Source organism: Kitasatospora sp. Root107, from assembly GCF_001424875.1.
Lineage (GTDB): Bacteria > Actinomycetota > Actinomycetes > Streptomycetales > Streptomycetaceae > Kitasatospora.
This window is the reverse complement of record NZ_LMCT01000034.1, coordinates 60,204-175,546: the sequence shown is the minus strand read 5'-3', so window position 1 is coordinate 175,546 and position 115,343 is coordinate 60,204. Positions and strand designations below refer to the sequence as shown.

Annotated in this window: 99 protein-coding genes, 1 tRNA gene and 5 pseudogenes (2 of these 105 cut by a window edge); 62 read left to right on the top strand and 43 right to left on the bottom strand. The window is 71.8% G+C overall.

What is annotated here, in order from left to right:
- The 10 genes and pseudogenes from hpnE to ASC99_RS41165 form a co-directional block, all read right to left on the bottom strand.
- Positions 1-573, bottom strand: partial view of a hydroxysqualene dehydroxylase HpnE gene (gene hpnE, locus ASC99_RS26255; RefSeq protein WP_057236507.1) — the beginning only. The gene continues 822 nt to the left of window position 1, outside the view; the window shows 573 of its 1,395 coding nt (coding positions 1-573); it begins with the start codon at positions 571-573; the stop codon falls past the left edge of the window.
- A 106-nt stretch (positions 574-679) separates the two neighbouring features.
- Positions 680-1,537, bottom strand: a complete 858-nt coding sequence (hpnD, locus tag ASC99_RS26250; RefSeq protein WP_057236676.1) for a presqualene diphosphate synthase HpnD — start codon at positions 1,535-1,537, stop codon at positions 680-682.
- A 41-nt stretch (positions 1,538-1,578) separates the two neighbouring features.
- Complete coding sequence (hpnC, locus tag ASC99_RS26245) at positions 1,579-2,505, bottom strand: squalene synthase HpnC (RefSeq protein ID WP_057236505.1); 927 nt, start codon at positions 2,503-2,505, stop codon at positions 1,579-1,581.
- 115 nt (positions 2,506-2,620) lie between these two features.
- Positions 2,621-3,394: an ABC transporter ATP-binding protein gene (locus ASC99_RS26240; protein WP_057236674.1), complete on the bottom strand. Its 774-nt coding sequence runs from the start codon at positions 3,392-3,394 to the stop codon at positions 2,621-2,623.
- A 31-nt stretch (positions 3,395-3,425) separates the two neighbouring features.
- Positions 3,426-4,346, bottom strand: coding sequence for an ABC transporter permease (locus ASC99_RS26235; RefSeq protein ID WP_057236503.1), 921 nt, complete (start codon positions 4,344-4,346; stop codon positions 3,426-3,428).
- 129 nt (positions 4,347-4,475) lie between these two features.
- A complete protein-coding gene (locus tag ASC99_RS26230) occupies positions 4,476-5,360 on the bottom strand; it encodes a glycosyltransferase family 2 protein (protein ID WP_057236501.1) in 885 nt (294 codons plus the stop codon).
- Positions 5,357-6,094, bottom strand: coding sequence for a CDP-alcohol phosphatidyltransferase family protein (locus ASC99_RS26225; protein WP_200948435.1), 738 nt, complete (start codon positions 6,092-6,094; stop codon positions 5,357-5,359). Before ASC99_RS26225 ends, ASC99_RS26230 begins: the two co-directional genes overlap by 4 nt.
- A gap of 70 nt (positions 6,095-6,164) precedes the next feature.
- Positions 6,165-7,226 carry an iron-containing alcohol dehydrogenase family protein gene (locus ASC99_RS26220; protein WP_057236499.1) on the bottom strand — a complete coding sequence of 354 codons (1,062 nt, stop codon included), beginning with the start codon at positions 7,224-7,226 and terminating at the stop codon, positions 6,165-6,167.
- Positions 7,214-7,969 (bottom strand): sugar phosphate nucleotidyltransferase, encoded by a 756-nt coding sequence (locus tag ASC99_RS26215; RefSeq protein ID WP_057236497.1) that lies wholly within the window; start codon positions 7,967-7,969, stop codon positions 7,214-7,216. Before ASC99_RS26215 ends, ASC99_RS26220 begins: the two co-directional genes overlap by 13 nt.
- Positions 7,966-8,310, bottom strand: a pseudogene (locus tag ASC99_RS41165) (DUF5941 domain-containing protein); the annotation flags it as partial. The pseudogene ASC99_RS41165 and the gene ASC99_RS26215, both read right to left, overlap by 4 nt.
- 346 nt (positions 8,311-8,656) lie before the next feature.
- On the opposite strand from ASC99_RS41165, the gene idi reads away from it, so the two are divergent.
- On the top strand, positions 8,657-9,259 hold the full coding sequence (gene idi, locus ASC99_RS26200) for an isopentenyl-diphosphate Delta-isomerase (RefSeq protein ID WP_057236491.1): 603 nt from the start codon (positions 8,657-8,659) through the stop codon (positions 9,257-9,259).
- 31 nt (positions 9,260-9,290) lie between these two features.
- Here the strand turns inward: idi and ASC99_RS26195 are convergent, their stop codons facing one another.
- Positions 9,291-9,821, bottom strand: coding sequence for an ATP-binding protein (locus tag ASC99_RS26195; RefSeq protein ID WP_082598635.1), 531 nt, complete (start codon positions 9,819-9,821; stop codon positions 9,291-9,293).
- A gap of 427 nt (positions 9,822-10,248) precedes the next feature.
- On the opposite strand from ASC99_RS26195, the gene ASC99_RS26190 reads away from it, so the two are divergent.
- Positions 10,249-10,336: transfer RNA gene (locus tag ASC99_RS26190), tRNA-Leu, on the top strand.
- 239 nt (positions 10,337-10,575) lie between these two features.
- Positions 10,576-11,250, top strand: a complete 675-nt coding sequence (locus ASC99_RS26185; protein WP_057236671.1) for an SMI1/KNR4 family protein — start codon at positions 10,576-10,578, stop codon at positions 11,248-11,250.
- 132 nt (positions 11,251-11,382) lie between these two features.
- Here ASC99_RS26185 and ASC99_RS26180 read toward each other — a convergent pair whose 3' ends face one another.
- A complete protein-coding gene (locus tag ASC99_RS26180) occupies positions 11,383-12,075 on the bottom strand; it encodes a hypothetical protein (protein WP_157531751.1) in 693 nt (230 codons plus the stop codon).
- 53 nt (positions 12,076-12,128) lie between these two features.
- On the opposite strand from ASC99_RS26180, the gene ASC99_RS38910 reads away from it, so the two are divergent.
- Together ASC99_RS38910 and ASC99_RS26175 are read left to right on the top strand one after the other, a co-directional pair.
- Positions 12,129-12,533, top strand: a complete 405-nt coding sequence (locus ASC99_RS38910; protein ID WP_157531750.1) for a hypothetical protein — start codon at positions 12,129-12,131, stop codon at positions 12,531-12,533.
- Between the two features lie 305 nt (positions 12,534-12,838).
- Positions 12,839-13,727: pseudogene (locus ASC99_RS26175) on the top strand (PP2C family protein-serine/threonine phosphatase).
- Between the two features lie 589 nt (positions 13,728-14,316).
- Here ASC99_RS26175 and ASC99_RS26170 read toward each other — a convergent pair.
- Positions 14,317-14,679 (bottom strand): hypothetical protein, encoded by a 363-nt coding sequence (locus tag ASC99_RS26170; protein ID WP_057236485.1) that lies wholly within the window; start codon positions 14,677-14,679, stop codon positions 14,317-14,319.
- Between the two features lie 389 nt (positions 14,680-15,068).
- On the opposite strand from ASC99_RS26170, the gene ASC99_RS26165 reads away from it, so the two are divergent.
- Entirely contained in the window at positions 15,069-15,560 is a 492-nt protein-coding gene (locus tag ASC99_RS26165) for a DUF5994 family protein (protein WP_057236483.1), read from the top strand.
- Between the two features lie 55 nt (positions 15,561-15,615).
- A complete protein-coding gene (locus tag ASC99_RS26160; RefSeq protein WP_057236481.1) occupies positions 15,616-15,861 on the top strand; it encodes a hypothetical protein in 246 nt (81 codons plus the stop codon).
- 1,168 nt (positions 15,862-17,029) lie between these two features.
- On the opposite strand, the gene ASC99_RS26155 is transcribed toward ASC99_RS26160, so the two are convergent.
- On the bottom strand, positions 17,030-18,055 hold the full coding sequence (locus tag ASC99_RS26155; RefSeq protein ID WP_057236479.1) for a polyprenyl synthetase family protein: 1,026 nt from the start codon (positions 18,053-18,055) through the stop codon (positions 17,030-17,032).
- Positions 18,056-18,381: 326 nt separating this feature from the next.
- Between ASC99_RS26155 and ASC99_RS26150 the strand changes: the two genes are divergently transcribed.
- Positions 18,382-18,657 carry a hypothetical protein gene (locus tag ASC99_RS26150; RefSeq protein WP_057236477.1) on the top strand — a complete coding sequence of 92 codons (276 nt, stop codon included), beginning with the start codon at positions 18,382-18,384 and terminating at the stop codon, positions 18,655-18,657.
- A gap of 344 nt (positions 18,658-19,001) precedes the next feature.
- On the opposite strand, the gene ASC99_RS26145 is transcribed toward ASC99_RS26150, so the two are convergent.
- Positions 19,002-20,066, bottom strand: a complete 1,065-nt coding sequence (locus ASC99_RS26145; RefSeq protein WP_082598634.1) for an acetylxylan esterase — start codon at positions 20,064-20,066, stop codon at positions 19,002-19,004.
- A gap of 219 nt (positions 20,067-20,285) precedes the next feature.
- Here ASC99_RS26145 and ASC99_RS26140 point away from each other — a divergent pair, with 219 nt between their 5' ends.
- The 6 genes from ASC99_RS26140 to ASC99_RS26115 all read left to right on the top strand — a co-directional run bounded on the left by ASC99_RS26140 (position 20,286) and on the right by ASC99_RS26115 (position 28,572).
- Positions 20,286-21,608 (top strand): ABC transporter substrate-binding protein, encoded by a 1,323-nt coding sequence (locus ASC99_RS26140; RefSeq protein ID WP_057236475.1) that lies wholly within the window; start codon positions 20,286-20,288, stop codon positions 21,606-21,608.
- Between the two features lie 6 nt (positions 21,609-21,614).
- Positions 21,615-22,505, top strand: a complete 891-nt coding sequence (locus tag ASC99_RS26135) for a carbohydrate ABC transporter permease (RefSeq protein ID WP_057236473.1) — start codon at positions 21,615-21,617, stop codon at positions 22,503-22,505.
- Positions 22,502-23,344, top strand: coding sequence for a carbohydrate ABC transporter permease (locus ASC99_RS26130; RefSeq protein WP_057236470.1), 843 nt, complete (start codon positions 22,502-22,504; stop codon positions 23,342-23,344). Before ASC99_RS26135 ends, ASC99_RS26130 begins: the two co-directional genes overlap by 4 nt.
- Entirely contained in the window at positions 23,341-25,833 is a 2,493-nt protein-coding gene (locus ASC99_RS26125; RefSeq protein WP_057236468.1) for a glycoside hydrolase family 2 TIM barrel-domain containing protein, read from the top strand. The genes ASC99_RS26130 and ASC99_RS26125 overlap by 4 nt, the downstream gene beginning before the upstream one ends.
- Positions 25,830-26,849: a LacI family DNA-binding transcriptional regulator gene (locus tag ASC99_RS26120; protein ID WP_057236466.1), complete on the top strand. Its 1,020-nt coding sequence runs from the start codon at positions 25,830-25,832 to the stop codon at positions 26,847-26,849. The genes ASC99_RS26125 and ASC99_RS26120 overlap by 4 nt, the downstream gene beginning before the upstream one ends.
- 181 nt (positions 26,850-27,030) lie before the next feature.
- The gene (locus ASC99_RS26115) at positions 27,031-28,572 is read left to right on the top strand and encodes a cellulase family glycosylhydrolase (protein WP_082598633.1); all 1,542 of its coding nucleotides are present in this window, start codon (positions 27,031-27,033) and stop codon (positions 28,570-28,572) included.
- A gap of 61 nt (positions 28,573-28,633) precedes the next feature.
- Here the strand turns inward: ASC99_RS26115 and ASC99_RS26110 are convergent, their stop codons facing one another.
- The 7 genes from ASC99_RS26110 to ASC99_RS26080 form a co-directional block, all read right to left on the bottom strand.
- Entirely contained in the window at positions 28,634-29,203 is a 570-nt protein-coding gene (locus tag ASC99_RS26110; protein ID WP_157531749.1) for a hypothetical protein, read from the bottom strand.
- A gap of 144 nt (positions 29,204-29,347) precedes the next feature.
- Complete coding sequence (locus ASC99_RS26105; protein WP_057236462.1) at positions 29,348-30,304, bottom strand: NAD-dependent epimerase/dehydratase family protein; 957 nt, start codon at positions 30,302-30,304, stop codon at positions 29,348-29,350.
- A 35-nt stretch (positions 30,305-30,339) separates the two neighbouring features.
- Positions 30,340-31,302, bottom strand: a complete 963-nt coding sequence (locus ASC99_RS26100; protein ID WP_057236461.1) for an ATP-binding cassette domain-containing protein — start codon at positions 31,300-31,302, stop codon at positions 30,340-30,342.
- Positions 31,303-31,334: 32 nt separating this feature from the next.
- Positions 31,335-32,099 (bottom strand): ABC transporter permease, encoded by a 765-nt coding sequence (locus ASC99_RS26095; protein WP_057236459.1) that lies wholly within the window; start codon positions 32,097-32,099, stop codon positions 31,335-31,337.
- Complete coding sequence (locus ASC99_RS26090) at positions 32,096-33,274, bottom strand: glycosyltransferase (protein ID WP_057236457.1); 1,179 nt, start codon at positions 33,272-33,274, stop codon at positions 32,096-32,098. The genes ASC99_RS26095 and ASC99_RS26090 overlap by 4 nt, the downstream gene beginning before the upstream one ends.
- The gene (locus tag ASC99_RS26085; protein WP_057236455.1) at positions 33,274-33,552 is read right to left on the bottom strand and encodes a hypothetical protein; all 279 of its coding nucleotides are present in this window, start codon (positions 33,550-33,552) and stop codon (positions 33,274-33,276) included. Before ASC99_RS26085 ends, ASC99_RS26090 begins: the two co-directional genes overlap by 1 nt.
- Positions 33,549-34,433, bottom strand: a complete 885-nt coding sequence (locus ASC99_RS26080) for a methyltransferase domain-containing protein (protein ID WP_057236453.1) — start codon at positions 34,431-34,433, stop codon at positions 33,549-33,551. The genes ASC99_RS26085 and ASC99_RS26080 overlap by 4 nt, the downstream gene beginning before the upstream one ends.
- A gap of 497 nt (positions 34,434-34,930) precedes the next feature.
- On the opposite strand from ASC99_RS26080, the gene ASC99_RS26075 reads away from it, so the two are divergent.
- The 27 genes from ASC99_RS26075 (at position 34,931) to ASC99_RS25950 (ending at position 61,279) form a co-directional block, all read left to right on the top strand.
- On the top strand, positions 34,931-36,331 hold the full coding sequence (locus tag ASC99_RS26075) for a class I adenylate-forming enzyme family protein (protein WP_235502431.1): 1,401 nt from the start codon (positions 34,931-34,933) through the stop codon (positions 36,329-36,331).
- 43 nt (positions 36,332-36,374) lie between these two features.
- On the top strand, positions 36,375-36,644 hold the full coding sequence (locus ASC99_RS26070; RefSeq protein WP_057236449.1) for a phosphopantetheine-binding protein: 270 nt from the start codon (positions 36,375-36,377) through the stop codon (positions 36,642-36,644).
- Between the two features lie 2 nt (positions 36,645-36,646).
- Positions 36,647-36,883 carry an acyl carrier protein gene (locus ASC99_RS26065; RefSeq protein WP_235583142.1) on the top strand — a complete coding sequence of 79 codons (237 nt, stop codon included), beginning with the start codon at positions 36,647-36,649 and terminating at the stop codon, positions 36,881-36,883.
- Between the two features lie 30 nt (positions 36,884-36,913).
- Positions 36,914-38,071, top strand: coding sequence for a beta-ketoacyl synthase N-terminal-like domain-containing protein (locus ASC99_RS26060; protein ID WP_057236664.1), 1,158 nt, complete (start codon positions 36,914-36,916; stop codon positions 38,069-38,071).
- Positions 38,072-38,073: 2 nt separating this feature from the next.
- A complete protein-coding gene (locus ASC99_RS26055; RefSeq protein ID WP_200948426.1) occupies positions 38,074-38,655 on the top strand; it encodes a hypothetical protein in 582 nt (193 codons plus the stop codon).
- On the top strand, positions 38,652-39,908 hold the full coding sequence (locus ASC99_RS26050) for a beta-ketoacyl synthase (RefSeq protein WP_057236447.1): 1,257 nt from the start codon (positions 38,652-38,654) through the stop codon (positions 39,906-39,908). The genes ASC99_RS26055 and ASC99_RS26050 overlap by 4 nt, the downstream gene beginning before the upstream one ends.
- 35 nt (positions 39,909-39,943) lie before the next feature.
- Positions 39,944-40,987, top strand: coding sequence for a 4-hydroxyphenylpyruvate dioxygenase (gene hppD, locus ASC99_RS26045; protein WP_057236445.1), 1,044 nt, complete (start codon positions 39,944-39,946; stop codon positions 40,985-40,987).
- Complete coding sequence (locus ASC99_RS26040) at positions 40,984-41,919, top strand: phytanoyl-CoA dioxygenase family protein (RefSeq protein ID WP_057236443.1); 936 nt, start codon at positions 40,984-40,986, stop codon at positions 41,917-41,919. The genes hppD and ASC99_RS26040 overlap by 4 nt, the downstream gene beginning before the upstream one ends.
- Entirely contained in the window at positions 41,903-42,877 is a 975-nt protein-coding gene (locus ASC99_RS26035) for a thiamine pyrophosphate-dependent dehydrogenase E1 component subunit alpha (RefSeq protein WP_057236441.1), read from the top strand. The genes ASC99_RS26040 and ASC99_RS26035 overlap by 17 nt, the downstream gene beginning before the upstream one ends.
- On the top strand, positions 42,877-43,866 hold the full coding sequence (locus ASC99_RS26030) for an alpha-ketoacid dehydrogenase subunit beta (RefSeq protein ID WP_057236439.1): 990 nt from the start codon (positions 42,877-42,879) through the stop codon (positions 43,864-43,866). The genes ASC99_RS26035 and ASC99_RS26030 overlap by 1 nt, the downstream gene beginning before the upstream one ends.
- The gene (locus tag ASC99_RS26025) at positions 43,863-45,491 is read left to right on the top strand and encodes a class I adenylate-forming enzyme family protein (RefSeq protein WP_057236436.1); all 1,629 of its coding nucleotides are present in this window, start codon (positions 43,863-43,865) and stop codon (positions 45,489-45,491) included. Before ASC99_RS26030 ends, ASC99_RS26025 begins: the two co-directional genes overlap by 4 nt.
- Positions 45,491-46,882, top strand: a complete 1,392-nt coding sequence (locus tag ASC99_RS26020) for a condensation domain-containing protein (protein ID WP_057236434.1) — start codon at positions 45,491-45,493, stop codon at positions 46,880-46,882. The genes ASC99_RS26025 and ASC99_RS26020 overlap by 1 nt, the downstream gene beginning before the upstream one ends.
- Positions 46,879-47,808 (top strand): 3-oxoacyl-[acyl-carrier-protein] synthase III C-terminal domain-containing protein, encoded by a 930-nt coding sequence (locus tag ASC99_RS26015; protein ID WP_057236432.1) that lies wholly within the window; start codon positions 46,879-46,881, stop codon positions 47,806-47,808. The genes ASC99_RS26020 and ASC99_RS26015 overlap by 4 nt, the downstream gene beginning before the upstream one ends.
- A 24-nt stretch (positions 47,809-47,832) precedes the next feature.
- A complete protein-coding gene (locus tag ASC99_RS26010) occupies positions 47,833-48,117 on the top strand; it encodes a phosphopantetheine-binding protein (RefSeq protein WP_063857192.1) in 285 nt (94 codons plus the stop codon).
- Positions 48,118-48,119: 2 nt separating this feature from the next.
- Complete coding sequence (locus ASC99_RS26005; RefSeq protein ID WP_057236431.1) at positions 48,120-48,887, top strand: hypothetical protein; 768 nt, start codon at positions 48,120-48,122, stop codon at positions 48,885-48,887.
- The gene (locus ASC99_RS26000; protein ID WP_057236428.1) at positions 48,884-49,978 is read left to right on the top strand and encodes an alpha-hydroxy acid oxidase; all 1,095 of its coding nucleotides are present in this window, start codon (positions 48,884-48,886) and stop codon (positions 49,976-49,978) included. The genes ASC99_RS26005 and ASC99_RS26000 overlap by 4 nt, the downstream gene beginning before the upstream one ends.
- Positions 49,975-51,267 carry a PLP-dependent aminotransferase family protein gene (locus ASC99_RS25995; RefSeq protein WP_057236426.1) on the top strand — a complete coding sequence of 431 codons (1,293 nt, stop codon included), beginning with the start codon at positions 49,975-49,977 and terminating at the stop codon, positions 51,265-51,267. Before ASC99_RS26000 ends, ASC99_RS25995 begins: the two co-directional genes overlap by 4 nt.
- A complete protein-coding gene (locus ASC99_RS25990; RefSeq protein ID WP_057236424.1) occupies positions 51,264-51,977 on the top strand; it encodes a 4'-phosphopantetheinyl transferase superfamily protein in 714 nt (237 codons plus the stop codon). Before ASC99_RS25995 ends, ASC99_RS25990 begins: the two co-directional genes overlap by 4 nt.
- 25 nt (positions 51,978-52,002) lie before the next feature.
- Positions 52,003-52,941 carry an alpha/beta hydrolase gene (locus ASC99_RS25985; protein ID WP_057236423.1) on the top strand — a complete coding sequence of 313 codons (939 nt, stop codon included), beginning with the start codon at positions 52,003-52,005 and terminating at the stop codon, positions 52,939-52,941.
- A 174-nt stretch (positions 52,942-53,115) separates the two neighbouring features.
- The gene (locus ASC99_RS25980; protein ID WP_235502432.1) at positions 53,116-54,135 is read left to right on the top strand and encodes a LacI family DNA-binding transcriptional regulator; all 1,020 of its coding nucleotides are present in this window, start codon (positions 53,116-53,118) and stop codon (positions 54,133-54,135) included.
- A 212-nt stretch (positions 54,136-54,347) separates the two neighbouring features.
- The gene (locus tag ASC99_RS25975; protein ID WP_082598631.1) at positions 54,348-55,520 is read left to right on the top strand and encodes an ABC transporter substrate-binding protein; all 1,173 of its coding nucleotides are present in this window, start codon (positions 54,348-54,350) and stop codon (positions 55,518-55,520) included.
- Positions 55,521-55,583: 63 nt separating this feature from the next.
- Positions 55,584-56,555 (top strand): carbohydrate ABC transporter permease, encoded by a 972-nt coding sequence (locus tag ASC99_RS25970; protein WP_082598630.1) that lies wholly within the window; start codon positions 55,584-55,586, stop codon positions 56,553-56,555.
- 21 nt (positions 56,556-56,576) lie between these two features.
- Positions 56,577-57,476: a carbohydrate ABC transporter permease gene (locus ASC99_RS25965; protein ID WP_235583141.1), complete on the top strand. Its 900-nt coding sequence runs from the start codon at positions 56,577-56,579 to the stop codon at positions 57,474-57,476.
- Between the two features lie 72 nt (positions 57,477-57,548).
- The gene (locus ASC99_RS25960) at positions 57,549-58,550 is read left to right on the top strand and encodes a glycosyl hydrolase family 32 (RefSeq protein WP_057236415.1); all 1,002 of its coding nucleotides are present in this window, start codon (positions 57,549-57,551) and stop codon (positions 58,548-58,550) included.
- Positions 58,551-58,595: 45 nt separating this feature from the next.
- Positions 58,596-60,554, top strand: coding sequence for a glycoside hydrolase family 32 protein (locus ASC99_RS25955; RefSeq protein WP_057236413.1), 1,959 nt, complete (start codon positions 58,596-58,598; stop codon positions 60,552-60,554).
- A 54-nt stretch (positions 60,555-60,608) separates the two neighbouring features.
- The gene (locus ASC99_RS42275; RefSeq protein ID WP_369824168.1) at positions 60,609-60,809 is read left to right on the top strand and encodes a hypothetical protein; all 201 of its coding nucleotides are present in this window, start codon (positions 60,609-60,611) and stop codon (positions 60,807-60,809) included.
- Positions 60,797-61,279: a hypothetical protein gene (locus ASC99_RS25950; protein ID WP_057236411.1), complete on the top strand. Its 483-nt coding sequence runs from the start codon at positions 60,797-60,799 to the stop codon at positions 61,277-61,279. The genes ASC99_RS42275 and ASC99_RS25950 overlap by 13 nt, the downstream gene beginning before the upstream one ends.
- Before the next feature lie 79 nt (positions 61,280-61,358).
- Here the strand turns inward: ASC99_RS25950 and ASC99_RS25945 are convergent, their stop codons facing one another.
- The 10 genes from ASC99_RS25945 to ASC99_RS25900 all read right to left on the bottom strand — a co-directional run bounded on the left by ASC99_RS25945 (position 61,359) and on the right by ASC99_RS25900 (position 75,873).
- Entirely contained in the window at positions 61,359-64,019 is a 2,661-nt protein-coding gene (locus ASC99_RS25945; RefSeq protein WP_057236409.1) for a TIM-barrel domain-containing protein, read from the bottom strand.
- A 159-nt stretch (positions 64,020-64,178) separates the two neighbouring features.
- Positions 64,179-64,937, bottom strand: a complete 759-nt coding sequence (locus ASC99_RS25940) for an ABC transporter permease (protein WP_082598629.1) — start codon at positions 64,935-64,937, stop codon at positions 64,179-64,181.
- A complete protein-coding gene (locus ASC99_RS25935; RefSeq protein WP_057236405.1) occupies positions 64,937-65,872 on the bottom strand; it encodes an ABC transporter ATP-binding protein in 936 nt (311 codons plus the stop codon). Before ASC99_RS25935 ends, ASC99_RS25940 begins: the two co-directional genes overlap by 1 nt.
- Positions 65,869-66,813: a thiopeptide-type bacteriocin biosynthesis protein gene (locus tag ASC99_RS25930; protein ID WP_057236403.1), complete on the bottom strand. Its 945-nt coding sequence runs from the start codon at positions 66,811-66,813 to the stop codon at positions 65,869-65,871. Before ASC99_RS25930 ends, ASC99_RS25935 begins: the two co-directional genes overlap by 4 nt.
- Positions 66,810-68,318, bottom strand: coding sequence for a hypothetical protein (locus tag ASC99_RS25925; RefSeq protein ID WP_057236401.1), 1,509 nt, complete (start codon positions 68,316-68,318; stop codon positions 66,810-66,812). The genes ASC99_RS25930 and ASC99_RS25925 overlap by 4 nt, the downstream gene beginning before the upstream one ends.
- Positions 68,315-69,637: a YcaO-like family protein gene (locus ASC99_RS25920; protein ID WP_157531748.1), complete on the bottom strand. Its 1,323-nt coding sequence runs from the start codon at positions 69,635-69,637 to the stop codon at positions 68,315-68,317. The genes ASC99_RS25925 and ASC99_RS25920 overlap by 4 nt, the downstream gene beginning before the upstream one ends.
- 588 nt (positions 69,638-70,225) lie before the next feature.
- Complete coding sequence (locus tag ASC99_RS25915; RefSeq protein ID WP_057236397.1) at positions 70,226-71,914, bottom strand: hypothetical protein; 1,689 nt, start codon at positions 71,912-71,914, stop codon at positions 70,226-70,228.
- A complete protein-coding gene (locus tag ASC99_RS25910) occupies positions 71,911-74,478 on the bottom strand; it encodes a hypothetical protein (RefSeq protein WP_057236395.1) in 2,568 nt (855 codons plus the stop codon). The genes ASC99_RS25915 and ASC99_RS25910 overlap by 4 nt, the downstream gene beginning before the upstream one ends.
- The gene (locus ASC99_RS25905; protein ID WP_057236393.1) at positions 74,475-75,407 is read right to left on the bottom strand and encodes a hypothetical protein; all 933 of its coding nucleotides are present in this window, start codon (positions 75,405-75,407) and stop codon (positions 74,475-74,477) included. Before ASC99_RS25905 ends, ASC99_RS25910 begins: the two co-directional genes overlap by 4 nt.
- A 256-nt stretch (positions 75,408-75,663) precedes the next feature.
- Positions 75,664-75,873, bottom strand: a complete 210-nt coding sequence (locus tag ASC99_RS25900) for a hypothetical protein (protein WP_057236391.1) — start codon at positions 75,871-75,873, stop codon at positions 75,664-75,666.
- A 384-nt stretch (positions 75,874-76,257) separates the two neighbouring features.
- On the opposite strand from ASC99_RS25900, the gene ASC99_RS25895 reads away from it, so the two are divergent.
- From ASC99_RS25895 to ASC99_RS25860, 8 genes are read left to right on the top strand one after another with little or no spacing between them, the layout of a single operon-like run.
- Positions 76,258-77,313, top strand: coding sequence for an ATP-binding cassette domain-containing protein (locus ASC99_RS25895; protein ID WP_063857191.1), 1,056 nt, complete (start codon positions 76,258-76,260; stop codon positions 77,311-77,313).
- Positions 77,310-78,068 carry an ABC transporter permease gene (locus tag ASC99_RS25890; protein WP_057236390.1) on the top strand — a complete coding sequence of 253 codons (759 nt, stop codon included), beginning with the start codon at positions 77,310-77,312 and terminating at the stop codon, positions 78,066-78,068. The genes ASC99_RS25895 and ASC99_RS25890 overlap by 4 nt, the downstream gene beginning before the upstream one ends.
- The gene (locus ASC99_RS25885; RefSeq protein ID WP_057236388.1) at positions 78,065-79,366 is read left to right on the top strand and encodes a pitrilysin family protein; all 1,302 of its coding nucleotides are present in this window, start codon (positions 78,065-78,067) and stop codon (positions 79,364-79,366) included. Before ASC99_RS25890 ends, ASC99_RS25885 begins: the two co-directional genes overlap by 4 nt.
- Positions 79,363-80,679 carry a pitrilysin family protein gene (locus tag ASC99_RS25880; RefSeq protein WP_057236386.1) on the top strand — a complete coding sequence of 439 codons (1,317 nt, stop codon included), beginning with the start codon at positions 79,363-79,365 and terminating at the stop codon, positions 80,677-80,679. Before ASC99_RS25885 ends, ASC99_RS25880 begins: the two co-directional genes overlap by 4 nt.
- Positions 80,680-80,700: 21 nt before the next feature.
- A complete protein-coding gene (locus tag ASC99_RS25875) occupies positions 80,701-81,783 on the top strand; it encodes an LLM class flavin-dependent oxidoreductase (protein WP_057236384.1) in 1,083 nt (360 codons plus the stop codon).
- On the top strand, positions 81,780-84,137 hold the full coding sequence (locus ASC99_RS25870) for a hypothetical protein (protein WP_057236383.1): 2,358 nt from the start codon (positions 81,780-81,782) through the stop codon (positions 84,135-84,137). The genes ASC99_RS25875 and ASC99_RS25870 overlap by 4 nt, the downstream gene beginning before the upstream one ends.
- Positions 84,134-85,822 carry a hypothetical protein gene (locus ASC99_RS25865; RefSeq protein WP_157531747.1) on the top strand — a complete coding sequence of 563 codons (1,689 nt, stop codon included), beginning with the start codon at positions 84,134-84,136 and terminating at the stop codon, positions 85,820-85,822. The genes ASC99_RS25870 and ASC99_RS25865 overlap by 4 nt, the downstream gene beginning before the upstream one ends.
- Complete coding sequence (locus ASC99_RS25860; RefSeq protein ID WP_057236379.1) at positions 85,819-87,333, top strand: hypothetical protein; 1,515 nt, start codon at positions 85,819-85,821, stop codon at positions 87,331-87,333. The genes ASC99_RS25865 and ASC99_RS25860 overlap by 4 nt, the downstream gene beginning before the upstream one ends.
- A 126-nt stretch (positions 87,334-87,459) precedes the next feature.
- Here ASC99_RS25860 and ASC99_RS42270 read toward each other — a convergent pair.
- A pseudogene (locus tag ASC99_RS42270) lies at positions 87,460-87,786 on the bottom strand (LuxR C-terminal-related transcriptional regulator); the annotation flags it as partial.
- Positions 87,787-89,768: 1,982 nt separating this feature from the next.
- Positions 89,769-90,467, bottom strand: a pseudogene (locus ASC99_RS42265) (AAA family ATPase); the annotation flags it as partial.
- Positions 90,468-90,735: 268 nt separating this feature from the next.
- Here ASC99_RS42265 and ASC99_RS25850 point away from each other — a divergent pair.
- Positions 90,736-91,638, top strand: a complete 903-nt coding sequence (locus ASC99_RS25850; protein WP_162257926.1) for a helix-turn-helix transcriptional regulator — start codon at positions 90,736-90,738, stop codon at positions 91,636-91,638.
- A 72-nt stretch (positions 91,639-91,710) separates the two neighbouring features.
- Here the strand turns inward: ASC99_RS25850 and ASC99_RS25845 are convergent, their stop codons facing one another.
- Positions 91,711-94,533 carry an AAA domain-containing protein gene (locus ASC99_RS25845; RefSeq protein WP_057236373.1) on the bottom strand — a complete coding sequence of 941 codons (2,823 nt, stop codon included), beginning with the start codon at positions 94,531-94,533 and terminating at the stop codon, positions 91,711-91,713.
- Between the two features lie 576 nt (positions 94,534-95,109).
- Here ASC99_RS25845 and ASC99_RS25840 point away from each other — a divergent pair.
- The 5 genes and pseudogenes from ASC99_RS25840 to ASC99_RS25815 all read left to right on the top strand — a co-directional run bounded on the left by ASC99_RS25840 (position 95,110) and on the right by ASC99_RS25815 (position 104,126).
- Positions 95,110-96,060 (top strand): AAA family ATPase, encoded by a 951-nt coding sequence (locus ASC99_RS25840; protein WP_057236371.1) that lies wholly within the window; start codon positions 95,110-95,112, stop codon positions 96,058-96,060.
- Positions 96,061-97,068: 1,008 nt separating this feature from the next.
- Positions 97,069-98,976: a DNA/RNA helicase domain-containing protein gene (locus ASC99_RS25835; RefSeq protein ID WP_057236370.1), complete on the top strand. Its 1,908-nt coding sequence runs from the start codon at positions 97,069-97,071 to the stop codon at positions 98,974-98,976.
- Positions 98,977-99,201: 225 nt separating this feature from the next.
- A complete protein-coding gene (locus ASC99_RS25825; RefSeq protein ID WP_057236366.1) occupies positions 99,202-99,831 on the top strand; it encodes a DUF2625 family protein in 630 nt (209 codons plus the stop codon).
- A 73-nt stretch (positions 99,832-99,904) separates the two neighbouring features.
- Positions 99,905-102,780: pseudogene (locus ASC99_RS25820) on the top strand (SNF2-related protein).
- On the top strand, positions 102,777-104,126 hold the full coding sequence (locus ASC99_RS25815) for an SWIM zinc finger family protein (RefSeq protein WP_082598626.1): 1,350 nt from the start codon (positions 102,777-102,779) through the stop codon (positions 104,124-104,126). The pseudogene ASC99_RS25820 and the gene ASC99_RS25815 overlap by 4 nt, the downstream one beginning before the upstream one ends.
- Here ASC99_RS25815 and ASC99_RS25810 read toward each other — a convergent pair.
- Positions 104,119-104,484, bottom strand: a complete 366-nt coding sequence (locus ASC99_RS25810) for an STAS domain-containing protein (RefSeq protein ID WP_162257925.1) — start codon at positions 104,482-104,484, stop codon at positions 104,119-104,121. The genes ASC99_RS25815 and ASC99_RS25810 overlap by 8 nt on opposite strands.
- 244 nt (positions 104,485-104,728) lie before the next feature.
- Positions 104,729-105,601 (bottom strand): SigB/SigF/SigG family RNA polymerase sigma factor, encoded by an 873-nt coding sequence (locus ASC99_RS25805; RefSeq protein ID WP_057236362.1) that lies wholly within the window; start codon positions 105,599-105,601, stop codon positions 104,729-104,731.
- Between the two features lie 309 nt (positions 105,602-105,910).
- On the opposite strand from ASC99_RS25805, the gene ASC99_RS25800 reads away from it, so the two are divergent.
- Together ASC99_RS25800 and ASC99_RS25795 are read left to right on the top strand one after the other, a co-directional pair.
- Complete coding sequence (locus ASC99_RS25800) at positions 105,911-106,399, top strand: DUF6328 family protein (protein WP_057236361.1); 489 nt, start codon at positions 105,911-105,913, stop codon at positions 106,397-106,399.
- A gap of 75 nt (positions 106,400-106,474) precedes the next feature.
- Positions 106,475-107,431: a TIGR03557 family F420-dependent LLM class oxidoreductase gene (locus ASC99_RS25795; RefSeq protein ID WP_057236358.1), complete on the top strand. Its 957-nt coding sequence runs from the start codon at positions 106,475-106,477 to the stop codon at positions 107,429-107,431.
- A gap of 157 nt (positions 107,432-107,588) precedes the next feature.
- Here ASC99_RS25795 and ASC99_RS25790 read toward each other — a convergent pair whose 3' ends face one another.
- Entirely contained in the window at positions 107,589-108,257 is a 669-nt protein-coding gene (locus tag ASC99_RS25790; protein ID WP_369824169.1) for a type 1 glutamine amidotransferase domain-containing protein, read from the bottom strand.
- A 158-nt stretch (positions 108,258-108,415) separates the two neighbouring features.
- On the opposite strand from ASC99_RS25790, the gene ASC99_RS25785 reads away from it, so the two are divergent.
- The 3 genes from ASC99_RS25785 (at position 108,416) to ASC99_RS25775 (ending at position 109,925) form a co-directional block, all read left to right on the top strand.
- On the top strand, positions 108,416-109,066 hold the full coding sequence (locus ASC99_RS25785; RefSeq protein ID WP_057236355.1) for a dienelactone hydrolase family protein: 651 nt from the start codon (positions 108,416-108,418) through the stop codon (positions 109,064-109,066).
- A 104-nt stretch (positions 109,067-109,170) separates the two neighbouring features.
- On the top strand, positions 109,171-109,524 hold the full coding sequence (locus ASC99_RS25780; RefSeq protein ID WP_057236352.1) for a helix-turn-helix domain-containing protein: 354 nt from the start codon (positions 109,171-109,173) through the stop codon (positions 109,522-109,524).
- Between the two features lie 77 nt (positions 109,525-109,601).
- Positions 109,602-109,925 carry a hypothetical protein gene (locus ASC99_RS25775; protein ID WP_057236350.1) on the top strand — a complete coding sequence of 108 codons (324 nt, stop codon included), beginning with the start codon at positions 109,602-109,604 and terminating at the stop codon, positions 109,923-109,925.
- A gap of 11 nt (positions 109,926-109,936) precedes the next feature.
- Here ASC99_RS25775 and ASC99_RS25770 read toward each other — a convergent pair whose 3' ends face one another.
- The 5 genes from ASC99_RS25770 to ASC99_RS25750 form a co-directional block, all read right to left on the bottom strand.
- Positions 109,937-110,608: a PP2C family protein-serine/threonine phosphatase gene (locus ASC99_RS25770; protein WP_057236347.1), complete on the bottom strand. Its 672-nt coding sequence runs from the start codon at positions 110,606-110,608 to the stop codon at positions 109,937-109,939.
- On the bottom strand, positions 110,608-112,320 hold the full coding sequence (locus tag ASC99_RS25765) for an ANTAR domain-containing protein (RefSeq protein ID WP_057236345.1): 1,713 nt from the start codon (positions 112,318-112,320) through the stop codon (positions 110,608-110,610). The genes ASC99_RS25770 and ASC99_RS25765 overlap by 1 nt, the downstream gene beginning before the upstream one ends.
- 105 nt (positions 112,321-112,425) lie before the next feature.
- Positions 112,426-112,824, bottom strand: coding sequence for an ATP-binding protein (locus ASC99_RS25760; RefSeq protein ID WP_057236342.1), 399 nt, complete (start codon positions 112,822-112,824; stop codon positions 112,426-112,428).
- A gap of 22 nt (positions 112,825-112,846) precedes the next feature.
- Positions 112,847-113,176, bottom strand: coding sequence for a DUF3040 domain-containing protein (locus tag ASC99_RS25755; RefSeq protein ID WP_057236339.1), 330 nt, complete (start codon positions 113,174-113,176; stop codon positions 112,847-112,849).
- A 50-nt stretch (positions 113,177-113,226) separates the two neighbouring features.
- Positions 113,227-113,400: a hypothetical protein gene (locus ASC99_RS25750; RefSeq protein WP_157531746.1), complete on the bottom strand. Its 174-nt coding sequence runs from the start codon at positions 113,398-113,400 to the stop codon at positions 113,227-113,229.
- A 209-nt stretch (positions 113,401-113,609) separates the two neighbouring features.
- On the opposite strand from ASC99_RS25750, the gene ASC99_RS25745 reads away from it, so the two are divergent.
- On the top strand, positions 113,610-114,653 hold the full coding sequence (locus ASC99_RS25745; protein WP_057236334.1) for an LLM class flavin-dependent oxidoreductase: 1,044 nt from the start codon (positions 113,610-113,612) through the stop codon (positions 114,651-114,653).
- Between the two features lie 34 nt (positions 114,654-114,687).
- Positions 114,688-115,343: the 5' portion of an acyltransferase gene (locus ASC99_RS25740; protein WP_057236331.1), read on the top strand. It continues 514 nt past the right edge of the window; only the first 656 of its 1,170 coding nucleotides appear in the window; its start codon is at positions 114,688-114,690; its stop codon lies off the right edge, out of view.

The window sequence follows — 115,343 nt, the reverse complement described above, 5'->3', positions numbered from 1 at the left end:
GTCGGCGGTGGCGTTCAGGGTGGCCACCCCGACCAGGTCCCACATCGCGGCCAGCGTGGCCGCGTTCTGGCCCTGGCGGCGCAGCCAGTCGCCGAACGAGATCTCGTCCAGCGCCGGGTCGTCCAGGTCGAGCAGCTTGAGCGCCAGCGCGGCCCGCACCACCCGCAGCCGGTCGGCGGCGGACAGGTGCGGGTAGGTGGCCAGGCTGCCGGCCAGGTGCAGCGGGACGGGCAGCCCGGCCCGGCGCAGCCGGCCCAGGGTGCGCCGGCCGTCGGCCGAGACGCCCAGCACCGGGACGTCGAGGCGGGGTTGAAGATCCACCAGACGGCCCGCACCCAGCCGGTCGATCAGACCCCGGTAGGCGGTGCAGCAGCGCAGGAAGACGTGCTGGCCGTTGTCGACCGTCAGCTCCCCGCGCCGGAACGAGAAGGCCAGACCGCCGAGCCGGGGCCTGGACTCCACCAGGGTGACCCGGTGGTCCGCCTCGGCCAGCCGCAGCGCGGCCGTGATCCCGGCCAGACCGCCGCCGACCACCACCGCGGTGGGGCGCTTGGAGTCGTGCCGTACCGTCATCTGCCCCTCCCCCTGATGTGATCGTCCCGACGGTCGTCGGCGGCCCGCGCCGAACCGGGTCCAGGTGATTCCGTGCTGACACAGCGTGACATAAACGCCGAGAGAATCAAGAACGCCCTCCGGCGAGCCCGGAGAGAGCCACGTACGCCTTCTCCCAGCCCGGCAGCGAGACCCGGCCCTGCAGCACCGACTCCGGGTCGGCCGCGATCCGGCCGAGCAGCCGGTGGTAGATCCCGGCCATCGCGGCCGTACAGGCCCGGCTGCGGCGGTCCAGCAGCGGCAGCAGCCGCAGGCCGTCCGCGAAGGCCTCCTGGGCCCGCTCGGCCTGGAAGGCGACCAGGCCGGTGAAGTCCGCGCCGACCGGTGGCCGGTCCAGGGCGAACCCTTGTTCGCAGCCGAATCGCACCAGGTCCTCGGTCGGGAGGTAGACCCGGCCGTTCAGCGCGTCCTCGCGCAGGTCACGCAGGATGTTGGTGAGCTGGAGGGCCAGGCCGAGGGTGTCCGCGTACTCGGCGCCGAGCTTCGGATCCTCGCAGCCGTACACCCCGAGCGAGAGCCGGCCGATCGATCCGGCCACGCAGCGGCAGTAGATCTTGAGGTCCTCGAAGGTCTTGTACTCGACGCCCTTGAGGTCCATCTCGACGCCGTCGATCAGCTCGTCGAAACCGCCCAGGTCGATCGGGAAACGCCGGGCGGTGTCGCCCAGTGCGACCTTGATCGGGTCGGTGTCCTCCTCACTGACCGTGCCGAGCCGGATCTCGTCCAGCAGCCCGCGGGTCTGCCCGAGCAGCTCGGCCTTCCGCTCGGCCGACAGCTCGCCGTCGCCGATGTCGTCCACCCGGCGGGCCAGGGCGTAGAGCGCGGACATGCCGAGCCGCTTGGGCTCGGGCAGCAGCCGGATGCCGTAGCTGAAGTTCCGGGCCTGCAGGGCGGTGACCGCCTCGCAGTACCGGTAGGCCGCCATGACCGGGGCCGAGGCCAGTGGTGATGCCGCCACGCGGGCGTTCACCTTCCCTTCGCGAAGATTGCCGCCGCCTTCACCGCGAGGCGGCGCTTGTCCGGCTTCGCCTGCACGGCGAGCACGTCGTACCCGGCGGCCTCGATGGCCGACAGGGCCGCGTACCCGCCCGCGGTGAATCCCGCGAGCAGCAGACGGAGCCTTCCCCGAACCGTACCCACCAACGGAGCGCCGTGGTCGAGCAGGGTGCGCGCCCGGTCCGCCTCGAAGGCGATCAGCTCCCGGACCCGGGCGTCGGCGCTGGGCGCGGCCAGGTCGGTCTCGGTCACGCCGAACCGGTCCAGGTCCTCGGTGGGGAGGTAGATCCGGCCCCTGGCCAGGTCCTCGGCCACGTCCTGGAGGTGCTCGGCGATCTGCAGGGCGGTGCAGATCGCGTCCGAGTAGGCGATCTGTTCGGGGGTGCCGTGACCGGCCACGGCCAGCACCAGCCGGCCGACCGGGTCGGCGGAGAGCGTGCAGTAGCCGACCAGGTCCTGGTAGGTCGGGTAGCGGACGGTGGTCTGGTCCACCCGGTTGGCCTCGATCAGACGGCGGAACGGCTCCGGGGTGACCGGGTGACGGTCGATCAGCGGGACCAGGGCTCGCATCAGCGGGTGCCGGGGGCTGGTCGCCTTCGGGTCCAGTGCGGCGCCGAAGGCCCGGTCCAGGTCAGCTTCGAGACCGTTCAGCAGGGCGAGCCGGAAGCCCTGGTCAGCCGGGGTCCCCGCGACGCCCAGCAGCTCCGCCACCCGCTCGGGCTCGGCCAAGTCGCCGTCCCCGGCGTCGTCCACCAGCCGGGCGAACCCGTAGATCGCCATCAGGTCGGCCCGCCAGGCCGCGGGCAGGAACCCGGGGGCGACCGGGAAGTTCTCCAGGTCCGCCTTGCCGAGCGTGCCACCGTCCGTCGGACTGTCAGATTGCCTTGAGGTCACCACTGCCGTCACTCCCCCGTTCTACACCGCTCCCGGGCAGCCAGCCCACCCGGACACGGCCAAGGGGCCGGTTCCGGGTTCACCCCGGGCACCGGCCCCCCGCCGTTCGGCCCACCACTCAGTGGTTGGCGTTCTCGTACTCCTTCATGACGTCCTCGGTCGAGCCGTCCATCACCAGCTCGCCCTTCTCGATCCAGATGGTCCGCTCGCAGGTGTCCCGGATCGAGTTGTTGTTGTGGCTGACCAGGAAGACCGTGCCGGCCTCCTTGCGCAGCTCACGGATCCGGTCCTCGGAGCGGCGCTGGAACTTCTGGTCGCCGGTGGCCAGCGCCTCGTCGATCAGCAGCACGTCGTGGGTCTTGGCCGCCGCGATCGAGAACCGCAGTCGGGCCGCCATGCCCGAGGAGTACGTACGCATCGGGAGCGAGATGAAGTCGCCCTTCTCGTTGATGCCCGAGAAGTCCACGATGTCCTGGTAGCGGGCCTTCACCTCGGCCGGGGACATGCCCATCGCCAGGCAGCCCAGGATGACGTTGCGGTCACCGGTCAGGTCGTTCATCAGCGCGGCGTTCACGCCCAGCAGCGAGGGCTGGCCGTTGGTGTAGATGGCACCACGCTCGGTCGGCAGCAGGCCGGCGATGGCCGCCAGCATGGTCGACTTGCCGGAGCCGTTCGAGCCGATCAGGCCGACCGCCTCGCCCCGGTACGAGGTGAAGCTGATCCCCCGGACGGCGTGCACCTCGCGGATCGCGGGCGAGCGCTTCTTGGAGATGATCCGGCTGAGCGCCGAGGTGGCGCTGCCCTTGCCCGAGCCGGCGCCGTGCACCTTGTAGACGATGTGCACGTCGTCCACCACCACGGTGGGGACGCGGGCGTCCTGGGTGTTCGTCATGCCGACCCCTCGGGTCTCGGTGGTAGCGGTGTCAGCCACGGCCGTACTCCTCCTCTGCCTTCCAGAAGAAGACGAAGCCGGCCACACCGGCGACGACCGCCCAGGCGAGCGCGATCAGCCAGACGTGCGGGGGCAGCGCGTCCTTGTTGTACGCGTTCGGCACGAAGCCGTAGCGGATCAGGTCCATGTACACCGAGGCCGGGTTCAGGCGGAACAGCACCCGGAAGAACGTGGGGAACTTGTCGACCGCACCCTGCACGCTGTACATCACGCCGGAGGTGTACATCCAGGTGCGCAGCAGGAACGGCATCAGCTGGGCCATGTCGCTGGTCTTGGCGCCGATCCGGGCCATCGCCAGCGCCAGGCCGGTGTTGAAGCCGCACTGCAGCAGCAGCGCCGGGATGACCAGCAGCCAGGTCATCGTAGGCAGTTGGAAGAACGCCACGATGACGACCAGCACGACCATCGAGATCAGCAGTTGCTGAAGCTGGATCACCGTGAAGGCGATCGGCAGCGCCGCCCGGGGGAAGTGCAGCGCCCGGATCAGCCCGAGGTTGTCGGAGATCGACCGGGTGCCGGAGAGCACCGCGCTCTGGCTGAACTGGAAGACGAAGACGCCGATGCAGAGCCAGGCGATGTAGTCGTCGCCGACCTCGTTCTTGCCGTTCATCATCACGCCGAAGACCAGGTAGAACACCGCACAGTTGAGCAGCGGTGTCAGCACCTGCCACACCTGGCCGAGTTTGGCCGTGGTGTACTGCGCGACCAGTCGCGCGGTGGCGAACGCGACGATGAAATGGCGCCGGGCCCAAAGCTCTCGCACGTACTGGGAGAAACCGGGCCGCTTGCCGCTCACCGACAGGCCGTACTTGGCCGCGAGCTGCTTCGGGGTCAGACCCGCGTCAACGCCGCCGGGTGCGGAGAAGTTGACGGAGTCACTCACTGTCGACACATTCGTCCTTCACGGGATCGGATAACCAGGCTTCCGCCGAGGGGGAGCGGCGGAGGTCCGGGCAGACCCACCGAAATCACGGGTGGATGTTCCGGTCCGGCGGCAGGGGGCCACCGGAAGATTCTGCGATCAGATGATTGGTGGTCGGCCCATCCTGGTCAACCGCCATACCGTATGCCATCGCATCGGCTTGCGCGGACCACACTGTTCGCGCCAGCCGGCCCGGAATCCGCCCAGCCAGGCCTTGAATGCCGCACCGGAAGGGCGGCGGACCAGGGTGAGCAGAATCCAGACTCCCAGGTAGAGAGGCACCAGAGGGGCCGGAAGGTTCCGTCGCGCCAGCCACACCCGGTTCCGGGCCACGTTGTGGAAGTACGTGGCGTGCCGGGCCGGGGAGGTGGTGGGGTGGAACAGCACCACGTCAGCGCGGTAGTCGATCAGCCAGCCGGCGTCCTGTGCGCGCCAGGCGAGGTCGGTCTCCTCGTGCGCGTAGAAGAACTCACCGGGCAGCTGTCCGGCCTGGGTGAAGACCTTGCTCCGGACGGCGCTGGCGCCGCCCAGGAAGGTGGTCACCCGGGACGAGCGCAGCGGGTCGCTGGCCCGCAGCCGGGGGACGTGCCGACGGGCCGTCGCCCCGGTCACCGGGTCGGCGATCCGGAACGAGACGATGCCCAGCTGCGGGTCGTCCTCGAACGCCCGGCGGAGCAGCTCGGCCGAGTCGGTGTTCGGCAGCAGGCCGTCGTCGTCCAGGAAGAGCACCGCGTCGACGTCGCAGCCGTCCTTGCCGAACAGCTCGATGCCGACGTTGCGCCCGCCGGGGATGCCGAGGTTCTCCGGCAGCTCGACGGAGCGGACGTCCGCCGGGAGCGCGGGCAGCGGCGCACCGTTGCCCACCACGGCCAGCTCGACGGCCGGGCCCTGCTGGTTGCGGACCGACTCGATCAGGGCGTTCAGCTCGTCCGGCCGGTTGCCCATCGTGATGATGACGGCGCCGAGCCGGAAGCCGTCGCTCATCGCAGCCTGCTGGAGAGCACGATGCTGAGCAGGTGCAGCACGGTCTGCAGCATCGCGATCGCGGCCAGCACGACCACCGCGAGCCGGGTGAAGAACAGGTCTCCGGCGACCGCGTCGGCGATCCCGGCGGCCAGGATCAGCAGCGAGGCCTCGACCGCACCGACCAGGCGGTGGAACTTCAGGAAGGCGGCGGCCTTGCGGGCCTTGGCCACCCCGGCGGAGCGCGGCACGGCGGCGGCGTCCTCCACCGCGGTCAGCCCGCTGCGGGCCCGGGCCACGTCCACCAGGTCGGTCTCCGACTTGATCAGGATGGCGCCGAGCGCGGCGAGCGTGCCGAGGAAGGCCCACTCCCAGTGCGAGGCACTGCCCTGACGGTGGAACAGGTCGGTGGCCCGCAGACCGAGGCCGGTGAGCAGCGCCGCCTCGGACATGTAGTGGCCGACCCGGTCCAGGTAGACCCCGGTCAGCGAGGTCTGCCGGCGCCAGCGGGCCACCTCGCCGTCGACACAGTCGAGCAGCAGGTACACCTGGATCAGCACGGCGCCGAGGACCGCACCGGCGAGGCCGGGGATCACCAGCGCGGCACCGGCCAGAATGCCGGTGAACATCATCAGGTAGGTCAGGCCGTTGGGCGTGATCGCCGTGACGGTGGAGAGCACCCGGGTGATCCGCAGCGAGATCCTGCGCATGTAGAGGCGCCCGGCCCAGTGCTCCGCGCTACGGCGCTGGAGCATGCCCTCGGGGTGGATGACGGCGCGCAGCTCCTCGATCGAGGGGCGGCGGGTCAGATCGACCTCGGGGCGGTCAGCTGTTGACGGCTTGGACATAGTCGGCGTACGAATCCCTGATGTCAGAGGGGCTGAGGTCCAGGTGTTCCAGGATGGTGAACCGTCCCGGACGGGTGTTCGGAGCGTAGTGCACCGCCTGGGTGAACTCCTCCTCGGTGAAGCCGATCTGACCCGCGGTCACCGGCAGCCCGTGGAACCGGAGTCGGTCCACGATCAGGCCGGTGAGCTCGCGCTCGCCCCGCAGGAAACTGGCGAAGGCCGCGCCGAGGCCGACCTGTTCGCCATGCTGGGCCGATCGCTTGGGGAAGAGCACGTCCAGGGCGTGCGAGATCTCGTGACAGGCACCCGAGGATGGCCGGGTGCTGCCCGCGATGTTCATCGCGATGCCGGACAGTACCAGGGCCTCCGCGAGCGTGGTGAGGAGGTCCCGGTCCTCCAGCGAACCGGGGTGCCGGAGCAGGTTCTCCCCCGCCGACCTGGCCATCGCCACGGCCAGCCCGTCCACCGGCTCGCCGGTGACGGAGTGCGAGAGCTCCCAGTCCGCGCAGGCCGAGAGATTGGAGACCACGTCGCCGATCCCGGCCGCCACGAAGCGCGGCGGCGCCTGCCTGATCACGTCCAGGTCCACCACGATCCCGATCGGGCTGGGCACCCCGTAGGAGCCCCGCCCGGCGTCGTTGTCGAGGGTGGAGACCGGCGAGCAGATGCCGTCGTGCGCCAGGTTGGTGGCCACCGCGACCAGCGGCAGCCCGACCCGCGCAGCGGCGTACTTGGCGGCGTCGATGATCTTGCCACCGCCGAGCCCGACCATGGCGTCGTAGTGCCCGGCCCGCATCTGCTCGGCCAGCCGCACCGCACTGTCCAGGGTGCCGTCGGCCACCTCGTACCAGTCGGCGCCCGGCAGCGCGGGCTCCAGCCGTTCCCGCAGCCGGGCACCGGAGCCGTTGCTGATCGCCACCGCGATCCGCCCGGAGGCGGACAGCCGCTGGTCCGCAAGGATGCCGCCGAGCGCGTCCAGCGCGCCCGCGCGGATCTCCACGAAGACCGGCGACGGCACCAGTCGGGTCAGTACTGGCACGCGATCTCCCGCGCCTTCGCCAGGTCGGCGTGGTTGTCGACCTCGACCCAGGAGACCTCGCCGATCGGCTGCACGTCGATCCGCAGCCCCCGGTTCACCATCTCCTGGTAGCCGTCCTCGTAGTACAGCTGCGGGTCGCGCTCGAAGGTGGCCTTCAGGGCGTCGCTCAGGTCGGCGGCGGCCGAGGGGTTGATGACGGTGACCCCGATGTACTCGCCGGTGGCCTCGGCCGGCTCCATCAGCTTGGTGATCCGGCGCATCCCGGTGACCGGGTCGACGATCACCTTCATCTCCTCGTCGGCGAGCTTCTTCACCGTGTCGAGGGCGAGCAGGATGCCGGGGGCGTGGCCCTCGGTCAGCAGCCGGTCGTTGCCGTCCAGCATGGTGCGCTGCACCGAGGCCGGGTGCACGGTGTCGCCGTTGACGAGCAGCAGGCCCTCGCCGAACAGGTCCCGGGCGCACCAGAGCGAGTAGGCGTTGTTCCACTCCTCGGCCTTGTCGTTCTCGACCAGGGTGAGCTTGACGCCGTACTTCTGCTCCAGGGCGTCCTTGCGGTCGTACACCGCGTCCTTGCGGTAACCCACCACGATGGCGGCCTCCCGCAGGCCGACCTCGGCGAAGTTGCCGAGGGTGAGGTCCAGGACGGTCCGCTCCCCGTCCACCGGCACCAGAGCCTTCGGCAGGGTGTCGGTGTACGGGCGCAGCCGGCGGCCGGCGCCGGCTGCCAGAACGAGGCCGATCATGCGGTGTCTCCTGAATCGTCGTGTTCTGCTGTGACATCGCCGAAGACCCGGAAGTGGACGCTCTCCGCGACCACCACCAGGGCGAGCACGACCGCCAGGGCCACCAGCACTCCCTGGACGGCAGCGGCCCCCGGCAACTGCTGACCGACGGGCCCGGTGGGGGTTCCGCCGTACGCGAGCACGGCCGCCGGGGTGACGAGCAGGACCCGGCTCTCCTACCCGCCGGTCGCCCGTACCAGCCAGCCGGCCGGTGCTCCGGTGCCGCCACGCAGGCGGGGCACCGTGTCGTAGTGATGGTAGGCGACTACGGCGACCAGCCCGAAAGCGGTGGGCGGCGCCCCGGTGTCCAGTCGGGGGCGGCGACCGCGGTGCACGGCGTGGACAGCGAAACTCACTCGCACCGATCGAGGCTACCGGACGAGGGTTCCCGGCCCGGCCGAACCGATCATCACTCCGGGCCCGTCGGCCCCGACCCGGCAATGCTCAGAAAACGGCGCGAGCGGACCGCAGTCGATCACGTATCGAACAGGCTGTCTGGTCATCCGGCCCTTCCAGGTCCTCGTGTGCGTCGCGCCCATTCGGGTAGCAAGCCATACGGCAGACTGGCTCCCGGGCGCCCGCGCGGCGTTCCGGTTGGGCCGGCCCAGCCCTCGCCTTCCCCTGGTCCCCGTTTCCGAAAGAGGCCCCATGCCCGAGACCCGACCGACCGGTCAGACCCTGCTCGCCGAAGACAGCGGCGTCGCCTCGACTCCTGCGGAGATCCTGCTGGAGCTCGTCGACGACGAGGGTGTGACCATCGGCACCGCCGAGAAACTCTCGGCCCATCAGCAGCCGGGCCGGCTGCACCGGGCGTTCTCGGTCTTCCTGTTCGACCGCCAGGGCCGGATGCTGCTCCAGCGCCGCGCCCTGACGAAGTACCACTCCCCCGGTGTCTGGTCGAACACCTGCTGCGGCCACCCGTACCCCGACGAGCAACCCTTCGTCGCCGCCGCCCGTCGCACCGCCGAAGAGCTGGGAGTCGCTCCCGCCCTGCTCTGCGAGGCCGGCACCGTCCGCTACGACCTGCCCGACGAGGCCAGCGGCCTGATCGAGCGGGAGTGGAACCACCTCTTCGTCGGCCTGGTCACCGCCGACCTGGCACCGGACCCGGACGAGGTCGACGACACCCTCTTCGTCACCGCGGAGGAGCTCAAGGCCCTGGAGGCGGAGAAGCCCACCTCGGTCTGGTTCCGGACGGTCTTCGAGGCCGCACTCCCCGGCATCCGCGAGATCGCCGGACGGGACTGGTAGGCGAGCTTTCGCCCTGGGGTCTTCCCGGGGTCTAACGCCGGGGGTGCCAGTCGCCCCCGGCGTTCCCGTCCCGGCGCTGCCGGGGCACGGGCAGCGGGAGCGAGGCCCAGATCACCTTGCCGCCCTCGCCGGTCCGCTCCACGTCGCACACTCCGCCGGCCTGCAGCGTCACGCTCTTCACCAGCAGCAGCCCCCGGCCGCCGAGCTGCCCGAGGTCGCTCTCCAGCGCCTTCGGCCGGTACGGGTGACCGTCCTCCACCGAGACCCTGACCCAGCCGTCGTCGATCACCAGCTCCGTGGTCAGCTGCGGGGACAGCACCGCGGCGTGCGTGACCGCGTTGCTGACCAGCTCGGAGACGATCAGCAACAGGTCGTCGATCAGCTCCTGGTAGTCCTGCCCCGCCATCCCCTGCGCCAGCAGCCGGTCCCGCACCGCATGCCGGGTCTGCGGGACGGAGGCCTCGTGCGCCACCGCCGAGAACCGCCAGATCCCCTGCACCGGACCTGCACTCGGCCCGCCACTCGGCCCCCTGGTCGGCACCGCCGTCAGCCGTCTCGTCACTGGCTCGGCCGGTCCTCTGGTCTGCTCCACGTCAAGCCGCCCTTCGCACTGGACCACCGAGGCTAGGAGAACGAAAGTCAACAGCGGCTCAGCGACTGCAACTTGACGCGGCGTGGCGTGTCCCGACCGTTCCACGACCGATCCTGACCGATCCCATGCACCTTCAGGTCGACCGCCGACGGAACATTCACGACCCCGACTGCTCCTCCACACCTGCCGGAGGCACCGCCTCCACCTCCCCCTGCCTCCGCTGCCCCTCCTCCGCCACTCCGTCCGTTCTGTACCGATCCGTCCCCCTCTCCCGATCGACACCCCCACAGGCACCCCGGACCCGGAAGAAACGCAGGTGAGAAGCACTCCCACAGCCTGGTAGTGTTCTCTCTGTCGCCAAGGGGAACAGCACGAATCACCCCAAGGCACACACCCTGTCCGGGTGGCGGAATGGCAGACGCGCTAGCTTGAGGTGCTAGTGCCCTTTATCGGGCGTGGGGGTTCAAGTCCCCCCTCGGACACCAGCTAAGACCCCACTTCACGTGGGGTTTTTTGCTTTCCCGGCTCCGCGCGGCGGCCGCGTGACCAACCATGTGACCCACGGGAATGATCTTGCCCTAGATCGGCGCGGCGAGACCCACCCGGCTGGACGTGGTGGCCGCCGCCTTCTTGGCCGCGCGACAGCCCTCGGATGCGACTGACGTGCCACCTCACCCTGAGGCCATCGTCCGAACTGTCAGGCATGCCTCGTACGCTCCCCCGCATGAATGATCAAGCTTGGGCTGGTGTGAGGGAACGTGTGCACTCGCTAGGGGTCCGCCCGGCGAGTTCGGGTGTGTTCGGTTCCTGGGGGCATCGGTTTGCCTTGGACGAGCCGTTGACGCCGGCCGACGTGGCTGACCTCGAAGGCCAGATAGGTGCTGTTCTGCCTGAGGAGTACCAAGCGTTTCTCCTCCAGGTCGGAGCCGGCGGAGCCGGCCCGGCGTACGGCGTCTTCCCGGTACGTCGTATCCAGGGCCGCTGGCGCTGGGAGGGAGACGGCGCGGAGCTTGCCGACCTGTCCAGGCTGGCTGAGCCGTTTCCCCGGCTGGGTCCTGACCCGGACCTGGTCAGGACCCTGTGGGAACAGCGCCCGGAGGAGGAGGACTTCGATGAGATCGAGGACTTCGACGACGCCATCGAGGCATGGGACGAACGATGGGAGCCGGTGATGTTCTCCCCGGACCGCACGGTCGGCGCCATCGTGATCTCGCATCTCGGCTGTGCCGCCCGCCAGTGGCTGATCGTCAGCGGCTCTGAGGCAGGCCGGATCTGGTCCGACAACCGGGCGGACGACGAGGACCTCACCCCGCTGCTTGACGAGCACGGCGCAGCGAAGACTTTCGGACGCTGGTACCTGGACTGGCTCAATGAGAGCGAGCAGCGAGGCCGTTCGTAGTTCTCGCTCGCCCGACAGGTACGGCGTCGTCGGCCGTCGGCGTTTGGCTTTCGCCCCGGGGCTGCCAGTGGCGGCGAGGTCGCCAACGGCCCTCCCGAGCTCCGGCAGGTCGACGGCCGATCGGGGGCAATCCTATTCCGACGGAACTCCACCAGGAATCACTTCCTGGCTTCCATCGGGCAGCCAGACGACCAAGGCGCCGTCGTCCCAGTCGTACTCGGCCTCGTTGGCTTCGAAGAGCTCCTCCAGGTACCCCCACGGATCGCCGCCCGAGCCTTTGATCCGCTTCTCGTCCCCTTCGTTCAGAAATCGGGAGTTCGGCGCTCCGAAAACTCTGGGGCTACCGAGCGGGCGCTCTCCGGAGGGGCCGAGCATCCTCACGACGAACTCGGCCATGCCGAAGTCGAAGCGTGCGAAGTCCCCTTCACGATTGCGAACCACCACAGGCCACTGGTCGGGATCGGCGGCGGCGGTGTCCCAGTAGAGGACAGCGGCGTCGACCGTCATCCCCCAGCAGATCAATCCTCCCTCGTCCGGCCATACCAGGTAAGGCCATTCACCGTCCTCCTGTTGCAACGACCTCGCGACAGAGGTGAGTTCACTGACCGCGCACTCCTTGAGATCCGAAGTAGGATCGAGAACTGTCGCGACTACCAGGTAGTCATCGATCGTCCCGGCACCGTAGACGGCCAGGAAGTCACGATAGTCACCGGGGAAGGCCACACCCCATCGTGTGACCACCTGACCCCAGTCCGTCGGACTTCCGGCCGGCTCGGACGGCGGCTGCAGAAGGGTGGTCAGCAGTTCTACCGACGGATGCAGCATGGATTGCTTCCACTCCGATTACTTGACGCCCGGCGTAGGCAACGCACTACCTCATGCCGGAACAGGGCAAGTTCGTCGAGGGCGACCGCATCGATGCGCCCGTGAAACCGGCTACTGATGGTCGACCTGGGCTGGGATGGATCGCCCGGCGAGTCGACCGCGCCGGGTGCCAGGAACGGTTCGTCACCCAGCGCTGCCACGGTGTCGGGCTGCACACCGCAGGCGAGCGGCTGGACCTGCTGATCGGTGCGGTCACCGAGACCGGATTCGACATCGCCTCGGTGGAACGGGAATTCGTCGTGCATGGACAGCAACCTCGCGGTCGACGACGGCTGGTTGGAACTCGTAGGGGAGCAGGCGCGATGAGTCAGGACTGGGAAACGTTCGGCTGCCGGAGCAGAAGGTGCCGCAGACTCCGCTCGACGACAGCCGACGTGAGCCGTACGGCGTACCGCTGACGCTCCGTCCGGTGCAGCACCCGTAGGCCGTCCAGCAACTGATCTTCGACCCGGCGCTCAAGCAGCACTCGAACGCCTCCCGGGCCGCCGCCCCCCGGTTCGCCGACCCCTCCGTGGACGCCGCCTGGCTGACGGCTCGCCGCCACGCCGTCCCGCACGACCCCGCAGCATGACGCCTGGACCGGCCGAACACCCCGCGCCGCGAGCACATCACTTTGACGGTCAATCCGCTTTTGCACTGACCCACAAACAGAGAATCGCCCCGACCCACAAGGTCCGGGGCATCTTCGTCAGGTCCAGCCCGATTGACTGTCCGTCAGGGGTGGTTGAGCGAGCGTCTGCTGGGGTCGCTGTTGGACCAGGCCCATGAGCTGCCGGTCGGGCTGATCGCTGCGTAGCTCGCCGACGCGCTGCATAGGTTCGGCGGCCGTGACCCGGCGCTCCTGCTGCAGGACTACGGCCAGCTGGTTCTGGCGTCGTTGCCTGGCCGGGGGTTGGCCGCCGTGGAGCCGGTGCCGATCGACGGATCCCCCGCTGGTGCGGCCTTTCTGAGCGGTGCTCCCGTTGAGGTGCCGCAGAGAGACGGGGTGCGGTTGTACCTGCCGCTGCTGGGCGGAGGTGACGAGATGGAGGTGCTGGCCCTGACGCTGGACGCCGTCAGTAGCGGTGACCGTCGGCTTCCGCGCCGGTTTGCCGGTCTCGTCGCGGATCTGCTGGCCACCAAGAGCCCCTACACCGACCGGATCTTCCAGCTCCGGCGCCTGGAGCCGATGAGTGTCGCCGCAGAGATCCAGTGGTCGCTACTTGATCCGCCTGGACACCGGAACCGGTCACCTGCAGTGGGTCAAAGCCGGCCATCCCGCGCCGCCGCTGATCCGCGACCATGTTGTCGTCGAGCGGTTGGAGACCGAGACCACGCTGCCGGTGGGATTCGGCGGAGAGGAGCCGGTAATCAGCGAGCGGTTGCTGCGGCACGGCGACCGGGTCCTGTGCTTCACGGACGGCCTGGTCGAGGAGCGCGAGGCGGGAGGGGAGCAGTTCGGGGAGGAACAACTCATCGACTGGATCAACCTCGTCGAGCGTTCGCAGGCCGGGGTGCGGGCCGTGGTGCGCGCGCTCTCCCACGTCCTGAAGGAGAAGCGGGGCGGGCACACAAGTGACGACGCCACCCTGTTCCTGATCGAGTGGCGCTGAGACACCGGCACCTCGCGGCGGCTCTCGCGATACCGGCCGGACAGGCCCTGTGTGGGCGCAATGACGTGGGGATATCGGGGGCGGACCGAGCCCCCCGTTCCCAGGGATCGGCCCTCGGCGGGCCTGTGCCCGTCGAGGCCTGGGCGTCGGCGGAGCCGTCGAGGGACCGGCATCAGGTGGACGGCGTCACCTTCGAGTACGACTCGCGGATCCCCCCGGTCGCCGTTGGCCCGTCCGCCTCATACGGTCGTGTTCGGGGGCGGGATCGTTGTCACAGGAGGCCACGATGGGGCATTACCGGTGGGTTCTGGAGACCCAGGACGACGATGGCCACTGGTCCCGGCGGGACGGTGCTCCCATGCAGAATCCGCGGCCAACCACCTGCGGGACGTGTTCGTGCGCAAGCTCTCCCTGCCCGCTCCCGGCCCCCGGGCGGTCAGGATCCGCCTCTGGGAAGGAGCCGATACCGTCGGCGAACCCCAGGCCGAGACCGAGTGGTCACGCGAGTGACACACGGCAACCAGGTGCCGCAGCTGGCACGGCAGGTCATGCCACCACCACGCGAATGAGTGAACCGTTCGAGTGGCGGTCAGATGCCGGCGGCGGTGCGGATGGCCCGGACGGTGCCGTCGGGGTCCGGGTCGGTGACGGCCAAGCGGGTGTACGGCGAGGAGCGCCACAGGTCGACGCATACGACGGGCCGGTGGGCTCGGACTCGGACAGCCGAGAAGTCCTTCCCCTCGGGATGGGGACGGATGCCGTAGGACAGGACTCCGGGAATCCAGGTACCTCGTCCGCGCACGCCGCGCAGAGCACGCCACCAGTCGGGCTCGACGCTCACCTGATGGATCGCGGACACGGGTGCGCGGACGTCACGGCGACGCGCCGCGGCCTTCTCCCACCACGACAGGTCAACGATGAGGTCATCGCCCTTCACCACGAGCCGCGCCATCGCTCCTCCGTACCGCCTTCCGGCGTTACGCCGGTTATTGCCGTTGGGTCGTCACTCGGCTGGGGATGGCGCCGACGCCATCCCCACCGTCGCGATCCAGGACGGTCCTCGCCCGCACCAACCATCTCCTTCCCGACCTGGACGCCACCATGCGCGCCAGCTGCGCGTCGACCTGGTGGGCCGATAGGACTGGCCGGCCGGTGCGAACCTGTGCGGATCGCGGCTGGAGGCAGGCCGGCCGACCCCTGCACTGTTGGACCGGAGACCACGACGACCGGTCGGAGTACGGTGGGGACACCGGGGGCGGTTCGGATCGGATGCCGGCTGTCCGTGGCATCGTCCTCGGTGGTGAGCGGGCTCTTCCAGGGCCTGCGGATGGGTGGCGGGCCATGGCGGATGACTCCGACACGCCGTTCTCGGCGCTCCTGCCGGACCGGTTCCGCGAGGCGGCGAAACCGGGTTCGGTTCTGCTGAGGCTGGAGACGACGCGGTCGCGCGAGGGGACGCTCGATGGTGCGTGGTGGCCTCGTTCCCGTGACGTCGGTGCCGAGCTGCCCGGCCTGGTCACTGCGCTGACCGAGCACCTGGGCCCTGTCACGAGCATCGGCCTGGATGCGGACGCGTGGGACGACGTCCCGGCCCGTCTGGTCGTCGACGGCCGGTCCGTGCACATCAACTGGTACCCGGTCGGTGATGACACGGTGATCATCACGCGGGGTGACCGCGATCATTTCGCGCTGCTCGTCGTCCCTCCGCAAGCAAGCCTCGACGCGGCCCATGCCGCGATGGCGCGGGCGGTCGAGGCCGGCGGCACCGACTCGGCGCGGCGGATCCTCATCGCCACCGGCATCAGCTCCGAGCCTTCCGGCGAATCGTTCTGACCGATGCGCCACCCGGATGAGCTCTTCGGGTGGCCAGGAAAGACGTGGTGGAGACATGTCCGTCTACGTGAAACTCTCGGTCGAGGCCCGGACCCCGTCCGAGCCGTCCAAGGGGCCGTTGGACATGCAGTACCAGGACGTCCCCGGCGGCCTCACGTACGAGTACGACCTGCACCCCAGCGGAGCGCTGCGGATCCTGCGCGTCTTCGAGGACACTCCGCACGCGGTCGAGGCTTGCTTCAGCCCCGGGGCATGGCTCGAGGTTGCGGGCACCTATCTGCGAAGCGGTTCCGCGTACTGATCCGCAGGTCCTGCCGGCGCACCCCCTCCGGTTGTAAGCATCGACTGCGGCCCCCGGGAGGCTGCCGGCCGCACGGCCAACGCCTGTCCCGGGTGACCCAATCGGACCGGCAGCTGCAGTAATGAACTGACGCGACGGAATTCGCGCACCTGACTTGCCCGAATTCGCGCTTTACCGGAGTACCTTGGAGAGTGCCGGAGAACCTACCGGCAGGACGATCACGAGGAGGTAAATATGCAGATCAGAGAAGCAGGAGCCCTGATTCTGCGGCTCGTGATCGCGAAATCCCAACCAGGCCTTTCGGTCGGGAGATAACGGGACCACTTCGGCGCCCGGGGGGCAGATACAAATCCTGTTGTTCAGATCAGCGTTTATGCAGGGCGTGGGCCGTTTCCGCAGGAATGCGGGGGCGGCCTTTTTGTTGGTTCCGTCAAGTGACAGTCGCAGTGCGATCCCGTCACGCTGCCATAAGCGCTCGGGCCGCTTTCAGCCCCCGCATTCTGACAGGTGACCGGGCGACTCGGGGAATACCGCTCCCTGCCACCGGAGGAGACGTGACGTGATGAGTCCCGACGGACAGCGTTCCGTCGTGGTCGGCGTCGATCCCGAACGCCCCAGCCGCATGGTGCTCGCCTGGGCCGCCGATGAGGCGAATCGGCGCCACGTGCCGGTGTGTGTCGTGCAGGCGTGGAAACCCGTGACCCGCGAGGGCAGGAACTGCGACGCCTGCAGGAGACCTGCTGCGCAGCGACACCACCGCCCACCGGGTCACCCCGCTGCAGCGGCCCGGACTACGGCGCGTGGCCTTCAACCTCGCCTACACCACACCCGTCCGCCCGCCGGGCAACGGCAACGCCTTCGGCAGCCCTGCTGTACCAGTGAGCAGGCCCGACGGGCCGGGCGTGACGAGATCCCGCTGCGCCTCGGTGAACCCGCCTTCTGGCAGGACAAGCCGAACCCCACCCATCGGGTGTCTTCTCTCAGCGCCGCCCGGAATACCGGACACTGGCCTCGACCTCGCGCTCACCGTCCATCAAGTCGGCGACGTCCCTCACGTCGACGCAGGATCCCTCGACGGCGTTCGAGGCCGCGATGGCACTGGCCCTGCGGGCCTTGCGCAGGACACAGGCCGGCGCCAGTCGGCAGGGGACCTGCCGGGGCGGGAAAGTCAGGGAAGCTCGTCGGCGATCGCGTCCACGAAAGCGGTGAGTTCGGCCCGAGCGACCGGATCGGCCACCGCCTCCGGCAGCGCGCGCCGGGCCAGCTCGATGTGCTCCTCGATCCGCTCCTCGAGCCACCTTCGACCACCGCACTCCTCGATCAGGGCAGCGACGCGCCCGAGCCGTTCGGGGTTGGGTTCGTCGGTGCCGTCGTAAAAGGCAGCCAGCTCGTCCCGGGCCGGGCCGTGGGCTTGCAGGGCGACGGCCACGAAGCACCTAGCCTTACGCCGCCGCAGATCTGCCAGCGAATCCTCCAGTGACTCCCGGGAGGTGCCCCAGACTCCCTCCCAGTCGTCGAAGAAGGCCATCGCCATACCGGCGTGATAGCCGAACCGCTCCGCTGACTCCACCTCACTCTCCGTCGCCCCACGCACCAGCGCGCCGACCATGGCGACACCGGCGGTGGGGAACGCGATGGTGTTCTCCAGCAGGTCGAGCGACTCCCGCAGACCGGCTCGCGAACTGCCTTCTGACTGCAGGTCACGAATCTGACCGGAGCAGCACTCCCGGATGGCGAAGGCGGCACGCCGGCTCAGCTCGACCGCGGCCCGGGGCGTCTCCTCCCTGGCCAGCAGTTCGAAGGCCAGGCAGTACAGCGCGACTCCGACCTGGATGGCGGCTGCCACGCCAAAAGCGTTCCACAGCGTCGGTCGCCCCTTGCGGAGCATCTCCCGGTCCTGGATGTCGTCGTGCACGGTACCGGCGGCGGACATCAGCGTGGCCGCGACGGCGGCATTGCGGACGCCGTCCCAGGCCTCCCTGGTGTTGCCCGCGCACAGCAGCGCAATCAGCGCAGGCCGCCGCCGGAGGCCCAGTGGGGTGGACGGGCTGCCGCCGGCGTCGGTCCAGCCGAAGTGGTACTCCGCCATCCGCCTGACGGGCTGGCTGAGCATGGCCGTCGCCCCACGCAACGCGGGCTCCATGTAGGCGATCACCTCCTCGGTGATCTGGTGTGACGTACGTTCAGTCTCCATGACGGCCTCCCTCTGCACTCCGGTCCTGTGGTCGCTGAGCAGCAGCTGACTCCCGGGTTCTCCTCAGCCTGATCACACTCCGTCCCCGCGAGAGGCACCTTCCACTCCCCCATTCACCCGTAGGAGCGGTGCTGTCCTCGGTAGGTGCAGGCCGGTCTTCAATCCTCCAGCCTTCATCCTGATCGGCTGTCAGCCGCCGGGGACCAGCCGGAATATCGACATCCCCGCGTCGGCGAGCCGACGTCCTGGATAGCCTGGGCTGCCATGGGTGTGATGAACAGGGCCCAGCTCGAGGCGATGGCCGAGGAGGCCACGGTCGACAGATCGTGGCCGTCGACCGCCAGTTGGGCGCAGGCCGGCTCGCCGAGGTCCGTGCGCTGTCCACCAGGGTCCGGGTGACCTCGACCAGGTTCACCAACAGGTACCAGTGGGGCGACTTCCGCGGGAGCCCGGGGAGGATGATGGAGCGGTACGACGCCCATCTCCACCTCGCCGACTGGGGCACCCGTCGGGTGATGCTCCGGCTGCCGAAACGTCTGCTGGACCTGCGCAGCGAGGACGAGGGCGGCGACTGGGACTCGGCTGCTGAGCCCGGAGTGTGATGCCCGGTCACGGAACGGTGCACAGCGCCAGACACTCGAGGCCAGGCCCATCGGAGCCGGCCTACCCAGCATCAGCCGCTGACTCTTCACCAGGAGGAGCGGCCAGACCGAGGCGCAGATCGCTGATCAGCGAGATACATGTGGGGAAAGGGTTTTTCCGACACATTGTCTGTACATGCTTCCGGTTCGCCGGGCAGTACAGATCGGCGCCCGTATCACGCCTTCGGCCAGGTGCGGGCGTTCGGCGTTTCTCGATCATTGGCAGCTGTCTCGCCGAGGTGCGTCAGCCGATCAGGATCCTCTCTGCTCGTTCCGTGCCGACGGTGACAGTCCCGCCTGCGGGGTCATGCGCTCGCCTGCCCGACGTCCCACCGCAAACCGTCGAGGGCGGTGGGGCTGCCCGGGCCGCCGTTCAGTGCCGATGGACCGTCGCCTGCGTCTGCTCTCAGCACGGACGCCGCGAAGGCGAGCGTGGCAGGGACGTGATGCCCGCCGCCGCCCTCGTGCCCGTTGTAGGTGTAGACGCTGATCTCCTTCGGGCCGAGGTAGTGGTGGTAGGAGGCGAAGACGGTCTCCGGCGGACACACCTCGTCCATCAGCGCGACCGAGTACAGCGCCGGGGCCGTGGCGCGGGCGGCGAAGTTGAGGCCATCGACGTACGACAGGGTGTCGAAGACGGTTTCCACCTTGTCGCGGTGCACCTTGCAGAAGTCGGCGATCTCCTTGTAGGGGAAGGCGTCGGTGATCTCGGTGGCGCGGCGGATGTGCTGCAGGAACGGCACGTCTGCGATGACGCCGGCCAGGTCCGGTACCAGGCCCGCGACGGCCAGGGCCAGGCCGCCGCCCTGGCTGCCACCGGCCACCACGATGCGGGCCGGGTCGATGCCGGGGTGCGTGCGCACGGCGTCGACCGCGCGTACCGCGTCGGTGTAGAGCCTTCGGTAGTAGTACGAGGCCGGGTCGAGGACGCCGCGGGTCATCGACCCGGGGTGGGCCGGACCCGCGCTGGGCGCCTCGTCGGAGGTGTCACCGACGGACCATCCGCCGCCCTGCCCGCGGGTGTCCATGACCAGCTGCGCGTAACCGGCGCTGGCCCACAGGAGGTGGTCGTGTGGCAGCCCCCGGCCGCCGCCGTACCCGACGTAGGTGACGATCGCCGGCAGTGGGCCCTCGACACCGCGTGGGCGCACCAGCCAGCCTCTGATCGCCTGCCCTGCGAAGCCCGGGAAGGTGACGTCCTCCACCGTCACGGTCGCGAGACCGGTATCCACCGAGACCGCGTCGAGGGCCGCCGGCACGGTTCTGGCGGCGGCCAGCGTGTCCGCCCAGAAGGCGGCGAAGTCGTCGGGTTCGGTCCGCTCAGGTCGGTACTTCTGCAGGTCCGACAGGTCCATGGAGAGGAAGGCCATAGCGGAACCGTAGGGCACGGCAGAAGCTTAAGCGCTTGAGTTGTACATAACGAAACGGCCTCGATGCTCGCATGCCTGGTTGACCGTGTCACAGCCTGGGGCCTACGTTCCCGGGAAACCAGGCCAGGCGGCTCCTTTTGCGTCGAGAACTTAAGCGCATAAGGCCGAGCGATTGCTGGTGCATGTTCCGTCGGACCTCCACCACCCGGGAGTTGGCACATGAAGAAGCGATCGACGGCCTTGGCGGCCGCAGTAGTCATGTCGATGGCGGCAGTCTCGGCCTGCTCCGGCGGAGGCGGAGCAGGCGGCACCGGCGGCGCGGCTGTGGCCCCGGCGGACCCGACCAAGGTGAGCGGGGACATCACCGTGCTCACCCACAAGACCGACCTCGCCGCCGACGGCACCCTGGCCGGATACGCGGCCGAGTTCAACAAGATCTACCCGAACGTGCACGTCAAGTTCGAACCGATCGTCAACTACGAAGGCGACGTCAAGATCCGGCTGAACAGCAGCAACTACGGCGACGTCCTGATGATCCCGGCCGCCGTCCCGGTCCCCGACTACCCGAAGTTCTTCGCCCCGCTCGGTACCCCGGCCGACCTCGACCAGAAGTACCGCTTCATCGACGGGGGCACCTACAGCGGGCAGGTCTACGGCATCGCCATCAACGGCAACGCGACCGGCATGGTCTACAACAAGGCCGTCTGGCAGCAGGCCGGGATCAGCAACTGGCCCACCACGCCGGACGAGTTCCGGGCCGACCTGCAGGCGATCAAGGCGAAGACGCAGGCCACGCCGCTCTACACGATCTACCACGAGGGCTGGCCGATAACGGCCTGGCAGAGCTACCTGGGCGAGGCCGGCTGCGACCCGGCCGCCAACGACAAGCTGGCCGCCGACACCGCGCCTTGGGCCGCCGGCAAGGAGCTCAACGGCATCGACACCCTGCTGTACAACGTGGTGCACGACCAGCTGACGGAGAAGGACCCGACCACGACGACCTGGGACGCGGCCAAGAGCCAGCTCGGCACCGGGAAGATCGGGACGCTGCCGCTGGCCTCCTGGGCGATCTCGCAGATGAAGGCGGCCGCCAAGACGGGGGGCGCGGACCCGGCGGACATCGGCTTCATGCCGTTCCCGGCGCAGGCGAACGGGCACTTCTGCTCGGTGATCTCCCCGGATTACCGGCAGGCCGTCAGCACCCACTCCCGGCACAAGGAGGCGGCGCGTGCCTGGGTCGACTGGTTCGTCGACAAGAGCACCTACGCCCAGGAGCAGGCCCTGCTTCCGACGCTGAAGGCCGGGGCGCTGCCGGACGAGCTCAAGGCGTACCAGGACGCAGGCGTCCAGTTCATCCAGCTCAGCCAGACGAAGAACGCTGACGTCTCGAAGATCGACAACCAGTCAGAGATCGGGCTGAACAAGCCGGACTACCGCCAGCACATCGTCGACCTGGCGCGGGGCGCCGGTAGCGGCAGCCTGGACGGCTACTTCGCCGAGCTGAACAAGAAGTGGGCCACCGCGATCAAGACGGTCGGCTGAGGCGACATGTCCAGCCGACAACGCAGCGGACGCAGCCTGCTCGCGCGGTCGACGCCGTGGCTGTTCCTCGCCGTGCCGCTGGCCTTCCTGGTGACCTTCACCTACACGCCCGTGTTCAACATGCTGTTCTACAGCCTGACCAGCTGGGACGGGTTCAGCCCGGACATGGAGTTCGTCGGCCGGGCCAACTACACCGAGCTGGTCACTCGGCCGGATCTGTTCCAGGTCTTCTACGTGAGCCTGTTCTACCTGGCGTCCGGCGTCGTGCAGATGGTGCTGGCCCTGTACTTCGCGACGGTGCTGAGCTTCAACGTCCGGTTCCGGAACTTCTTCAAGGGCGTCCTGTTCTTCCCGTACCTCATCAACGGCGTCGCCATCGGCTTCGTCTTCCTCTACTTCTTCCAGCCCGGCGGCACCCTCGATTCGGTCCTCGGCCTGTTCGGCGCGCGGGACGAGCACCTGTGGCTCGGCGATCCCGACCTCGTCAACTGGTCGCTCGCCTCGGTGTCCCTCTGGCGCTACCTGGGCCTGAACTTCGTGCTGTTCCTCGGCGCGATCCAGTCGATCCCGGGGGAGATCTACGAAGCGGCGGAACTCGACGGCGCCAACCGCTGGCACCAGGTCAGGCACCTCATCCTGCCCGGCATCCGACCAGTCGTCAGCCTGAGCGCGATCCTCGTGGTGTCCGGTTCGCTGTCCGCGTTCGAGATCCCGTACATCATGACCGGCGGTGCCAACGGCAGCACCACATTCGTCATCCAGACCGTCAAGCTGGCCTTCCAGTTCAACAAGGTCGGCCTGGCCTCGGCCGCCGCCGTGGTGCTGCTCGTCATCGTCCTGCTGGTGACCTGGATCCAGCGGCACCTGGTGCCCGACGAAGGAGTTGACCTGGTGTGACGACTGCACAAGGAGTCGGCGCCCGCTCGGCGGTGGCCGGCAAGTACCTCTCGCTCGTGGTCGCGTCGGTGGCGACGCTGCTTCCCCTGGCGGTCGTCTTCATGGCGGCGCTGAAGACCGAGCCGGAGTCCGCGAACAACGGCCCGCTGAGCGTGCCGCACAACTGGTTCAACCTGGAGAACTTCCAGATCGCCTTCACCCAGGGGCACATGCTCCGCGCGTTCGGCAACACCGCCTTCATCCTGGTCTTCTCGGTCACCGGCACGGTCCTCATCGGCTCGATGACCGCGTACGCGATCGACCGGTTCAGGTTCCCCTTCCGCCGCCTGACGATCTCGCTGTTCCTGCTCGCCTCGCTGGTCCCCGGCGTCACCACCCAGGTGGCGACCTTTCAGATCATCAACTCCTTCGGCCTGTTCAACAACCGCTGGTCCGCGATCGCGCTGTACGCGGGTACCGACATCGTGTCGATCATCATCTTCCTGCAGTTCATGCGGGCCATCCCGATCTCGCTCGACGAGGCGGCCCGAATCGACGGAGCCTCGCCGCTGCGCATCTACCGCACGGTGATCCTCCCGCTGCTGCGGCCGGCGATCGCGACCGTCGTCATTGTGAAGGGGGTGGTCATCTACAACGACTTCTACATCCCGTTCCTGTACATGCCCTCGCCCGATCTCGGCGTCGTCTCCACGTCGCTGTTCTATTTCAAAGGCCCGTACGGCGCGCACTGGGAGATCATCTGCGCCGGGGCGGTCCTCGTCATCATTCCGACCCTGGTGGTGTTCTTGTTCCTGCAGCGCTTCATCTACAACGGCTTCACCCGAGGGGCGACGAAATGACGGCGACCAGCGTTCACGAGGGCTGGACCGTCCGCGCCGTGGGCGGCGAGGTGCCGGCCCACCTGGCCGGGGTCCGGGTGCCGGCGACCGTTCCGGGGTGTGTGCACCTCGATCTACTCGCTGCCGGGCTGATCCCCGATCCCCATCTCGACCAGAACGAGCGGGAGTTGGCCTGGATCGGCCGGGTCGACTGGCGCTACGAGACCACGATCGACTGGGACGGTCCGGGCGCGGACAGCGCCGAGGTGGACCTCGTCGCGCTCGGTCTGGACACGGTCGCCACGGTCGAGTTGAACGGGACCGTCCTCGGCCGCACCCGCAACATGCACCGCAGCTACCGGTTTCCCGCCGCGCACCTGCTGCGTTCCGGGAGCAACGTGCTCGCCGTGACGTTCACCGGCGCGCTCACCGCGGCCGAGCAGGCCGACGGCGACCTCGGGGCGCGGCCGCACGTGAACCGGCATCCGTACAACACCGTGCGCAAGATGGCCTGCGACTACGGCTGGGACTGGGGTCCCGAGACGGCCACGGTCGGCATCTGGCGGCCGATCCGCCTGGAGACCTGGCGCGGGGCGGGCATCGAGAGCGTCCGGCCGCTGGTGGAGATGGACGGCGACACCGGGGTGGTGCGCGTGCACGTGGAGCTCCGACAGGCGCGGCGGCCGGCGGGGCCGCTGCGGCTGGACGTGTCGATCGGCGGCCTCCGGACCCGGGCCGAGGTGCCCGCCGGCCAGAGCTCGACCGTGGTGGAGGTGCGCGTACCGCACGCCCGGCTGTGGTGGCCACACGGGTACGGCGGGCAGCCCCGGTACGACGTCGGTGTTCAACTGCACTGCGGTGACGAGATGTTGGACGACTGGCACGGTCGGATCGGCTTCCGCACCGTCGCGTTGGACACCGCGCCGGACCAGGACGGCACACCGTTCACGCTCCTCGTCAACGGAGAGCGGGTGTTCGCCCGCGGGGTCAACTGGGTCCCCGGCGACTGCTTCCCCTCCCGGGTCGGCCGCGAACTGTACGCCGAGCGGCTGAACCAGGCCCGTGACGCCAACGTGAACCTGGTGCGGGTCTGGGGCGGCGGCATCTACGAGAGCGAGGACTTCTACGAACTCTGCGACGAGCTCGGCCTGTTGGTGTGGCAGGACTTCCTCTTCGCCTGCGCCTCCTACAGCGAGGAGGAACCGTTGCGCGGCGAGGTCGCCGCGGAAGCCCAGGAGGCGGTGACGCGGCTCAGCCCTCACCCCAGCCTGGTGCTGTGGAACGGCGGCAACGAGAACATCTGGGGCTACCACGACTGGGACTGGCAGGGCGAGTTGGCCGGCCGCAGCTGGGGCTGGCGGTACTACACCGAGGACCTCCCGGCGATCGTGGCGGAACTGGATCCGACCCGGCCCTACACCCCCGGCTCCCCGTACTCCCTCGACCCGGCGCTCCACCCCAACCTGCCGGACCACGGCACGATGCACATCTGGGACGTGTGGAACCAGCTGGACTACACGGCGTACCGTGGCCACCGGCCGCGCTTCGTGGCCGAGTTCGGATTCCAGGGCCCGCCGACGTGGGCCACGCTGACCCGCGCGGTCCACGACGAACCGATGCGGCCCGACTCGCCCGGCCTCCTGGTGCACCAGAAGGCCGAGGACGGCAACGGCAAACTGGCCCGCGGCCTGGCCGGTCACCTGCCGCCGCCCGAGACCTTCACCGACTGGCACTGGGCGACCTCGCTCAACCAGGCCCGCGCGGTGGCGCTCGGCATCGAACACCTCCGCTCGCTCATGCCGCTGTGCATGGGTGCCGTGGTGTGGCAGCTCAACGACGTGTGGCCGGTCATCTCGTGGTCCGCGGTGGACGGCGACGGACGGTGCAAGCCGCTGTGGTACGCGCTGCGCCGGAGCTTCCGGGACCGGCTGCTGACGATCCAACCGCGCGAGGACGGGTTGTCCGTGGTCGCCGTCAACGACAGCGGCCTGCCCTGGCACGAGGAGATCCCCGTGAGCCGGGTCGACTTCGACGGCACCGTGCTGGCGACCACGACGATGCGGGCGGACGTGGCCGCCCGAGGTGTGGCGACCTGGACGCTGCCGAAGTCGCTCGCGGTGGCGGACGATCCGGCGCGCGAGATCGTCGTGGCCGGGACCGGTGCCGACCGGGCGCTGTGGCAGTTCCGGGAGGACGTCGACGCCAAGCTGCCCGAGCCGCGGATGTCCTCCCGGATCGAGGCGATCACGACCGGGTACCGTGTGACGGTGACTGCTCACGCGTACGTCCGCGACCTGACGCTGCTCGCCGACCGGGTGACCGGCGACGCGCACGTCGACACGGCGCTCGTGACGCTCCTGCCGGGCGAGAGTGCGACGTTCGACATCCGCACCGGGGCGACGGTCGACCCGGGGGCGTTCCTCGACCCGCTGGTGCTGCGCAGCGCGAACCAGTTGGTCACCGGTCCGGGGCGGGCCGGAGTCCTGGACGCCGGAGGGTCGAATTGGTGAAGCGGGTGACGATCGCGGAGATCGCGGAGCGGGCCGGCGTCTCGATCGGCGCCGTGTCGTACGCGCTCAACGGGCGGCCTGGGGTGTCCGAGGAGACCCGCAAGCGCATCGTGGACATCGCCGACGAGATCGGCTGGCGGCCGAGCGTGGCGGCCAAGTCGCTGTCCGGGTCGCGGGCGCACAGCGTCGGCCTGATCATCGCCCGCCCGGCGGACACGCTCGGCGTCGAGCCGTTCTTCATGCGGTTCATCGCCGGGCTGGAACGCGAGCTGTCAGGACAGCGGATCGCGCTCCTGCTCCAGGTCGTCGAGGACCACCGCGCCGCCATCGAGGCCATGCGGCTGTGCTGGGCCGAGCGGCGCATCGACGGCATCGTGCTCACCGACCTGTACGCGGAGGACACCCGGATCCCGGTGATCGAGGAGCTGCGGATCCCGGCCGTGCTGGCCGGCCGGCCCCGAACGGACGCCCGGCTGGGCGCCGTCTGGACCGATGACAAGGCGGCGGTGGACGCGTCGGTCGACTACCTGGTGGCGCTCGGCCACCGCCGCATCGCCCGCGTCGCCGGCCTGCCCGCCCTCGACCACACCCAGGTGCGCATCGCGGCGTTCCGCGAAGCCGTGCTCCGACACGGCCTCAGCGAACCGCAGGTCGTCGAGACCGACTACACCGCGGAGGAAGGCGCGCAGGCGACCCGGGCGCTGCTGTCCCGGCGCGACCGGCCGACGGCCATCCTGTTCGACAACGACGTGATGGCCCTCGCCGCGATCAACGTCGCCCAGGAGATGGGCATCGCGGTCCCCGGCGAACTCTCCATCGTGGCCGGCGACGACTCGCAGCTGTGCGTCCTGGTGCGGCCTGCCCTGACGGCACTGTCCTGGGACATACAGGCGTACGGCCTCCACACCGCGCAGGTACTGCTGGACATGATCGACGGTCGGCCCCCGCGGTCGCACCAGGAGAACACCGCCCGCCTGGTCGTCCGGGGAAGCACCGCGGCAGCGCCGCCCGCCTGACTGTCCGCCTGACTGCCCGTCAGCGCTGCGCGCACTTAAATGATTAAGTCCCGTTGATGGGGTTGCAGACATGGGCCTGCGGTCCCCAGAATCGGCTACGGCCGCCATTTTGCGCCGCGGACTTAAGCGTATAAGGCGAAGGTCGGCGGCTCATCCCCGTTTCGTCGGAAAGGAGTTACTCATGCGTCTCGTGTTCCCCGACTTCCGGTCACGACGCGCCCGCGCTGCATCCAGCGCGGGCGCCGCAGCGGTGATAGCAGTGGCGGCGGCGTCCTTGGCGTTCGTGCCCGTGGCCGCACAGGCAGCCGAGACCCGGTGTCAGGCGACGTATGCGGTGCAGAACGACTGGGGCAGCGGACTCCAGACGAGCGTCACGATCACCAACCTCGGCGCGGCGTGGACCAGTTGGACGCTCGGCTACTCCTACGCCGGCAACCAGACCCTCTCCTCCGGCTGGAACGGCGCCTGGACCCAGTCCGGCAAGAACGTGACCGTCACCAGCCTGTCCTGGAACGCGGACGTCCCGTCCGGCGGCACCGTCGCACCCGCCGCCACCTTCACCTACAGCGGTGCCAACACCGCTCCGACGGTCTTCACGGTCAACGGCGTCGTATGCGGCGGATCCAGCCCGACAACCCCGCCGCCCACGACGCCGCCCACCACCCCGCCCCCGACCACCCCACCGCCCACCCAGGTGGCACCGGCCCTCCATGTCTCCGGCAACCGCCTGGTCACCTCCACCGGTGCCACGTACCGCCTGCTGGGCGTCAACCGGGCCGCCGGTGAGTTCGCGTGCGTCCAGGGCAAGGGGATGTGGGACGGACCCGCAGACCAGGCCACGATCGACGGGATGAAGACCTGGAACATCCACGCCGTGCGCATCCCGCTGAACGAGCAGTGCTGGCTGGGCACGAGTGACGTCCCTGCGGGTGGGGTCACCGGTACCGCGTACCAACAGGCGGTCAAGGACTACGCGAACCTGCTGGTGGCGAACGGCATCAACGTGATCCTGGACCTGCACTGGTCCTACGGCCAGTACACCGGGGGCGGCGCCGGCTGCTCGGACACCGCGGCGACCTGCCAGAAGCCCATGCCCGATCTGCAGTACGCCCCGACGTTCTGGACCCAGGTGGCCAACGCGTTCAAGGGCAACGACGCGGTCCTGTTCGACCTGTTCAACGAGCCCTATCCGGACGCCGCCAACGGCTGGACGAACGCCACCGCGGCGTGGACCTGCCTGCGCGACGGCGGCACCTGCACCGGTATCGGCTACCCGGTCGCGGGCATGCAGACGCTGGTCGACGCGGTGCGTGCCACCGGTGCCACCAATGTGATCATGACCGGTGGCCTGACCTGGACCAACGACCTGAGCCAGTGGTCGGCGTACAAGCCGAGCGACTCCACCGGCAATCTGATGGCCTCCTGGCACTCGTACAACTTCAACGGCTGTGTGACCACTGCTTGTTGGGACTCCACGATCGGATCGGTCGCGGCGCAGGTCCCGGTCCAGGCCGGCGAGATCGGCCAGAACTCGTGTGCTCACGACTACATCGACCAGGTGATGGCCTGGGCCGACGCGAACGGTGTCGGGTACACGGCCTGGACCTGGAATCCGTGGGGGTGCAGCAGCAACGGCAACGTCCTGATCGCCGACTGGAACGGCACGCCGACGGCCACCTACGGTCAGGGGTACCAAGCGCACCTGCTGAGCCAGCACCCGTAGTCACGGCGTACCGACGTGCCCCGGAGGGCACGTCGGTACATCGGCACAGGGCCTCGGGCGATTACGGCGTCGTCGGGTTTCCGTCGTGGTGTTCGAGCAGGACGCGACGGATGCCGGCCAGGGTGTCCAGGTGTTCCGCCATCGTGTGCAAGGCCGCCCTGACGAGGTGGGAGTTGCCGGGGTTGAGCCGGAGATCGATCAGATCGGTGGCGAGGTCGAGGGCTGCCTCGGCGCCGGCCGCGTGAGCCTCCATCACCACGTGGCCCTCGCGCTCGTCGGTCCACGGCAGGGAGCCATCGGGGGCGTCCGGGGCCGGCCCGGTGTCGATGAGGCGGGTGAACCGGCTCTTGGTGAAGGTGAGTTCGATCCGGGCGGCCTGCCACTGGTCCTCCTCGACCGGCCATCCCAGCGGCATCACGGCACTTGCGCGGCGGGCGGCCGCGGCAGCGTCCGGCCCGTAGCAGTCGACCAGGTTGTAGGTGGCCCGGGTCATGGCGCGCTGGAGGTGTGCGGAGAGGGCGGCCAGCCGCCTGCCCTGGTCCTGATGCTCGATCTCCACCGGAACCTCCAGCTCAAGAGCAGCATGCGCTGCCCTCAGCCCGGCCTCGTCCGGCACAAAGTTGTCGTACACCCTCGGCATCTTGCCGCAGGCGGGGAAGGAATCCGGAGCACCTGGCCGAGGAGGCGGGCACCTTCGTGTCCGGCGCCCGGGTTCTGCGCGCACGGCATCGACGGCCGCCGGCTGATCAGGGCCCGTCGCTGGAGGCCAGGGCGGTCAGCGACCGGTGGGGGCGAGGCGGGAGAACCAGTCGATCGTCATCGCCAGGCCCTTGTCGGAGTCGACGACCGGCTGCCAGCCGAGTGCCGAACGGGCCAGTGCGATGTCCGGTCGGCGCAGGGTGGGGTCGTCGCCGGGCCGCTCGACGAACTCGACCGGCGAGGAGGAGCGGCACAACTCCCGGATGTGGTGCGCCAGTTCCAGGACGCTGAGCTCGACCGGGTTGCCGATGTTGATCGGCCCGTGGTGCCCGCCGGCGGCCGCGGCGAGGATGCCGCTCACGGTGTCGTCGACGTAGCAGATCGACCTGGTCTGCGTACCGTCGCCGGCCACCGTGAGCGGCAGTCCGGCCAGTGCCTGGGTGATGAAGGTCGGCACCGCCCGCCCGTCGGTGGGCCGCATCCGCGGACCGTAGGTGTTGAAGAGCCGGACGATCACCGTGTCCACGCCGTGGGTGGTGCGGTAGGCCGTGGTCAGCGCCTCCGCGTAGCGCTTGGCCTCGTCGTACTGGCTGCGCGGACCGACCGGGTTGACGTTGCCCCAGTAGGACTCGCTCTGGGGGTGGACCAGCGGGTCGCCGTAGACCTCCGAGGTGGAGGCCAGCAGGAAGCGGGCGCCTTTCCTGCGCGCCAGTTCCAGGGCGTTCAGGGTGCCGTGGGCACCTGCCCTGAGCGTCTCGATCGGGTGCCTGGCGTAGTCGTGCGGCGAGGCCGGTGAGGCGAGGTGGAGTACCAGGTCGACCGGCCCCTCGACGTCGAACTCCTCGGAGACGTCGCTGCGGTCCAGGGCGAACCCCGGGTCGTCGGCACGGGCGGCCAGGTTGTCGACCGAGCCGGTCAGCAGGTTGTCGACGCAGACCACCGAGGTGCCCTCGTCCCGCAGCCGGTCGCACAGGTGCGAGCCGACGAAGCCCGCGCCCCCGGTGACCACCGCTCGGCGTACTGTCCGGTCCATCGGGTTCTCCTCATCCGTCGTACCGCGCGTCATGGTCAGGACTCCCGCAGCGAGCGGCCGGTCTTGGCGAGGAACACGTCGTCCAGGGTCGGACGGTGCAGCTCGATGGTGGCCAACTCGATCCCGGCGTCGGCCAGGGCCCGCATGATCTGCGGCATCGCCGTCTCGCCGACGTCCACCGACAGGCGCAGTCCGCCGTCCTCGCGCAACTCGGCCGAGCGCACGCACTCCTGCCCGGCCAGGACCTCGGACGCCTTCGCCGCGACCTCGGCGTCGGTCACGCCGACGGTGACCACCTCGCCCGCGATCGAGCGCTTGAGCGCAGCCGGCGTTCCCTCGGCGACGGTGCCGCCGCCGTCGATGATGGCGATCCGGTCGCAGAGCGCATCCGCCTCGTCCAGGTAGTGCGTGGTCAGGAAGACGGTCATGCCCTCGCTGCGCAGCCTGCGGATCTCGTCCCACAGGTGCGAACGGCTCTGCGGGTCGAGGCCCGAGGTGGGCTCGTCGAGGAAGAGCACCTTGGGCCGGTGGATCACCCCGAGGGCGATGTCCACCCGGCGGCGCTGGCCGCCGGAGTAGGTGCGGCAGTTACGGTCGGCGTACTCGGTGAGGTCGAAGGCGTCGAGGGCGGCGACCGCCCGGCTCTGCGCCTCGGCCTTGCCGATACCGTGCATCCGGGCCTGCATCACCAGTTCCTCACGGGCCGTCACATCGTCGGCGGTACCGCCGTCCTGGGCGATGTAGCCGATGTTCCGGCGGACCTCGGCCTGCTGGGTGCGCAGGTCGGCGCCGGCGATGACGGCCTCGCCGCCGTCCGGCCTGACCAGGGTGGCGAGCATCCGCAGCGTGGTCGTCTTGCCCGCGCCGTTGGGGCCGAGGAACCCGAAGATCTCACCCTTGGCCACGGTGAGGTCCAGGCCCGCCACCGCGTCCACGGTGGCGGTCTTCCGGCGGCGCCCGGTCTGGAAGGACTTCCGCAGTCCCCTGGTCTCGATCATCGGGGTCCTTGTCATAGGGAGGGTTACGGGCGTCAACGGACGGAGCGGGCGAACAGCCGGGCCGACCAGGTCAGCGCCAGCAGCGCCACGGCGGCCATCAGCGTGATGCTCTGCCAGACCGCCGGATCGCCCGTATGGCCGGCGAACAGCTCGCGCATGCCGACGACGGCCCAGCTGAACGGGTTCCAGTCGGCGGCCCGTTGCAGCCAGAGCGGAGCCAGCGCGAGCGGCAGCAGCGTGCCCGACAGCAGCATCAGCGGCTGCGCCAGGTTGTTGACCAGCTGGCCGAGCACGGTGGGGTCGCTCACCTTGAGGGCGATGCCGTACGAGATCGAGGCACTGCCCAGGGTGATCAGCGCCAGCAGCACGTAGGCGAGCAGCAGGTCCGGGATCCGGACGAAGAGTCCGAGCGGCATCGACAGCACGATGATGATGCCCGCCTGGATCACCAGCGTGACCACGTCCCGCAGGGCCCGGCCCAGCAGCAGCGCCACGCGGCTGACGGGGGTGACCCTGGCCCGCTCGATGACGCCCGAACTCAGCTCGGCGAGCAGGCCGAAGCCGACGTAGAGGCCCCCGCCGAGCGCCAGCGCGACCAGCATGCCGGGCACGTAGATCCGGTAGGCGTCGGTCATCGAGCCCGCGCCCATCGACGCCAGTGCGGGTTTCAGCAGCGGCGCGAACAGGGCCAGGTAGACGACCGGTTGGGCCACGCCCAGGACGATCGAGAGCGGAGACCTCGCCATCAGCAGCAGGTGCCGCTGGAACACCAGCCAGGTGTCGCGGAGCGTCTTCAAGTCTGTGCACCTCCCATTCGTTCGGTGAGCCCCGTGAGCAGGGTCTCCAGGTGGTCGGCCGCAGCCGGTGCGCCCCCGGCGGCGGCGAAGGACTCCCCCACCCGCCGCGCCGCCGCGCGGTATGACGGGTCGTCGAGCACGGCCAGCAGGTCCGCGCGCAGCGGTTCAGGACGCACACTCGCGAACCGGACCCGGCGGCCGGCGCCGACCGCCACCACCTGGGCGGCGTTGATGGGCTGGTCCCCCTTGATCGGGGCGACCACCAGCGGCACTCCGTGGGCCAGCGCCTCGCAGACGGTGTTCAACCCGCCGTGGCTGACCACCGCGTCCAGCCGGGGCATCAGTTCCAACACCGGGACCCGGGGGCGGACCAGGATGTGCGTCGGCGGATCGGGGACGGTGCCGTCCGGCGCCACCACGATCGCCTGGACGCTGTCACCGAGCGGGCGCAGCGCCTCGACGACCCGGGCGTGGAACTCCCGGGCGAGGTCCAGCGACAGGGTGCCCACGGTGACCAGGACGTGGCGCCGGGCGGGGTCGAGCCAGTGCCAGGGGAAGTCGGTGTCCGGCGCCCTCGGGGCCAGTGCGGGGCCGACCAGGACGGCGTTCTCGGGCCACTCCAGCGGGCCGGTCAGGGCCTCGCCGGTGAAGCCGACCAGCAGGTGCGGTGAGAAGCGCAGGTCGTGCGGCGGCTCGCCGGCCAGTCCCCCGGCGGTCCACATCGCCGCCATCCGCTGCTGGATCCACGCCTCGACCCTGGGCAACGCCCGGTAGGGGCGGGTGAGTTCCATGGTGGTCGTCGCCATCGAGGCCCACGGCAGCCCGGCCCGGTGAGCGGCCAGCGCACCGGCGACCGCGTGCTGGTCCACCAGCAGGACGTCGGGACGGAAGGCGGCCACCGCGCGTTCGATGCCGGGCAGGGTGCTCTTCGCGTGCGGGACGATGTAGCCGTCCCAGCGCGACTTGGCGGCGGCCATGCCCCGGTCGGCCTGGCCACGGTGAGCACGCAACGGAATCGGGGCGATCGCGGTCTCGGGGCCGAGCAGCGGTCGCAGGTAGGACTCGGAGCCGGCCCACAGCACGTCGTGGCCGCGCGCGACGAGCTCCCGGGAGACGGCGGCGAGCGGGTTCACATGGCCGGTCAGCGGCAGCGAGACGAAGAGGTAACGCCCCATCAGGTACCGGCCCCGGCGGCCACGTGGGTGGCCACCTCGCCGACGGTCAGGGCGATGATCCGGTCGATGTCGAGCCCGGCCACGTACTCGACCAGGTCCACCCGCTCCCCGTAGTGGCGACGCAGTGCCAGACTCCAGGCCGCCAACTCATGGCTCTCCAGCAGCAGTTCGCCGTCCACCAGGGTGTCTGGCCGGACCGCGTCCAGCCAGGCCCGGTCCTCGCCGACGACCTCCCGCAGGAGTTCGGCGACCCGCCGGACCAGTCCCTCCGTGCTCATCGCCCGTGCCGGGGCTTCGTCGCCCGCAGCGCGCCGTAGGTGATGACGCCGGTGTCGAAGCCCTTCTTCATCAGCGGCCCCGCGTGGAAGAAGCCGAGGACGTCCACGCCGCGCTCGCGAGCCAGGTCGCGCATCACCGACCGGCCGCGCTCGAACTGCTGGATCTGTGCGAAGCCCGGGTCCCAGGAGTTGGCGACCGCATCGCTCCAGTCCACCGTGGCGACCTCGGCGAAGCCGGCCGCGCGGGCCAGCCGTTCGTGCTCCTCCAGGGAGGAGAAGTCGGGCATCACCTGGTGCACCAGGATCTGCCGGACGAGTTCGCGTTCGTCCTCGTCCAGCTCGCCGTCGCGGACCGCCCAGGTGGCGACGGCGAGCGTGCCGCCCGGAGCGAGCAGCCGGATCGCCTCGGCGAAGAAGGCCACCCGGTCCGCGATGTGCATCAGGCTCTCCAACGCCCAGACCACGCCGAAGGACTCGTCCGGGTATCCGGTGCCGAGCGCGTCCAACTGGTGGAAACGGGCCCGCTCACCGACGCCCGCGGCCTGCGCCTTCTCGTTGGCACGGGCGGCCTGCCGGGCGCTCAGGGTGACCCCTTCGACGGTGCAGCCCAGCGCCCCGGCGAGGTGCAGCGCAGGACCGCCGATGCCGCAGCCGACATCGAGCACCCGCGACCCGGGGGGCACGGCGGCGTAGGAGACCAGTTCGCGGACCAGCCGATCGGTGGCCGCGTGCCGGTCCGCGCCGTTGAGGCCGGGGACTTCGCCCGGATCCCAGAAGCCGTGGTGGACGTGCTCTCCCCACAGGTCCTCGTACAGGTCGAGGGTGATGTCGTAGTAGCGCTCCACGGCCGTGTTCAGGCCGGAGCCGATTGCTGGTTCCACTTGGCCGATCCTCGAAAAGTTGGCATGAATGCGTTCAACAAGGCAGCCGGAAAAGGGGTCGGAAATGAGACCCACAAAGCCGGATTGGTCTGATCCACTGCGGGCCGCGCCCGCCGGACCCCCGGTCCGTGGGCATGCGAAAGGAAGACTGCCTTCACGGCGGCGTCGAAAAGTGTGAACCGCCGGGCCAGGGCGGAGCGAGTGCGACTGACGATCAGTCAGAGGCTGACAACAACCTGTCAAACCACGGAAGTTGACCAACCGGCGGTCACACTAGCCGGGCTGCGTACGCCCGTCAACGCACCAAACAAATCGCTCTGTCCGGACGGATGTCACCCCCGACAAGGCGCGAAAATGCCATCCGAAGCCACAGGGCTTGACACCGGGCAATTCACGGTTGAAAGTTCGGCGTGGGAATTTCGTCAGCTTCTCTGACATGACCCGGGAAGAGGTTCTGGTCCTCCATGAAAGTTGCTGCCGCAACTCCACCGAGCAACGTGGGAGCGCTCCCACTCGACCCCTCCTGGGTCGACGAGGTCCTCCTGCGCGGCACCGGCGCCGAGCCCTGCCTCTTCCTCGACGAACCGGTCAGCAGGGACGGACTCCGCCGGCTCGTGCGGACCCGCCAGACCGCGCTGTCCTCGGCAGGCCTGGTCCGGGGCGGCTCGGTCGCCCTGTGCCTGGCCCCGTCGCTCGCGCTGGTCGCCAACCTGCTGGCGGCCTGGCGGATCGGGGCCCAGGCCGCACTGCTCGACCACCGGCTCACCCCCTTCGAGACCGACCGGGCCCTCGCCCGGCTGGAACCCCAGGTGGTGGTGGCCGCCGCACAGCCGGTCGGCACCGGCCCGGCCCACGGCTTCTACGAGCAGCGGGAGATCGTCACCACCCGCCCGGGCCGTCCGGCCCGGACCTCGCACGCGGTCGTGCAGCTCAGCTCCGGTTCGACCGGCCCGTCGAAGATCATCGGCCGTACCGCAGCCGACCTGGTCGCCGAACTCGACCGGTACGCCCGGATCGGCGGAGTGCCGAGGGCCGGCCAGCGGATCGTCTCACTCGCCTCGATGGTGCACGTGCTGGGACTCGTCGGCGGGCTGCTGCACTGCCTGCACGCCGGGGTACGGCTCGCGATCCCGCGCCGGCTGACCGCCGACGGCATCCTCGCCACCGTCGCGGCCGGTCCCGAACCGACCACGTTGCTCGGCGTGCCGTTCCACCTCGAACTGCTCAGCTGGGTGGCCGAACCACCCCGGCTGCCCCAGCTCACCGGCATGACCACGGGCGGGGAGCTGGTCCGGGCCCAGGTGCACGACGCCTTCGTGGACCGCTACGGCATCCGCCTCGGCAGCATGTACGGGATGACCGAGGTCGGCGTCATCGCCACCGACCTGTTCGGCACGCACCGGCCCGAACTGACCCCGGCGCCCGGCCTCACCCTGCGCGCGGTCGACGGTGAACTGCTGATCGCCACCGGGCAGTCGCCCTACCTCGACCACGGCCCGACCGGCGCCACCGGCCCGGCCCGCTGGGACGACGGCTGGCTGCACACCAGGGACGGCGGCGAGGTCGACCCCGGCAGCGGGCGGGTCCGGGTGCTGGGCCGGCTGGACTCGCAGGTGTCGATCGGCGGTCTCAAGGTCGACCTCACCGAGGTCGAGCACACCCTGGCCGCGCTGCCGGAGGTCGACGCCGCAGTCGTCGTCTTCGGGACCTCGATCGAGGCGTACGTCGTACTGCGCGAGGCCGGCGGCACCACGGCACGGATCGAGGCGCAGCTCACCGAACGGCTGGCGGCCTACAAACGGCCCCGCCTGATCCACCTCGTCGACCGACTACCGCGCACCGCCACCGAGAAGTTGGTCCGCGACCGGACCGCCCTGCGCGATGCCGGTCAGTTGTAACCCACCATCCAGGAACAGACCAACCGGAATGGAAGTACCAGCGATGTCCACTGAGGAGATCCGCGCATTCGTGCTCGCCTCGCTGAGCGCGATGAACTACGACACCACCGACGTCGACGACGACACGCTGCTCGGTCCGGCCGGCGCCGACCTGGAGTCGCTCTCCCTCGCCGAGCTGGGCGTCCGGGTCGAGGAGGAGTTCGGCGTCAGGTTCGACGACGACGAGGCCGAACTGCTCGGCACCATGACGGTCGGTGAGTTCGGTGCGGCCGTGGCCGCCCGGATCCAGGCCGCGCCGACCGCGGGCCACTGAGCGTGCCGGCCGCACCCGGGCGGGACGAGGTGGTCGCGATGCTGGCCGGCTTCGGCGACCGCACACCGGAGGAGGTGCCCGAGGGCATCGACTCGATGGAACTGGCCTGGCTGGTCCACCAGATCGAACAGCGCTACGACCGGCACCTGGACGACGCCACCCTGGCCCGGATGACCACGGTGTCCGGCGCGGTCGACGTGCTCGCCGCCTTAGGCCCGCTTACCGGGCCGGGGCAGTGACCCTACTACGAACGGATCGAGGTGACCGAGGTGACTGACACCCCGTCAACGGCTCGCCGTGGCCCCCGCTCCGTGGTCGTCACCGGGGCCGCCGTGCTCAGCGCGCTGGGCCGGGGCGTCCAGCCGCTGCTTTCCGCCGCCCTCGACGGCGTACCGGCGTTCGCGCCCGTGCAGCGTTTCGACGTGTCGGGCCGACGGGTCGATCGGGCCGCGACGCACCCCGGTTCCCCGGTGCTGGCCGAGGAGTTGGAGCGGGCCGTCGGCGAGGCCTGCGACGAAGCCGGTCTGTCCACGGCTCAGCGCACCGACTGCCCGCTGTACCTCGCCGTCCACGGCGATCCGGCGCTCGCCCGGGCCTCCGTGCCGGACCGCCCGGCCCACGGCGCGGACGCGTTCGCGGACGCCGTGGCCCGGCGGGCGGGGTTGTCCGGTACGTCCCGCGCCTACACCTCCGCCTGCGTGGCGTCGAGCACCGCCGTCGCCGACGCCGCCGCAGCGATCGCCCACGGGCACGCCGACCGGATCGTGGTGGCGGCCGGCTACCTGGTCGAGGCCGACCAGTTCGCCGTCTTCGACGCGGGCCGGGCCCTGGCCCGCGACGGGCAGGTGCGCCCGTTCAGCTCGGGCCGCACCGGGCTGCTGCTCGGCGACGGCGTGGCCGCCGTGGTGGTCGAGGCCGCCCCGGCGGCCCGCGCCCGGCGGGCCCGCCCGCTCGCTCTGTTGGCGGGCTGGGGCCGTACGGGCGACGCGTACCACGTCTGCCGACCCCGGCCGGACGGTGCCGGGCTGGCCCGGGCGATCACCGACGCCCTGCACCGGGGCGGGGTCGGCCCGGACCGGATCGGATACGTGAACGCCCACGGCACGGGCACGCCGGTCAGCGACACCGCCGAGGCCGCCGCCCTGCACCGGGCGCTCGGCGACCATGCCGCCACCGTGCCGGTCAGCTCCACCAAGTCAGTGCACGGCCAGGCCCTGGAGGCCGGTGCGCTGCTCGAACTCGTCGTCACCATCGCGGCGTTGCGGGCCGGGAGGCTCCCGGTGAACGCGGGGTACCTGGGCCCGGACGAGAGCTGCGCGCTGAACCTGGTCCTCGACCGGACCGCAAGGACCGCCTCCGACCATGCGCTGAGCCTCAGTACGGCCTTCGGCGGCGCGAACACCGCACTCCTGGTCGGCACGCCGTGATCATGACCGCCACCGTGCCCACGAGAGCATCCGGCCTCACCCGGGCCGCCTCGGCGGCGGGTCTGCGGGTGCTGGCCTCGGCCGGGTGGCCGGAGGCCGCCGAGGACCAAGTCGCCCCGCCGATCGCCGGGTTCGTGGTCTCCGCGTTCGTCTCCGCGTTCAGCCCGCTCGCCGCCGAGACGGCCCGACGCTGCCTGCTGCGGCGGCCTTCGCCCCAACCGCCGGTCACCGCCGTCGTGCTGGTCAGCCCGCTCGGCGACCTCGCCGGTGCGGTGCACGTCGCCGAGACCGTCGACGGCGGAGGCCGGGTCGGGCCGCTGCTGTTCTTCCAGGCCGTCCCCAACGCCGTGGCCGGGCACCTGGCCGCGCGGTGGCAGCTCACCGGGCCGGTGGTCTGTGTCGGCGACACCGCCGCCGGACTGGCCGTCACAGCTCTGCTGCTCGCCGACCGGGACGCCGACGAGGCCCTGCTGATCCGCGTCGACCAGGCGCACACCCCGGGCCGCCACGACCGCGCCGCCGCCGTGCTGCTCGGCCCCGGGCCACCACAGAGTCGGCAGCACTACAAGGGAGAACAGCCATGAGCCACGTCGTCGTCAGCGGGATGGGCCTGGTGACCCCGGTGGGCACCAGCGCCGAGGAGGTCATGGCGGCCATGTGCGAGGGCCGGTCCGGACTGGCCAGGCCGGATGCCGACGGGCCGCTGGCCGGATCGCTGGAGGTGGCCGGCTTCGCCCCGCCGGTCGACCCCGCCTCCGTACTGCCCGCTCCCGACACCCGGCTGGTGGACCGCTGCATCGTGATGGCGATGCGCGCCGCGGCGGACGCCCTGGCCGACGCCGGCATCGAGGTGGGCCGCGACGTCGACCCCTACCGGATCGGGGTGATCCTGTCCGGGAACGGCGGTCTGGCCACCCTGGAGGCCCAGGTGGTCGTACGGACGCAGCGCGGCCGACTGGGCGTCAGCCCGTACCTGCTGCCCGCGATGCTGCCCAACATGAGCGCCGCACGGATCGCGATCCGGCACGGCATCCGTGGCTACAGCTCCTCCGTCAGCACGGCCTGCGCGGCCGGGGCCCAGTCCGTCGGGGAGGGGCTGCGGCTGCTGCGCGCGGACGAGGCCGACGTGGTGGTGGTCGGCTGCAGCGAGGCGCCGCTGTTCCCGACCCTTGCCGACACCTTCGGCAACGCCCGTGCGCTGGCCCGTGGTTGGGCGGATGACCCGACCGGTGCGAGCCGGCCCTTCGACCGCCGCAGGAACGGCCTGGTGCTGGGCGAGGGAGCCGGTGTGCTGGTGCTGGAGCGCGCCGAGCACGCGGACGCGCGCGGCGCGGCCGGGTACGCCGACGTGCTCGGCTGGGGCGCGACCAACGACGCCCACCACCCGACCACCCCGCACCCCGACGGCGAGGGTGCCGCCGCCTGCATGCGGCAGGCCCTGCGCAGCGCAGGCATCGGGCCGCAGGACATCGGCTACGTCAACGCCCACGGGACCAGCACCAGGCTGGGCGACCTGGCCGAGGTGGTGGCGATCCGCAAGGTCTTCGGCGGGCACGCCCCGCCGGTCAGCGCGACCAAGGCGGTCACCGGCCACCTGCTCGGCGCCTCCGGGGTGGTCGAGTCGGCGGTCTCCGTGCTGGCGCTGGGGCGCGGACTGCTGCCGCCCACCCACAACCTGGACGACCCCGACCCGGCCTGCGAGCTGGACCACGTCCGCAAGGGCCCGCGCCCGGCACCGGGGATCACCCACGTCATGTCGAACTCGTTCGGGTTCGGCGGCCACAACATCAGCCTGGTCTACGGCCTGCCGAGCACTCGGCTGGCCAGAAGCGTCTGACGGTACGTCAGAACAGAGAAGGAACGGCTACCGCAATGGACTTCCTCGGCGTCGATCATGTCGAGTTCTACGTGGGTGACGCGCGCCAGGCGGCGTTCGTCCTCTGTTCCGGGTTCGGCTTCCGCCTCTACGGCCAGGGCGGCCCCGAGACCGGCCTGCCCGGGCAGCGCAGTCTGCTGCTGGGCCAGGGCGACTGCCGGGTACTGCTGACCTCGGGCCTGACGCCGGATCACCCGGCGGTGGAGTACGTGGCCCGGCACGGCGACGGCGTGGCCGTGATCGCCTTCGGCACCCGGGACGCCGCCGCCGCGTACGCCGGGACGGTGGCCAGTGGCGCGACCGCGGTCGAGGCGCCCAGGACGTACGCCTGTGAGGGCAGCACCGTCGTCACCGCCACCGTCTCCGGCTTCGGCGACGTGGTGCACCGGCTGGTCGAACGACGGGGCGCAGCAAGGGAGTTCCTGCCCGGCGTGATCGAGATGCTGGACCTGCCGCCGCTCGCGTCGCCGGAGCTGCTGCAGAGTATCGACCACGCCGCGGTGTGTGTGCCGGACGGGCAGCTCGACAGCACCACGCAGTACTACCGCAAGGCCTTCGGCTTCGAGGTGATCTTCGAGGAGTACATCGAGGTCGGCACCCAGGGCATGTTCTCCCAGGTGGTGCAGAGCCCCGGCGGCGGCATCACGCTCACGCTGATCCAGCCGGACCTGAGCCGCTCCCCCGGGCAGATCGACAACTTCCTGGCCTGGCACGACGGCCCCGGCGTGCAGCACCTGGCCCTGGGCAGCCGCGACATCGTCGCCGCCGTCGACGCGATGGCGGAGCGCGGCGTCGGCTTCGCGGTCACTCCGGACTCCTACTACAGCGCGCTGGACGGCCTTCCGCTGGAGCGGCTGCGGCGACGCGGAGTCCTGCTGGACCGCGACCACTGGGGCGAGCTGTACCAGATCTTCGCCACCTCGATGCACGTGCGGCGGACCTTCTTCTGGGAGCTGATCGAGCGTCACGGTGCCCGCACCTTCGGCACCAGCAACATCCCCGCGCTCTACGAGGCCAAGGAAAGGGAGCTCGCTCGATGACCACCACCCCCACCCTGCGGTTCGAACTCACCGACGAGGAACTGGCGTTGCTGCCGGACGCCGAGGAGATCGCCTTCTACGCCGAGCACGGCTGGTACCTGACGAAGAAGCTGTTCACCGACGAGGAGGTGGACCGCCTGGCCGCCGCGAGCGAGGGCTACTACGCCGGCGGGCGGAGCCGAACCCTGCCGGTCCGCCCTCCCCGACTGGCGGCCTGGCAGCCCTCGGACGGGCCGGTCCAGCGCCACAACGACTACGTCCACTACGAGAGCGACCCGATCGCCCGGGTGCTGTGCAAGCCGCTGGTCGGGGCGGTGGCCGCGCTGTTGGCCGGGGCGGACGAGATCCGGGTGTTCCAGTCGACGCTGATCCTCAAGCCGGCGGTGGTCGGCGAACCCAGCAACATCGTGCCCTGGCACTTCGACAAGCACTACTGGTCCACCTCGACGTCCGAGCGGATGCTGACGGCGTTCGTCCCGTTCCACGACTGCGACGAGGAGATGGGCACGCTCACCGTGGTGGACGGCAGCCACCTCTGGCAGGAGACGGGCCGTCAGGATTCGATGACCAGGCACTTCGCCGACCGCGACCGGGCCGACCTGGAGCGGGTGCTCGCCGAGAACGCCGCCTACAACGGCACCACCATCCGCAAGGTGCCACTGGTCATCCCCAAGGGCCACATGAGTTTCCACCACTGCCGGACCTACCACGGCAGCGGCCCCAACCGCAGTGACCGGCCGCGCCGCGCGGTCTCGTTCCACCTCCAGGACGGCGCGAACGAGTACCGCGACTTCGCGCTCAGCGACGGCAGTACCGCCGCGTACAACCACGACGTGCTGGTCCGGCGGCTGCCGGACAGCCGACCCGACTACGCGGACCCGGCGTTCTGCCCGGTGCTCTGGCGGACGGAGCGAGATGCCGACCATGGCTGACGCCGCCGCCCTGTACCGGACGGTCGCGCTGATCCGGGGCTTCGAGCAGCGGGCGATCGAGCTGGTCAGGTCCGGTGTGGTGCTCGGCGGCATCCACCCGTACACCGGCCAGGAGGCGATCGCCGCCGGCACCTGCGCGGCGCTGCGCCCCGAGGACGTGATCACCAGTACTCACCGGGGCCACGGCCATGTTTTGGCCAAGGGCGCCGACCCGGCCCGGATGATGGCCGAACTGGCGGGCCGGACCACCGGGTTGAACGGGGGTCGCGGCGGCTCGATGCACGCGGCCGACTTCGGCGTGGGCGTGCTCGGGGCGAACGCCATCGTCGGCGCGGCCGTGCCGATCGCGGCGGGCGCCGCCTGGGCGTTCCGGCGGGCGGGGTCGGACCGGGTCGCGGTCAGCTACTTCGGCGACGGCGCGGTCAGCCAGGGCGTGGTGCTGGAGACCTTCAACCTGGCCGCGCTCTGGCGGGTGCCGGTCGTGCTGGTCTGCGAGAACAACGGCTTCGCCACCTCGATGCGGACGGAGGAGACGGTGGCGGGCAGCATCCTCGGCCGGGCCGCCGCCTTCGGCATCCCGGCCCGCACCGTGGACGGGATGGACCCGGAGGCTGTTCTCGACGCCACCGACGAGGCGGTCGCCCGGGCCAGAGCAGGCGGGGGCCCGACGCTGCTGGAGTGCACCACCTACCGCTTCGACGCCCACCACACCTGGGAGCACACCGCCCGCCCCCGCTACCGCACCGAGGCGGAGGTCGCCGTCGGCCGGGCCCGGGACCCGCTGGAGATCCAGGGAGCGCGCATCCCCGCCGCCACCCGCGCCACGATCGACGCGGAACTCGGGGAACTGCTCGACCAGGCCGTGGAGTTCGCCTGCGCGGGCCCGCACCCCGACCCGGCCACCGCGCTGGACCACCTCTACGCCACCGGACTGCGCGGCCGGGCGGGGGCGCTCTGATGCCGAACCTCTCCTATCTCAAGGCGCTGAACCGCGCGATCGGCGACGAGATGGACCGCGACGCAGCTGTCTGCGTGTTCGGCGAGGACGTCGGCGTGGCCGTCACCCACGCCACCGCCGGCCTGCTGAAGCGCTTCGGTCCCGACCGGGTGCTGGACACGCCCATCTCCGAGCAGGCGTTCACCGGCTTCGCCACCGGCGCCGCGCTGGCCGGGCTGCGGCCGCTGATCGAGTTCCAGATCCCGGCGCTGCTGTTCCTGGCCTTCGAGCAGATCGCCAACCAGGCACACAAGTTCTCGCTGATGACGGGGGGTCAGACCCGGGTGCCGGTGACCTATCTGCTGCCGGGCTCCGGATCGAGGGAGAGCTGGGCCGGCCAGCACTCCGACCACCCGTACAGCCTGTTCGCCCACGTCGGCGTGAAGACGGTGGTGCCGGCCACCCCGTCCGACGCGTACGGGCTGCTGGCGACGGCGATCAGGGACGACGACCCGGTGGTGGTCTTCGCCCCCTCGGGCGCGCTCGCGGTCCGCGAGGACCTGGACTTCACCCGGCTCGCGCCCGTGCCGCTCGGCGTGGGCCGGATCCACCGCAGCGGCACCGACGTCACCGTGGTGGCGGTGGGCCACCTGGTCCACGACGCCCTGGCGGTGGCCGAGGAGTTGGCCGGCTCGGTCTCGGTCGAGGTCTTCGACCCTCGCTCGCTGTACCCCTTCGACTGGTCCGGGCTGGCCGCGTCGCTGGAGCGGACCGGGCGGCTGGTCGTCGTCGACGACTCGAACCGGACCTGCGGCATCGGTGCGGAGATCGTCGCCACCGCCGCCGAGGAGATGCGGCTGACCGCCCCGCCCCGCCGGGTCACCCGGCCGGACGGCGCCGTGCTGCCCTTTGCCCGGGCACTCGACCTCGCCTGCCAGCCCACCCGGGCGCAGCTCAGGACGGCGATCGAGAAGGCAGTCAACGGACAACTCTCAAGGAGCGCAGAGTGACGGGCACCAACATCAGAGCGCGGCTGGCCGCCGACCCCGGCCTCGGCGCGGGCAACGTGCTGCCCAAGCTGTTCGAACACGGCGCCGACCCGGACGGTCCTGGCGCTGCTTTCGACGTCCCGGTCGACGGGTACCCGGCCGGGCAGGGCCTGACGCTGGGTCAGCTCCGCGAACTGGTGGCGGCCAGGGCGGCCTGGTGGCACGGGCAGGGCATCGGCCCGCGCGACCCGGTCGCGGTCTACGTGTCGGGCTCGGCGGACTGCCTGCTGAACTTCCTGGCGCTGACCTGGCTGGGCGCGATCCCCGCGCTGCTGAACCAGTACGTCCCCGGCGACATCGCCGCCGAGTACATCCGGCGGCTGCGCGCCGTCGCGCTGCTCACCGACCCGGAGCACCGGGTCCGGCTGGACGGCGCGGAGCTCGGGGTGCGCCTCCACGGCGACACCGCCGAGCCCGGCACCGGCGATCCCGCGTCGGCTCCCGCGCCGTACCGGCACCACGCCGACGACCCGATCGCCATCACCCACTCCTCCGGCACCACCCGGATGCCCACGGCGGTGGTGCACTCCCATGCCAGCCTGTTCGCCGCCACCCGGCTGTTCCGGCTGGCCGCACCGCGCGCCAGGGGCGCGGCCCGGATCCTCAGCGCGCTGCCCGCCGCCCACGCGGCCGGCATCTCGGCGCTCAACCTGGCCCTGTGCAACCGCAGCGAGCTGCTCTTCCTGTCCACCCAGAACGACGGCGCGGCGGTACTGGACGCCATCGAGGACTGGCGGCCCACCGGGGTCTTCGGCTTCGCCGCCACCTGGGCCCAATTGGCCCGGCACGACCTGAGCAGCCGTCAACTCGAGTCGGTGGCCCTGTGGTTCAACACCGGCGACTGCGCGCACGAGCCGCACATCCGCCGCCTGGTCGCGGTCGGCTCCCGGGAGACGGTCACCCGCGAGGGGATGCAGCGCATCCCCGGGTCCAGCTTCGTCGACGGCCTGGGCTCCACCGAGATGGGCCACTCCGCGTTCCACCTCACCCACAGCACCGGCACCGAGCGGTACGGGCGCTGCGTCGGGGTGCCGCACGGCTTCGCCGAAGTGGCGCTGCTGGACGTGGCCACCGGCCGCGAGGTTCCGGTCGGCGAGGTCGGCCACTTCGGCCTGAAGGCGCCGACGCTGGCCCCCGGGTACTGGAACGACTCGGGCGCCACCTACCGCAACCGCCTGAACGGCTACTACCTGACCGGCGACCTGATGTACCGGGACGAGGAGGGCTACTACTTCCACGTCGACCGGGCGGTCGACGCCGTCGACCTGGGCGGCGGCGACTGGCTCTACACGGCGATGAGCGAGGAGCGCATCCTCGCCAACTGCCCCGACGTGCACGACTGCACGGTGGTGTCGCTGGAGGTCGACGGCCGGGTGGTCACCGACGTCCTGCTCGCCCTGCACGCCACCGCCGACCCGGACGCCGACCGCACCCCGGCGGTGCGTGCCGCGCTGACCGACGCTGCGGCGGCGACCCTGCGCCGGGTGGTGGCCGTCTCCGAGGAGCAGCTGATCCTCGGCCCGACCGGCAAGGTACGCAAGTTCCTGATGCGGCAGCGGCACCTGGCCGGGACGGCGGCGGTCTGATGAGTGATCAGGTCCACGAGCCCGCCGAGCGGGTGACCGTGCACTTCGCCGGAGACGGCGCGGGCACCGACGAGCTGTCCTGGGGGATGTGGGAGATCTGGCACGCGATGGTGGGCCAGCACAGCTCCCTGCCGATCGGCGGACGGGCCGCGCTGCCCGCCGGCACCACGGTCGCCGACGTGGCGGAGGAACTGCGGTACCTGATGGGCCGGTTCCCCTCGATGCGGACGCGGCTCAGGTTCGACGCGACAGGCCGGCCCACCCAGGAGCTCTTCGCCTCCGGCAGCACGGCGCTCGAGGTCTACGAGGCCGGGGACGCCGATCCCGAGGAGGTCGCGAGCCTGGTCGAGCAGCGCTACCGGTCCACCCGCTTCGACTACACGGAGGAATGGCCGGTGCGGATGGCCGTGGTGCGGCGGGACGGCCTGCCCACCCATCTGGTCAGCATCACGCACCACCTGGTGACCGATGCCGCCGGCGGGGTGATCATGCTCCGCGAGTTGCAGCAGCGGTCGACCGCACCGGTCACCGGCCTGCAGCAGCTGGAGCAGGCCGCCTGGCAGCGCTCCCCGGCCGGGCAGCGGCAGAACGCCCAGGCCCTGCGCCACTGGGAGCGGGTCCTCCGGGCGATCCCGGCCCGCCGCTTCCCGGTGCCGACGGATCCGTCCACCCCCCGGCACTGGACCGCCGAGTTCGTCTCCCCCGCCCTGCGGCTGGCGCTGCCGGTGATCGCCGAGCGGACCGGTACCGACATCCGGACCGTCCTGCTGGCGGTGTACGCGGTCGCGCTGCGCCGGATCACCGGCGTCGGCCCGGTGGTGGTCCGACCCGTCGTCAACAACCGCTTCCGGTCCGGTCTGAGCGACGTGGTGTGCATGGTCGCCCAGGCCGGCATCTCGGTCCTGGACATCGCGGACGGCACCTTCGACGAGGCCGTCGAGCTGACCCGGCGCAGCGCCATGACCACGTACAAGCACGCCTACTTCCACCCGGAGCACTTGAAGGAGCTGGTCGGCCGGATCTCTGCGGAGCGGGGCGAGGCCGTCGACGTGGAGTGCTTCTTCAACGACCGCAGCCTGCACCCGGCGCCCGAGGAGGACGGCCCGCCGAGCGGCGAGCCGCTGGCCCAGCGGCTGCGGAAGGCGCGGGCCGACAGTGTGTTCCAGTGGGTCCGCCGCAGGGACAACGCCCTGGACGCACTCCTCCTCAACTTCGGCGACGCCCCCGGCGGGCTGGTGACGGAGATCCAGACGGACACCCGGTACTTCTCCCCCGGCGACGCCGAGGCGCTGGCCCACGGCATGGAGGCGGTCGCGGTCGAGGCTGCCCTCGATCCGGCCACGTCCGTCCTGCTGCCGCCCGGCGCCCGGGCCTCGGGGCGGCTGCGGTGACCGCACTGCTGGCGGTGGCCGACTACCTGCCCCCCGGCCGGGTGCCGATCGAGGAGCTCGCGGGGGACTTCGGGCTGACCCCGATGCAGGTCAAGGTCTTCCGCCGCTACCACCGGCTCGGCTCGGTCCGCCGCGACCCGCACGGCAGCCTGCTCGACCTGCTGCGCGGCGCGGTGGCCGGCCTCGATGCCCTGCCCGGCCGGGAGCACCGGGTCCGCTACGTGCTGCACGCCCGCACCTTCCCGACCGTGGTGCCCTACCCCCACAACCCGGTCCGGGAGCTGTGCCGGGAGCTGGGCCTCGACCGGGCGACGGTGTTCGCGGTCGGCCATCACGCCTGCGCCTCGGGCCTGCTCGCCATCGACGTGGCGGGCCGGCTGCTCGCCGCCGACGCCGACCCCGGCGGCCTCGCCCTCGTACTGGCCGGGGAGAAGGCGTTCACCCCCGAGGCCGGGATGGTCCCCGGCACCTCGTTCTTCGGCGAGGGCGCCTCCGCCTGCCTGGTCGCCCCCGCCGGGGACCGCGACCGGGTGCTGTCCTACGCCGCCGACCTCAGGGGCGAGTTCGACACCGACGCGCCCGAGCAGGCCCTGGAGTTCCAGCGGATCTACGCCGACGCGCTGGCGGCGGCGGTCCTCGCCGCCGTCGAGCGGGCCGGACTGACCGTGGACGCGATCGGGGTGATCCTGCCGCACAACGTCAACAGCGTGGCCTGGCACCAGGTCTGCCGCACCCTCGGCTACCCGCGCGAACGGGTCGTGCTCGACAACGTGGCGACGGCGGGCCACGTCTTCTGCGCGGACAACCTCGTCAACTACCGCACGGCGCGCCAGCGGGGGCTGCTGCGGCCGGGCGAGCCCTACGTGATGGCCGCCGCGGGCGCCGGACGCGGCGCCACCTTCTCGGCCATGGTCCTCCAGCACTGACCACCCACCCACGAAGGATCCACCATGCCTGAGCACGACACCGCCGACCCTGCTCTGCGCGAGCAACTGGTCGACACCATCTGTGACCTGCTCCCCCTCGTGCTCAAGCGCGAGGTCACCGGTGCCACGGCCGACACCACGCTGATGGAGGCCCTCGGGATGAGCTCGACCACCGGCCTCGAACTCGTCCTGGAGCTGGAGGAACGCCTGGCGGTGGAGATCAGCGTCGAGGACCTCGGCCGGGACGACTTCGGCACGGTCGGCTCACTGGCCGACTACGTCGCCGGGAACCTGCTCCCGGAGGCGTGAGGATGCGCACCTTCGGGCCGGCGAGCGAAGTCGCCTCACCGCCTGCTGCCTGGGGCATCCGTCGCGCCGTACGGATGGCCTTCCCGGAACCGGCGGCACTGGCCGGCGACCCGGTCCACGCCGAGCGGCTGGCTCGCTACCTGGCCGACCTGCTGCACCCGTACGGGCTCTCACCCGACCCCTCGGAACATGTCGGCCAGTCCTACGGGGAGATGGGCGAGGCGCTGATCCACGCGGCCGTGCCCGCAGGCGAGTCGGTCGACCTGTTGGTGCTCGCGTACTCGATCCCCGACCTCACTCCGGGCCGCGCCACGGCCACCTACCTGAGCCACGTCTGCCCCGGCACACCGATGGCCTTCGCGGTCAGCGACCAGGGCACCGCGAGCGCGTTCACCGCGCTGCGGCTGGTCGACGCGTACGCGCGCTCGGGCGGGCTCCGGCGGGCGCTGCTGCTGGTGGTCGAGCAGAACTCGCTGCCCTACGACCCCGGCATCCCGGTCACCGTCCCGGCCGAAAGCCGGGGCGTGGCACTGCTGTTCGGCGAACCGCTGCCGGGCGAACGGCCGGCCAGGGTCTCGGCTCCGGCCGCCGAACCCGCCGGGGCCGAGCTCCTGAGGAACTCCGACCCGAGCCAGCCCGGCACCGGCGTGTGGTGGGAGCTGGCCGGCGAACTGGCCCGGCCGGCCGCCGGACCGCGCAGGCTGCTGCTGGCCGACCACGACAGCGGACGGCTGGTCACCGTCGACCTGGACGGCGAGGTGCCCAGGTGACACCGCTCCGCATCGAGGACTACCGTGACCTGGCGCAGCGTCAACTCGACGACCGCACCTGGGACTTCGTCGAGGGAGGCGCCGAAGACGAACGCACCGTCGACGCCAACCGGCGCGCCTTCGCCCGGGTGACGCTGCGCCCGAGGGTGCTGGTCGACGTCTCCGCCTGCGACACCGGGACGGAACTCCTCGGCGCCCGCCTGGCCACCCCGGTTGGCGTCGCGCCCACCGCCTACCACCGGCTGGTGCACCCCGACGGCGAGGTCGCCACCGCCCGTGGCGCCGGGTCGGCCGGAGCGCTCTACATGGTCAGCGTCTTCGCCAGCCGCACGCTGGAGGACATCGCCGCCGAGGCCACCGGGCCACTCTGGCTCCAGCTCTACTGGCTGCGCCGCCGCGAGGTGCTGGCCGGTCTGGTCGACCGGGCCGCCGAGGCCGGCTACCGCGCGGTCGTCCTGACCGTGGACGCACCGCAACTGGGACGGCGCCACCGGGACGCCCGCAACGGCTTCGCGATCCCGGCCGGCATCTCCGCCGTCAACCTCGACCCGGCGCTGATGGCCTCCGCCCACCGCTCCGACGCCGGCCGCTCCGCGCTGGCGGTGCACACCGCAGAGGCCGTCGACCCCTCGGTGACCTGGGCCGACCTGGCCTGGCTGCGCGGGCGCAGCGAGCTGCCCCTGGTCCTGAAGGGCATCCTCACCGCCGAGGACGCCGTACTCGCCGTGGAGCACGGGGCCGACGCGATCGTGGTCTCCAACCACGGCGGCCGGCAGCTGGACGGCGCTCCGGCGAGCCTGGACGCCCTGGCCGAGGTGGTGGACGCGGTCGGGGCCGCCGCCTGCCCGGTGCTGTTCGACGGCGGGGTCCGCAGTGGCGCCGACGCCTTCGCGGCGCTCGCACTGGGGGCGCGGGCGGTACTGCTCGGCCGCCCGGTGCTCTGGGGCCTGGCGGCGGACGGCGCCGCCGGGGTGGCCGGGGTGCTCGGCCTGGCGACCGAGGAGCTCGCTCACATCATGGCCCTCACCGGACGACCGGCCCTGTCGGCCGTCGACCAGTCCGCCATCGCGCTCGCCCGGGAGGGACGATGACGACAGAGCTGGTGCGCGAGGAGCTGCACGCGTCGGTGTCCGACCCGGCGTCGGCGTCGATGAACTTCCTGAACGAGGTCTCGTCCCGCTTCCCCGACGCCATCTCGCTGGCGGCCGGACGCCCGTACGAGGGCTTCCACAGCACCGACGACCTGCACCGCTACCTCCGGACCTACCTCGACCACCTGGAGCGGCTCGGCCTCGACGCGGACCAGCGGCAGCGCCAACTGCTGCAGTACGGCCGGACCAACGGCTACCTCGGCCCGCTGATCGCCCGGATGCTCGCCCAGGACGAGGGGATCGAGGTGCCGGAGCAGGCCGTGATGGTCACCACCGGCGCCCAGGAGGCGATGGTCGTCGCGCTGCGCGGGCTGTGCGCGGGGCCGGGCGACGTGGTGCTCGCCGTCGAGCCCTGCTACGTCGGGTTCACCGGGGCGGCCAGGCTGCTCGGCATCGAGGTGGTGCCGGTGCCCGAGACGGCGGACGGCCTCGACCCGGAGACCGTACTCGCCGTCGCCCGCGCCGTCCGGGCCGACGGCCGACGTCCGCGCGCCCTCTACCTGGTGCCGAGCTTCGCCAACCCGTCCGGGGCCTCGATGCCGGTTCCGGCCCGGCGACGGCTGCTCGAAGTGGCAGCGGAGGCCGACCTGTTGCTGCTGGAGGACGATCCCTACGGGCTGTTCGGGCTCGACGAGGCACCCCGGCCCGCGCTCAAGGCCCTGGACACCGGGCAGCGGGTGATCTACCTCGGCTCCTTCGCCAAGTCCTGCTTCCCCGGTGCCCGGATCGGCTTCCTGGTCGCCGACCAGGCCGTGATCGACCGTCAGGGCCGCCGCACGCTGCTCGCGGAGGAGCTGTCCACGGTGAAGAGCCTGCTCACGGTGAACACCTCACCGGTCGCGCAGGCCCTGGTCGGCGGCTTCCTGGTCGAGTCCGGGTGCAGCCTCAGGACCGCCGCCAAGGAGAAGATCCAGTTCTACCGCGAAAACCTGCGCACCCTGCTGGCGACCCTGGAGCGCTCCTTCGCCGATCAGCCCAGGGTCCGCTGGAACGCGCCGGACGGCGGCTTCTTCGCGGTGGTCGACGTGCCGTTGACCGCCGACGAGAGCCTGCTGGAGATTTCCGGCCGGGACTACGGGGTGCTGTGGACCCCGATGAGCTTCTTCCACGGCGGCGACGGCGGGCGGCGGGCCCTCCGGCTGTCCTGCAGTGCGCTGGAACCGGCGCAGATCGAGGAGGGCGTGCGCCGGCTCGCCCGGCTGGTCAGGGACCGGGCGGAGCCCCGGTGACCGGCACCCCGGACACGGTCCGGCTCTGGCTGGTGCCCGACCAGCAGTCCGGGCCTGCCCTGGCGAGCCTGTTCGCCGTGCTGGACCCGGGCGAACGGCTCCGTGCCGAGGCCTACCGTTCGGCCGACGACCGCCGTCGGTTCGTCGTCGCCCACGGCGCGCTCCGCTGCATCGTCGCCCGGCGGCTCGGGGCCACGCCCGAGGAGATCCGCTGGCGGCACGGTCCGCACGGCAAGCCCGAACTGACCGGCCGTCACACCGGAGCGGAGGTCAACCTCTCCCACTCGGACACCGTCGCCATGGTCGCGGTCTCGGCGTCGCGCCGGGTCGGCGTGGACGTCCAACGGGTGCTGACGCGGCTGGACGCCATCGCCATGGCGGAGCGCTACTTCCCGCCCGAGGAGGCCGGTTTCGTCCGGGCGGCGGCGGACCCCGACAGCCGGGCCGACCGCTTCGCCCGGCTCTGGGCCCGCAAGGAGGCCCTGGTCAAGGCGTACGGCGGCCGGCTGACCCAGGGGCTGCGGATCCCGCTGCTCGACGGCAGCACCGGGACCGGCGAGCACCCCGACGACGCCTGGTCGCGCGACTACCGCGTCACCGACGTCCCCGCGCCCCCCGGCTACCGGGCGGCCGTCGCCCTGTCCGGCACCGAGGCCTTCCGGGTGACCCTGCGCCGCTGGACCTGGCCCGACCCCAGCACCCCCCGCTGACGACCCGTCGAACGGAGCACCCCCGATGCCTCTGGACCCACAGCTCCGGACCCTGCGCGAGCAGCGCGCCCGCAGCGGCGCAGCCCCCCTGTACACCCTGTCGGTGGAGCAGGCCAGGTCAGCCGACCTGGCCTCGATCCGGGCCGCCGGCGGCAGACCCCGCGCCCTGTACGAGGTGATTGACCGTCATTTGCCGGGCACTGGTGGCGAGTTGCCGGTCCGGATCTACCGGCCGAGCGCCGAACGGCCTCTGCCCGCACTGCTCTACTACTTCGGCGGCGGCTGGACCCTCGGCAGCATCGACACCGCCGACGTGCTCTGCCGCGACCTGGCCGCGGAGGCCGGCTGCCTGGTCGTCACCGTCGGCTACCGACTCGCCCCCGAGCACCCGTTCCCGGCAGCGGTGCACGACTGCCACGCGGCGCTCCGCTGGGTCGCCGACCACGCCGAGGAGCTGGGCGCCGACCCGGCCGCTCTCGCGGTCGGCGGCGACAGCGCCGGCGGCAACCTCGCGGCCGCGGTGACCCTGCTCGCCCGCGCCGACGGCGACCTCGCACTGGCCGGACAGCTGCTGGTCTATCCCAACACCGACCAGCTGGCCGACGACGCGTCGATGCGCGACAACGCCGACCCGTGGCTGTTCAACCATCACTCGGTGGCCTGGTACGGCCGGCACTACCTGACCGCCCCTCAGGACGCCGAGCACCCGCTGGCCTCCCCACTCCGGGCGGCCGACCTGAGCGGCCTGCCCCCGGCCCTGGTCATCACCGCCGAGTACGACCCGCTGCGCGACCAGGGCGAGGCGTACGCGGCCCGGCTCGCCACCGCCGGAGTCCCGGTGGAACTCACCCGCTACCCCGGCATGGCGCACGGCTTCTTCGCCATGACCGGCACCGTCGACGCCGCCCGCACCGCCAACCTCCAGGCGGCCAGGTTCCTACGTGACTGCTTCGGGTCACGCTGACGGCTCGCTCTCGGCGTCCTGCCCCTTCACGCTCCGGTCACACTCGGGTTGCATCGGGGTTACGGCACAGCCGTTGTCTTGACGGTGTAACGGGGCAACTGCATACTCACGTCCCGAAGGTTAAACGATTAAACGCAGATGAAACGAGGTCGGATCGCCATGGCCCGGGTGCGTATGTCCGATGTTGCGGCCGCCGCCGGCGTCTCGACCGCCACCGTCTCGATGGTGCTGAGCGGTGCGGGCAACGACCGCATCTCGCCGCAGACGCAGGCCCGGGTCCGCGAGGCGGCCGAGGCGGCCGGGTACGCGCCGAACTCGGTGGCGCGCAGCCTGCGGACCCAGCGGAGCCGGACGATCGGGCTGATCTCCGACACGATCGCCACCACCCCCTTCGCCGGCCGGATGCTGGCGGGCGCCAACGATGTCGCCCGAGATCACGGCCACCTGGTCATCCTGGTGAACACCGACGACGACGCGGAGCAGGAGCGGAAGGCGATCCTCGCCCTGGCCGGCCAGCAGGTCGACGCGATGCTCTATGCCCGGATGTGGCACCGCGCGGTGGACGCGCCGGCCGGCCTTCCGGCGGACGCCGTCTTCCTGGACTGCCGTCCGACGGAAGGCGGTTGGCCGGCGGTGGTGCCGGACGACCGGCAGGGCGGGGCGTCGGCGACGCGTGAGCTGGTGGCGGCGGGTCACCGTCGGATCGCCTATGTCGATGCGCCCAACCCCGAAGACGTCGTCGCCTCGGAGCTTCGCCACCAGGGCTATCTGCAGGTGCTCGCCGAGTCGGGAATCACCCCCGATCCGGCCCTGCACGTGCGCGCGACAACCGATGCCGCCGGCGGGCGGGCGGCCGTCGAGGGACTGCTGGACCTGCCGGCCGAGCGCCGTCCGACCGCGATCTTCTGCTTCAACGACCGTATGGCGATGGGCGCTTACACCGCCGCCCACCGTCGCGGCCTGGTGATCCCTGACGACCTGTCGATCGTCGGCTACGACGACCAGCAGCTGATCGCCTCGGAGCTGGATCCGCCGCTCACCACGGTCGCACTACCCCACTACGAGATGGGCCGCTGGGCGATGGAGGTCGCCCTGGGGCTGCGGGAGTCCGATCGGAACGACCCGCTTCTCATGAACTGCCCGATCATCCGTCGGGACTCCGTGGGGCCGCCGCCGATCCCGGCCGGAAACTGAGAACGGCGGCGGACTCACCGAAATCACATGGCAGTTGACGCTGCCATCACACCGGGGCCGACCTGCAAGTCGGCCCCTTGAAGGGATCACCTGTGCGCAAACCCCTCGCAATCGTAGCAGCGGCGGGCCTCCTGGGAACGGTCGCGCTGAGCGGCTGCGCCAAGGCGAACCACGACGGCACGCCGTCCGGAAACGGTCCGACGCAGATCAGCATGTGGACGCACTCCGCGGGAAACCCCGGAGAGCTGGCTGTCTACAAGAAGATCATCGACGAGTTCAACGCCTCGCAGACGAAGTACCGGGTCGTCCAGCAGAACTTCCCGCAGGGCTCGTACAACGACGCCATCACCGCGGCGGCCGCCGCCCGCAACCTGCCGTGCCTGCTGGACATGGACGGCCCGATCATGCCCAACTGGGCCTGGGCCGGCTACCTGCAGCCGCTGGAGCTCCCGGCCGCGCTGACCGATTCGCTGCTGCCCACCGCGGTCGGCCGCTACCAGGGCAAGGTCTACTCGGCGGGTTACTGGGACGCGGCATTGTCGATCTTCGCCCGCAAGTCGGTGCTGGAGAAGAACGGCATCCGCATCCCGACCGTGGACAAGCCCTGGACGCTGGAGGAGTTCGACGCCGCCGCCGCCAGGCTCAAGAGCTCCGGTTACGCGACCCCGCTCGACCTCGGCGCGGCCGACAAGGGCGAGTGGTGGCCGTACGCGTACTCGCCGATGCTGCAGAGCTCCGGCGGCGACCTGGTCGACCGCACCGCCATGAAGTCCGCCGACGGTGTGCTCAACGGCCCCGACTCCGTCAGGTTCTTCACCTGGTTCCAGAAGGTGTTCAAGAACGGCTGGGCGAACAGCAACGGCCCGGTGGGGAACCAGAAGTTCATCGACGACAAGGTGGCGCTGAGCTACACCGGCGTGTGGAATGCCCAGGACGCGCTGCAGAAGGTCGGCTCCGACCTGCTGATCCTGCCGCCCGTCGACTTCGGCAAGGGTCCCAGGATCGGCGGCGGCTCCTGGCAGTGGGGCATCTCCGCCGGCTGCGGCAGCGCGCCGAGCGAGGGCGCCCGCGAGTACCTGAAGTTCAGCTTCCAGGACAAGTACCTCACCGACTTCGCCGACAGCCAGGTCGTCATTCCGGCCACCGCGGGCGCCGCCGCCGCCTCGAAGTACTTCGGCCCGGACGGCTCGCTGCACCAGTTCGCCGTCCTGTCACAGAAGTTCGCCCTGGTCCGCCCCGCCACGCCCGGCTACCCGGTGATCTCCACCACCTTCGAGAAGGCCGCCAAGGACGTCATGAACGGCGCCGACGTCAAGTCCACTCTCGACCGTGCCGTGCAGTCGATCGACAGCGACCTCAAGTCGAACAACAGCTACGGAAACTGACGAGGCGTCAAGCGGTCGCGGGGCGGCTGCCGTGCCGCCCCGCCTGTGGAAAGGCGTGACCCCATGACGGCGACCTTCCGTCTTGAATCCCCGGCCGACGCGGCCACCCCCGACGCCACCCGAGCACCGATCAGGCCCCGGCGGCGCGGACAGCGCGCCGCCCGCCGAGGCGAAGCCCGCGCGGGCCTGGCCATGGCCTCACCCGCGATCGTCCTGCTGCTGACGTTCCTGATCGTGCCGGTGCTGCTCGGCTTCGCCCTGTCCTTCACCAACGCCCGGCTCATCTCCCCCGAGCCGTTGCGCTTCGTCGGCCTCGACAACTTCGTCCGGGCCTTCACCGTCGACCCGACGTTCTTCCGCTCGGCCCTGAACACCTTCGCCTTCGCGGCCGTGGTCGTCCCCGTCCAGGCCGGCTTCGGGCTGTTCCTCGCCCTGATGGTCAATCAGAAGATCCGCGGCGTGACCGCGTTCCGGGTCATCTTCTTCATCCCGGTAGTGACCTCGATCGTCGTGGTCTCGATCCTGTGGAAGTTCATGTACCAGCCGGACGGGCTGGTCAACTCCTTCATCGACTCGGTCACCTTCGGCGCCTGGCAGGGCACCGCCTGGCTCAACAACCCCAGCACCGCCCTGTTCGCGATCATCGTGCTGTCCGTCTGGCAGGCCGTCGGATTCCACATGCTGATCTGGCTGTCGGGGCTGCAGACCATTCCCGAGGAGCTCTACGAGGCGGCCCGGATCGACGGCGCCGGGACCTGGCGCCAGTTCAGGGACGTCACCTGGCCGTGCCTGCGCCCGACCAGGATCTTCGTCCTGATCACCATCACCATCGCCGCGCTCGGCCTGTTCGTGCAGATCGACGTGATGACCCAGGGCGGCCCGATCGACTCGACCTCGACCCTGGTCTACCACGCGGTGCTCACCGGCTACCGCCAGCAGCAGATCGGCTACGGCTCGGCGCTGTCCCTGGTCTTCTTCGTGATCGTGCTCGTCATCGCGCTGATCCAGCGCCACCTCACCCGTGACAAGGACTGACCCATGGCCGCAACTCCGCGCGTGCGAGGCACGCGTTCCGAGGCGAGCGAACAGCGTCGGCGCCGCCGCGTCTGGTCCTACCTGGTCCTGGTCGGCCTCGCCGTGTTCTTCCTCTTCCCGCTGGTCTTCATGTTCGTCTCCAGCCTGAAGCCGGACGGCCAGATCCTCTCCGACATCAGCGGCTGGCGCGCGTTCCTGCCGGTCGGCGACGTCGGCCTGGACAACTACGGCGCGGTCTTCGACCGGGTGCCGGTCGGACGCTTCCTGCTCAACTCGCTGCTGGTCACCGTCGCGATCGTCGGCCTCGGACTGGTCGTCAACTCCATGGCGGGCTTCGCCCTCTCCCGCCTGCGCTGGCGCGGCCGGGGCCTGGTCCTCGGCGTCGTCATCGCCACCCTGATCGTCCCCTTCGAGACGATCGCCGTGCCACTGGTCTACTGGGTCGCCCACCTGCCGACCCTGCTCTTCCAGGACGGCGCGCTGGTCTACGACATCGGCTGGCTCAACAGCTACAAGGTGCAGATCATCCCGTTCGTCGCGAACGCCTTTTCCATCTTCCTGTTCAGCCAGTACTTCTCCACCATCCCCACCTCGCTCGACGAGGCCGCCCGTATCGACGGCGCCGGCTGGTTCACCATCTACCGCCGCATCGTGGTCCCGCTGTCAGGACCGGCCTTCGCGACCGTGGCGATCCTCACCTTCCTGCCCGCCTGGAACCAGTACCTCTGGCCGACGATGGTCGTGCAGGACGAGAAGCTGCGCCCCGTCATGGTCGGCATGCAGTACTTCTTCCAGGACAACCCGGCCTGGGGCGAGATCATGGCCTACACCTCCATGATCACGCTGCCCGTACTGGTGGTCTTCCTCGCCTTCCAGCGCGCCTTCGTCAGCAGCGTCGCAGCCAGCGGCGTCAAGGGCTGACCACCACCGCCACCGCGCGCCCCCGTACACCACGCCCTGCCGGGCTCCTCACGCCTGCCCTGAAAGGCCCTCATGTTCACGCTGCCCGACTCCTGGGTCTGGGACTTCTGGTTCGCCGACGACGGCGAACAGCACCACCTGTTCTTCCTGTACGCGTCCCGAGCCCTGCACGACCCCGAGGCCCGCCACTACCGCGCCGCCATCGGCCACGCCGTCTCCACCGACCTGCGCACCTGGACCCGCGTCCCCGACGCCCTGGTCCGCGCGGACGCCCCCGCCTTCGACGACCTCGCCACCTGGACCGGCTCGGTCGCCCGCCACCCCGACGGCACCTGGTTCCTCTTCTACACCGGCGCCACCCGGGCCCCCGACGGCAAGAACATCCAGCGCATCGGCTACGCCACCTCCACCGACCTGACCACCTGGCACAAGGCGGGCGCCAACCCCGTACTCGGCGCGGACCCCGCCTGGTACGAGACGCTCGATTCCGGCCGGTGGCACGACGAGGCGTTCCGCGATCCCTGGGTCTTCCCCGACCCCGGCGGCGACGGCTGGCACATGCTGATCACCGCCCGGGCCACCGAAGGAGCGGCCTTCGAACGCGGAGTCGTCGGCCACGCCGTCTCCCCCGACCTGCGCGAGTGGCACCTGCAGCCGCCGCTGACCGCGCCCGCCGTACGCGGCTTCGGGCAGCTCGAGGTCGTCCAGACCGAGATCGTCGACGGCCGGCCGGTACTGCTCTTCTCCTGCCTCGCCGAGCACGCCTCCGACCTGCGCCGGGCGGGCGGCACCCGGGGCGGCATCTGGGCCGCCCCCGCCGAGAGCCTGCTCGGACCGTTCGACATCGGCGCGGCCGAGCAGGTGACCGACGACCGTTACTACAGCGGCAAGCTCGTCCGCCGCCGGGACGGCCGCTGGGTGCTCATGGGCTTCCACCACACCGGCCCGGACGGCACCTTCACCGGAGGTGTCAGCGACCCCATGCCCATCCGCTGGGACGGTCACCGGATGACGTTCGAGGCCGAACCGGCCGGTACCGGTGCCCTGTCCGCGCAGGTCCCCCTGCCTCGCTGACGGTACGACAGCTCCTCCCCACCCACAGAAGTCCAGGAGCCGACCATGACCTCCCGACTGCGGTTCTCCCTCACCGCCCTGCTCGCTCTCGCCCTGACCGCGCTCGGCGTCGCCGCCCCCGGCCCGGCCGCCCCGCAGGCCGCCCGGGCGGCGGACAGCTACCGCGACGTGTACCACTTCACCGTGCCCGACCACTGGAAGAACGACCCGCAGCGGCCGGTCTACGTCGACGGCGCCTTCCACTACTACTACCTCTACAACGCCGACTACGACCAGGCCGTCGGAACCGCCTGGCGCCTCGCCACCACCACCGACAACGTCGCCTTCCATGACCAGGGCGTCGCCGCCCCGAAGAAGACCAACGCCAACTACGACCTGTGGTCCGGCTCCGCGGTCGTCGACACGGACAACACCGCCGGGTTCGGCGCCGGCGCGATCGTCATCCTGACCACCCAGATGGACCACCCCACGCCCACCCAGATCGTCGACGCGTCCGGCCCGCAGGCCCAGTTCCTCTGGTACTCCACCGACGGCGGCCGAAACTTCCGCCCCTACGGCGACACCCCGGTGATGGCCAACGGCGGCCGCAAGGACTTCCGCGACCCCAAGGTGCTCTGGGACGCCCCCCGCAACCGCTGGGTCGCGCTCCTCGCCGAGGGTGACCGGATCGGCTTCTACACCTCCCCCGACCTCAAGAGCTGGAGCTGGACCTCCAGTTACGTCGACAACACCCTGGGCACCCTCGAATGCCCCGACCTGTTCCAGCTCACGGCCGACGACGGAACCACCCACTGGGTCATGGGCGCCAGTGCAAACGGCTACCTCACCGGCGCCCCCAACACCTACGCCTACTGGACCGGCACCTTCGACGGCACCGCCTTCACCCCCGACACCGCCACCCCGCAGTGGCTCGACCGCGGTCTCGACTGGTACGGCGGCGTCACCTGGGAGGACCCCACCGCTCCGCTCGACCGCCGCTACGCGATCGGCTGGATGAACAACTGGTCCTACCCGTTCACCACCCCCACCTGGGCCTCCGACGGCTTCAACGGCACCGACTCCATCACCCGTCAGATCACCCTCAAGCACTACGGCGACGGGTACGCCCTGGCCTCCCGGCCCGTACCCGCGCTCGACAACCACGCCACCAGCGTCACCTCGCTCGGCACGATCCAGGTCAACGGCCAAGTCCCGCTCGACTACCACGGCACCGCCTACCAGCTGGAGGCCGACGTCAGCCGCGTCTCCGCCGACGGCACCCGCCACGTCGACGCCGGGATCAACCACGACTACAGCTACCTGAACCGGCGTCAGACCGGCAACCCCGACCCGTCCGGCCGGCGCGAGGAGACCCACGCACCGTACGACCCGGCGAAGACCCAGGCGCACCTGCGGATCCTCGTCGACCGCACCACCGTCGAGTACTTCCTCGACGACGGCCGCTACGTCCACTCCAGCCTGGCGTTCCCCGACCCGAACGACAGCGGCGTCAACCTGTTCACCAGCGGCGGCAGCGCCACCTTCGCCAACGTCACCGTCACCGAGTTCGCCAACCTCGCCCAGCGCCCGGCCAGGACCCTCGCCGACTTCGAAGGCAGCACGTACGGAACCGGCTGGACCGCCACCGGCAGCCTCAACGACACCGGACCGACCCCTGCGAGCCTCCCGGGCCAGGTCGGCGCCGCCGTCCTCGACACCTACGCCGGCACCGACTCCGCCACCGGCGCCATCACCTCGCCCGCCTTCACCGTCGACCGCAACACCCTGCACCTCCTGGTCGCCGGCGGCCACCATCCGCTCGGGCAGCCCGGCGCCACCGCCGTCAGCCTCCTCGTCGACGGGGTGCCCGTACGCACCGCCACCGGCGACGACACCGGCACCCTGAAGCCCGTCACCTGGGACCTCGGCCAGTGGCAGGGCCGCAGCGCGCAGCTGCAGATCCTCGACGACGCGACCGGCAGCTGGGGCCACCTGATGCTCGATCAGGTAACCCTGAGCGACTGACACTCGGCATGTCTGATGAACACAAGTTCACGATGCAAGGAGCAGCCCCGCACCATGGCAGAGCCCGACAGCAGAGGCGTCGAATTCCTCGTCATCGGCGAGTGCGTCGCCGACGTGGTCCGCGCCCCTGGCCGACCCGACCGCGCCCACCCGGGCGGCCGCCCCGCCAACGTCGCCTACGGCCTGGCCAGGCCAGGCTGGGGCACCGGACCACGCTCCTCACCCAGCTCGGGCAGGATCCGATGGGCGACCTGATCCGGGCGCACCTCCGTTCGGCAGGGGTGTCGGTCCTGACGGACGACCAGGCACCACCCACTCCGACCGCGATCGTCACCCTCGACGAACGGGGCAGCGCCGCCTACGAGTTCGCCATCGAGTGGAGCCTGCGACAGGCTGCCGTTCCGCCGGCGCGCTACGTCCATCTGGGCTCACTCGCCTCGGTACTGGAGCCGGGCGCCGACACTGCCCGCCGGCTGCTGCGCGAACTGCGCCGCTCGGGGGCGACGGTCTCCTACAACCCCAACATCCGTCCGGCGCTGTTCGGCGAACGGGAAGACGGCATCGCCGCGGTGGAGGAGTGCGTGGCGCTCAGCCACGTCGTCAAAGCCAGCGACTCGGTGCCCGCCGCCCTACGGGCCGCGGCAGCCGCAGCCGCCATCACCGTCTCCCGCGCCGGCGCCAACCCGCCGACAGCCGCCGAACTGACCGCCGCCCTCCGCTCCTGAGGCCCTCACGGTTACGGGCCTGCCTGACGATGCGACACAGGGCCCGGTCCACCGGTCGGGTGGGCCGGGCCCTGCTGTTTCAGCGGCCGCCGTGGATCAGCTCGACCGAGAAGCCGTGGTCGGTGGCGACGGACGGCGTTCTGACGTTGGTCACTCCGGTCGCGGCGTCGAAGTACCAGCCGGACGCGGCCGAGTCGAGCGCGGCGGCCGAGCCCAGCTGCGGCAGCGGACCGCCCTCGGTGACCACCTGGCGCGGGGCCCGCTCGCCGTGCACGGTGAACCGGTACGCCCGACTGCTCGGCTTGTCGGCGTAACTCCCCACGCTGGCACCGACCTTGACGACGGTCACGGCACCGTTCGCGTGCACGTCCACGCGCTGGGTGGCCGAGGCGCCCTGGTTGAACTGCCGGGTGACGCCGTCGTCCTCGTACAGGGTGTAGGTGGAGTCCCCCTGCGGGTAGAGGTCGTAGTCGAGTTCGGTCCGGTCCCGGTTCTCCCAGGAGAGCGTGCCCTTGGGCCACATCGGGACGATCGAGCCGCCCTTGACGAACAGCGGCAGGGTGTCGAGCGGGGCTGAGTAGCCGTTGACCGTGGTCGGGCCCTGGTAGGTGCGCCCGGTCCAGTAGTCGGTCCAGGTGCCCTTGGGCAGGTAGATGCCGTCGCGCACCGCGGTGTCCGAGTAGACCGGCGCGACCAGGAAGTCCGGGCCGGCCAGGAACTCGTACTTGGCGTTCGGCCCGAGGGCCGCCGGGTCGTCCGGGTACTCCAGCGCGAGCGGCCGCACGGCACCGACGCCGGTCCTGGTGGCCTCGGCCGACAGGGTGTACATGTACGGCAGCAGCCGCTCCTTCAGCTGCAGGTACTTGCGGTTGATCGAGGTGTACGGCTCGCCGTCCAGCCAGGGCTGCTGGTCGTGCGGCTGCTTGGTGGCGATGTCCTTCGCCCAGCCGTCCATCGTCATGACGGCCGGCAGGAAGGCCTTCCACTGCAGGTCGCGCGCGTACATCTTCGGGTCGTGCCGGTAGATACTGCCGACGTCACCGGTGTTGTACGCGATGCCGGACATGGTCGCGCCGGCGTAGGTGGGGATCTGCCAGCGGATGTAGTCCCAGGACAGGCTCTGGTCACCGCTCCAGAGCACGCCGCAGCGCTGCGCGCCGGCCCAGGAGACCGGCAGCCAGACGAAGCCGCGGGCGTCGCTGTTGTCCTCGATGCCCGCCTTGGCCTGGTCACAGGCGTTCAGCGCGAAGTCGTAGCCGTTGCCGACCCAGGCCACGTCGAGCTTGCGCACCCGGACCCCGGCCTTGACCTCCTCGGCCTGGTTGGGCAGGCCGTTCTGCGTCCACAGCCCGAGCTGGGCGTGGTCCTTCCGCAGGCCCTCGCCGGTCTTCGCGAGGTCCTCGTAGCCGCAGCCGTAGCCGTCGTTGACCAGCATCCAGCCGAGCGGCATCTGGTTCTGGACATAGCCGTCGGCGATCTTCAGTGCGTCCTGGGTGTGCCGCTCGCCGCGGTTGGCGTTGTGCAGGTAGCAGTCGGAGTCGCCCGGTTCCAGGCCGTAGACGGGCGGCATGAACGGCTTGCCGACCAGCGCGGTGTACTTGCCGATCACCGACTTCACGTCACCGGTGAAGTAGTAGGCGTCGAGCCGCCGTTCCTGCTGCCCGGTGCGCACCGGCGAACCGAAGTCGTAGATGCCCGGCGCGAAGGTGTTGCGGAAGACTCCGTAGCCGGCGCTGGAGACGTAGAACGGCTGGGAGTTGTTGTAACCGCCCTCGTTCCAGTTGAAGTTGTTGGCGACGTGGATGGTCCGGTCGCGGTGCGAGAAGCTCCCGTTCTGCTCGCCGCCGCCGAAGAACTGCTCGTCGGCGCCGCGCAGCAGGCTCTGCCGCAGCCCGCTGGTGCTCCAGCGCAGCGGGGCCTCCTCCTGCCAGACGGCCGTGCGGTCGTCCGCCCSGTACAGGCCGAMGCGCAGCGGGTGCTTGTAGACCCGCAGCACCAGGTTCTTGGAGCGGATGCCGTAGTACTCCCCGGCGTCGAAGGAGCTGGTGTCGCCCTGGAGTTCGGGTTGCTTGCGGATGATGGTGCTGCCGGCCGGGTCGGTGAGGACGCCGTCCGGGGCGGCCCGCAGGCGCAGCTGGTCGTCGGCGAGGAAGTCGACCTTGGCCCTCAGGGTGCCCGCTGTGATGTCGTAGCTGCCCTGGGAGCCGCCGAAGGTGGTCAGGTCGCCCGCGTCGGCCGTCTGCGGCAGATAGGCCCGGCCCGTATAGGAGTTGTCGTGCACGTCGTAGGGGACGACAACGACGTGGTAGGTGCCCGAGGCCTTGGGGATCACGGTCGACTCGGGGTCGGCGGTGCCCGCGCTCTGGGCGACCTCCTTGCCGTTCGCGTCGTAGACGTAGAGGTCGAAGTCGTCGGTGGGGGTCTGCCACTGGATGGAGAGCGGGACGCCGCCCTCCGGGTTGTCGTCCCAGTACCCGGTCGGCACGTCGACGGTCAGGTCGAAGCGGTCGCAGACCGCGTTTCCCGGGTCCTGTGCGGCCGGTGGGCAGTCGGTGGCGCCGCCGAAGGTGCCCTTGGCGTAGCGGGGGCTCTGCCAGGTCGTGCTCTGGTGGCCCTGGTCGAGGACGGCGGAGCCGGGGGTCGCCGCCCGTGCCGGAACGGTCGGCCCGGCCAGGGTGGCGAGGAAGGTCGCGGCCGCGGCGAGGGCGGTCCAGCGGAGGTGGTGTCGAAGTAAGCGCACGGCGCGTTTCTCCCGTCGACTGAGCAACAGTTGTCTGCTGCTGCGCAAAACTGCTCGAAACGGCGGAGTTGCGAAGCAAGATTCACAGCGACGGGGGTACATGTCAATGGCAGTCACGCTACTGACGGAAAGTCAGAAAGGAGCGGATCGAGGCACCGACTACCGGGCCGGGTCGCGGCGGTACAGCCAGGCGGCTCCCGTGAGGAAGAGCGTCGCCCAGACCGCGAGGTTGGCGAGTGCCCCGGCGACCGGCCCGCCGGTGAGGGGGAGGCGGGCGAGCTGGCCGACGCCGTAGCCGGGGGTGAACTCGGCGAAGGAGCGGATCGACTCGGGCAGGAAGGGCAGCGGTACGAACAGGCCGCCGCACAGGGCCAGCAGGGCAAGCGCGGGGCCGACGAACTGCATCACGTTCTCCGAGGGCAGCACGAATCCCGCGAAGAGACCGAGGGCGGCGAAGACCGAGGAGCCGAGCCAGGCGATCAGGCCGGAGAGCAGCCAGACCCGCAGCGGAGCCCGCACTCCGGAGGCCGCGCCGAGGGTGAACTCCACGGCCACCGAGAGGAGTCCGAGCAGCATCGCGGTCAGCACCTTGATCGCGAGGTGGGCCAGCGGGAGCAGCGGGGTGATCCGCAACTGCCTGGTCCAGCCGACGCTTCGCTCGACCGCGACGGCGGCGCCGCAGGAGGTGGCGGCGAGCATCGAGCCGTAGACCGCCATGTTGACCATGGTGAGTTGGCGCACCTCCGTCCCGGCGGCGGCCTGGCCGGCCTGCGGCAGGCCGAAGGAGAGGAAGAACAGCGCGGGCATGCCCAGGGCGAAGACCAGGGTGCGCCGGTTGCGCAGCACCCGCCGCACCTCCAGCCGCAGGGCCACGGTGTTGAATCCGCCGTACGGCGGACGGGCGGGGGCCATGGTCATCAGCGCTCCTCGGGGTCAGGCTCGGGCGGCCGGGAGGAGTCGCGGCCGGTCAGTGCCACGAAGGCCGACTCCAGGGTGGCGGTGATCTCCAGGTCGCGGGCAGCGGTGTGGTTGAGCAGGTGGCGGGCGACCTGATCGGAGTCGCGGGTGTGCAGCACCACTGAATCGCCGTACGCCTCCGCCGAGTCGACGCCGGGCAGGGCGCGGACGGCCGCCAACTCGGCTCCGGGCCAGAGCACTCGGATCCGGCGGCCGGTCGCCAGGTTCTTGATCCTCGCCGCCGGGCCGTCGGCCACCACGACACCTTCGCGGACGACCACGATCCGGTCGGCGTGCGCATCGGCCTCGTCGAGGTAGTGGGTGGCGAACAGCACGGCCCGGCCGCGCTCCGCATCGCGGCGGACCGCCTTCCAGAAGTCCTGCCGCGCCTCGACGTCCATGCCGGTGGTCGGCTCGTCGAGGACCAGCACCTGCGGTTCCGGCAGCAGGGCCAGTGCGAAGCGGAGCCGCTGCTGCTCGCCGCCCGAGCACTTGCCGACCCGTCGTCCGGCGATCGGCGTCAGCCCGGCCACCTCCATCACCTGGTCGACCGGTCTGGCCGTCGGGTACACCGAGGCGACGTACCGGACGGTCTCGGCGACCGTGAAGTCACGCAGCAGACCACCGCTCTGCAGCACGGCGGCCACCAGGCCGTGCCGGACCGCGTCCACGGGTGGGCGACCACAGACCCGGACGGTGCCCGAGTCGGGTCTGGCCAGGCCCAGCAGCAGGTCGATGGTGGTGGACTTGCCCGCACCGTTCGGTCCCAGGAAGGCGACCACCTCACCGGCTTCGACCCGCAGGTTCAGGCCGTTGACCGCCGTGACCTCGCCGAACTGCTTGCGTACGTCGACGAGTTCGATCACCGTGTGCCCGGTCGGCTGACGGTGCGTCAAGACGCACCACTGTGCTGCCGGAAGAGGTCCAGCAGGATCGCGGCCATCATGCCCTCGCGGCCCGCGCCGACGCCCAGCCGGTTCTGGGTCATGTGGAGCTGGGAGCCGAGGATCCGGCCGGCACCGGGGATGCCGTGGGATTCGGTCCACAGTTCGGCGGCCGGCCGGAGCCTGGTCGTCCAGGCACTCCACCGGGACGGGGCGCCGTCGGCCAGGGCAACCAAGGCCCCCGCGCTCGCTCGCAGCCGGTCGGCCTGGTCGGCGGCCGTACGGGCGAGGCCTTCGGCGGACCCGCCGGTCCCGCCGGACCACTCGGCCCAGCCGTCCCGCACCGCGCGCAGCAGCACCAGCCGGTCGCCGGGCCAGGCCGACAGGGTCGCGGCCATCGCCTCCAATCCGTCCGCGATGTTGCGGCCGTGCCCCGGACGGGCCCGGCAGGCGCGCAGTACCACCACGCTGGAGGCGTGGAACAACTCCTCGTTGAGCGCCATCTGTTCGGGCCCGCCGTAGCGCCGGAGCTCCGGCTCGTACACTGCCGGGTGGACGCCCGGCGGCAGCAGCTCGCCGAGGTCGAGTGCCTGGCCGCCCTCGCCGAGCTCGGCGAGCGGCCGGGCGGCCTGCCGGTACGAGGCGGGGGTGAGCCGGTCCTCGGGCGGGAGCTCCGCGTTGACGGCGTCCGTCCGGGCGGTCAGCTCTGCGGTGATCCGGGCGGCCGCCGGATCGTCAAGGTCGGCGATCCGCAGTCGCAGATGCGGACCGCCCTGCCAGTAGCGGATGAAGAACCAGGGCCGGGGCGGGGCGCCCTGGTCCTGACCGGCCGTGTGCTGCTCGACCACCGGAACCACGGCTCGGAGCAGCAGGCTCTCCAGTGCGGCGGACCGCAGCGAGTCCGCGTGCAGGTGCCAACTGCGCCAGCGGCCATGGGCGTTGGGTGTGCTCATGTGCGCAGGTCCAGCATCGGTTCGGTGAAGCGGGATGTCCCGCAGACGGTCATGAACACCGGGGTCTCCTCGCGGCGTAGGCCGAGCAGGGGCTGCACGTGGTACTCGACGAAGGAGCGCGCCGGGCGGGCGACCAGTCCGTGCGCGGCCGCCGCCAGGCAGAGGCCGTGCACGCTCCAGCCCAGGCAGAGCTGGAGCAGGCCGAGGGCGGACGGGCCGAAGTCGTCGAGCAGCGCGTCGACGTCGACGGAGTGGACCCAGACCATCGCCGCGTGCCGCATCCCGGAGTCGGTGTTCGGCGAGGGTTGCTGGGCGAATCCGGGCTGGAGCGCGGCCATGATCCTGGGCCGGACCAGACCGGGCGTCAGTTCCCTGCCCTCGACCCGGTGGACGCCGGTCGGCAGACCGCCGACCCGTTGCAGGGCCACGGTCAGCCGGACCCGGCCGGCGACCTCGGCCAGCAGGCGGTCCGGCGGGGGCCGGTCGGCCCAGGCCAGCAGATCGGCCAGACAGTCGGCGGAGACCTCGGCGGGCCGCAGGGCGAAGCCGTACAGCTGGTCGGGCATCCGGCCTGCGGTGCGGTTCCAGAGCACCTGCGCCCAGTCGGTGCCACCGGCCGGGCCGCCCTCGGGCAGTCCACGGGCCGGCGGCTGCGGGCCGGTTGACAGGCCGTGGCGCCGGGCACTGACGGCGGCCATGTCCCGGACTGACGGATCGTCACTCTCCAGCAAGGAGTCGCGGCTGTCCGGCCCGTTCCCGGCCGGGCCGGGGAGTGCCGTGCTCGGGCCGACCGGGCCGAGGCCGCCGAGCCGGACGGCCAGCGGGGCGGACCAGGTGCCGGGACCGGCCGACCGGACCACGGTCTCGGCCTCGGCGGTGCTCCCGCCGTCCAGCGCGAGCCGGGCCTCCACTCCGAACAGATCCGCCGCCACGCACAACGACCTTAGGTTGACCCCGAGTTCGACCTCCGTGACGGCGTACCGCATCCGGCCGTAGGCGGCGGGCAGGTCGCTGTAGCGGGCAGCCAGCAGCACCGAGGTCCCGTCCCCCGTCACCGCGGGCACTCCCCCGGGCGGCGTCACGTCCACCAGCGCGTGCCGGTACACGTCGAGATAGCGGACCGCCGGCCCCTGGGCGAGGAAGGCGTGCACCGGGAACTTCGCCCGCCCGGAGGCGACCGAACGGTGGTCGGCGTAGCGGTGCGAGGGCTCGCGGCGTTGCAGGCCGAAGGCGGTGGTGAGCAGGTGCCCGAGCCGGTCACGCGGAGCCGGCCCGACCGGCTCGAGGTACGGGGTGCCGGACAGCAGCTCGTGGGTACCGAGCGGCAGCGGTACGCCGGTGGCTGAGCGGGCCCAACCGGGCGGCAGGGCACTGGTGGTAGCGGCCCGGTCGTCCACCAGGTGCTGCTCGCCGAGGTGGCCCTTGCCGGGGCCCTGCCGGAAGGCGAAGCGGCGGATGTCGGCCAGGGTCGGCGCACCAGGCTGGGTGGTTGCGGATGCGGTCATGGGAAGGGGTGCGGGTCGAGGGGCAGGTCGGCCGGATCCGCGTCGAGCCGCGAGAGCAACCGGTCGAGACCGGACAGGCGTTGGTGCGCCTGGCCGAAGCACATCGGCAGGATGCCGGGCACCACGCACTTGACCACCGACATGCCGAGCGCGGAGTGGTCGGGGGTGGACTGCTCGACGGCCAGCACGGTGCCGAGCCCCGCCTGCCGGTAGAGCTCGAGCACGTACTCCAGCGCGCCAGTCACGTCACCGCCCGCCGCGCGGATCAGCGGCTGCGGCCAGTCGCCGAAGGCGTCCGCCAGCGGGAGCACCGGGCCACCGAGCACCCGTTCGACCCGGGGCAGCAGTTCGGGGAACGCGTAGCGGCGCCAGTGCTGCGCCAACTCCTCGACCAGCCAGGGGTCTTCGATCAGCGGCTCCAGCGGCTTCGGATCCCAGTTGAGTCCGCCGGTCACCAGCTGGGTCAGCTCCCACAGCGCCGAGCGCACCGCCTGCTCGGGGTCGGGGTGGCAGCCGGCCGTACTGAAGGTGGCCGGCAGACCGCCGTCGCGCCGGACCGCGAGCGCCCAGACCGCGGGCACCGGGATGTCGGCGGTGGCGACCAGCAGGTGGACGTCGTAGCCGTGGCTCTCGACCAGCCTGAGCAGCAGCCGCGACTGGCGGTCGCGGACGGTGGCCGGATCGACGGCCGGCAGCGGGCGGGCGAGGTGCCAGGCCTGCAGGAAGGCGTCCCGCTCGGCGAGTTCGAGCAGCGAGTGCAGCGCCGCCTCCTCGAAACCGCCGCCGAGGGCGCAGCCGCTGGAGGACTCCAGGAAGGCGCCGCGCCGGGTCTCCCCCTCCGCCGCCCTGATCCGGTAGCCGTAACGGTAGAAGCCGATCTCGGCCGGGACCAGCCGGGGTTCGCCGCCGGTGAGCGGACGGGCCCACACCCAGTCCAGCGCGGTGTCCTCGGTGTACCGCTGCACCTTGCTCAGCGGGGAGGCGAGTTGGCGGTCGGTGTAGCCGCCGAGGGTCGCCGGGTCGAGCGCGAGGGCGCCGAGCTCCCGGTGGGTCATCTCGGGGACGATGGTCGCCGCGTGCGGGTAGCCGGCCTGGCGCTCCATCGCCTCGTACATGCCGACCGCCTCGGCCTCGCGGAACCGCATCCCCCGGCCGAGGCCGGACGGCGTCCCGGCCAGGACGTCGACCTCGCTGATCGGGAAGCTGCCCGACGAGTAGCGGGTGATCCGCGTCACCGGGCCGAAGCGGGGATCCGCGAACGCGGCCCGCATCCGGTCCGGGTCCATCCCGAAGGGCGCCGAACTCTCCCGAGTCGGCACCTCGGCCGTGGTCGGACGCGGCTCCGGCCGGGGCAGGGCCGGCGGCCCGTCGGCGCATCACCCGGTGCCGGGCGACCACGCCGGTCCGCGAGACGACCACCATCTCACCCGGCCCGGGCGCGGCCTCGGCCGTCAGCACCGCACCGACCACCGCCTCCAGCCACGGCGACACGGGGACCACCCGGCCGGGGGCAGGGGTGCTCGCCTCGGGTTCGCTCCGGTGGGCGGCCGTCTGCTCGCGTTCGCGCCGGTCGCTCTCGGGGCGCTTCTCGGAGTCCCAGCGGCGGTAGGCGTCGGCGGCGGCGGCACAGCACGGGCAGGCCAGGTCGCCGTCCGGGGTCCAGCGTGGTCCGATCTGGATCTCGGTCGCGCCGATCCGAATGGAGAGCAGATCTTTGCCGGTCGCCCGGGCGGCGGCCATCGCCCGGCGTTCCCAGTCCAGATCGAGCTCGCCGTGGGCGGTCAGCACGCAGCCGTCCAGTTGGTCGGCCCAGGTCCGCCAGTCCCAGGAGACCGGCGCACCGGGGCCGATCCGGGGCCCGGTCGCCGACGGCTGTCCCGGGATTTCTGTCACCGTGGTGTCCTCGGTCATGAGAGCCGCACCGGCCCGCAGTGGAGTGGGAGTTGTCCGGTGACCGGGTCGTTGGTCAGCCGCCGGGCGCGGACGGTCCGGCCCCGGACGGCCGGTTCGGTGCCGAGTCGGCTCAGGGCCAGCCGTACCGCGGTCACCGAGCAGGTCTCCAACACGCTGGTGCCGACCGGGTGTTCGGCGAGCAGCCGGCGCACCTCGGGGTCGGCCTGGGCCCGGGCGACGGCGGCGGCGAGGGCCGCCTTGGCCGCGGCGGCCGGGGTCTCGCCCCATTCGGTCGCGGCCACCGTCCCGTCCTGCTCGGTGACCGTCACCAACGACCAGTCGAGCACCGGACACTGACGACGCGTCAGTTCCACCGTGCAGTCGAACCAGGACTCCAGGAGGCCGAACAGTGTCCGGCCTTCGGTGCTGCCGAGTCCGTCCCAGCCGAGCGGGTCTCCCGGGCGGCCGAGCAGCAGTTCGGCGCCGAGCTGCCGCAGCACGCCGTCGAGCAGCCAGCGGCCCTCGGTCGCCCCGGCGGCGCCATCGGCCCCGGCCAGCCGGCGCGCCGCGGCCAGCAGTGCACCCACACCGGCTGCCGTCCGGTCCGGCCCCCAGCCGACAGCCCGGGTGGGGGCCGGACCGGTGAGCAGCTCCACGGTCTCCAGGGCGAACGGCAGTTGGTCCAGGTCCAGGTCACGCCCGCGCCTCACCAGCCCGACCCAACGGGTCGTCAGCGGATCCCAGGCGGTCAGCAACTCGTGGGGCGCCGGCGGATCGACGTCCTCCGTCGGCGGCGTCCAGGCGGCCAGTGACCCGGCCGGCCCGTCCTGCCCAACAGGTCCGTCCTGAAGGGGAATGCGGGAGGTCCGGAGCTGCCGGCCGTGGATCACCGTGGCCGTCCCGGGGGACCGGTCGAGACCGGTGAGGCCGGCCAGGACGGCGCGGGCCGCCAGCGCTCCGGCGAGGACCGCGCTGAGCGGGCGCGGCGCGCCGGCCTCGGGGTCCCCGGCCACCCAGGCCGCCGCGCGGTGGGCGGCGGCCTCGAAGGCGGCCGTCCCGGTGGCGTCGTCCAGTTCGGCCACCAGGGCCACCTGCTCCCCGGCGTGCACGGCGACCACCCGGGTGCCGGGCGGCAGTGCCGCGGGTGGGCCGGACGGGTGTTCGTGATCCGCGATCAGCACCGCCCAGCCCGGATCCACCGGTTCGGAGCCGTCAGCGTCATCGGAGCTCTCGAAGCCGTCGGAGCGCACGACCGCGTCCGCCACCCCGTGGCGCCGTAGCGACCGCACTGCCGGCTCGGCGGCGGGTCCGCTCCCCAGCACGCGCACCCGCGCGCCCCGAAGCCGCGCGAAGTCCCCGTAGGGGTCCGGGCTGTGGGCTTCCAGGTAGGCGAGCGTCTCGGCGTAGCGGGCCGCGGTGGCCCCGTCGGGCGCCGGGGTGGTCAGCGCGTCCAGGTCGAGCAGGACGTCCCGGTCCACCAGGGTGCGCAGGATCCGGTCGAGGACCGGGCGGGCGGACTCGCTCCCGAAGGCCACCACCAGGGCGTCGACGTCCGTGCCGTCGCTGAGCTCCGCCAGCCGGCTGTCAAGGACGGTGTACAGCGTCGGCGGCCCCGCCAGGACGAAGGACTCGCCGCCCCGGGCGACGTGCACGCCCTGCCGGACGGGTGCGAAATGCGTACCGGGGCGCAGTTTGACCCTCACTCGCCCTCCCCTGCGGACTCGACCGGCTCCTGGTCGTGCACCAGGTCGTACTCCAGCAGCCACTCGCCGGCCGTGACCCCGCCGCGCACGCCGGGCAGGGCCTCCTCGAAGAACCCGGCGCTCCGGCGCTCCAGGAACTTCGGCAGCACCCGCACCATCAGCGCGCTGCCCAGGTCCAGGTACTGGGGCTTCTCCCGGCTGCGGGTCTTGAGGTAGCGGGTGAGCGCCGCGGCGGCGGCGTCGCCGGACAGCGTCTGGCCGGCCGGCATGCCGAGCGGGGTCTTCATGACGATTTCCTCGGGTATGTCGTGGGTGGCCCGCCAGCGCGTCATCGCGATCAGGTGCGCGGCCTCGTCCTCCGGCTCGCCGGCCGGCACGGACGGCAGGTCGTCCCCCGGGTACCAGCGGCGGCGCTGCAGCACCACGTCCCCGGCGACCAGCCGGGGGTAGCGGGCGGTTCCGCCGTCGAGGTCGCGCCGCTGGGTGTGCAGCTGCCCGATCGGGTCGAAGGCGACCCGGCCGGTGTCGTACAGCCAGACGGCCAGGGTGAGCGCCGTGGGCTGGAGTTCGACCCACTTCATGCCCAGCGACATCACCCGGATCGGCTGCCCGTCCCGGTCGAGCAGCTCGAGCCGGTCGGCGACCGGGTCGTGGGCCAGCGTGACACCGAGCCACTCCCCCGGGGTGATGGTCTCGTCCAGCAGCCGCATCCGGTGGTTGATGTTGGCCCGGTGCAGTCCGCGGTCCTCGACCAGCCGGACGCCGTCGGAGCCGAACCGGTGCTGGATCCGGCGGGCGGTCCGGGCCGCGACGTCACTGCCGAGCTCGGCCTGGGCGCCGAGGAAGCGGGTGGCCAGCTGGCCGTGCCCGGTGTAGCAGGCGTTCAGCACCAGTCGGCCGTCGGCGGGCTGGACCAGCAGGCCGTACGAGGCGGCGGGGAGCCGGAAGCGGTCGGGCAGGCCGTCCGCGAGCGAGGCGAGCAGGCCGGGGTCCACCGAGACCTCGGCGTCCTCGCCGGCCTCGCGGAGCCGGGTGGCGAGCACGGCGAGGGCGGCGGCGCGCCGGCGGCGCAGCTCGGACAGTGAACCGTCGGCGGGGCCCCACTCCTCGGCGGTGGCCCGGTTGAGCGAGAGTTCCCGGCTGCGGACCAGGGTGACCAGCTCGTCGGCGTGGTCGAGCAGGTCGACCCGCGCACCGACGCCGAAGCGGTCGGTGAAGGCCCGGGTGAGCAGGGCCCGGATCTCGTGATGCCGGTCGAAGAGGCTCTGGAAGGCGGTCACTCGGCCGAGGTCGGCCAGTGCGGCGCGGTAGCCCTCGGGCGAGAGGGCGCCGGGCTCCAGCAGGTAGTCCTCGTTGACGTGGAGCTTGGCGGGGCAGGCGCTGAGCTCGTTGAGCGCGGTCTCGGCGGCGCGGATCCGGTTCAGGGCGGCGCGGCGGCCGCCGACCGAGTCACGGGCCATCAGGTCGAGGTCGGCGGCGATCGCGGCGACCGTGGCGGCTGCCTCCGGGTGGTGCTCGGTGAGCAGCTTCTCGGCGCCCGGCAGCGGGTCGGCGGCCTGCTCGTCGAGGACCGGGGCGGCCACCAGGATCTGCGCCTCGACGGCGGCGGTGACCAGCCGCGCGGCCTCCGGCTCGGGGACCGCGAAGCGGCGGGCGAGTTCGGCGGTCAGCAGCTCGACCGGCAGCGGGCCGAGGACGGTGAGCTTCAGCAGGGCGGTCAGCTGCTCGTTGAGCTCGGCCGCCAGGGTGCGCCGCCGCCCGTCCGCGACGTGCTGGAAGCGGATGTGGGTGCCCTCCCACCTGAGCATCGCGTTGCGCTGGACCACGGCCGGGAGTTCACCCGGGCGGGGCGGGTCCGCGATGCCGTTGACCAGGCTGGAGAAGAGCGCCCGGTCGGGGGTGAGGACGGAGTGGGCGCGCCGGCGGTCGAAGGCGGCCTCGTCGAGGCGGCGGCCGTCCTCGGACCAGTCGGCGAAGCCGACGGCGGTGAGCCGGGACAACGGACTGACCCGCAGCAGGGCGCGCGCGAGGTGCTGGATCAGTCCGCGCTCGGACTTGCGCTGACGGGCGGTCAGCCCTCCCGGCGAGGCGCGGTAGCGCTGGGCCGCGTCGAGCACCTGGGGGGAGTTGAGGGCCAGCGAGAGCTGGAAGGGCTCGGAGCCGACCGCCTGGGCGAGCCGTTCACGCTCCTCGGCGAGGAAGCCGGGCAGGCCCGCCTCCACTGCGGTGCGGGCGAGTTGGCCGCGTTCGCTGGCGGCCAGCCAGGCGGTGACGGCCGGCGGGAGCGGCGTCTGCCAGCTGTCCCGCAGGTCGGCGGCGTCCGGGGCGCGGTCGTTGAAGACCGCGCGCTTGAGCCGCAGCAGGCGGTGGCGTTCGCGGCCGGTGGCGACCCCGGTGAGTCGGTACAGCTCCTCGCAGACCTCGTCGGCCAGCGCCCGGCAGTCCCGGTGCGCGGCGAACAGGGCCCGCAGGGCGGTGCCGAGCCGGTCGCCGCCCAGGCGCAGACCCGGGGTGGGATTCACCCGGTACATGGGTGTGTCGGCCAGGTTCCAGGACTCGGTCACGCCAGCTCCCTGCTGAAGGCTCGCACCCGCTCGATGGACGACACACCGGTCAACTCGTCGGTCCCCTCGCCCAGTCCGTAACAGAGGTAGTACCGCTGCATCGGGGTGATGCCGAAGCAGGTCAGGCTGGTGTAGAGGACGTTCAGCACGATCCGGTGCGCGATGTGGCGGTAGGAGGGCCTGCGCAGCATGCCGCCGTCCAGGATCTCGCCGATGAAGTCGCTGCGGACCGGGGTGCCGAGCGGGTGCTCCCAGTCCCCGCCGCCGGCCGCGCCCTGCAGGACACGCTCGTCGACGGCCTGGCCGGCGGTGTGGGCCTCGGCCACTCCCCAGGCGTACTGCATGGCCCGTTCCCAGGACCGCAGGGTGTCGGTCTGCACGGGTGCCTGGAGGGCGTCGAGGAAGACCTGACGATCACTCAGGTAGCGTGCGGCGAAGGCTGATTTGAGGTCGGCGTGCTTCCCGGTCGCCGAGACGACGCCCTCGGCGTGCGAGCGGTACGGCAGCGCGCCGGCGCTGATGCCGCGCGGGTGGGTGCGGGCGAGCAGCGCGAGGACGTGGGTGAGGTGCGGCAGCAGCTCGATCTCGGGGACGGCCAGCGAGCCGAGCATCGGTTCGAGGAAGCGGCCCATGATCTGGTCAACGGCCTGGGAGAGCGCCGGGGAGTCGGCGCGCGGCCGGTGCGGTTCGGCGATCACGTGGCCCTGCGGGTGGCAGGGCAGCAGCTCGTCCTGGACGTTCTCCCAGCGGGCGAGTTCCTGCGCCCGGCGCAGGTAGGTCTCCTGGTCCGGCGCGCTCACGCCGCGGGCGGCGGCCAGTGCGGCCGCGGTGGCGATGAACTCGCTCGCGTCGACGGTCCGTTCGCCGTAGGGGCGGAGGACCAGCAGGAGGTGTGAGCCGTGCAGCCAGCCTCGGCGCAGATGGACCACGGGAAGCTGCTGCGAGCCTTTCAGGTGCAACAGAGGCTCGCTGATTTCTCGCAGCAGCTCCCGCGGATTATCCGAATAGTCGAAAACCCGTATGGCCAGGCCCGGATCGATAGTTCGCATGACGACTCCAGGAAATGCACGAATCGGTCGGTCGGCGTGAAACCGGCGGCACGATCGCTGACGGCCGTTCGGTACGGTGTCACCGGCTCTGCCGGCACCCGACTACGAGAAGTCGGGAATGGTCAGCTGCGGGAGATCAGCAGCAGGAGGAGGAGGTGCTCAGCGAGCCGCTGCCGGCGTCGGCGTTGTTGAGGGTGTCCTCGGTGAGGATCTCCTCGCCGTCCTCGGTGTAGCCGAAGATGATGATGACCGAGGCGCCCATGTCGGGCAGCGCGACGGCGTCGTTGGCGTCCAGGACGGCCAGCTCGTTGACGTCGAACGCGGCGAAGTCCACAGCAGTGCTCATGGCGGGTTCCTTTCGGATCGACCGGCGGGGTGCCGGTGACTGGGCATCAGCTAACTGCCTGCCGGGAGATTCGGGCAAGGAAATCGAGCGGCAGCAAAATGCCGCCGCCGAGCCTTCTTGTCGTGGACACGAAATACCAACCGGGCTATCCCGCAGCCAAGTTCGGACAATCCGGCGGATCCACCTCGCCGCCGCTGGCACGTTGCTGTCAGACGACATCTCCGACCTGGCCGGGAGCTGGACTCCGCAGCGCGGAATTGGCAAGAGTGACGCAGTGCCCGGCCGCCGCCGGTGCGGCGAGGCCGTCGGCCCGCCCAAGGCTTGACCGTTATCCGTCAATCCAATCCCGCGGCGTCCTGTCCCATTCAGGACCGGAGGAACTCTGTGATCAGCGCGCAAGGCCTCAGCTACTCGTACCGGACCCGCATCGGCACGGTCGAAGCCGTCCGGAACGGGACCGTGGACGCCGTCCGGGGCATCGACCTGGAGGTGGCCGAGGGTGAGATGGTCGGCTTCCTCGGCCCCAACGGCGCCGGCAAGACCACCACGGTCCGCATGCTCACCACCCTCCAGACGCCCACCGGCGGCACCGCCTCGGTGGCCGGCCACGACGTGGTCCGCGAGCGGGCCGCGGTGCGGCGGGCGATCGGCTACGTCAGCCAGTCCTCCGGCGGCTCCGAGCACCTGGTCGCCGACGAACTGCGCACCCAGGCCCGGCTGCAGGGTATGACGACAGGTCAGGCTGCCGCCCGCACCGCCGAGTTGATCGACCAGTTCGAGCTCGACGGCTTCAGCGAACGGCCGGTCGCCAGGCTCTCCGGCGGCCAGCGCCGCCGGGTGGACGTCGCGCTCGGGCTGGTGCACCGCCCCGCCGTACTCTTCCTGGACGAGCCGAGCGCCGGCCTGGATCCGCAGAGCCGGGCCAACCTCTGGGACCACCTGCGCAGACTTCGTACCGAGCACGGCACCACGGTCTTCCTCACCACGCACTACCTGGAGGAGGCCGACCTGCTCTGCGACCGGATCATCGTGATCGACGGCGGCCAAGTGATCGCCTCCGACACCGCCGAGGCGCTGAAGGGCCGGATCGGCGGTGACGTGGTCACCCTGGAGACCAGCCGGATCAGCGACGCCGCGACCGTGGTCGCCCGGCTGGTCCCCGGCTGCGACCTGGACACCACGCCGGACGGCGTGCAGTTCCACGTGGCGCAGGCCCAGCGACTGCTCCCCGAGCTGCTGCGGGCCCTCGACCTCGCCGACGTCGCCCTGGAGTCGGTCTCCGTCAAGCGCCCCACCCTGGACGACGTCTTCCTGCGCCTGACCGGCCGTTCCCTGCGTGAGGAGGGCCGCCCGGCCCTGCCCGTGCCCGTGCCCGTGCCTTCCGACGGAGGCCAAACCCCGTCGGCCACCGAGACGCCGAACTCCGAGGTGACCGCGTGACCACCGCCGCGACCAGCTGGATCATCTTCCAGCGCTCGATGCGCTACACCCTCCGCAAGCCCGCCTGGGTGGTCTTCGGGCTGATGCAACCGCTGCTCTACCTGACCCTGTTCGGCCCGCTGCTGAACCGGATCGGCCAGGCGCCGGGCTTCGAGGGTGGCAACACCTGGCAGATCTTCGTCCCCGGTCTGCTCGTCCAACAGGGCGTCTTCTCCGCCGTGTTCGTCGGCTTCGGGATCATCTCGGAGATCCGGTCCGGCGCGCTGGACCGGATGCGGATCTCCTCGGCCGGCGAACTCGGCCTGCTGCTGGGCCGGATGCTCCGGGACGCCGTGGTGCTCACCGTCCAGGCCGGACTGCTCACCCTCGGCGCGCTGGTCGCCGGGCTGCGGGCGCCGGTCGGCGGGGTGCTGGCGGCGTTCGCCCTGGTCACCGTGGTCGGCCTGGCGATGTCGGGCATCGCGTACGGGCTCGCGCTGCTGGTGAAGAACGAGGAGGCGTACGGCCAGCTGCTCAACACCCTGATGCTGCCCACCATGCTGCTCTCCGGAGTACTGCTGCCGCTGGCGCTGGCGCCCGGCTGGATCGCCGGACTGGCCAAGGCCAATCCGATCGCGCACATCGTGACCGCCGAACGCGCCCTGTTCGCAGGCAGGTTCAGCAGTGGCGACACCCTGGTCGGGGTGGCCGTCGCGGCCGGCCTGGCGGCACTCGCCACCTGGTTCGCCACCCGCGCGATCCGCAGCGGCTCGTGACGGCGCCCACCGCGGCGGCCCCGCCCGCCGTCGCCGAGGTGCACCGGCACCGGTTGGCCAACGGTCTGCGGCTGGTGGTGATCCCGGACCCGGGCAGCCCGGCCGTCGGCCTGGCCGTCGCCTACGGGGTCGGCTACCGCTCCGAGTCCCGGTCCGGCTTCGCGCACCTCTTCGAGCACCTGATGTTCCAGGGCAGCGCCAACCTCACGGCCCAGGAGCACGCCCGGCACATCCAGGCCAACGGCGGCGTCTTCAACGGCACCACCCACCGCGACCACACCAGCTACTTCCAGGCGATGCCGGCCGAGGCCCTGGAGCTCGGCCTCTTCCTGGAGGCCGACCGGATGCGGGCACCCAGGATCACCCCGGAGGCGATCGCCACCCAGGCCTCGGTGATCGCGGAGGAGATCCGCCGCACGGTCACCAACCGGCCGTACGGCGGCTTCCCCACCTTCCACCTGCCGCAGGTGCTCTTCGACTCCTTCGCCAACACCCATGACGGATACGGCGATCACGCGTCGCTCCGCGCGGCGACGGTCGAGGAGTGCGTGGACTTCTTCGACCGCCACTACGCCCCGGCCAACGCCGTGCTCGCCGTCTGCGGCGGCGTCGACCCCGACGAGGTGGTCAAGCTGGCCGAGCGGCACTTCTGGACGATCCCGCCCCGGGCGGCCGCTCCGCCGCCCGAGCTCGCCGAACCGCCGCTCGCCGGGCCCCGCACGCTCGAGCGCGCCGACCGCCTCGCGCCCCTGCCCGCGATCGCCGTCGGCCGCCGGATGCCGCCACCGGACTCGCCCGACTACCTGGCGACCGTGGTCGCCGCCGCCGTCCTCGGCGGCGGCGAGTCGAGCCGGCTGCGCCGCTCGCTGATCCGCGAACGCCGGCTGGCCACCCAGGTGATGGCGATGGCCGGCCTCGCCGGCCCCTTCGACTCCCGGGCCCCGGACGCCTTCCTGGTGAACGCCGTCTGCCCACCCGGCGTCGAAGCCCAGGACACGGCAGCAGCCATCGACGAGGTGCTCGCCGGACTGGCCGCCGAAGGCCCGTCCGAGGACGAACTCCTGCGCGCCGTACGGAGATTGCAGACAGCCTGGTACTCCGACACCGACTCGGTCGGGGTCCGGGCCCGAAGGCTGGCCGGCTACGAACTGCTGTACGGCGACGGCGAACTGGTCCTCGAGGCACCGCGGCGCTTCGCCACCGTCACCACCGAGGACGTCCGCCGGGTGACGGCCGACCTGGCCGGCCGCCACCCGGCCGTGCTCCAGGTGGTCCCCGAACGGAAGGCCGACCGATGAAGCGCGGCAGCACCGGGGCCACGCTGCCCCCGCTCGCCCCACCGCGGCCCGCACCGCCGCTGGAGCTGGTGGACACCGTCCTGCCCACCGGACTGCGCGTGGTGGCGGCCCGCCGGGCCACCGCCCCGGTGGTCCAACTCCGCCTGGGTGTGCCCTTCGGCGGCTCCACCACCCGGCACCCGGCCGCCGCCGAGCTGCTCGCCTGCACCCTGCTGACCGGTGGCGCCGGGGGCGGCCGTACCGCCGTCGACGACGAACTCGCCGCCGTGGGCGGCAGCTTGAAGGCCGTGGTCGGGCCCGAGGAACTCCGGATCACCGGTCAGGTGCTGACCGAGGGCCTGCCCCGGCTGCTGGCCGTGCTCGCCGACTGCCTCACCGGCGCCGGGTACGAGCCGGCCATCCTGGAGGCCGAGCGCGAGCGGCTGCTGCACCGGATCCGGCTCACCGAGTCGATGCCGGCCCGGGCCGCGCGGGCAGCGCTGCTCCGCCGCTGCTTCGGCGATCACCCGGCCACCCGGGAGACCCCCGCCACCGACCAGGTCGCAGCCGTCGACCGGGACGAGGTGGCCGAGCTGCACCGGACCCGACTGGTGCCGCGCGGCTCGGCACTGATCCTGGTCGGAGACGTCCAACCCGCCCGTCTTGTCGAGGAGTTGGCCATCACGCTGGGTGGCTGGTCGGCCCGGCTCCCGGCGGTCGGGATGGCCCCGCTGCCCGCCCCGGCCCACCGGGGGGAGCCGGCCCAGGCCGTCCCGGTCGAAGGGGCCCGGCAGTGCGAGGCCCGGCTGGCGGCGCCCTCCCTGGTCCGGACGGATCCGGGCTACCCCGCGCTGCTGCTCGCGGACCAGGTCTTCGGCGGCTACTTCTCGTCGCGCCTGGTCCAACGGCTGCGCGAACGGGAGGGCCGGATCTACTCCGGGCAGTCCGCGATCGAGCAGCGGACCGGTGCAGCACTCGGCACCGTCCAGTTCGCCAGCGCGCCGCAGCACGCGACCGCGGCCGTCGACGGCACCCTGGCAGAACTGGCCGCGATCTCCGGCGACCGCCCGCCGACCGCCGAGGAGATCGCCGCCGCCCGGGGTTACGCACTCGGGATCCAGGCGCTCGTCCGCTCCACCCAGAAGGGTCTGGCCGACAGCCTGTACGGGCCGGTCCTGGCCGGCCTGCCCGCCGACTGGGCCGACCGGATCGCGGACCGGGTGCGCGCCGTCCCCGACGACGAGGTCCGCGCGGCCGCCGCCGCCCACCTGCGCCCCGAGGCGTACACCGCGGTGCTGCTCGGCCCGCCCGCCCCCTCCTCTGACACCGACTGACGCACCGTTAGGAGCAACACCATGCGCTTCGGCGTCTCCTTCCTCCCCGACTCCTCACCGGAGACCAAGTCCCCGGTCGACTACTACCGGGAGGTCTTCGACCTCTGCCGGCTGGCGGACGAGTCCGGGCTGGACTACGTCAAGATGACCGAGCACTACCTGCACGCCTACGGCGGCTACTGCCCGAGCCCGCTGACCTTCCTGGCCGCGGTGGCCGCGCAGACCCGGCAGATCCGGCTGATCACCGGCTGCACGCTGCCGGTCTTCCACCACCCGGTGAAACTCGCCTCCTACATCGCCATGGTCGACGCGATCAGCAACGGGCGCCTGGAGGTCGGCTTCGCCCGGGCCTACCTGCCGCACGAGTTCCAGACCTTCCAGGTGCCGATGGACGGCAGCCGGCAGCGCTTCGAGGCGACGATCAACGCGGTGCACCGGCTGCTGACCGAGGAGCAGGTCACCGAGGACACCCCGTACTTCTCGTTCCAGAACGCCACCGTGCTCCCCCGGCCGACCCAGAGCCCGCGGCCGCCGTTCTGGGTCGCCGCGGTGCAGACCCCGGACAGCTTCGAGCGGATCGGCCGGTTCGGCCACGGTCTGCTGATCACCCCGACCGGCCGCGAGTTCGACACCTCGCTGACCGCCCGCTACCGCGAGGCGTTCGCCGCGCACCACCCGGACGGCACCCCGCGGATCATGGCGAGCATGCCGCTGGTGGTCGCCGAGACCGACCAGAAGGCCCGCGAGCTCGCCGACCCGCACCTGAACGAGTACCTGCAGGTCTGGGCCTCCGTGCTGGACACCTGGGACGAGACCGTCTCCACCGACTACGTGCAGTACACCGGACTTGGCAACGTGGTCCGTACGCTGACCGCGAAGGACCTGCGGGCCACCGGGACGGCGTTCGTCGGCTCGCCCGAGCACGTCGCCGACCAGATCGGCCACTTCCAGGAGCGGATCGGCGCCGACGGGATCCTCTGGCAGGTGGACTTCGGCGGCTTCGGCGGGACCGACGCCATGCGCTCCATGGAGCTCTTCACCGAGCAGGTCCGCCCCCAGTTCGCCGCCGCCGAGACCGTCGATCCTGCCGGAGCCGTCGCATGACCGCCCCCGCAACCACCGCCCCCGCCCCCGCCCCTGCCCCTGCCGGCACCGGCCTGGCCGACACGCCGGTCGCCCTGCTCGGCCGGGTCCCCGGCCGCCGCCTCGCCGCACCCGCCCTGCGGGCCGCCCTGGCCGCGCTGGCCACCGCCCCGGACCGGGCGGCGGCCGAACGCGAGGTGGCGACCGCCCACGGACCGGCCGTACGGCAGGAACGCGCCGCGCTGCGCTCGGCGTTGCTCGGGGACGCCTTCCGACCGGCACTCGCCGCCGGACGCCCCGGCGACCCGGTGAGCCGCTACCTCGCCACCGGCGAGCAGCAGCCCACCGCGCAGGAGGCCGCGGCGTTGGAGCCCGCGATCCTGGAGCAACTCACCCGGGCGATGGTCAGGATCGGGCCGCCGACGGCGCACACCTCCGTCGCCCTGGGCCACTGGGACGAGGACGGCAGCTCGCTCGACCACCCCGGCCTCGACCCGTCCCGGGGCCGGTCCGTCCTGTCGCTGGACCGTCCGCAGCTGGCGATGGCGGTCGACTCGCTGTCGGCCGGGCCTGACCCGGCGGCCGCCGGACCGCTTCCGCCGCTGCTGCGCGCCAACTGGACCCTGCGGCTGCGGGGCGCCCGGGCCCACTTCTACCGCCGCGACGGCGAGCAGCTCCACTTGGTCGCCACGGCGGTCACCGGGAAGGTCCGGGCCCTGCTCGGCCTGGTCGAGCTCGGTCCGCTGCCCGCCGAGGTGCTGCTCCGCGAGCTGGCTGCCGGGCTCGCCCTGACGCCCGAGGCCGCAGCCGATCTCGTCGCCCAGGCGGTTCGCCTGCAACTCCTGGTCGGTGGCTCGGAGTTCGAAGGCCAGGACGAGCGGCCGGCCGCTGCCGCCGCCGACTTCCTGACGGCCCGTCACCCCGCCGCCGCCAAGCTGCTCACCGACGTGCAGGCGCGGCTGGACACCGCCGCCACCAGCCACGGACAGCAGTCGGCCGACGCACTGGCCGGGCTGGCCGAGGACCAGCAGGCTCTCAACTCCCTGCTCTCGCACCCGATCGGACTCCGGGTCACCGAGGAGTACGTGCTGCCGCCGGTCAGGATCGCCGCGTCGCCGCACCGGGCTGCCCTGGACGACCTCGCCCTGGTCCTGGAGTTCGCCGCGCTGTCCGACCGGGTGCACGACGCCCGGGCGCTGCTGGTCGCCGCCTTCACCGAGCGGTTCGGCTCCGGGGCCAGGGTCAGGCTGGCCGACTGCGCCGCCGACCTGACCGCCGTGGTCGCCCGCCGGGCCCAGCTGCTGACCCCCGGCAGCAGCACGGACTTCGGCCCCGCCGACGGCTCCCTGACCGAGCTGCTGCGCCTGCGCGCCGCCGCCCGGGCGCTGCTCGACGAGCGGATCACGACCGGGACCGGGACCGCGACCGCGACCGCCGAGGTCAGGCTCGACCCGGCGGAGCTGGCCGCCCTCGCCGACGGACTGCCCGAGCGCTTCCGCCGGACCCACTCCTCGTACGGGGTGCTGGTACGGCCGCTCGGTGACCGGCTCGCGGTCCGGGGCTACCACCCCGGCGGCGGGAGTTCCGCGCTGCGCTACACCGGCACCGACCGCGCGCTCGGTGGCGAGGCCCACCGCAGGCTCGCCGAGCGGCTGAACCGCGCCGCGGACCCGGCCGTCCTGCTGGAGGACCGTGGGCTGCACGGGCTCGACGGCAACCACCGCCCGCCGCTGCTCGAGGACCGGATCGGCCCGCTCGGCTGGCTCGGCCTCACCCTGGCCCACGACGCCGGCACCGACACCCTGGAGCTGCTCGACCGGGACGGTGCGCCGGTCGTCGTGCACTCCCCCGCCCTGGCCAGGCCCGACCGGCTCGCGCCGTCGATGCGGATCGCCCTCTGGCTGCACGGCACCGGCCGCCTCAGGATCGACCCGTTCGGCGGGGTCGCTGCCGATCCGCACCGCACCACCGGCACCCTCGCACTGCCCCGGCTGACGGCTGGTCAGGTGGTGCTCCAGGGCCGCCGCTGGTACCCGGGCGAGGACCTGCCCACCGCCACGGGACCCGGGCTGCTCTGCGAGCTCGCCGACTGGCGGGCCGCCCACGACGTCCCCGAGGAACTGCTGCTGGTCGAGCCGCGCCCGGCCGGCACCGACCTCGACGGCCTGCTCGGCCTGCTGCCGTCGGCCCCCGACCGCACCCGGTACGTCGACCTCGGCAGCGCGCTGCTGGCCGAGACCGTCCGCGAACTCCCCGGCGGCGGCTACCTGGAGGAGGTCCCGGTCGGCGTGCAGGACGGCGCGCACGCGCTGGAGTGGGTTCTCGAGTACGACCGCACGCCCGGCGGGCGCTTCCACGGCGGGGCCAGGCCATGAGGGTGAAGCTGCGCCCCGGCGCGCACTTCGTACCGGTGGCGCGTGGCCTCTACTGCGCGCGGGCCGGCCGCTCCTTCGTGCTGGCCGCCCCGCCGCCCCTCCAGCGGCTCCTCGACGACCGGCTCGGCGAACTCACCGACGGCGCCGACGCGGTGGACCTGCTCGGCTCGGTCGACGAGCCGGCCGAGCGGGTCGCCCTGCGGCAGGTCCTGGCGGCACTGCTCGCCCAGGGCCTGCTGTTCGACCTCGACCGGGCCGGCGGGCCCGTCCCCGACCCCGAGACCGCCGAGCGGTACGGGGGCGCCCTGGCGCACTACGAGGAGCACTGCGCCGAGCCGTACGCCGCCTTCGCCGCCCTGCGCGCGGCCGAGGTGGCCGTCCTGGGCGACGGCGCTGCCGCCCGGAGCGCCACGCGCGGACTGCTGGCCCTGGGCGTCGGCACGGTCACCGACCGGCCGGGCCCCCGTACCGCAGCCGCCGTCCTCGCCGCCGCCGCGCCCGCGGAGCTGGCCGAACTCGCCGCGCTCCTCCCGGCCGACACCCCGTACATCCCGGTCCCGGCCGGGGACGGCCACCACGTCGTCGGCCCGGTGCTGCGTGGCGTGCCGCAGGCCCGCGCCTTCCGAGCCGCCGCCGAACGCGCCGCCGCCTGGTCCCGCAGCCACCCCGCCGGGCGCGCCCCCACGCTGCACGCCGCCACCCTCGCAGGCTCCCTCGCTGCCCGCAGCCTCCTCGACCACCTCGGCGCGACCGCCCTCGACACCCCCCACCTCCACCTCGTCCACGGCCGCACCCTCCACACCACCCTCTACCCGTTCACCCTCCCCCCGTCCGGCCCCCGCTGGTCCTCCGTCACCCGCCCGACAACGGCGGAGGCCGACGATGCGCCCTTCAGCGCCCCGGACCAGCGGCTCACCGCGCAGTGGTCCGGGCTCGGGCGGTGGCGGGACGACCTCGATCTGCCCCAACTGCCCTTCCGCCTGGCCGCGTTGGAAGCGCTGGTGCTGCCCGGTCGACCGGTGCTGGTCGGTTGGGGCACGGAGGCTGAGGACGCCCGGCGGGATGCGCTGCTCCGGCTGCTCCGGGCGACGGCCGAGGACGCGCGGCCGGATCCCGTCCACCCCGGTACGGCCGCCGCCGGGACCACGTCCCAGCGTTGGCTGCTCGACGGACTGCTCCGGGTCCTGGCCGAGGAGGAGACCGACGACTGGTCGACGGTGCCGGGCTCCGAACTGGCCACGCCGCGGGCCAGATCGCTCGGCCGGGCCCTCACCCACTACTACGACCGCCCCGCCCTGCTCCGCCGCCGCACTCTCCCCGGCACCGGCTGGACCCTGGTCACGGCCACCGACGCGGACACCGGTGAACGCCTCGCCCGCCAGTGGGGACCGTCCCCCGAGGCCGCCGCCCAGGCCACGCTGGCCCGCGCGCTGGCCGGACTCCAGCAGGACCAGGCCGCACTCGCGGCCGCCACCATCGGCACCAGGGCCCTGGAGTGGGCCGACCCGACGGAGCTCACCGCCCTCGGTGCCGCGCTCCGCTCCCCGGAGGTCCTGCGCGGCCGCGCGGTGCACACCCGCCGGCTCGCCAGCGACCCGGTCCTCGGCCCGATGCCGCTCCCCTGCGGCCTGATCTGGCTGGCCGACCCGCCCACCGCCCACACCCGATCCCCGGAGGAATCGTGACCGGCACGGCCGACGTGCTCCGCTTCGCGCTGCGCCAGGGACCGCTGCGCGGTCTGCTGCACGATCCGATCAACGTGGACGAGCGAGTCCCGACCACCGCCTGCCTGCCGCCGCAGTCGGCCCGTGGCGACCGGGGCCGCCCGTTGCCCCTCGGCGCGCACGAACTGCTGGCCGCCACCCCGTACCCCGCCGGCCGGGTCGGTGCCGACGGGGCCGCAGGGTGGCAACGGGTGGGCACCGTGCTGGCTGCGGCGTTCGGGCCGTTGCGCCGGGAGCCGTCGAATCCCGCGAACGACCACCGCGTGACGGCCTCCGTCCGCAGCAAGTTTCCGGTGCACGTGTTCGCCGTGCCGCCCGAGGGTCCGGCCGGGTACCTCGACCCGTACCGGCATGCCGTGGTCGACCTCGACCCGGCCGGAGCCCCCGCTCCACGTCCCGCCCGGAACGACCTGACCATCGTGCTGGCCGGCCGGCACACCGATCTGCCGACGCCCTACGGTGTGCTGCGCTGCGCCCTGGCGGACCTCGAGGTCGGTATCAACCTGCGCAGCCTGCTGGCGACGGCCGAGCTGTTCGGCCTGCGGGCCTCGGTCCGGGTGACGGGTCCTCAGGTGGTCCAGGCCGCCCGGCTGGTGGCCGCGACCGGTCCGGGGAGCTGGTCGGCGCCGGTGGTGGTCACGCTGCACGGGGTGGGCCCGCTGCCGCCGGCCGGCCTGCTGGAGCCGGTCGGCGGCGGGGCGCTCGACGCCGAGCTGGACGCCCTGCTCGAAGTGGAGACCCGCCATCCCAGCCTCATCGAGACCGCCGCCGCCGTGGCCCCCCGGCTGGCCGGGCCTGCGACCTCCTCCGACGCAGGTCGCTCGCTCCCGCAGCTGCCCCGGCCCGGATCGGAGAAGGCGGACCAGGACTGGGCCCGGGTCTGGTGGAACAGGTCGGCGGGCCGGGTGCCGCGTCCGCTGAGCGGCTTCTCCGCCAGGCCGGTCACCCGCGGCGAGGACTGCCTGCGGGACCTGCTGGCCTGGGCGGCGGCTCCCGCGCCGGCCGCGCTGCGCGAGGTGGGTGCCCGGGTCAGGATCACCGTGGTGCCGCAGCGGCTGGCCGGTCTGCCCACCGGCCGGTACGAACGCACCGACGGCGGGCTGCAGTTGGCGGAGACCGACCCGGAGCTGCCGCGCCGGTTGGAGGAGCTCTTCGGCTACCCGCTCACTCCGGCCAACGACTGCGGCGTTCGGCACGCCACCGCGCTGTGGATCTTCACGACCGACCTGCGGGCGCTGGTCGAGGATCTCGGACCGGCCGCCTGGGGCCTGCTGCAGGTCTGGTGCGGCTGGGTCTCGCACGGGCTCACCCTGGGCGCGGCTGCGCACGGCCTGTTCGCCCGCCCGGCGCGCTCCTTCGACGAGCACCGGCTCGCCGACCTGCTGCACCTGCCCGAGGCGGAGTCCCCGGTGTTCCTGACGGCCTGCGGCGCGACCCGGTACGCCGAGCCCATGCTCGATCTGCGGCCGTGAGCCGGAGCCCTAGCGCCTGTCCAGGCCGAGCGCCTGCGGACCGCCCTCGGCGGCGAGCAGCGCGCCCAGCGCCGTCCGGGAGGTCACGCCGAGCTTGCGGTAGACCTTCGCCAAGTGGGTGTCGACGGTGCGCGGGCTGAGGAAGAGGCGGTCGGCGATCTCCCGGGTACGGGTTCCCTCGACCGCGAGCGCGGTGATCTGCCGCTCCCGTCCGGTGAGCAGCGCCAGGCGGGAGGCGCCGTCCGGCGGGGCCTGGCCGAGCGGTCGGCCAGGCCCCGCCGGACGGCGGCGGCCTGCGCGGCGACCGAGCCGGCGCCGGTCTCGGCGGCCAGCCGGTCGGCCTCGTCGAGCCAGGCGTCGGCCCGGCGGCGGTCCCCGGCGGCGGCCGCGATCGGGGCACCGATGGCCAGGGTCAGCGCGCGCTGGGCGGCGAACCCGGCGCCCTGGAACCACTCGGCCGCCGCCGCGAGGCACTCCACGGCCAGCGTGGGCTCGCCACGGGCAGCGGCCACCAGACCTCCGGCCCGCCGGGCGAAGCCGTGCGGGCCGCGGAGTCCGAGGCCGAGGCGAGCGGTGTCCGCCCGTACCACCCACCGCTCGGCTGCCGCGATGTCGCCGGTGGCCAGCGCGGTCGCCGACAGCATGGCGTACCAGAGCGGATGGCAGGTCACCTGGGCGAGCGGCAGCTCCGGGCCGCCCCCGGCGTCCAGCAGGACCCGGGCGCAGCGCTCGGGCTGACCGGCCGTCAGCAGGGCCTGTGCGTGGATGGCCACCGTGCTCCGGCTCCACCAGCCGCCGCCCGGTGCCGACCGGACGGCCCGCTCGGCGAGGGCCAGGGGCGCTTCGTCGGCGGCGGATGGGTGGTGCGGGTTCATCGCTGCCGCGCGGAGGGCCATCGCCAGGGCTCCGAGCTCACGGCTGCCGATCTCGCGGGCCGCCTCCTCGGCCTCCACAGCGGTCCGCTCGGCCCGTCGCAGCTCGCCCGTCCAGTACTGCCGGAAGCCGATGCCGAGCAGCAGGTGCGGCACCACGTGGCCCTGGCCGTTCCGGCGGGTCAGGCGCAGCGCACGCTCGTGGTGGCGGGCCGCGTCGGCGTACTGCTCGGCCAGCAGCTCGCCCCAGCCCAGTTGGCCGAGTGCCTCCGGCTGGCCGGCGAGGTCGGCGTCGGGGAGTCGGTCGGTCAGTGCGGCGCAGGCGGCCAGCGCGCGGCGCGCCAGGTCGACCCGGCCGAGGTAGATGCTGCCGAGTCCGCGGACGGCGAGGGCCGTCGCCTCGGCCGGCGGGTCGCCGAGCTCACGGGCCATCCGCACCGCCTGTTCGACGTACCGGTCGGCGTCCGCGAAGCCTCCGGTGAGCAGGGCCACGAGGCCGTACTCGGTCATCAGGGCGACCGCCTGGGGCGAGGACCAGCCCTCGATCCTGGGCAGCTCGCCGCGCAGCAGGGCCTCGGCCTGGGAGTAGTGGCCGAGCATGCGTTCCGTACGGGCGCACAGCGTCGCGGTCTCGATCCGCCGGTCCAGCCGGTCGGTCGGTACCCGGGCCAGCACCTCGTGCAACAGGTCGCGGCTCTCCGACAGCCGCCCCGAGGTGGACAGGGCCAAGGTGCGCGCGAGCTCCAGCCGGAGCCGGCGGTCGCGTTCGGCGGGGGTGTCGGGGATGGCCTGCAACGCGACGCCCAGCCAGCGCGCGGCGTCGCTCGGAGCGGTGCGCAGCGCGGCCTCGGCCGCCTCCTCCAGGATTCCGACGACCTGCGGGTCGGCGTCGACGAGGCACCGTTCGGCGTGCCGGGCCCGCTCCACCGCGGGGGCGCCGCTGCGGGTCAGCCGGGCGAGCGCCCGGCGGTGTGCACAGACCCGCCAGACCGGGTCGGCGTGCTGGTAGACCAGTCGGCGCAGGACCGGGTGACGGAACGTCAGCTGGGGCGTGCCGGCCACCGGGCGCAGGATGTCCCGCCGGATCAGGGTGGTGGCCGCGTGGTGGGCCCGCTCCGTACCGAGTTCGGCGACCTCCGCCAGCGCCTCGACCAGGAAGCGCTCGCCGAGCACGGCGGCGGCGGCGGTGAGCAGCCGGCCGTCGTCGGGCACCAGCGCGAGCTCGCCGAGCAGCACCGCCGCCGGGCCTGCCGCTTCGCCGCCGCCCGCCAGGTCGGCGAGGGCGAGCAGGAGGAGCGGGTTGCCGCCGCTCTCCCGGTGGATCTCGTCCCAGCGGTGCGGCCGGCCGGCGGCCTGCCCGTTGAAGTGCCCCTCCGTCTGCTGGGTCGGCTGCCCGTTCGCCTGCCCGCTGCCGCTCGCCAGCGACGCGAGGGCGGCGGACTCGGCGGCGGACAGTGGTCCGACCTCGACCCGCTCGGCCGGGCCGCTCTGGTCGGCCCGGCCGAGGACGTCGAGCAGCCGCAGCGCCGTCTGCCGGGGCCGGTGGGTCATCACCAACAGCAGTGGCCCTGGCACCCGGTGGCGGATCAGATGGTCGGTGAGCTCGACCGATCCCGGGTCGGCCCAGTGGGCGTCGTCCAGGATCAGCAGGGTCGGTGCCTGCTCGGCCCAGCGGCCGAGCAGCGAGCGCACCCGCTGATGAATCCTCACCCGTTCGGCGCCGGCAGGTGCGGGCCGGTCGGCCCAGAGCTCGTTCGCCGGGCCGTTGCCGAGCAGCGGTTGGAGCGAGTCGGTCAGGCCGGGTGGCAGCAGCAGTCCGGCGGCCTCGGTACGGAACCGATCGCCCAGTGCATCCTGGTAGACACCTAACTCCAGCCCGGTCTCGGCTTCGGTCGCCCGGCCCTCCAGGACCTGGACGCCACGCGAACGGGCGTCAGCCGACAGCTCCAGGAGCAGGCGGGTCTTGCCGATGCCCGGCTCACCCGCGATCTCCAGGACTCCACCGGAACCGCCGAGCAGCTGCGTGACCGCGCGTTCCAACCGCCCGAGTTCGACAGCCCGACCGACCAGCTTGGCCGACCGCTCCGAACAACCATCCGGTACGTCCACAGGCCCCGCCCAACCTCGCAACAGCGCCGGTCCCGCGGTGCTCCCCCGGCCGTCGGGGGAGCACCCCCGATCAGCGCCCACTTTAGGTGACTGATCATCAGTACGTAAGGGAGTAGGTAGTTCTGCGGATGCCCGGTGAATCTCCGCGCCCATAGATTCGTCGGATCGCCGCCACCACCACCACAGGGACGGCGACTTCGAAGCTTGTTCGACTCTCTCATCCAGGAGCAAGTCTTTGACGCACATCCGCGCGGCAGCGGCGGACATGGCAGCGACAGCATTCGCTCCCCGCACCTGCCAGTGCCCAACCCCCCACGGCCCCACACCTCTTGACGCCACCCCTGTTGACCCGGCCCCGCGTGACCCCGCCCCTCGCGACCCCGCTCCCGGCCAGGGCCGGTCGGGCCACCAGCAGACCCCCATGACCCCCGCCACCGTCCGAGCAGCCGCCCGGTGGCCGGCCCCGGCCGACGCAGCACCCCCGGGAGTCCACGCCATGCTCGCCGGCGAGACCAGTTACTGGCGTTCGGTACTCGACCTGGCGGCGGGCCGACTGGACTCCCTGCTGACGATGCAGAACCAGGTCTCCGCCGCCTTCGACGGACCGGCCACCGAGCGCACCGTGGACACCGGGTCGCTCTCGATACTGCTGCACGCACTGGCCACCGACTGCCGATCCGACGTGGGCTGGATCCGGCCCGGCGGTCAACGGCCGTCCATGTTCGCACCGTTCCTCGGCAGATGGCTGGCCGAGTTGTCCGGCGGAGTGCGGGTACGGGCCCTGCTGGACTCGGCGACCGACGCGTCCCGCGCCGCGCAGCTGCTGGCGTCCCACCCGACGAACGGGGAGTCCGGCGTGCGCAGCAGCCCCGACCTCCCTCAGGAACTCCTGCTGGTCGACGACCGGATCGCCCTGGTCCCCCAGGCCCTGCCGGGAGGCGAACCGGTAGTCACGATCCTCCGCGAACCGGCCGCCATCCGGCTCGCCCGGCTCCTCTTCGACACCGCCTGGTCCACCGCGGCACCCGCTCAGCGGCCCACGCCGCACGCGGAGCCCGTCGAGTCCGTCCAGGCCGAGGAACCCGCCGACGACTCCTCGACCGACCCGGACAGCCTGGCCGACGACCCGCTGAAGCTCCAGATCCTGCAACTACTCGCGGCCGGCGCCAAGGACGAGACGATCGCCCGCCGTACCGGCATCTCGCTGCGCACCTGTCGACGGCACGTCGCCGCGATCCTGCTCGCGCTCAACGCCGACAGCCGGTTCCAGGCCGGAGCCAACGCGTTCCGCCTAGACCTGATCAGCCCTTCCCCACAGCTCTGACCCGACCCGCACGGCGCACGGACCGGACGCGTCCGTGCGCCGTGCGGGGTGTCGAAGCCGTGCATGTCCCTCTTACGGCAGCCAGCGCCGAACCAACTCACGGTCTGTGGTCGCGTCTTCGACCCACCAGAGCTTCAGCGCCTTGTCCCACTGCGCCCGAACCAGGCGCTTCGCCTCGTCCTTCTCCTCGAACGGCACCTTGAGGTACAGACGTCCTGCCACCACGTCCCCCGCGGCGGTCCCAGCACTGCCAGGAGGTCCGATCGGCTTGGGCGGCGCTACTGCCGGGTGGGTCGTCAAGGAGTCGCTCACGGCCGCAAGACCCGCTCGGACGCGCGGGTCGTCCTGTCCGGGGTGCTCCCAACGCTTCTCATCCCCCGGCTGAGCCCGATCCACGATCCGCTGCACCCGCTGACACGAGAGGGGGTCAGTGATTCGCATCATCAGATCTGTCGGCCCGATCTTGGCCAAGAGATTCAGCGAACCGTGCCACAGGACCGTGTCATCGATGATGAGAACCTTCTCGTGCATGCGCTCCCGCTGCACCACCGTGATACCGGCCTGCCCAAGCTGGCCGACGAGCCAGGTCGCACGCGTGTCCTCACTGTGATCCCGGGTGTACAGCGTGACCTCCACCCCCTCCGACGCCTTCCTCCCCAGCAACCCGATCCACTGGTCCACGGCCCTGGCATTGAGAAAGGCGCAGTACACGTCGATGCTCTTGACCGCTCGACCCAGATCCCAGGACACCGCCCGGCCCACCTCGTCCGCCGGAAAGAAAGCCGGACGGGCGAGTTCGTCCTCCTCCAGGCCGGCCAGCTCGGCCGCCTGGCGAATGGGGACCAGCTCCTCCACGGGGAGACGGGCACCACGTCGCTCCAGGTGGTCCAGCATCGCCAACGCTTCGCTGTGCGGGGCCAGGTGCTGTCGTAGGTGCGCCACGTCGGCGACCACCACCAGGTGGTCCTGAGCCCGGCTCAGCGCGACGTTGAGCAGTCGGCAGGTGGTGGAGGACAGGCCGGTGCCTTCGTAGAAGTACCCGGGTTTGGCGCCGGCTCCGGCGACCATGTCAATGATCACCAAAGGCCGTTGGCTTCCCTGGAACCGATGCACCGTATCGACCAGACCCTCGTACTCCTCACCGAACCTGTGCCGGAGGCCCGTACCCAGTCGCTGCACCTGGGCCCGATACGGGGCGATCACCGCCAGTTGCGCGACGGGCCCCTTCTGTCCACCGTCCAGCACAGCGGCACGCGGTGGCAGCACCCCGTCGTACTGCAGACCGCGTACCAGCTCATGGATGACTGCCTCGTGCACCGCATTGGTCTTGTGCGCGCCCTCCCCGCTGCTCACCACCCGTTGACTGGACGTGTCGACCAAGACCAGTGGACCGGGCAACAGGGGCGACTGCGGCAGCCTGCTGCTGTCCGCACGCCCGGTGCGCAGAGGTGCGTCCGGATACGCCACCGCGTTCACCAGCTCGCAGATGGCCGGGCGCATCCGGTACTGCGTGTCCAGACCGACCAGCCGGACGTCCTGGCGCTGGGCCGCACCGTCCGCGCCGACCAGGCCTGCGGCATGGAACGCGTCACGCGCTGCCCACAGGCGCGAGTGGGGCTGCTGCTCCTTGTCTGCGCTGTCACCGGCGGCCTTGGTGACCGCGGGCAGCTGTCGGAAGTCACCAGCCACCACGACCCGCTTGCCGGCCAGGCCTGCGGCAACCCACGCGGAGGGCAGGTCCACCATCCCCGCCTCATCGATCACCACGACGTCTACCTCGTCCAGAAGTTTCCGGGACTGCACCGCCCTTGCCACCGTCGTCCCGAGCACCCGGCAGCGCGCCCTTACGGCCTCCTGCAGTTGGCGCCGCTCGGCATCCAGTGCCTCGATTCGGGCCGCCAGGGTTTTCGCCTGGTCCTCCAACACCGACTGCGGCTGACAGCCCGTCAACTCACTGCGCACCCGCTGCTGTTGCCCCGTCAGAGCGGCAATCTCCGCCTCGGCCCGAGCGGTTCGCGCGGCTCCGTCGCGCTGGACCTGTACTGCCTGGCCGATCACCACGCCCTGCTCGGCGAGATCCAGCTGCAGCTTCTCCAACTTCGCCCGCTTGCGGTCGGCGAACCAGCCCTCGGGCGGCTCAGCCTCCGCGATCTGGACCCGCAGCCCGGCAGCCGCAGCATCAGCGATCAAGAGCTGGTGACCTGCCGCATCACAGTCGATCGTCGCCTGCTGCCACTGCGACCTCACCTGCGCCAGGCTCTGCTCCAACCGGGAGTTCTCGGCGTACCGGGCCAACGTTGCCCTGACAGAGTCCAGTTGCGGCTTGGCCAGAGCCAGCTGCGCATCGATCTCGGCATTGACGCGAGCAGCGATCCGCTCCTGGTTGATCTGGTCACCGAAGCGCTGGTCCAAGCTGGGCACGACGATCTTGCCCGCGCGCTGAACCAGACCGGTATCGAATCCGGCCTCCCGCTCCAACAACTCGCAGATCCGCTCAAGGGCCTGGTCCACCGCGACGTTGGTCGGGGCCAGGAAGAGCACGCGGTGCCCCTGCCGGTAGCTGCCCTCGGTGATATAGGAGACGACGTCAGTCTTCCCAGTACCGGGTGGCCCCCACAGGAACAGGACCCGACTGCCCAACGCCTGGACCACCGCTTGGCGCTGACGGTCGTTGAGCTGCAGACCATGCCAACCGGCCACCCAGCGCTGCGGATCCGAAACCCGGCCGATCTGGGCATCCCCCTGGTTCAACAACAGGCCTGCCGATGCGACTTCGAGACGACTCTCCGGCTGGCCCACCCCCTCCAGGCGCTGCACCAGGGCGACCCAACCGGCCGCGTCATCCTCACGCAGCTCGGCCTTGACCCGCTCCTCCCCCAGGTCAGCGGCGGTCACAACTCTCACCGTGCCGTCAGGACTCCGGCTCACGTCGGCCGGCAACCATTCGCTGCGGGATCCCGCCAACCGCACCACCAGAGTTCGCCCGTCAAGGGCCTCCCTCCAGGTCTTGCACCGAAATACGTACTCGCTGACATCCCCACCGCCAATCTGACGGCCACTGTGCAGGAAAACCGTATTCGCCGTACCGCTACCGTCACGCCTCGATGAGGCAATCTCCGCCCGGCACGCCCGCAGCAGCTCCTCCGTCGGATACGGACGCTCTACACCCGCCACGTGATGCCCCCTCGTCACAGCTACCGGCTGACCGCTCCGAACAAGGTTAGTACCCGGATCGGATCCCTGTTGAGTCTTGAGCGAGACGCTGACACGGTCGACCTGCGACGGCCCTGCATGATCCATTCGTGCCTGCCTTCGAGCCGTGGTGGAAGCACCGGCTCAGCTGACGACCTGACATCCGCAACGCAGGCCCCGCCGACGCAGCGGTCACCGAGTACACCTGACCGCTGCACCACCGCTCGATTACTGTGGGGCCTCGCCGGCACTGGGGATCGCCCGGCACACAGGGGCGCGATGTCAGCGAGTCGGACCGGGCTGCTCGGCCGGGACGAGACGTTGACGGTTGTCGACGGCTTCCTCGACCGCCTGTGCGGAGAGCTGGCGGACGATACGTCAGGCCCCGAGACCGGGGCGGCCGAGTGCACCCTGTTGCTGTCGGGTGAGCCGGGCATCGGCAAGACGGCGGTCCTGGAGGCGGCGGCCAGGCGGATCAACGAGCAAGGTGGGCAAGCCCGTTGGCTGGTGGGCCGCCCCGAGGAGACCGCTCTCGCGTTCAGCGGTCTCGATGCGCTCCTGCAGCCCTGGCGCCGGACCTCCGCCGACCTCGACACCGAGGACCGGGCGCTCCTCGACACCGCCCTGCGCGGAGCCGGAACGGCCGCCGGAGGGACGCTCGCCCTGGCCGGGGCCCTGCTGCGCGTGCTGTCCCAGTGGGCCGGCGCCGGGCCGGTCCTGGTGATCGTCGACGACCTCCACTGGGTCGACCGCTCCACCCAGGACCTGCTGATCCTGTGCGCGCGACGCCTCCAGGGCGAACCCGTCGGCTTCCTGCTGGCCTCCCGCCCCGCCGGACTGCCACCCGGCTGGACGCGCCAGAGCACGGTCCACCGGCTGACGGACCTCGACGATCTCCAGGCCGCACGCCTGCTCGACTCCCTTGCGGTACCGCCGCAGGGCCGGACCCGCCGACAGGTGCTGCGGCAGGCAGGCGGCAACCCGCTCGCCCTGGTCGAGCTCGCCCGGGCGGCCGCCATCCGATCCCCGCGCGAGCAGCCGGTGGGCTTGGAACTCCCGCTCACCGAACGACTGGAGCAGCTCTTCGCCGCAGACCTGGCGGCCCTGCCGGAGCAGGCCCTCCGCCTGCTCCTGCCGGCCGCGGTCGCTGACCTGCCCGACCTGGCCGCCCTTGCGGGCGTCCTCGGTGACGGCCCGCTGCCCGACCTCCGGGACGCCGGTCAGGTCTAGTCCACGGCCGAGCAGGCCGGATTCGTTTGGACAGCAGCTGGACCCTGGCGCTCCACTGGCCGAGGCGGCAAGTCCGGAAGCCGTCGCGGTCCTGACCTCGCTCCGCCGCCGGGATCTTCGACTGGCTCTGTCGGAACGGGAGATCGACCAACTCGCACCGGCCGTCCATGAATGGCTCGACCGAGGGGCCGATCCGTGCGAGATCGCCAGCACCCTGTCAGCTGGACTCCCCGCCCGGATCGACCACCGCCCGGCCAGACTGCTGGCCTACCGCCTACGCGCGCTACGCCCGCCCGCTGCACCCGATCGAAGCGAGGAGCCGTACCTCCGCGTGCTGCCGTTCCAGACCTGCGACGGCTGCGAGCGAGCCTTCTGCGCCCCGGAGCCGCGCCTCTGCCGCGACCGCCAGAAAAACAACGGGTTGCGCGCGACGGCCTGACCGTCGCGCGCAACCCGCCTACTCCACGAGGGGCAGCTGGTACTACAGCCGGAGATCATGAGGGCTGGTGATCGGTGGGATCGGTTGGTGGCGAGCCCACGGTCGTAGTTGGGGTGGGAGCGGATCGCCGCGGCGGCGGTAGTGGCTGACGGTGGCTCGGGTCTGGTGCAGGCGTCGCCAGAGGTCGCTGCGCCGGTTGAACATGTGCCCCATCGACGCCGTGACCTGAGCCAACGCCTCATCCCACCCGGCTATCTGCTCAGCCGTCACACCATGCATCATTCCGGGTAAACGAGGGTCAAGAAGCACAGCCACAAGATCTCCGGCTGTAGTACATGACGGTTCACCATCGCCGCGTGCGACTTCACAGCGGGAGTCGGACACCCTGTCCCGGCATTTCGCGTGACGTTCGGCCAGGGCAAGAGCCGGACGGCAGTTGAGCCCAAGTCACGATGCCTGTCAGTCGTACACGTTAGTCTTCCCCTCGTCGTCATTGCGGCCCGACGGGCTTCCGCCTCAGGACATGCCCCCACCCGCACGATTCATTTCGTGCTGCCTGGGGGCATGTCTTGCTGTTCCGTGGTTCCGCCAAAGCTGTCGCCGCCGAGCGGATGGCTGGCTCCCTCTTCATGCGCCTCAGCGAGAACTTCGCGCACCAGCACGGCTACCGTCCCAGCGCCTCCGAGGCGTTGTCGTGGGAGCGCAGCATCCCGATGCTCCTCGACGCGTTGCTCGATGCGGGCCTCGATGACGTCGAGGTGCTGCTGGAGTACCAGCTGCCCCTGACCAGCCGGCGAGCGGACGTCGTACTGGCAGGGGTGCACCCCCGGACCGGGGAGCCCTCGTACGTGGTCGTCGAGCTCAAGCAGTGGAGCAGTGCGGAACCCGACGACGAGTCCCCGACGCTCTGTCAGGTCGGCGACTACCCCGGCCTCAGGCTGAACCCGATCGAGCAGGTTCGCGGCTACTGCGACTACCTGGTGGGGTTCAACGGCGCGGTGGCCGATGATCCGCACCGGGTCTCGGGGGTGGTGTACCTGCACAACGCCACCGAGTCCGGTGTCCAGGGACTGCGGGAAGTCGGGCAGGACCGCCATGGCCGACTGTTCAGCCGCGAAGGCCGAGGCGCCCTGATCGACCATCTGCAGACGCTGCTCGGCAAGGCCTCGGGGGCGTCGGCCGCTGACGAGCTGTTGAACGCCAAGAAGGTGCCGTCGAAGCAGCTGATGACGGTGGCCGCCGAAGAGGTGCGCGAGCGCGAGCAGTTCGTGCTGCTGGATGCCCAGAAGCTGGCCTACGAGCTGGTGCTCCGCGCGGTCGAACGGGCTCGGCGTAACGACCACAAGGAGGTGGTCGTCGTGCTCGGTGGTCCGGGGACGGGCAAGAGCGTGATCGCGCTCTCGCTCCTCGGCGAGCTCTTCCGGCAGGGGCACTCGGCACTGCACGCGACCGGATCGCGATCCTTCACCCTGACCATGCGCAAGGTCGCGGGGGCACGGAAGCCTGCGGTGCAGAAGCTCTTCAAGTACTTCAACGACTTCATCGACATCGAGAAGAACTCCCTCGACGTGCTCATCTGCGACGAGGCGCACCGCATTCGGGAGACTTCGAGCACCCGTTGGACACCCGCCGCGCACCGCACCGGCCGGGCCCAGGTGGAGGAGCTGCTCGACGCCGCGCGTGTTCCGGTGTTCCTGCTGGACGAGAACCAGGTGGTGCGACCGGGCGAGTTCGGCACCGAGGCCCAGATCGTGGCCGCTGCCGAGGCCAAGGGGTTGAGCGTCCACGTGGTGCGGCTCGACGACCAGTTCCGCTGCGGTGGAAGCGAGGCGTACCTCACCTGGGTCAACCGCCTGCTCGGGCTGACGGAGGGTGGCCCGGCCGACTGGCAGCCGGACGGCCTGGTGGGCCTGCACGTGGTGGACTCCCCCACCGAGCTGGAGGACTTCCTGAAGCAGCGTCAGGCGGAGGAATACGGGGCCCGGATGACCGCCGGATACTGCTGGCGGTGGAGCCCCGAGCCCAAGTCCGGCGAGCCACTGGCAGTGGACGTGCGGATCGGCGGCTGGGAGCGGCCGTGGAACCTCCGGGGCGACCGCGCGCTCTCCGGCGCTCCGCCGGCGGCCCTCTGGGCCACTGATCCGGCGGGCTTCGGGCAGGTCGGCTGCGTGTACACGGCTCAGGGCTTCGAGTACGACTGGAGCGGGGTGATCCTCGGACCGGACCTGGTGTGGCGAGGTGACCACTGGGTGGTTGACCGTACGGCCTCGAAGGACCCGGTCTTCACCAAGGCGACTTCTGATGCCGAGGTCGACCGGCTGATCCGCCACACCTACAAGGTCCTGCTCACCCGGGGCATGATCGGAACAGTGATCTACTCCACCGACGCGGAGACCCGGGAACGGCTGCGCGAGCTCGTTCCGGCAGCACCGGCGGCTGCCGACCGTCTGCCGTCCGACCGCGTCGAGCAGCGGTAGGAGTAACAACAGCGACTACACAGGCTGGTACGCCGTCAGACAGGACGTGGCTCGCGGCGAACGGCTGCTGCTGGCGGCCCACAGCCGGTGGTGGCCGTACATGAAGTGGGACGCCATCCCGAACGGTCCAGTCTTGCAGCCGACCCTGCGCCTGATCACCACGGACCGGGTACGAGAGCATTACCTGACCCGGCCGATCGGCCCCGAAGCGGAGAAGAGGAACACATGACGCAGAGCGCGCTCGACCAGTTGCTCGGCCGTGCCCGTGGCCCGATGGGGCCGGCGATCGAGCTGGACTTCGGCGTCGAGGACGGGCCGCTGGTCGAACTCGGCCGGGTGATCTCCCGGACCAACGGATTCTTCCTTTTCAACGGTGGCGTCCAGGTCTTCCGGGTGGGCGAGGAGGGCCTCGGCCCCGACATGCTGTCGTGGAACACCGACGAAGTCTGGAAGGACACCTACGCCGGCCTGGCCGACGATCTGTTCTGCTTCGGACAGGACCTCTTCGGCAACCAGTTCGCCGTTGTCGGTGGCGCCGAGGTCGTCCGCTTCGATCCGGAGACCGCTGATGTGACGTCGCTCGGCACCAGCCTCGAGGACTGGGCCGCGTGGTTGCTGGAGGACCCGGACGTCAACGGGGTCAACTCCTTCGCCCACGCCTTCCAGAAGGAGAACGGCGCACTCGGCCCCGGTGAGCGTCTGATTCCCCTTCAGCTCTTCGTCATGGGTGGTGCCTACGAGTTCGACAACCTGACGGTCAAGGACTCCGCCGTCGCCATGCGCATCCGCGGGCCGATCGCCCAGAAGGTTCACACCGCACCGGACGGCGCCACAATCCACCTCGGCACAGACTGAACCCACGCCGGTCCAGTATTCTCACTGGCACAGACCGGTTCGGACCCGCTGGAAAGCAGCACGCATCGTGGCCATCGCGCACCGCCTCGTCGAGACACCCGACAACGATGCGGATACCGACAGCCCGCCCCCGCTCACCCTCCCCGAGCTCTCCGCACTCGGCACCTGCGCCGCCGTCTTCCTCCCGGCCGACCCGCCCCGGCTCGGCCGGGTGGCGTTCTGGCGGCCCGACGGGGCCGCCCCGCCCGGCCGCCAGGACGACGTCACCCAGCTCACCGTGGCCCGCCCGCACGGCGCCTCGGCACGCCGTCGCACCGTACCGGCCACCGAGCTGACCGTCGCTCAGGCGCTGCCCGCGCTCACCCGAGGGGACGGCTGTTGCCCGGTGTCAGCCCGGGCGGCATGGATGCCTGGCGGGTCGGGCCGCTGGAACCGGACGACCTCCGGCGGATCCGCGAACTCGCCGCCGCGATGCCGCCCGAGGCCCGCGCCATACCGCTCCCGGACCGTACACCGCTGCAACTCCCCGAGGCCGAACCGCTGCTGCGCGCCTTCCTGGACGCGGTCGCCGACGGGCTGCCGCGCACCCCGGCCGCGCACCTCGCGGCGGGCAGCCCGGCCTGGGCCTCCCCCGCCCCTCAGCAAGCAGGCGCGGAGCGCGGATGGGCAGCCGAGATCGCCGCCGGGCTGGACGCCGGGGTCCGGGTCTCACTGCGCCTTGAGCTGCCAAGCCAAGCGGACGATTCCGAAGAGTGGCACGACAGTTGGGAGAACGAGGACGAGCACCTGCCGTTCCGCGCCGTCGTCCAGCTGCACAGCCTCGGTGACGCCACCCTGGTCACCGACGCCGGCGACCTCTGGGCGGGCCGAGCGGCCGCCGGTGACGCCTTCGGCCCCCGTACCAAGGTCGACACGCTGCTGACGCTGCGTCGCGCCGCCCGGGTGTGGCCGCCGCTGGCCCGGTTGCTCACGGCGGCCGCTCCGGCCGAGCTGGAGCTGTCGGACGAGGAGGTGCAGGAGCTGCTCGGCGACGCCGCGGTGCGTCTCGCGGCGGCCGGGCTTCAGCTGCACTGGCCCAAGGAGCTGGCCCGCGAGCTGACCGCGCATGTGGTGGTCGAGGAGGCGGAGCGGGCCGGTTCCGATCTGCCGTCGCTGCTCTCCGCCGAGAAGCTGCTCGGTTTCCGTTGGCAACTCACCGTCGGTGGACGGGAGTTGACCCGGGCCGAGCTGGACCGCCTCGCCGAGGCGCAGCGTCCGATGGTCCGGCTGCGCGACCAGTGGGTACTGCTCGACCCCGAGACCGTACGGCGCGCCCGCGACCGTGCGCACGAGGAGAGCCTGCTCACCCCGCTGGACGCGCTCTCGGCCGCCCTCACCGGCACGGCCGAGGTGGACGGGGAGCTGGTCGAGGTCCGCTCCGCCGGGTGGCTCGCCGAGCTGCGCGACCGCCTCTCCGACCCCGAGGCGACCGCCCGCCGGGAACCCGTTCCGCAGCCCGCCGCGCTCCAAGCCACCTTGCGCGACTACCAGTTGCGCGGCCTCGGCTGGCTGCACCGGATGACCTCCCTCGGCCTCGGCGGCTGCCTGGCCGACGACATGGGTCTCGGCAAGACCATCACCCTGATCGCCCTACATCTGCACCGTCAGGCCGATCCCGCCACGGCCGGCCCCACCCTGGTGGTCTGCCCCACCTCGCTGCTCGGCAACTGGCAACGCGAGATCGAGCGTTTCGCTCCCGGCACCGCCGTGCGCCGCTTCCACGGGACCGCCCGTGAGCTGAACGGCCTGGCCGCAGGCGAGTTCGTGCTCACCACGTACGGCACCATGCGCAGGGACGCCGCCCGGCTCGAGGCGGCCGGGCCGTGGGGGCTGGTGGTCGCCGACGAGGCGCAGCACGTCAAGAACCCGTTCTCCACCACCGCCAAAGCGCTGCGCACCCTCACGGCCCGGGCCCGGGTCGCTCTCACCGGCACGCCGGTCGAGAACAACCTCTCCGAGCTGTGGGCGCTGCTCGACTGGACCACCCCCGGGCTGCTCGGCCCGCTCAAAGCCTTCCGGGACCGCTATGCCCGAGGGGTGGAGCGCGGCGACGACCCCGGGGCCGCCGAGCGCCTCGCGTCGCTGGTCCGTCCCTTCCTGCTGCGCCGACGGAAGTCGGACCCGGGCATCGCCCCGGAGCTGCCGCCCAAGACCGAGACCGACCGCGTCGTTGCGCTGACGAAGGAGCAGCTCGCGCTCTACGAGGCCGTGGTGCGGGAGACCCTGGCCGAGATCCGGGGCAGCACGGGCATCGCGCGGCGCGGACTGGTCGTCAAACTGCTCACCGGGCTCAAGCAGATCTGCAACCACCCGGCGCAGTACCTGAAGGAGGACAGCCCCGCCCGGGTCGCCGAGCGGTCGGGCAAGCTCGAGCTGCTGGACGAACTCCTCGACACCATCCTCGCCGAGGGCAACGCCACGCTGGTCTTCACCCAGTACGTCGCGATGGCCAGGATCATCGAGGGCCACCTCGCGCAGCGCGGGATCCCGGCCCTGTTCCTGCACGGCGGCACCACGGTCAAGCGGCGCGAGGAGATGGTGCGGCGCTTCCAGGACGGCGAAGTCCCGGTCTTCCTCCTGTCGTTGAAGGCCGCGGGTACCGGCCTCAACCTCACCCGGGCCGCCCATGTCATCCACTACGACCGCTGGTGGAACCCGGCCGTCGAGGACCAGGCCACCGACCGCGCGTACCGGATCGGCCAGACCCAGCCGGTCCAGGTCCACCGCATGATCGCGGAGGGCACCGTGGAGGACCGGATCGCCGAGCTGCTGAAACGGAAGAAGGATCTCGCCGAGGCCGTACTGGGCGGTGGCGAGGCCGCGTTCACCGAACTGACGGATGCGCAGCTGGCCGAGTTGGTGGAGCTGCGGACAACCGACCGGCGCGCCCACAAGGCGGCCCGGTCATGACCGCCACCCGAAAGCCCGCCGCCGGAAAGCCCACCAGCGCTCGAAAGCCGCCGAGCGCACGCAGCAGGACGTTCCCTCCGCTGCCGCCCGCCCGGGGCCGCCGCTCCTTCGCCGAGTCCTGGTGGGGCAACGCCTGGGTCGAGGCGCTGGAGGGCAAGCAGCGCTCCGGCGACGGCCGCCTCGCCCGGGGCCGCACCTACGCCCGGGCGGGCAACGTCGGCGAGATCACCGTGACCCCGGGCCGGGTGGCCGCCCGGGTCCAGGGCAGCCGCCGTACGCCGTACCGGACCTCGATGGACATCCCCGTGCTGAGCGAGCGCGACTGGGAACTGCTGCTGGACGCCGCCGCCGGGCAGGCCGGGCACATCGCGGCCCTGCTCGACCGGGACATGCCCGCCGAACTGGCCGAGGACGCCGCCCGCGCGGGGGTGCGGCTGCTCCCCCGGCAGAGCGAGCTCACCCCGTCCTGCTCCTGCCCCGACTGGGGCTACCCCTGCAAGCACGCGGCCGCCGTCTACTACCAGGTGGCCCGACTGCTCGACGAGGACCCCTTCGTCCTGTTGCTGCTCCGGGGGCGCGGCGAGCAGGAGCTGATGGACGAGCTCCAGCGACGCAACGCCGCGCAGGCCGCCCTGGAGTCCACGGGTGGCCCTGATGCACCGTCAGCCACCACCTCCGTACTCGCCAAGGACGTCTTCGCCGCCGCCAGGGCGGGGGTGCCGCCACTTCCCGGCCCACCGCCCGCAGTTGATCGCGCCGGCCCCGGCGCCGTGCTCACCGGCTCGGGCGCGCCCGGCACCGGGCCCGACCCGGCCGCTCTGGAGTTCCTCGCCGCCGACGCCGCCGCCCGCGCCGTACGACTGCTGACCGAGGCGCTCTCCCCGACCCACGCCGACACCGCACCAGCAGACCCCTTGGACATCGACCAGGACGTCATCCGCCTCGCCGCAGCCGAAACCCCACCCGCCATCGTCACGCGCCTCACGGGCACAGCCGGACTCGACCCCACGGACCTGGCCCGCTCCGTACGCGCCTGGCAGTACGGCGGCCCGGAGGGCCTGCGGGTCCTCAACCAGCCCTGGGACCCGGCCCCGTACGACCTCGCCGCCGCCCGCGACGCGGTGAAGCAGGCCTGGGAGGGCGAACGCGCGCCCGCCCTGCGGGCCACCCGCAACCGCCTCACCGCCACCGGCGGCCTCGCCCAGCTGCGCCTTGGTGCGGACCACCGCTGGCACCCCTACCGCAAGGAGTCCGGCACCTGGTGGCCCGCCGGCCCCGCCGACCTCGATCCGGCAGCAGCCTTCGCCACCGCCCTGGACCCGGAACCGTCCTCCGCGTTCAGGTAACCCGACCCGTCGCAGCGTGCCCGCGCCGGACGGCGCCCGACCGGACGGCGTCCGCCCGGTCGGCGGGGCTCAGCACCCGCCGGGTCTCGGTGAGCCGCAGCAACCGGTCCAGCTGCCGACTGACCGTCAGCACCGCGAAGGACCGCCCGAGCCCGAGGGTTTCGGCGCGGATCCGGATCAGCACGTGCAGGGCCGCGCTGTCGCAGAAGGTCACCCGGCCCAGGTCGAGCCGGAGCCCGCCGGGGCAGGCCGAGAGGGTGCTCCGCAGGGCCGCGCCCAGCGCCTGCGCGCAGTCCTGGTCGAGCTCGCCGTCGATCGCGACGGTGCCGACACCGAGAGCCGGGTCAGGCCCGGGCATCAGCCGCAGGGTGGTGGCCGGCGCGATCCGTTGGACTGCCGTCAGCGGGGCCACGGATCGCCGTGAGTCGCCCGGCCGCGGTCGATGGGATTGCTGCTCGAATGGGGACATGGCGTGCTCCCTTGCGCGAGCGGGTCGCAGTGGAACTCTGACTCGATCGTGAACCTCGCGACGATACCGGTCAAGGGATTAGCGAATAATTTTTCCGGCATTGAAACTTAGGAATCCCGTGCCCCGGTTCAAGTCACGAACCACCGCGACAGCCATCGCCGGCCGGCTCGTCCGTCAGCCGCTCGCGCAGACCGTTCAGGATGCCCGCCAGCAGGCGTGACACGTGCATCTGCGAGACCCCGATCTCTTCGGCGATCTCCGCCTGCGTGCAGCCACCCCAGAACCGCAGCGCGAGCACCGTCCGCTCACGCGTCGGCAGCGCCCTGAGCAGCGGCCGGACCGCCTCCCGGAACTCCGCCAGATCGAGCTCGCGGTCACAGGCACCCAGCCGGTCGAACAGCGCACTGCCGTACGAGTCCTCCCGGTCCGGCCGCAACGCGTCCAGCGAATTGACCCGGTAGACCCGGCCCACCCCGAGCCCGGCGGCCACTTCGGCCGGGTCGAGGTCGAGCTCCTCGGCGATCTCCTCCGGGGTCGGCAGTCGGCCGAGCCCCTGCTCCAGCCGGTCGGAGCACCGGGCCACCCGCAGGTAGAGCTCCTGGAGACTGCGCGGCACCCGCAGCGGCCAGCTGGTGTCCCGGAAGAACCGTTTGATCTCGCCGGTGATGGTCGGGATCGCATAGGTGGCGAACTCCACGCCGCGCCGGTGGTCGTAGCCGTCCACGGCCTTGATCAGGCCGACCGTGCCGACCTGGAGGATGTCGTCCAACTCGGCTGCGCCGCGCCGGAACCCGCCCGCGGCGAACCGGACCAGCGGCATGTTGAGCTCGATGATCGTGCCGCGCACGTAGCTGTAGGCGGCCGACTCGCGTTCCAGGCCCGCCAGTCGTTCGAAGAGCGCGTCGCTCAGCGCGCGGGCCTCGGTCTTGCCCATCGCCCGCATCTCCTGGCGGCTGGGCCGGTCGAACTCCTCGGTTAGCAGCGTAGTGGTGTCGGAAGCGGACACTGAGGTCATCTCCCCTGGACGTCCGGCGCCGCCGCGCCCGGCCCGGGAGAACCCGGCGACCGGCGGACGGTACCGCAGGGATCAGTTGGTGGGGGACCGTCGCGCCCGGCTGCTTCAGGCTGCGGTGCCCCGGCACGGAGACCGTGCCGTGAGGTGCCGGCGACCCGTCGGCCACCGGACCGGAGCCGGGCAGCTGCCCGAACACTCCGCTCCGGTCTCGTCCCCGGATCAGGGCCCCGTTAAACCCGTGCGTGACTCGGGCCGCACCGGGCACACGCGACTGGGGAGGCCGACTCACCGGAGGCCCGGATGGCAGAGCAACGGAAGCCGCCTGACAGCGGCCGGCACGAGACCGAGGAGGAACGGGCCGACCGCCGGTGGAGCGAGCTGCTCCAGGAGGTGCGGATCGCGCAGACCGGCGCACAGATCATGTTCGGCTTCCTGCTCACGGTGGCCTTCACCGAGCGGTTCGTCACCCTCGATGACCTCGAACGGGCCCTGTACGTCACAGTGGTGACGCTCGGTGCGTTCGCCGTCGGCACCCTGATCGCCCCGGTCTCCTACCACCGGCTGCTGGCCGGGCAGCACGTCAAACCGCGCATGGTCACGGCTGCCGCCCACCTGATCGCGCTCGGACTCGTCCTGCTCGCCGCGACGATCTCCGTGGCGCTGCTGCTGCTCCTTCGGGTCGCGGGCCTCGGCTGGGCGGCCTGGGCGATCGCCGCAGCGGTGCTGCTCTGGTTCTCGCTCTGCTGGGTGCTCCTCCCGGTCGCCGTCCTGCGCCGCTCGAAGAGGTGAGGTTTCCACCGGCCGGGGCGGGCTAGCCGCTAGGCGTGGACCCGGCTCGATACCCCTGTTGCTGCGAGGTGTGCCATGACGTCGTTCGGTTACTTCCTCTCCTGCGAGGAGTTCTCTCCGGCTGAACTCCTGGAGCAGGCCCGGCTGGCCCGGCAGGCGGGCTTCACGCATCTCGCAATCTCCGACCACTACCATCCGTGGAACGGCGAGCAGGGCAACAGCCCGTTCGTCTGGTCGGTGATCGGCGCGCTCTCCCAGCTGACCGACCTGCCGGTGACGACCCTGGTGACCTGCCCGACCGTACGGCTGCACCCGGCCGTGACCGCGCAGGCGGCGGCCACCTCCAGCGTGCTGACCTCCGGCCGGTTCCGGCTCGGGGTGGGCACCGGCGAGGCGCTGAACGAGCACATCCTGGGCGACGCGTGGCCGCCCTTCGGCGTCCGGGCGGACATGCTCACCGAGGCGGTGGAGGTGATGCGTCAGCTCTTCACCGGTGAGCCGACCAGTCACCGCGGCACGTACTACACCGCCGACAACGCACGGCTGTACAACCCGCCGGTCGGCGAACTGCCCGTCTACGTCTCCGGTTTCGGCCCGCGGGCGGCACAGCTCGCGGCCCGCATCGGCGACGGCTTCGTCACCGTCGGCCCCGAGGCGGACCTGGTGCGCACCTTCAAGGTGGCCGGTGGCGAGGGCAAGCCCGTGCTCGGCGGTGTCAAGGTCTGCTGGGGCCATGACCGGGACCAGGCGGTCAGGACCGTCCACCGGCTGTGGCCCAACGAGCTGCTGCCGGGGGAACTGGCCCAGGTGCTCCCCACTCCCCGGCACTTCGAGCAGGCGAGCGAGCTGGTCACCGAGCAGATGGTCGCGGACGCGGTGACGTGCGGGGACGACGTCGACGAGCATCTGGCCACCCTGCAACCATTCGTCGAGGCGCGTTTCGACGAGGTCTACGTCGGCCAGATCGGGCCCGACCAGCGCGGATTCTTCGACTTCTACGGCCGGGAGGTGCTGCCCCGCCTGCACGCCTGACCGCTGCCGCCCTGGTCGCCCTGGTCGCCCTGGTCGCCCTGGTCAGGCACCTTCCTCCTGTACATCAGTGCCAACGGCGTCGCCGAACCGCTCGCGGACGAGCCGAGCCCCAACCACACCAGACCGCTCCACGCCGTACCGCTCCCGTGACGCGGTGTCAGCCGAACTGCTCGACCAGCGCCCGGTTGAAGGCGGGCAGGTCACCGGGTTTGCGACTGGACACCAAGGTGTTCGGGCCGCTCCGGTCGACGTACACCTCGGAGTCCACCCAGTGGGCTCCCGCATTGGCCAGGTCGGTGCGCAGGCTGGGCCAGGACGTGAGGGTGCGGCCGCGCAACGCCCCGGCCTCCACCAGGGTCCACGGGCCGTGGCAGATGACGGCGACCGGCTTCGCCCGGCTGAAGAAACCCCGGACGAAGTCCACCGCACGCGGATCCATCCGCAGGTGGTCGGGGTTGGCGACGCCGCCGGGCAGGACCAGCGCGTCGAAGTCGGCGGCGGAGACGTCCGCGACCACGGCGTCCACCGGGAAGCTGTCACCCGGCGTCAGATGGTGGAAGGCACGGACCTTCCCGGCCTTGGTGGAGACCAGCCGGGGCGCGCCGCCCGCAGCCTTGACGGCCTCCCAGGGGGAGGTCAGCTCCACCTGCTCGGCGCCCTCGGGCGCCACCAGAAACGCGATCGTCTTGTTCCTCAGGCTCGCCATGTCCTTCTCCGTCCCGTCCTCCCGGTCCGTGGACGCGGCCGGGCGGCGGCCCTCCTCCGCCTCCGCACCCTCGTGGTGCAGCGGCACGCCACCCGCACCGCCCTGCGGGATCTCCTCCATGACCGACTCCTTCGCTCGCCCCGTCCGACCGGCTACCCCGCCTGGGCCGACCGAATCACCCGCCCCGACAGGTCGCCGTGTCGCCGTTTCACCGGACAGGCGCCGGGCAGGCGCGGAGCACGTCTGTGCGACGCGGAAACCCGTGAGGAGATGCCGCCATGCCGGAAGACGTTGTTGTCCCCGTCGGCGGATCGGCGCTGTCCGGCGATCTGGCGCTGCCCGAGGTGCGGGCGACGGTGCTGTTCGCCCACGGCAGCGGCAGCTCGCGGCACAGTCCGCGCAACCGGGCGGTCGCCGCTGCCCTGCAGCGAGCCGGTCTGGGGACCCTGCTGCTGGATCTGCTGACCGAGCAGGAGGAGCGCCGGGACCGGGTGACGGCCGAACTCCGGTTTGACATCGGGCTGCTGACGTCACGTCTGGTCGGCGCTGTCGACTGGCTCACCGCCCGCCCGGACACCGGACGTCTGCCCGTGGCCCTGTTCGGCGCCAGCACCGGTGCGGCGGCCGCGCTGCAGACGGCGGCCGAGCGCCCGGTCCGGGTGGAGTCCGTCGTCTCCCGGGGCGGCCGGCCGGATCTGGCCGGGGCCGGCGCTCTCACCCGGGTCCAGGCACCGGTACTGCTGATCGTCGGCGCCCACGACCCCGAGGTGCTGCGGCTCAACGAAGCGGCGGCCGAACAGCTCAGGGGGCCGCACCGGATCGCCGTGATCCCGGGCGCGACCCACCTGTTCGAGGAGGCCGGCGCCCTGGAGCAGGTGGCGGAGCTCGCGCGGGAGTGGTTCCTGAATCCGGGCAGCGACGAGTTCTGAACCCGTTCCTCAACGGTTTGGCCTGCGAGGAGAAGCCTGGCCGGCACGTACGAAGACATGTGCGCGCGTTGAATCACGTGAACCCAGAATCGTACGATAGGGGCATGGAGACGAACGGCGAGACCCGCACCACGTGGACGTTCCTGACGAACCACGCCCGTGTGCTGTCGCTGATCGCCCGCGACCCGGGTGTCCGGCTGCGGGACGTGGCCACGGCCTGCGGGCTGACGGAGCGTGCGGTGCAGGCCATCGTCGCCGACCTGGAAGCCGGGGGCTACCTGACGCGCTCCCGGGAGGGGCGGCGCAACCGCTACCGGATCACGCCCGACACTCTGCTCCGACACCCCGCCGAGAGCGGCCGTACGGTCGCGTCTCTGCTCGGCCTGCTGCAGGACTCGCCCGCCGCCGGCTCCCGGGACGACACCTCGGGACCGCACCGGGACGCCGCCGCACACTGACCCTCGCGGCGGTCGATCCACAGGTGTCGGGGCGGACGAACCGGGTAGGCGAACGGGCGAACGGAGAGGAGTCGGCCATGCCTCGCGGATCAAGTCCCAAGCGGGAACGCCAGTATGAGCACATCAAGGACAGTGCGCTGGAGCGCGGCGAGAGCGAGAAGCGGGCCAAGGAGATCGCGGCCCGGACGGTGAACAAGGAGCGCGCCCGGCACGGCGAGTCGAGGACCGCCAGCCGCTCGTCGACCCACGACGTCTCCTCCGGCCACCGGGGCGGCAAGCGCTCCCACTCCGGCGCGCAGGGCCCGACCTACGACCAGCTGTACAACGAGGCCAAGCACCGCAACATCAAGGGCCGTTCGAAGATGAACAAGAAGCAGCTCGAACACGCCCTCGGCCGCTGACCACCGCCGGTTCAGCTCAGCCGGAGCCCGAGCAGGCAAGCGTCGTCCTGCGGATTCGGCAGCCCCAGCCGGCGCAGGACGTGGTCCAGGCAGCCCGCCAGGTCGGGCGCCCGGTACTGCCGCACGGCCTCGACCAGCCGGTCGAGGCCGTCATTGAGGTCCTCGCCGCGCCGTTCCACCAGGCCGTCGGTGAACAGCAGCACCAGGTCGTCCGGATCCAGCCGGTGTACCGCGTTGCGGTACACCGCCTCGGGGATCGCGCCGAGCAGCGGACCGGCCGGCGGCTCCAGATAGCGCGGGGCGCCGTCGCGGACCAGCAGCGGCGGCGGATGTCCGGCCCGGGCCCAGGTGAAGGTGCGCCACCTGCGGTCCAGCCGCCCGCAGACCACCGTGGCGACGAAATCGCTGCCCAGGTGGCAGAGCAGCTGGTTGAGCCGGGCCAGCGCGGCCGCCGGGTCGGCCTCGATGAAGGCCATCCCCCGGAGCGTGTCGCGGAGTTGGGCCATTCCGGCGGCGGCCCGCAGCCCGTGCCCGGCGACGTCCCCGACCACCACGAGCACCGTCCCGTCCGGCAGGGTCAGGGTGTCGTACCAGTCGCCGCCGACCTGACTGTCCGCCTCGGCCGGGAGGTAGCGCGCGGCCACCTCGAGGCCCGGCGCGGCCGGACCGCTGGGCACGTCCATCAGCGCGTGCCGCAGCGCCCGTACCGCCCGGTGCTCCGCCGCCGTCTGCCGGAGAGCCGTTCCTCGGCCCGGCGCCAGACCGTCACGTCCTGGACGACGCCGCGTACCGCCAGCACCTCACCGACCGCCGCTCCCGCGACACCCTCGGCCACGGCCCGCACCGACCTGGTCCGCCCGTCTGCCGACCTGACCCTGAACTCCAGTGACGCATCCGCCACTTGGCCGGTCCGCAGCAGCTCGGCCTGCCGCCGGACGGCCTCCTGGTCGGCCGGTGCGACGGCGGCCGCCGCCCCGGCGACGGTGAGGGTGCCGGCCGCCTCCGGGAGTTCGACGCCCAGCAGCCGGTACACCTCCGGCGAGCAGTCGAACGTGGCGCTGCCGACGTCCCACTGCCACGTCCCCAAGCCGGCCAGCCGCTGAACCTGCATCAACTGCCGTTCCCGGCGCTCCTGTTCGTCATGGGTGCGCCAGCTGACCAGCACCCCGTCCAGGAACGGCGTGGCGTGCAGCGTCATGGTGGACGCGTGCACGGCACCGCCGACCACCTCGATGAACTGTTCCGCCTCGCCCTCGTACGGCACCCCGCTGACCGCCACGTCCAGCAGCTGCCGGAAGGTGCCGGAGGCCACCATCCCGGGGTAGAGCTCGGTGACGCGCCGTCCGACGATGTCCTCGCCGGTACGGCCCGCCAGGTCCACGGTCGCCGCGTTGGCGTGCTCGACCCGCAGGTCGGTCGCCTTGCCCCCGGGCTCCCGGACGGCGTGCAGGATCAGCACCGGATCGAGCAGCGCATCCAGCACCGCCCGGAACCACGGCGCACTCGCCGAGACCGGCGGCCCGGCCTCCTCCGCGCTCGGCGACAGCACCCGCAGCAGGTGGGCCGCGCTCAGGCGGACGACGGCCGACAGGTAGCGCTCGTCCGCCCGGCCGGACCGGAACTCCCCCGGCCAGCCCAGCTTCACCGCGCCGATCAGCTGCTCCCCGGTCCGCAGCGGAAGTGCGCAGACCGTCTCACCGGGCACCAGGTCCTCGCCGGTCAGGTCGGGATAGCGGGCCGCGAACTCGGTCCGGCCGTGCACCCAGACCGGTGTGCCGTTGCGTACCGCGTCGGTCAGCGGCAGCGACATCTGCGGCGGAATCCGCTGCCACTGGCTGAGCTGCTGCGCGGGGACGCCGTGGCTGCCGACCAGCCGCAGTGCGCCGTCGGGCTCCAGGACCAGCAGGGCGACCGCGGTGACGCCGAGCTGCGCCAGCGACGCGTCGGTGAGCAGGGCGGCCACCTCGTCGGGCGTGTCGGCCGAGGCCAGGGCGGCGGAGGCCAGGTGGTAGCGGGCCGCGAAGTCCGGGCCCAGCGGGGTGGGCCGCGGCTCGGGTTCCGGCAGCGCCCGTTCCGGCGTCCCGGCGGCAGACCGTTCGACAGCCTGCTCGACGACGGGCGGTTCCACGATCGGGAGATGCTCGGCGGCGTCCGGCGGCGCGACCACCCCGAGCAGGTCCGCCGCGATGTCCACCAGCTTGCGATTGCCGCCCTGGGAGAGCTGGACCAGCCGGCCGAACGCCTCCTCCGGACTGCAGGACAGCCGTTCGGCCAGCATGCCCTTGGCCTGTTCGATCACGGCCCGGGTCCGCATGGCCCGGCGCTGACCCTCGACCTCGCTGCGCAGCCGGTCGATGGTGGCCTGCAACTCCGCTTGCCCGATGTCCCCCGGCATCGCCCGCCTCTTTTCCGCTGCCGGGTGAGCACTCCCCGGCCGCCCTGCTGGACGCTGTGACGATGCCTCAAGGGTAGGCCCGGCCAAAGTACGAACGCAGCGTGGTCAGCGGTCGGGCAGCGTGGTGGCGACGACCTTCCCGGTACTGGTCCGCAGGACGTGCAGCCCACGCCCGAGCGCCGTCACCACGGCCAGCCCGAGGCCCGGCGGCCCGGGCCGGGGCGGCGCCCGGAGCAGCTGGGGGCTGGTGTCCTCGACCGCCACGTCCACGGTGACCCCGGGCGTCACCACCACGCTGAGCCGGCACGGACCGGGCGCGTGCAGGCAGGCGTTGCCGACCAGTTCGCTGACCACCAGCTCGACGTCCCCACGGGTCCCCGCGCTCAGCCTGCCCTCGCCCCGGTCCGCGAGCTCGCGCAGAAAGCCGCCGGTGGCCACGCGCGCCGCTCGTACCGAACCGGGCCGGCCGTCCAGCTCGATCTGCAGCGAAGGAACCTCACGCACAGTCCCACCTCCCGGTCCTGGCTCACTGCCCTCGACGGCGTGCCACCAGCCGCCGGAGCGGACGGGCGAGCAGCAGGAACAGCGTGGCCGCCACGGCCAACCCGACCGGCACCAGAGCCTGCACCGTCCGCAGCTGCGCCCCCACCACCAGCAGCGCCAGCGAGACCGCCACCGACACGGTCACCACCGGCGTCGGCACCCGCGCAGCGGCCCGGAGAAGGCGATAGGGCCACCGCAACCGGCCCCGGCGCATCGAACTCAACTCACGGGCCAACCGGGCGTCCGCCGCCAGTCCCGTCTCGATCTCCTCCAGAATCCTCCGCTCGTGCCAGGAGAGTGCAGGGCCATCCATCGCAGCCACCTCCGCACCTGTCTGTCCGCGCCGCAGCGCCACCCTCTTCGTCAGCGCCGGTTGCGCCGGCGGTGGAGACCGGTCGGTGGCGGCTCCCGGTCCTTGTTGCGCTGACCCAGGACGAAGGCCAGCACGATCGCCGCCACCAGGACCGCCCCGGCCCCGATCAGCCAGAGCGCTCCGGTGCCGGCTTCGGCCAGCTGCATCTGCACTGCGAGATCCATCAGCATCATGTTCCGCGCCTGTCCGGACGCCCCCGTTTGAAACGCTCCCGCCTGAAACGCCCCCGCCGCAGGGGCTGTGGCCGCAGCTGCATACCGGGCTGCTGACGAGGAATCATCGGTCCGGACGCCGCAATCTGGGAGAAGGTCCACGGCGACGGCGCTGGCTACGCTCGGCGGGCCCAGCCGGATCCCGGTCAACGGAGCCCTTGATGCCTGTCGCCTTCCGCACTGCCATGCCCACTCCCGGAATCGCCGTCCAGGGGGGTGACCTGCCGTTGCTCGTGGAGGCCGCGATCGCGGCCGAGAAGCACGGCCTGGCCTCCGTCTGGACCAGTGAGTTCTACGACCGCTCGGCGACCGTGACGCTGGCCGCCCAGGCGGCGGTCACCTCGCGGATCGCGCTGGGTTCGTCCATCGCCTGGGCGTTCGGCCGCACCCCGCTGACCCTGGCCACCGACTTCCGGTCCCTGGACGGGCTCGCCCCGGGCAGGCTCTCGATGGGCCTGGGCACCGGCAACCCGCAGGTGATCGCCGACTGGCTCGGCCTGGACGTCGACCGGCCGGTCGCCCGGCTGCTGGAGACCGTCCAACTCGTGCGCGATCTCTGGCAGTTGAATGCCAAGCCGGTCGACCACCAAGGCCGGCACCACCGCTGCCGGATCGACGCCGACCCAAGCCTGCCCGCGCTCAGCACCGGCACCCTGCCGGTGCTGCTGGCGGCCGGCCGCGAACCGATGCTGCGGGCGGCGGGCGCGGTGGCCGACGGACTGGTCGGCATGCCGATGTCCACCCGGGAGTTCATCCTCGAGACCGTCCACCCGGCCCTGTTGGAGGGCGCCCGCGAGGCTGGGCGCACCGAGCGGATCCCGGTCACCGGCATGGTGATCTGCTCGATCGCGGACGACTCCGCCCGGGCCCGGGCCGCCGCCGCCGTGCAGGTCGCCGTCTACACCTCCCGGCGCTCCACCGACCCACTGCTGCGGCTGCACGGCTTCGAAAAGGAGGCCGCAGCGGTCCKCGAGGCGGCCGCCCGCCAGGACGTCCCCGGCATGGCGGCCGCCGTCTCGGACCGGATGCTCGACCGGATGGCCGTGTACGGCACCCCGGAGGAGGCCCGTCAGCGCTACCAGGAGGCGTACGGCGGCGTCTTCGAACAGCCGCTGCTCTACGCCTCGGGCAAGGGGGTGCCGGTCGGCGTCTTCCGCGACCACGTCCATGCCATCTGCGAGACCTTCGCCCCCGCCGCCCGCTGAGCAGTGCTCCCACGCCTCCAGGAGTGATACCCCCGTGGCCAGTCCGTCCGTCAACGCGCCCTCGGCGCAGTCGTCCCCACGCGTGCCCGTCGAGGCCCAACAGCCGTCACCGGCCTCGCGGTTGCCCTCGCTGACCGGGCTCCGGTTCGTCGCCGCCCTGGTCGTCTTCGTCTACCACACCTCGCGGACCAGCCCGACCCTCGTGCTGGCCGCGGACAAGGGCTTCGCGCACGACTTCCACGAGATCGCCCAGCCGGCCGGCGGCCTCGGCGTCTCGTTCTTCTTCGTGCTCAGCGGCTTCATCCTGACCTGGTCGGCCAGGTCCACCGACACCGCCGCGGCCTTCTGGCGGCGCCGCGCCGTCAAGATCTTCCCGAACTACGTCCTGGGCTGGGCCGCGGCGATGCTGCTGTTCGCGGCAGCGACCACGCCCGACCGGACGGCGATCCTCAACCTGCTCACCCTGCAGTCCTGGACGCCCGGCTTCAGGACGTACTTCAGCGTGGACCCGCCGGCCTGGTCGATCGGCGTGGAGGTGCTGTTCTACGCACTCTTCCCGCTGCTGCTCCCGCTGGTCAGGCGGATCGGCCCGCAGCACCTGAAGTACTGGATCGGCGGTGCGCTGCTCGGCATCTTCGCCGTACCGATGACCGCCTACCTGGCGCTGCCCTCGACGCCGCAGATCGTCAC

Bases quoted from the DNA above. Each gene is read 5' to 3' on its own strand.
- hpnD (WP_057236676.1), bottom strand. From the start codon at position 1,537: ATGGCGGCCTACCGGTACTGCGAGGCGGTCACCGCCCTGCAGGCCCGG.
- ASC99_RS26240 (WP_057236674.1), bottom strand. From the start codon at position 3,394: ATGACGAACACCCAGGACGCCCGCGTCCCCACCGTGGTGGTGGACGAC.
- ASC99_RS26230 (WP_057236501.1), bottom strand. From the start codon at position 5,360: ATGAGCGACGGCTTCCGGCTCGGCGCCGTCATCATCACGATGGGCAAC.
- ASC99_RS26225 (WP_200948435.1), bottom strand. From the start codon at position 6,094: ATGCTCCAGCGCCGTAGCGCGGAGCACTGGGCCGGGCGCCTCTACATG.
- ASC99_RS26215 (WP_057236497.1), bottom strand. From the start codon at position 7,969: ATGATCGGCCTCGTTCTGGCAGCCGGCGCCGGCCGCCGGCTGCGCCCG.
- idi (WP_057236491.1), top strand. From the start codon at position 8,657: ATGCCCGAGACCCGACCGACCGGTCAGACCCTGCTCGCCGAAGACAGC.
- ASC99_RS26185 (WP_057236671.1), top strand. From the start codon at position 10,576: ATGAATGATCAAGCTTGGGCTGGTGTGAGGGAACGTGTGCACTCGCTA.
- ASC99_RS26180 (WP_157531751.1), bottom strand. From the start codon at position 12,075: ATGCTGCATCCGTCGGTAGAACTGCTGACCACCCTTCTGCAGCCGCCG.
- ASC99_RS38910 (WP_157531750.1), top strand. From the start codon at position 12,129: ATGCCGGAACAGGGCAAGTTCGTCGAGGGCGACCGCATCGATGCGCCC.
- ASC99_RS26170 (WP_057236485.1), bottom strand. From the start codon at position 14,679: ATGGCGCGGCTCGTGGTGAAGGGCGATGACCTCATCGTTGACCTGTCG.
- ASC99_RS26165 (WP_057236483.1), top strand. From the start codon at position 15,069: ATGGCGGATGACTCCGACACGCCGTTCTCGGCGCTCCTGCCGGACCGG.
- ASC99_RS26160 (WP_057236481.1), top strand. From the start codon at position 15,616: ATGTCCGTCTACGTGAAACTCTCGGTCGAGGCCCGGACCCCGTCCGAG.
- ASC99_RS26155 (WP_057236479.1), bottom strand. From the start codon at position 18,055: ATGGAGACTGAACGTACGTCACACCAGATCACCGAGGAGGTGATCGCC.
- ASC99_RS26145 (WP_082598634.1), bottom strand. From the start codon at position 20,066: ATGGCCTTCCTCTCCATGGACCTGTCGGACCTGCAGAAGTACCGACCT.
- ASC99_RS26140 (WP_057236475.1), top strand. From the start codon at position 20,286: ATGAAGAAGCGATCGACGGCCTTGGCGGCCGCAGTAGTCATGTCGATG.
- ASC99_RS26135 (WP_057236473.1), top strand. From the start codon at position 21,615: ATGTCCAGCCGACAACGCAGCGGACGCAGCCTGCTCGCGCGGTCGACG.
- ASC99_RS26125 (WP_057236468.1), top strand. From the start codon at position 23,341: ATGACGGCGACCAGCGTTCACGAGGGCTGGACCGTCCGCGCCGTGGGC.
- ASC99_RS26115 (WP_082598633.1), top strand. From the start codon at position 27,031: ATGCGTCTCGTGTTCCCCGACTTCCGGTCACGACGCGCCCGCGCTGCA.
- ASC99_RS26105 (WP_057236462.1), bottom strand. From the start codon at position 30,304: ATGGACCGGACAGTACGCCGAGCGGTGGTCACCGGGGGCGCGGGCTTC.
- ASC99_RS26100 (WP_057236461.1), bottom strand. From the start codon at position 31,302: ATGATCGAGACCAGGGGACTGCGGAAGTCCTTCCAGACCGGGCGCCGC.
- ASC99_RS26090 (WP_057236457.1), bottom strand. From the start codon at position 33,274: ATGGGGCGTTACCTCTTCGTCTCGCTGCCGCTGACCGGCCATGTGAAC.
- ASC99_RS26085 (WP_057236455.1), bottom strand. From the start codon at position 33,552: ATGAGCACGGAGGGACTGGTCCGGCGGGTCGCCGAACTCCTGCGGGAG.
- ASC99_RS26070 (WP_057236449.1), top strand. From the start codon at position 36,375: ATGTCCACTGAGGAGATCCGCGCATTCGTGCTCGCCTCGCTGAGCGCG.
- ASC99_RS26055 (WP_200948426.1), top strand. From the start codon at position 38,074: ATGACCGCCACCGTGCCCACGAGAGCATCCGGCCTCACCCGGGCCGCC.
- ASC99_RS26050 (WP_057236447.1), top strand. From the start codon at position 38,652: ATGAGCCACGTCGTCGTCAGCGGGATGGGCCTGGTGACCCCGGTGGGC.
- hppD (WP_057236445.1), top strand. From the start codon at position 39,944: ATGGACTTCCTCGGCGTCGATCATGTCGAGTTCTACGTGGGTGACGCG.
- ASC99_RS26040 (WP_057236443.1), top strand. From the start codon at position 40,984: ATGACCACCACCCCCACCCTGCGGTTCGAACTCACCGACGAGGAACTG.
- ASC99_RS26035 (WP_057236441.1), top strand. From the start codon at position 41,903: ATGCCGACCATGGCTGACGCCGCCGCCCTGTACCGGACGGTCGCGCTG.
- ASC99_RS26030 (WP_057236439.1), top strand. From the start codon at position 42,877: ATGCCGAACCTCTCCTATCTCAAGGCGCTGAACCGCGCGATCGGCGAC.
- ASC99_RS26020 (WP_057236434.1), top strand. From the start codon at position 45,491: ATGAGTGATCAGGTCCACGAGCCCGCCGAGCGGGTGACCGTGCACTTC.
- ASC99_RS26010 (WP_063857192.1), top strand. From the start codon at position 47,833: ATGCCTGAGCACGACACCGCCGACCCTGCTCTGCGCGAGCAACTGGTC.
- ASC99_RS26005 (WP_057236431.1), top strand. From the start codon at position 48,120: ATGCGCACCTTCGGGCCGGCGAGCGAAGTCGCCTCACCGCCTGCTGCC.
- ASC99_RS25995 (WP_057236426.1), top strand. From the start codon at position 49,975: ATGACGACAGAGCTGGTGCGCGAGGAGCTGCACGCGTCGGTGTCCGAC.
- ASC99_RS25985 (WP_057236423.1), top strand. From the start codon at position 52,003: ATGCCTCTGGACCCACAGCTCCGGACCCTGCGCGAGCAGCGCGCCCGC.
- ASC99_RS25980 (WP_235502432.1), top strand. From the start codon at position 53,116: ATGTCCGATGTTGCGGCCGCCGCCGGCGTCTCGACCGCCACCGTCTCG.
- ASC99_RS25975 (WP_082598631.1), top strand. From the start codon at position 54,348: ATGTGGACGCACTCCGCGGGAAACCCCGGAGAGCTGGCTGTCTACAAG.
- ASC99_RS25970 (WP_082598630.1), top strand. From the start codon at position 55,584: ATGACGGCGACCTTCCGTCTTGAATCCCCGGCCGACGCGGCCACCCCC.
- ASC99_RS25960 (WP_057236415.1), top strand. From the start codon at position 57,549: ATGTTCACGCTGCCCGACTCCTGGGTCTGGGACTTCTGGTTCGCCGAC.
- ASC99_RS25955 (WP_057236413.1), top strand. From the start codon at position 58,596: ATGACCTCCCGACTGCGGTTCTCCCTCACCGCCCTGCTCGCTCTCGCC.
- ASC99_RS42275 (WP_369824168.1), top strand. From the start codon at position 60,609: ATGGCAGAGCCCGACAGCAGAGGCGTCGAATTCCTCGTCATCGGCGAG.
- ASC99_RS25950 (WP_057236411.1), top strand. From the start codon at position 60,797: ATGGGCGACCTGATCCGGGCGCACCTCCGTTCGGCAGGGGTGTCGGTC.
- ASC99_RS25940 (WP_082598629.1), bottom strand. From the start codon at position 64,937: ATGACCATGGCCCCCGCCCGTCCGCCGTACGGCGGATTCAACACCGTG.
- ASC99_RS25930 (WP_057236403.1), bottom strand. From the start codon at position 66,813: ATGAGCACACCCAACGCCCATGGCCGCTGGCGCAGTTGGCACCTGCAC.
- ASC99_RS25925 (WP_057236401.1), bottom strand. From the start codon at position 68,318: ATGACCGCATCCGCAACCACCCAGCCTGGTGCGCCGACCCTGGCCGAC.
- ASC99_RS25900 (WP_057236391.1), bottom strand. From the start codon at position 75,873: ATGAGCACTGCTGTGGACTTCGCCGCGTTCGACGTCAACGAGCTGGCC.
- ASC99_RS25880 (WP_057236386.1), top strand. From the start codon at position 79,363: ATGAAGCGCGGCAGCACCGGGGCCACGCTGCCCCCGCTCGCCCCACCG.
- ASC99_RS25875 (WP_057236384.1), top strand. From the start codon at position 80,701: ATGCGCTTCGGCGTCTCCTTCCTCCCCGACTCCTCACCGGAGACCAAG.
- ASC99_RS25870 (WP_057236383.1), top strand. From the start codon at position 81,780: ATGACCGCCCCCGCAACCACCGCCCCCGCCCCCGCCCCTGCCCCTGCC.
- ASC99_RS25865 (WP_157531747.1), top strand. From the start codon at position 84,134: ATGAGGGTGAAGCTGCGCCCCGGCGCGCACTTCGTACCGGTGGCGCGT.
- ASC99_RS25850 (WP_162257926.1), top strand. From the start codon at position 90,736: ATGACCCCCGCCACCGTCCGAGCAGCCGCCCGGTGGCCGGCCCCGGCC.
- ASC99_RS25840 (WP_057236371.1), top strand. From the start codon at position 95,110: ATGTCAGCGAGTCGGACCGGGCTGCTCGGCCGGGACGAGACGTTGACG.
- ASC99_RS25825 (WP_057236366.1), top strand. From the start codon at position 99,202: ATGACGCAGAGCGCGCTCGACCAGTTGCTCGGCCGTGCCCGTGGCCCG.
- ASC99_RS25815 (WP_082598626.1), top strand. From the start codon at position 102,777: ATGACCGCCACCCGAAAGCCCGCCGCCGGAAAGCCCACCAGCGCTCGA.
- ASC99_RS25810 (WP_162257925.1), bottom strand. From the start codon at position 104,484: ATGCCCGGGCCTGACCCGGCTCTCGGTGTCGGCACCGTCGCGATCGAC.
- ASC99_RS25800 (WP_057236361.1), top strand. From the start codon at position 105,911: ATGGCAGAGCAACGGAAGCCGCCTGACAGCGGCCGGCACGAGACCGAG.
- ASC99_RS25795 (WP_057236358.1), top strand. From the start codon at position 106,475: ATGACGTCGTTCGGTTACTTCCTCTCCTGCGAGGAGTTCTCTCCGGCT.
- ASC99_RS25790 (WP_369824169.1), bottom strand. From the start codon at position 108,257: ATGGAGGAGATCCCGCAGGGCGGTGCGGGTGGCGTGCCGCTGCACCAC.
- ASC99_RS25785 (WP_057236355.1), top strand. From the start codon at position 108,416: ATGCCGGAAGACGTTGTTGTCCCCGTCGGCGGATCGGCGCTGTCCGGC.
- ASC99_RS25780 (WP_057236352.1), top strand. From the start codon at position 109,171: ATGGAGACGAACGGCGAGACCCGCACCACGTGGACGTTCCTGACGAAC.
- ASC99_RS25775 (WP_057236350.1), top strand. From the start codon at position 109,602: ATGCCTCGCGGATCAAGTCCCAAGCGGGAACGCCAGTATGAGCACATC.
- ASC99_RS25770 (WP_057236347.1), bottom strand. From the start codon at position 110,608: ATGGACGTGCCCAGCGGTCCGGCCGCGCCGGGCCTCGAGGTGGCCGCG.
- ASC99_RS25765 (WP_057236345.1), bottom strand. From the start codon at position 112,320: ATGCCGGGGGACATCGGGCAAGCGGAGTTGCAGGCCACCATCGACCGG.
- ASC99_RS25755 (WP_057236339.1), bottom strand. From the start codon at position 113,176: ATGGATGGCCCTGCACTCTCCTGGCACGAGCGGAGGATTCTGGAGGAG.
- ASC99_RS25750 (WP_157531746.1), bottom strand. From the start codon at position 113,400: ATGGATCTCGCAGTGCAGATGCAGCTGGCCGAAGCCGGCACCGGAGCG.